Raw genomic sequence first — 99,308 nt, 5'->3', positions numbered from 1 at the left:
GACCATAGCAAGTTGGTCCCACCCCTTCCCATCCCGAACAGGACCGTGAAACAACTTTGCGCCGATGATAGTGCTGCAACCAGTGTGAAAGTAGGTTATCGTCAGGCTTGTTATTCGAAAAAACCCCTTCCGGTGATACGGTTGGGGTTTTTTTACGTCCAATGATTTTATGCATGGCATCGATCGCGTGCTACCTTGAAAGGGATATCTTGTCTGCTGTGCATACACTGGAACAATTACGCACCGGCCAACTGGCTGGTCTGCGCCGCCTGAAGCTGTCCTGCAGCTTGACGGAATTCCCCCGCGAAATCTTCGACCTAGCCGACAGCCTGGAAATCCTCGACCTTTCGGGCAATGTGCTGTCGTCCCTGCCAGACGACCTGCCGCGCCTGCACAAGCTGCGCATCATTTTTTGCTCGGATAACCTGTTTACTACTTTGCCGGCCGTGCTCGGGGCCTGTCCTGCGCTGGAAATGATCGCTTTCAAGGCGAACCGGATCAGTCACGTGCCGGCCGCAGCCTTGCCGTCCAGGCTGCGCTGGCTGACCCTGACCGACAATGTCATCGAGTCCATGCCGGATGAGCTGGGCAAGTGCGGGCAATTGCAGAAACTCATGTTGGCGGGAAATTGCCTGGACAGCTTGCCAGCTTCTCTGGCGAATTGCCGCCGGCTGGAACTGGTGCGCATCGCCGCCAACCGTTTCACGGCGCTGCCCGACTGCCTGCTCTCCTTGCCACGCCTGAGCTGGCTCGCGTATGCGGGCAATCCCTACACGGAAGCGCGGGAACTGGCGGCCCTGGCCGCTACAGCTGCGGCGGGCATGGCATGGCAGCGCCTGGAACTGGCGCAGCAGCTGGGCGAGGGTGCCTCCGGCGTGATTTTCCGTGCCCGCCTGGATGGCGTTGATGATGTCGCCGTCAAAGTGTTCAAGGGGGCGATGACCAGCGATGGCTTGCCGCGCAGCGAGATGGGTGCCTGCGTCAGCGCGGGCGCGCATGCGGGCCTGATTCCCATCCTCGGCACTCTGGACGGACACCCGCAAGGGGCGCTGGGACTCGTCATGCCACTCATCGATACGGCCTTCCGCAATCTGGCCGGACCACCGAGCCTGGAATCGTGCACGCGCGATGTGTATGCCGATGGCCTGCGTTTCAGTACGCAGCAAGTGCTGGCGATTGCCCATGGCATCGCCTCGGCTGTCTGCCAGTTGCATGCGCGCGGCATCGTGCACGGCGACTTATATGCGCACAATATCCTGCATGCGGACGCTGGCGCCTGCCTGCTCGGTGATTTTGGCGCGGCCTCCATGTTTGTTCCCGGCTCGCCGCAAGGGGACTTGCTGCAGGGCATCGAGGCGCGCGCCTTTGGCGTGCTGCTGGGCGAGTTGATCGCGCATTGTGCAACGTCCTTGCCCGCCGTGCAGACCTTGCAAGACGCTTGCCTGCAGGAAGAGGTACTGTGGCGGCCAAGGTTCGATGCGATCGAACTGGCATTGCGGGACATGCTCCCGGCATAAAAAAATGGCGCAGCCTTCGCAGGCTGCGCCATTTTCACTCAGGCTGACAAGATTCAGCTTGCTACCAGGATTTCTTTTTCCGGCAGGGCGATCTGGTTGTCGACGCTGAACTGGTAGTCCTTGAAGACGTGTTCGGCCGTCAGGATCTGGTACTCGCCATTGTCCAGCTTGTGCGTGGTGTCCTTCAGGCGATATGTGTAATGGCCACAGGTCCAGCAGTTGAAGTTGCGCATGTGGGTGCACAGGCAAGTCTTGTCCATCACGACGACGGTTTTTTGCTCGGGATGGGCAGCCACTTCGCGGTTGTACGAGTTGATGTACGCGCAGTTGCCCGTCGCGTCGAGCAGATAACCATACGATTCGCAGCCTGGACGGATGCCGGCGCCGATGGCGGGCGTGTTCTTCAGCATGCGCATCGGGTAGCCCGTCGGCGAGACGCCGTTGACGATGATGTCTTCTTCCGAGGCCTTGTAGTATTCCTGCTTGACCTTGTTTGGCAAGCCGCATTCCTTGGTGACGGTAAAGCGCGTCGCCACTTGCACGCCAGCCGCGCCCGCTTCCAGGAAGGAGACGGCATCGCTGCCCGTGAAAATGCCGCCAGCGGCGATCAGCGGGATGTCCAGCTGTTCGGCTTTCAGGTAAGCTAGCAGTTCCGCCGTGATCGTGTGCAGGTCGTAATTGGCCCAGTCCATGCCGAAACCCAGGTGGCCGCCGGCCAATGGCCCTTCGACGATGATGAAGTCGGGTAAACGGTCCAGCTTGGCGTTCTTGCGCAGGAAAATCTGCAAGGCGCGCACGGACGAGACGATGATGCCCAGCTTGGCATCACGGAAACGCGGATGGTCGGCCATCAAGGCAAACGAGCCGAAGTGCAAACCGGCGGACAGGGTGATACCGTCGATGCCGGCGTCCAGCGCCGCATTCAGGCGCACGCGCAAGGTTTCGCGGGGGCCGTTCATGGTCAGCTTTTCCATGCAATTGACGAAAATCAAGCCATCGCCTTTTTTCGCTTCCATAGTGCGGCCGATATGCAGGCGCTGTGCTTCCGCCAGGCGGCCCAGGTCGAACTGCACCACGGCCTTGTCGCTGTTATTGATGTTGAACTTGTACAGTTTCGTCTTGTCTTTGACGAAGGTGGTGTCGAAACGGCGATCCGACACGTCTTCCACCATGGCATCGGAGATATGGCCGATACCGTTCAGCCGGGCCGCTTCCAGGGCCAGCTCCGACGTGGAAATATCCACACCCATTCCGCCTATCATGATGGGCACATATTCTTTTTTGCCAAATCGCAGGCGGAAATCATCAACACGTTTCATTGCTATCCTTAGACTACCGTGGTTATCACTGAGCCAGATGTACGGTCATGCCCGCCGCCGGTCAGGCGCGCGGGCGTGCATGTAGCTGTGCACAGCTTCAATTCTACCCCAAGCGGGCAGGCGCTCCGAGGCAGAGCTTGCCACCATACCGCGCGAACGCAGGCCGGAGCGTGCGCTTAATCGACATTAATCGCGGAAATTGTTAAATTCCAGCGGCATGTCGGGCACGTCCTTGCGCAGCATGGCCATGGCCGCTTGCAGGTCATCGCGCTTGGCGCCCGTGACGCGCACGGCTTCGCCCTGGATGCTTGCTTGTACTTTCATCTTGCTGTCCTTGATGACGCGCACGATTTTTTTTGCATCATCCGATTCGATGCCGTTCTTGATCTTGATGATCTGCTTGACCTTGTCGCCGCCGATCTTCTTGATGTCGCCTTCGTCGAGGAAGCGCACATCGACCTTGCGTTTAGTCAATTTGTTGGTCAGCACGTCGCGTACCTGGCTAAGCTGGAATTCCGAGTCCGCAAACGCGGTCAATTCGTTTTCCTTGTGTTCGACGCGGGCGTCGCTGCCCTTGAAGTCGAAGCGGGTCGTGATTTCCTTGTTGGATTGCTCGACAGCATTCTTGACTTCGATCATATCGGCTTCGGAGACTACATCAAATGACGGCATGGTCTGTTCCTTTCGTGTTAGAGCGAGCGCGCTGCTAGCGCGCCGGGCGCGCGCATTCTTTGCAAAATGGCACAGCCCCGTTAAAGATGCGACATTTTAACGGACAACGGACGGCCTGCCCTTGTCTTGCGCTGGTTTTTTGTCGGTTTCACTCTATAATCGAGCAAAATAATCGCTATCCCATGTCTGCAGAGCTCACCATCGAACACAATTACTCCCTCCAGCGCCTGAATACCTTCGGCATCACGGCCAACGCGGCTGCCTACGTACGCATCACTTCGCAGGCCGAATTGCAGGCTGCGCTGAAAGATCCCGCACTCTCCGCCATGCCGCGCCTGATACTGGGCGGCGGCAGCAACATCGTGCTCACGGGCGACTTTCCCGGCGTCGTGCTGCACATGGCCACGCGCGGCATGCGCCTGGCGCAGGCGGATTTCGAGACGATACTCGTCACGGCCGCGGCCGGAGAAAACTGGCACGACTTCGTGCAGTGGACTCTGGCGCAAGGCGTGGGCGGGCTGGAAAACCTGTCATTGATACCCGGCACGGTGGGTGCGGCTCCTATTCAGAATATTGGTGCGTATGGCGTTGAAATCAAGGATTATCTACATAGTGTGAGCGTCATGCACAGCGCCAGCGGCATTGTCTTCGACATGGACCGTGATGCCTGCCGTTTCGCTTATCGCGACAGCATCTTCAAGCAGGCGGACGGGCGCGAGCTGATCGTGCTGGAAGTGACGTTTGCCTTGCCGGCCGAGTGGCAGCCGAACTTGCGCTATGCGGAACTGGCGCAGGCCGTGGCCGAGCGCAATCTTGCCGAGCCTACGCCGCAACAGGTGGCCGACACGGTGATGGCGATCCGCCGGCGAAAATTGCCGGATCCGGCCGTGATCGGCAATGCGGGCAGCTTCTTCAAGAATCCCGTGGTATCGCACGAACAGTGTGTGGCTCTGCTGGAACGTTTTCCCACGCTCGTGCACCATGCGCAGCCCGATGGCACGGAAAAGCTGGCAGCCGGCTGGCTGATCGATCAGTGTGGCTGGAAGGGGAAAAACCTGGGGCCCGCGGGAGTGTATCCCAAGCAGGCACTGGTTCTGGTGAATAATGGCGGCGCTCGTGGCGCGGACATTACCCGGCTGGCGGCAGCGATACAGGATGATGTTGAGGCGAAATATGGCGTGCGCCTGTCGCCCGAGCCTGTATTTGTCTAATCAGCCGAAGTGGCAGACATAATCCAGTGTCTCGATGGTTTCAATGTCAAAATAGCTATTGCCCGGCACCTTGAATTGCGTGCCCGCGCCATAGCTGTTCCACTCTGTCGCGTCGGCCAGGCGTACCTTGCACAGGCCGGTGACGATTTCCATGATTTCCGGCGCGCCCGTGTTGAAGCGCAGGGATGACGGGAAAATCACGCCCACGCTTTTCTTCGTGCCATCGGCCAGGATGACATTGTGCGAGACGCATTTGCCGTCAAAGTAGATATTCGACTTCTTGACGACGCTGACATTGTCCAGTTGTGTGCTCATGTTTCACTTTCCTTGCTGTTAAAAATCAGTCCTGGACGTCATCGGCGCTCAGCACGCTGTTGCGTCCGCCGCGCTTGGCCGCGTACAGGGCCTGGTCGGCGCGGTTGATCAGTTGCTCGACCGTCGAGTCTGGCGAGGGCACGACGGTGGCCACGCCGATCGAGATGGTGACGATTCCCGTGCTTGCCGCCGGGTTCTCGATCGGCAAGCCTTCCAGATGGCGCCGGCATGCTTCGGCGATCAGCAAGGCGCCGGCCGCTTCCGTTTCCGGCAGGATCAAGGCGAATTCTTCGCCGCCGTAGCGGGCGGCCAGGTCGGCCGGGCGTTTCAAATGTTCCGTCAGCACGGCGGCGACTTTTTTCAGACACAGGTCGCCCGCCAGGTGGCCAAAGTGATCGTTATAGCTTTTGAAATGGTCGATATCGCAGAACAGCAGGCTCAGCGGCGTCTTGTCGCGCTGGCCCCGCTGCCATTCGAATTCCAGGGTTTCATCGAAGCGGCGACGGTTGGCGATGCCCGTCAAGCCATCGAGGGCGGCCAGTTTTTGCAACTCGATATTCGCGTCGGCCAGGTTCTTTTGACTTTCTCGCAGGAAACGAAAAGCCTGGTCGCGCTGCAAGCGGCTGATGTGGGCCGCCGAGTGATAGCGTATGCGCGCCAGCAGCTCCAGGCGGTCCGGCAGTTTCACCACGTAATCGTTGGCGCCGACGGCAAAGCTGTGCGCTTTCAGTTTCGGGTCATCCTTGGCCGACATCACGATCACCGGCACATGCGCCAGCGCCGCGTTTTCGCGGTACAGCTGGATCAAGGCGAAGCCGTCTATGCCCGGCATCACCAGGTCTTGCAGGATGACGGTCGGTTGCAAGCGCAGCGCCGTGTCCAGCGCCTGGGTGGCGTCGGTCACGTAATGAAATTCGATATCCTGCTGGTCGCTGAGCATGCGCCGCACGGCCTCGGCAATGATCAACTGGTCGTCCACCAGCAGCACGCTGACCTTGAATTCGGTCAATGCGGGCTCATGCTGGGTGAAACTGGAGGAGAATTCTGGCATTGCATTCTTTTCAGATGTTGGGGGAGGGCTCCCACCCATTGTTGAGCTTGGCACCCAGGCGGCTGCGCAGGCTGGCACCTATTCTATCCAAGGGCAGGATTTGTTGCGCCGCATCGAGTTCGGCTGCCGCGCGCGGCATGCCGTAGACGGCGCTGCTGGCCTGGTCTTGCGCGATGGTCGTCTTGCCCGCGCGGCGCATGGCGAGCAAGCCATCGCCGCCGTCGCGCCCCATGCCTGTGAGCAATACGCCGATGGCAGGGCCGCGCCAGTGCTGCGCCACGCAGTTGAAGAATACATCGACGGATGGGCGGTAAACATAGTCGCGCGGTGCTGCATCGTAACCCAAACGATAATTTTGATCTAGCAGCAGGTGATCATTGGTCTTGGCGATCAGTACCGTGCCGGACACCAGTTCGTCGCCTTCGGCGATCACGCGCACGGGCATGCTGAGCTGGTCATCGAGCCATTTGGCAAAGTGCGAGGCGAAGGTTTCATCGATGTGCTGCACCACGACGATGGCGCAGCCAGGCGGCGCCGTCCAGCCGGACAGCACCCTGGCCACCGCTGACGGTCCGCCCGTCGAGGCGCCGATGGCCACCAGTGTCGATACCTGGCCGTCGCCCCGTTCGCCGCCATTGCCGCTCGCCTGGCGCGGCGGCGGTGCTTCGGCGCTGTGGCGTATCAGCTTGCCGATGGTCTTGATCTTGGCCAGCAGCTCGCTGTCGCCCCCCACTTCCCCTTGCAGCACGGGCGTGGCCGTGACGTCGAGCGCGCCCGCGCCCAGCGCGCGAAAAACCTGGTTGACATTGTCTTGCGGGCGTCCCGTGACCACCAAGATGGCGCACGGGCTTTGTTCCATGATCAGGCGCGTCGCTTCCACGCCATCCATCTCCGGCATGTTCAGGTCCATCAGGATCAGGTCGGGACGGTTGCCTTCGCACATGCGCACGGCCTCGAGCCCGGTGCGGGCGATCCATAGCACCTGGTGTTCCTGCGTGCTGGCGACCACCCTGCGCAGGGCCTCGGCGGCCATGGCGACATCGTTGGCAATGGCAATTTTCATGAATGACAACTCATAAGCGGGCATCTCCTATCAGGTCGGCCACCGCGTCGAGCAAGGTCTCGTCGTGGAAGCTGCCTTTGGTCAGATAATAGTCGGCGCCAGCGGACAGGCCGCGCGCGCGGTCTTCCGGGCGGTCCTTGTACGAGACGATCATCACCGGCAGCTTGTGCAGGTGCAGGTCCTTCTTGATCAGCGAAACCAGTTCGATGCCATCCATGCGCGGCATGTCCACGTCGGTGATCACCAGGTCGTATTCGCCGCTGCGCACCACGTTCCAGCCGTCGATGCCGTCGATGGCCACATCGACCTCGAAGCCGCGCGCCAGCAGCAGCTTGCGCTCCATCTCGCGCACCGTCAGCGAATCGTCGACGACGAGGATGCGCTTGGCGCGGCGCTGTAGCGCGTGGCCCGCCTGCGCCAGCTGGTGCAGGCCGCCCTCGTGCAGCAGCTTGTCGATCGACAGCAGCAAGTCGGGCACGTCGAGGATCAGCACCGGCTCGCCGTTGTCCAGCAGGGCGGCGGCGGAAATGTCGCGCATCTTGCCGAAAATCGGATCGATGGCCTGCACCGCCAGGCTTTGCTCGCCGCGGATGGCGTCGACCACCAGCGCATAGCTTTGCTTGCCGCGCCCGATCACCACCACGGGCAAGTCCTCGGCCTGGTTGGCCGCTTCGCCCAGCTCCAGCACCTGCGCCGCCGATACTAGGCCCAGATGCTCGCCCTTGAGTTCGAAGAACTGCTTGTTTTCCAGCGTATGGATGGCTGCTTGCGGCACGCGCACCACGCTTTCCACCTTGACGATGGGGATGGCGTAGGCTTCGCCGTCCACGTCGATCACCAGCGCGCGCACGATCGATTGCGTCAGCGGCAGGGTGATCAGGGCGCGAAAACCCCGGCCCGGCTCCGATTCCAGGCGCACCGTACCATTTTGCTGGCGTATCGTTTCGTGCACGATGTCGAGGCCCACGCCGCGTCCGGACAACTGGTTGGCCGTGGCCTTCAGACTGAAGGCGGGCAGGAACAAGAACTCCAGCAGCTCGCCCGGCGACAGCGCGGCGGCCATGACGGGGCTGGCCATCTTGCGCTCGATGACGGACTGGCGGATCTTTTCCAGGTCGACGCCGCGCCCGTCGTCGCTGATCTCGATGCTCAGCATGCCGGCGCGGTGGCGCGCTTCCATGCGTATCGTGCCCAGCGCTTCCTTGCCCGCGTCAATGCGCTCGTACGGGCCTTCCATGCCATGGTCGATGGCATTCCGGAGCATGTGGTTCAGCGGGCTTTCTATCTTCGCCAGGATGTCGCGGTCGACCAGGGTGTCTTCGCCTTCGATCTCCAGCTGCACTTCCTTGCCCAGGCTGCGCGCCAGGTCGCGCACCATGCGGGGAAACGCGTGGATGCCGTCGCGGAAGGGGCGCATGCGCAGGGCCAGCACTTCGTCGACCATGCCTTGTGAGACGGCCAGCAAGCGCCGTTCATAGGTTTCGGTGTCGGCGATGTGCTCGAGTATGAACTGCTTCAGTGGCTGCGTCTTTTGCAGCGCCAGCAGTGACTTTTCCATCAGGCCCGCGTCGCCCGAGCGGGCAATGGCTTCGTGCAGGTGCTCGATGGCGGAAAACAGGCTGCTCTGGTTGCGCTTGAAGCGCTGTAGCGCGCCGATGAACGGGTGCATCTGGTGCGCATTGATGCGCGATTCGCTGGCCAGCGACAGCAGTTTGTCGAAGTTTTGCGCTTGGGCCTTGGCCGGTGCCGCACCCGTACGCGGCGCAGGCGCGGCCGCCGACTCCAGCTCTTCGCCCGTCAGGCCGCTGACCACGGGCGGCGGTGGCGCGGCCGCTTCCGCAGGCGCCGCTGCCGGCGCCGGCATGGGCGCTGGCGCCGAAGGCAGGGCGGGCAATTCGGGCAGGTCGGCGATGCCGGCGATGGCGTTCAGGGTCTGGTCGATCTGCGCCGCATTCGCGGCCAGCCACGCTTCGGCGCCCGCGTCGTCCAGGCGCGACAGTTGCACGATCAGGTCGACGCCCGACAACAGCACGTCGACACGCTCCGGCGTAAGTTTCAAGCGGCCGTGCTGGGCGGCGACAAAGCTGTCTTCCATGCCGTGCGCCAGTTGCACCACCACTTGCAGGCCGACGATGGCGGCGGCGCCCTTGATCGAGTGCGCCGCGCGCATCATCGCTTCGACGGCGGCCGCGTCGCCTGCATGGCGCTCCATGGCCAGCAAGCCGTCGGTGAGAATCTGGGTCTGGCTGTCCGCTTCCATGCGGAACAGGTCCAGCATGGAAAAGGCACTCAGGTCGCCGTGCTGGTCCTGGCTCATCGTAATAGTCTCGCAAGTTGAAAGCCGATCAGCGCCGTGTCAAGGCAGCCGATGCGCATGTCGCCCTCGGTGATGACGCCCGACAGATAGCGTGACAGGCCCTTGTTGATAGTGGCCGCCGGCACCTGCAGGGCGCTCGACGCGTAGCGCACGATGCCGTGCAGGTCGGCCACAGGCAGCGCGTAGGCCTGTTCTTCCCAGCGCATCAGCAGCAGGCGCGCGAACGTGTGGCGGCCGCGGGCCGGCGGCGCGCCCTGTTCGTCGATGCCCAGCAGCGATGCCAGCGACATGCATGGATACAGCTTGCCGCCGATATTGACGATGCCCGACAGGCCGCGCCCACTGCGGTGCGGCAGCGCATGCGGTTTGGCCTGCGGCGCCACGGAGTCGAACACGCGCGTGGGCAGCGCCAGCCATTCGCGGCCGATGCGAAACACCAGCGCCGAGCTGTCGCGCACTTCGCCACCCGCATCGATCTGGCGGAAGTGGCTGGCCCAGTCGCGCTGGTAGTGTTCGTCCACGGGCCGCTGCAGGTTGCGCTGAGCGGCGCCCGCATACACGTCGCAGTTACGGCAATGCACGTTGGCTGGCAGCTTTGGGCAGCTCTGGTCGCCGACCACGCCGATATGGTTCCAGCAGTCCTCGATGGTGGCGGGGGACTCGGTGGCGATGAGGTTTGTCATGCTTGCCCCTTAGTTGGACGCCTGGCGGCGCTGGTAGATGCGCGCCGCGCGCGCCTTCAGGGTGGCGGCGGCCGTGTGGTTGCCATTGCGTTCGGCCAGCAGCGACAGGTGGCATAGCGCTTCGTAGTGGTCAGGCTGCAGGTAGATGCAGCGGCGCCAGTAATCGTCGGCCAGGTCCATCTTGCCAGCCAGTTCATTGATGATGCCCAGCATGAAATACGCTTCCGCCGCCTCGGGTACTCTGGCCAGGTGGGCGTGGCATTTTTCACCGGCTTCGCGCAACTGGCCACGGTCGGCCAGCAGGCGCGCCTCGGCCAGCAAATCGGCTTGCGCGGTCGGCGCTGGCGCTGGTGGGGGCGCTGGCACGGACATGGGGCGCGTGCGCAAGGCCGCCGGCGCGACGGGCGCTGCGGGAGCGGCAGCGCGCCTTGGCGCGGGCGGCACGCTGCGCAAGGCCGGCAGCGGCGCCACCTGCGCGGGGCTGGCCGGCGCCGCCGTTTCCTTTTTCAGGGCGAAGGCCTGGCGGAACTGCAGCGTCGCAAAGCCGTTCTGGCAGAACGACGGCACTTCCGCATAGCCGGCCAGCAGCATGCCGTCATCGGCCAGCAGGGCGGACAGATTGTGGATGGCCGCGCGCGTGGTCGGCTTGTCAAAATAGATCAACAGGTTGCGGCAAAAGATGACGTCGTAATGGCGGCTGTAGGTGGCGGTGTCGAACTGCAGCAAATTGCCCTGCCTGAAGGTCACCTGTTCGCGCAGAGAGTCGATGATGCGGTAGGCGTCGTCGGCCACGTGCGTGAAATAGCGTTCGCGGAAGCCCACGTCCTGCGCGCGGAAGGCGTTGCGGCCATACACGCCGGCCTGCGCCCGCTCGATGCAGCCGGGGCTCAGGTCATAGGCGTCGATGCTGAACGCCTGTTTCGGCACGCCGCCGTCGCGCAGCGCCATGGCCATCGAATACGGTTCCTCGCCGCCCGCGCAGGGAATCGACAGGATGCGCGTGGCGCGCCCGCGTGCCCAGCGTTCCTGCACCAGTTCGACGGTGGCGTAGAACGCCTGCGGGTCGCGGAACAGCCACGATTCCGGCACCACCACCAGCTCGATCAATTGCGTCATTTCGGCCGGTGTCAGCGCCTGCAGATAAGCCTCGCTATCGGCAAAGCCCGTTTGCTCCATGCGCTGGCCGACGGCCCGCTCGGCCACGGATTTGGAAACGGACAGGCCGGTCGCCCGGCGCAGCAGGGCTTGTGCCGTCATGTCGCGCTCGCGTCTTGAAACAGCAGCGCGCGCACGTCCGGCGCCAGCAGGTGCTCGAGTTCCACCAGTTGCACGATGCCATCGGCGTCGCCGGCCACCTGGCCCAGGAAGGGCGCCGTCGCCACGCCGCTATCCTCGAGCTTTTCCACATCGATGTCGGCGATGCCGCGCACCTGCGAGGCCAGCAAGCCCAGCGCATGCGTGGCGCCGCCAGGCGCGCGGAAATCGACGACGACGATGCGCGTGTCGAACTGCGCGGCGGCGGCCTGCAGCCCGGCCAGGCGCGACAGGTCGATCACGGGCACGGGCGTGCCGTGCAAATCCATCAGGCCGGCCACATAGTCTGGCGTGAGCGGCAATTGTTTCAGCTCCAGCAGCGGCAAGACGCGCACGATGCTGGCCAGGGGCAGGCCATAGCGGTCGCGTCCGATGTGAAAGAGCAGCACTTTCATGGGATCAGATGTTGACGGCGAAAGTCGAGACGCTCGATTGCAGGTCGCCCGCCGCATACTGCAGCTGGTGCACCGCTTCGCTGGTGGCTTTCAAGGACTCCACCGTCTGCTGCGTGGCATCATTGAGCTGCATCATGGTATCGGAAATCTGCGAAGCGCCGATGGCTTGCGACTGCATGCCTTGCAGTACGGCGTCGAATTGCGGCGTGAGCTTTTGCACCTGGTCCATCACGGACGACAGTTGCTCGGCCACTTGCCGCACCTCGCCCACGCTGCGGCGAATTTCTTCCGAGAATTTATCCATGCCCATCACGCTGGCGGACACGGCCGACTGCATTTCCTTGAGCATTTGCTCGATATCCCAGGTGGAGACGGACGTCTGGTCGGCCAGGCGGCGGATTTCCGTCGCCACCACGGAAAAGCCGCGGCCCGCCTCGCCCGCTTTTTCCGCCTCGATGGCGGCGTTCAGCGAGAGGATGTTGGTCTGGTCGGCCACCTTGGTGATGGTGATCAGTACGCTATTGATATTGCTGGCTTTTTCCGACAGGGCGGCCAGCTTGGCGTTGATGGAATCGGTGGCCGAGACCATGTGCTGCATGGTTGTATCCATGCGTTTGAGGTTGTTTTGCGCTTCGGCCGTCGCATTCGTCGTGTAGTCGGCCACAGCGGTAGCGTCTTCCATGGTTTTCAGCAACTGGCTCGTGTTGGCCGAGATTTCCTTGGTGGTGCTGAGAATTTCCACGCTCGTTTGCGCCTGCTCGATGCCAGTGGCTTCCTGCTGGCGTGCCGAGGCGGCGATTTCCGTGGCGGACGTCGTCACCTGGATACCTGCCTTTTGCACATTGTTGAGCAGGCTGCGCAGGTTTTCGAACATCTTCGCCAGGCCATTGCCCAGCTGGCCGATGGCATCGCTGCCCGTGATGCCGACCTTGCCCGTCAGGTCGCCCGAGGCCGCCTTCGACACCACTTCCAGCAGGGAATCGACCTTGGCCCGCAAGCTGTTGGTGGCTGCCAGTTCATTGGCCTGGTTATCCTGGATGGTTTGCGCCATGCGGTTGAACTCTTCCGTCACCTTGCCCAGTTCGTCGCGCGAAATGATGGCGGCGCGCGCGCTTTGCTCGCCGCCAGCGATGCGCCCGACGGCATCCGTCAGGTTGTTCAGCGGGCCGAGAATGGAACGGCCCAGCAGGTAAGAAATGCCCAACGCCAGCACCACGCACAGCAAGCCGCCCAGGGCCAGGGTCAGCAGCATGGTTTCCTGTAATTTTACCGAGGTGGCCGTGCGTTCGGTCAGCAAACGGGTTTCTTCGGCGGCCGCTTCATCGAGCAGTTTATTGGCCTGCGCGACGGCCGGATAGCCGGTCGGCGGCATGGTGCGCGCCACCGATTCCGTGGCCCCCGGCACATTGCCCAGCGCGCGGCGCTTCTCGATCAAGGGGTTGATCCACTCCTTGACCCAGGTGGTGGTCAGCTGGTCGATCTTGCGGAAGCGTTCCGACTGCTGCTTGTTGTCGGCCGTCATGCTGATGGCCTTTTGCGTGTGCTGGCTCAGCACGGCCACTTCATCGGTTTCCGGCGTCAGCGATGCTTCGTTGCCCGTCAGGATGAAACCGCGCGCTTCCACCTGGATTTGCAGGATGGAATTGTGAATCTTGTCGATCTCGACCAGCACTTCCATCGTGTGGCGGTCCCATGCATTGGCTTCCGACAGGCGCGAAAAGCTGTTGTAGGCCACGCCCAGCAAGATCAGGATGATGGCCACGATGGAGCCGAAGCCCAGGTACAGTTTATTCTTGATACTCAGGTCTTTGAACATGGTGGCTCCGGACGCGGGAAGTTGTCGGCTAAATTGCACTGTAGCATTTTGCCATGCGTACAGCAAAAATGGGGGCAATACAGGGGCGCGCAGGGCCGTAAATCGCGGACCAGTGCGTTCCAGACGTAAAAAAGCCGCCCGTGGGCGGCTTGGGCTGGCGCGGGAGGCAGTGCCTCCCGCTAACTAATTACTTCTGACCGCGCTTTTCGCGGGCGATGGCGGCGATGCGCATGCGCAAGGCGTTCAGCTTGATGAAGCCGCCGGCGTCGGCCTGGTTGTAGGCGCCGCCGTCTTCGTCGAAGGTGGCGATGTTCATGTCGAACAGCGAATCCGTTTTCGAATCGCGCGAGACGACGATGACATTGCCCTTGTACAGCTTGATGCGTACCCAGCCGTTCACGGTTTCCTGCGTGTGGTCGATCAGGGTTTGCAGGGCGACGCGCTCGGGCGCCCACCAGTAGCCGTTGTAGATCATCGAGGCGTAGCGCGGCATCAAATCATCTTTCAGGTGGGCCACTTCGCGGTCCAGGGTGATCGATTCGATGGCGCGGTGGGCTTTCAACATGATGGTGCCGCCCGGGGTTTCATAGCAGCCGCGCGATTTCATGCCGACGTAGCGGTTTTCCACCAGGTCCAGGCGTCCCACGCCATGCTTGCCGCCAACTTTGTTCAGTTCGGCCAGCACGGTGGCAGGCGACATGCGCACGCCGTTGATGGCGACGATGTCGCCTTTTTCGTATTCGATGTCCAGGTATTCCGCTTCGTCCGGCGCCTTTTCAGGGCTGACGGTCCAGCGCCACATGCTTTCTTCCGCTTCGGCGCTCGGGTTTTCCAGGTGGCGGCCTTCAAAGCTGATGTGCAGCAAGTTGGCGTCCATCGAGTATGGCGCGCCGCCATTCTTGTGTTTCATGTCGATTTCGATGCCGGCGTCTTCCGCGTACTTCAGCAGTTTTTCGCGCGACAGCAGATCCCACTCGCGCCATGGAGCGATGATTTTCACGCCTGGCTTCAGGGCGTAGGCGCCCAGTTCAAAGCGCACCTGGTCGTTGCCCTTGCCGGTCGCGCCGTGCGAGATGGCGTCGGCGCCCGTGGCGTTGGCGATTTCGATCAGGCGCTTGGCGATCAGCGGACGGGCGATCGAGGTGCCCAGCAGGTATTCGCCTTCATACACGGTATTGGCGCGGAACATCGGGAAGACGAAATCGCGCACGAATTCTTCGCGGACATCTTCGATATGGATGTTTTCCGGCTTGATGCCGAATTTGATGGCCTTGGCGCGCGCCGGTTCCAGTTCCTCGCCCTGGCCCAGGTCGGCCGTGAAGGTGACGATTTCGCACTGGTAGTTATCTTGCAGCCATTTCAGGATGACGGAGGTGTCGAGTCCGCCCGAATAGGCCAGGACTACTTTTTTAATGTCGCTCATATTGCTTCCAGTTGTCGTTGTCGATGTATGTGTTGCGATGCTGCCGGGAGTTCTGCAGTTCCAGGCGAATTATTGGATTTTACCGAGTAACAGGTATTCAATCAGCGCTTTTTGCACGTGCAAGCGGTTTTCCGCTTCGTCCCACACCACCGATTGCGGGCCGTCGATCACTTCGGCGGCCACTTCCTCGCCGCGGTGGGCGGGCAGGCAGTGCATGAACAGGGCGTCGGGCGCGGCGCGGGCCATCTTCGCGCCGTCGACGATCCAGCCGTCGAAGGCGGCGATCCGGGCCGCGTTTTCCGCTTCGTAGCCCATGCTGGTCCACACGTCCGTGTTGACCAGGTGCGCGCCTGCACAGGCGTCGGAGGGATTGGCGAAGAAGGTGTAGCGCTCGGTCTTGACTTGCGACAGGTCGATGTCGTAGCCCTTGGGTGTCGATACATTGACGTGGAAGCCGAACACTTCGGCCGCCTGCAGCCACGAGTACAGCATGTTGTTGGCGTCGCCGATCCAGGCGACGACCTTGCCGGCGATCGAGCCGCGGTGTTCGATGTAGGTGAAGATGTCGGCAAAGACCTGGCAAGGGTGGTGTTCATTGGTCAGTCCATTGATCACCGGCACGCGCGAATTGGCGGCGAAACGCTCGATGATTTCCTGGCCGAAGGTACGCACCATGATGATGTCGCACATGCGCGACATGACCTGGCCCGCGTCTTCCACCGGCTCGCCGCGGCCCAATTGAGAGTCGCGCGTGTTCAGGTAGATGGCGGCGCCGCCCAGCTGGTGCATGCCGGCCTCGAAAGACAGGCGGGTGCGGGTCGAGTTCTTTTCAAAGACCATCACCAGGGTGCGGTCGATCAGTGGATGGTAGATTTCGTAGTTCTTGAACTTGCGCTTGATCAGATGGGCGCGTTCGATCACATATTCGTACTCTTCCAACGTGAAATCGGAGAACTGGAGGTAGTGCTTGATCGGTTTTTTTGTCGACATAATGACCACTTGAAGATGCGCAGGCCGCCGGCGGCGTGCCTTTCCCGCCGGGTTGCATCAGCGTAAAACATCTCGTGCTGATGACTGCCTCGCCCGGCGCGCTGCTGTGTTGATCGGTGCCAGCGCGACGCCTGTCGCGCGGTACGATGCGGTTTGCCAAGTTGAAAATAATGCAATGGCAAGTACTTCAGCCGTTCAATTATAAGGGTTTTGCTTTTAGATTGGAAAGACTGGCCGGGCGCGTACTTGTATAGGCAAGCCTGCGCCCGGGCAAAGGGTGGTGGATTAATAGATGCTGGCGGGCGCAGCGCCGTCCAGCTGGGGCGCTACCAGAGGCAAGTCCAGGGTGAAATGCGTGCCGGCGGGGCTGCTGGCCACCTGAATGGTGCCGCCCAGCAGGGCCGTGACGATGTTGTAGCTGATCGACAAACCCAGGCCGCTGCCACCCTGGCCCAGCTTGGTGGTAAAGAAGGGGTCGAAGATGCGCGACAAATGCTGTTCGGCGATGCCGCCGCCATTGTCCTCGAAGACGATCTGCACGCGCGCCGCTTCCGTCCTGGCGGACAGGCGCATGCAGCCCGTGCCGGCGGCGCCATCGTTGGGCGTGGGGGCGAAGGCGTGCAGCAGGGCATTGTTGATCAGATTGGTGATCACCTGGCCGAGCGGGCCGGGATAGCTGTCCATGGCGATGCCGAAGTCGATCTCCACTTCGATGCGGTGGCCCGAGCTGCGGATGCGGTTCATGACGGTGGCGATGATTTCATTGCTCACTTGTTGCAAGTCAAACCGGCGCCGCTGCTCGGTGGTGCGGTCGACGGCCACCTGCTTGAAGCTGTTGACCAGATCGGCCGCGCTGCGCAGGCCGCGCATCACCAGCGCCGATGCCTTGCCCGCATCGTCGATGAAGGCGGCCAGGTCCGAGCGGCGCAGGCCGGGACCGGTCATCAGGCGTTCCAGGTCTTCCGTCTTTTGTTGCATGGTGCTGGCGATTAATAAACTGTTGCCGATCGGGGTATTGAGTTCATGCGCCACGCCGGCCATCAAGGAACCGAGGGCGGCCAGTTTTTCCTGCGATACCAATTGCGCCTGTGCATCTTGCAGTTGCCGGTAGGCGCTGGCATTGTCGAGCGCGATGGCGCCATACGCGCACAGGGTGCGGAAGATCAGGCGTTCGCGTTCGCCGTAGGCATGGGCATGGCAAGCTTGCACCGTCATTACGCCCAGTACGCGCTCGCCCACCGTCAAGGGCACGTACAGCACGCTCTGGTTATGCAGGGTGCCGGGCACCGTGTAGGCGTGGCGTTTCGGCGGTACCTGGTCGATATACACTTCGCGCCGGCCCAGCAGGCAGCGCACGGAGTAGGCGCGCGGGTTGCTCAGCGGAATGGCATTGTCGGACAGCGGCCGGCCCGCTTCCATGCCGTGCGCGCGGCGCAGCGCCGTGCCCCCTGCGTCGAGCATGTAGACGGCGAAGGTGTTAACTGGCAGCAAGGCATGCACGTGGCGGTCGAGTACCTGGAATACGGCGCTGGCGTCGAGGTGGGTGGTGATTTCCTGGCCGATGGCCGACAGCCGTTCCAGGGTGTCGCTGGTCTGCTGCAGCACTTCGGCGCGGCGCGCTTCGGAGGCAGCCAGCTCGCGGTGGTGATAGCCTTCCGAGCGCGCATGTTCCGTCTGGTGGTAGATCTGCATGGCGGTGGCGCGGTTGCTCGCTTGCTGGGTGTGGCTTTTTTCGCGCGCCATGCCTGCATCGAGGGCGATATCGTAGGCGCGCGCATAGTCGCCCGCGTGCGCGTATTCGCGCGCCAGCGCATCGAGCAGTTCGCCGGGAGGCGAATAGCCTTCGATGGAGGCAGCCACCTGCAGCGCCTGGTGCAGGAAATGCAGGGCGGAATTACGTTCCAGCATGCCTGCGGGCGGCGGCAGCTCGTGACGCGCATGCAACATGGACAGGACGCGCAGCGCCGCCACCTGGTGCATGGCGTCGCCCTGCGCGGTGGCCAGCTGGCAAGCCCGTTCGGCCGCCTGCAGCGCTTCGTCCGGACGGTCCAGGTAAGACAGCGCGTGGGCGCTGCCGCGCTGCGCCATGCTGCGGAAATCGGCCTGGCCCAGCGCCTCGGCGCGCTGCGCCAGCCGGTTGAAGGCATCGAGCGCCGTGTCGTAGTCGCCCTTGTCCAGGCTCAGCTCGCCCAGGTGGAACAGGGCGTTGGCATAGGTGCGCGCGCCCGCCACGGGGGCCAGGATGAGCAGCGCCTGGCGCAGCAAGTCTTCGGCGGCGGCCAGCCGCCCCAGCTTGCGCATGGTTTCGGCCGTATGCGTCTGGCAGGCGCCGATGCTGCGCGGCCAGCCGGTGGGGCGGGCGAGGTCCAGCGCGCACTGCATCCATTCGAGGGCTGATTCGTTGTCGTTGAGGCTGGCGAAACAGTCGCCGATATTGATGGCGGCCGTGATCGCGCCGCGCAGCTGGCCGCTTTCCAGCGCCGCCTCGTAGCTTTGCATGTAGTGGCCGGCGGCCGTGCCCAGGTCGCGCGAGGTGTGCGCCAGCAAGCCGCGGAAGTCATGCACCCAGGCAGCCAGCGGTGCGGGCAGCTTGCCGCTGGCGCTGTCGGCCTGGAAGTGGCCGGCCCAGCGCGCTTGCGCAGCTGGCGCATCGCGCAACACGGCCCAGCGCGCCGTGGCCGCGTCGGCCAGGCTGGCGCGCATCGCATCGCCGGCGCTGCGCGCTTGCTCTGCTGCGGCCCGCAGCTCGGCATCGCAGCGGGCATGGTCACCGCGGTCGACGGCAATCGAAGACAGTAGCCAGTGGGCGTCGGCGCAGCCGGCACCGTCGCCGTGCGCGCACAGGATGGCGTGCGCCGCCATGGCCAGGCTTTCAGCCGCATCGAGCGCACCTTGCAGCCATGCCACTTCCGCCTGCACCAGTTGCAAACGCGCCTGCGCGATGGCCAGGGCGTGGGCCGACAGCTGGGCCTGGGGCAGCAAGGCCGCCGCTTCGGCCGCATGATGCAGAGCTTGTGCGCAGTTGCGCTGGCGCAAATGCCATGCCAGCAGCATCAGCAAGGGCAGGCGCTCCAGGGCGCGCAATGGCCGCAGTGTGTCTTCCCACTGTGCAATGTCATGTTCGAGTGCGAACATTTCCATCCGAAATCTCCCGCAAGGCGATGGTGTTGGCCAGCGGCCAGTAACACCTCATTGGATCGCATTGTAAGCTGCATTCGGATGCAGTTGTTTGGCTGACTCGACAGTATTTTGTTGCGCGCGCCCTTTCAGCCTGCGCAAAGCAGGCGGGGCGTGCACCAGCCCCTGCCGGCTGATGCACGCCCCGTGGACCGCGTGGCGACGACCTGCCGGCCGTTTGCTGTGCCGCTTGCTTTAGCGGCCGGCGAAATGCACGGTGCTGGCCGTTTCACCCGCCTTGGCGACGGCGCCCGGAATATTGCTCAGTCCGGTAATGGCGATGACGTCGCCATCGTTGCGAAATTCCATACGGGTACCGCCGGCCGTTTCAAAGACACCCGGCGCGCGGCCGAACAGTTCTATTTCGGGCTGCCCCTTGATTTGCGTGAAATAGCGGTTGACTTGCTGGCGCAGCAGCAATGTGTCGCCCGTGTCGAGCTGGTAGCTATTGCCGTATTGGCTAAATTCCTGCGGGGCCAGTTTGTAGACCTTGCCGGAGATCTGGACCTTGTCCTGTTCGCCGATTTCCAGCGCGTTGGCGCTGAGGCAAGACAGGCCGAGGACGAGGGCGGCGCTACCGAGGGCGAGGGTACGCGAGAACGATGCTTTCATGATTTCACCTTGTGATCGAGATGCTGGTTGGAGTTAGACCAATGTTGTCTCCAGCAGGTTCGCTGGCGGGGACAATGCCAAGGTAGCAAGCGGACCGGCGTCATGCCAGCGCAAAGCGATGAAACGCAGGAATCCGGCGCTGAAACGCGAAATCGGACGATGGATGGTTTTGGAATGAATGCTGGAAAGTTGCCTATACAACAGAATTTAATTCTGCATTTTAGGAGTGGATAGCATTTTTATTGGTGTTGCGCCCGCTGCGATAGCGGGCGCCGTAAAGCTTAGTACAGGGTTTGCGCCGATTCGTGCAGCAACTGGCCATACAGGGTATGACGCATCTTGGCGATCTTGCCTTCAGACAAGGCTTGCAGGATGGCGCACTGCGGCTCGATCAGGTGGCGGCAGTTATAGAACTTGCAGCCGCCCAGGTAGGGCTGGAATTCGCGGAAGGCCCGCTCCAGCATGCCCTCGGACAGGTGGTACAGGCCGAATTCCTGGAAACCCGGCGAATCGATGATGGAGCTGTTCGCGCCCAGTTCGTCGAGCTTGTACAGGCGCGTAAAGGTCGTCGTGTGCTTGCCCGTGTCGAGCGCGGCCGAGATTTCCCGCACGGCGATGTCCGCGTCCGGCACCAGCAGGTTGATCAGTGACGACTTGCCCATGCCCGACTGGCCGATGAGGATAGACGACTGGCCCGCCAGCAGCGGCGCCAGGGTGGCCACGGCGTGTTCCGGGTCGGCGCGCGCCGACACTTCATCGACGGGATAACCCATCGAGGAATACGGTAGCAGGCGTTCGCGGGCGCGCTCCAGCGAAGCGGTCACATCCGTTTTATTCAGGATGATGCGCGCCTCGATGCCGGCCGCGTCGGCCGCCACCAGCGAGCGCGAGATCAGATCGTCGGCAAAGCCCGGTTCCGTCGCCACGACGATGAACAGCTGTGTCAGATTGGCCGCCAGCAGCTTGGATTTATATTGGTCCGAGCGGTACAGCAGGGTCTTGCGTTCCTCGATGCGGTCGATGACGGCCTGGTCGTTCGAGGTGCGCGTCAGGTGCACGATGTCGCCCACGGCCACATTGGTTTTCTTGCCGCGCGTCACGCATTGCAGCTTGGCGCCCTCCACGTCGGCCAGGTAGTGGCGGCCGTGGGCGGCGATGATGACGCCCGTCAACTTGCCTTCGCTCATGGGGCCACCTGGCTGCTCTGGTAGATGAGGTCTGCCTTGGCGGCGCAGATGAAGTCGTTTTCGGACAGGCCGCCGGCGCCTTGGTTAACCGAGTGCGTGTCGTAGCGCGCGGCGCAGGTTTTGTAAGTAATGATGAGCTCCGGATGGTGGTCTTGCGTATGGGTCATATAGGCCAGGGCGTTCACGAACGCCAGGGTCTGGTAGTAATTCTTGAAGCCGAAGTCGCGGCACAGCTTGCCATTTTGCAAGGTCCACTGGGGCAGCAAGGCGTGCAGGGTGGCGATGTCCGTGTCGCCCAGTGCCTGCTGGCGCGGCGCGCAGGACAGTTGGGCCAGGTCTTGCGAGGTCGATGGCGTATTCATGTGGCAGCCCCTTTCAGGTGGCGGATGCGCACGCTGGCCGGCGGGTGCGAGTCGTAGAAGGCCGAGTGCAGCGGGTCGGGCGTCAGGGTCGACGCATTGTCTTCATACATTTTCACGAGCGCCGAGACCAGGTCGTCCGCCTGCGTGTGCGTGGCGGCAAAGGCATCGGCCTCGAATTCGTGCTTGCGTGAGCTGAGCGAGGTCAACGGTCCCAGCAGGAAAGTGAAGACCGGCAACACCAGCATGAACAGCAGCAGTGCCAGTGCGTCCGTCGGCTGGCCCGTCAGCGCCAGGGCGACAGGGTCCACGCCCAGGCCCGCGTAAAACCACGGCTGCGTCTTCAGGAAGCCCAGCAGCGCCAAAAAGCCCAGCGAGATGACGAACATCATGACTATGCGCTTGACGATGTGCTTGAGCTTGAAGTGGCCCAGTTCATGCGCCAGCACGGCTTCGATTTCCTGCGGCGCCAGGCGCGACAGCAGGGTGTCGAAGAAGACGATGCGCTTGTTGGCGCCAAAGCCCGAGAAATACGCATTGCCGTGGGCGCTGCGCTTCGAGCCATCCATGACGAACAAGCCTTTCGAGGCGAAACCGACGCGCTGCATCAAGCCTTCGATGCGGCTTTTCAGCGATTCGTCGGCCAGGGGCGTGAATTTGTTGAATAGCGGGGCGATGACGGTCGGGAACAGCACCATCATCAGCAACTGGAAGCCGCTCCAGACGAACCACGCGTACAGCCACCACAGGTCGCCCGACTTGGCCATCAGGGTCAGCACGACCCAGATCAGCGGCAGGCCGATGACGGCGCCCAGGCCCACGCCCTTGAGCATGTCCGTGAAGAACAGCTTGCGCGCCATGGTGTTGAAGCCGAAGCGCTGCTCCAGCACGAACTGTCGGTAATAGTCGAAGGGCAGGTCGATCAGGCCGGAAATGGCGGCAAAGGCGGCGATCAGGCCGATCTGATACAGCATGGGCGAGCCCGACCCCATCCATTCATGCAAGTACAGCGCCAGCCATTGCAGGCCGCCCAGCAAAGTGAAACCGATCAGCACGGCATAGTTGATCAGCAGGGTCAGCAAGCCGAACTTGGTCTTGGCCACCGTGTAGTCGGCCGCCTTCTGGTGCGCGGCCAGCGGAATCTTTTCCGCGAATTCGGGCGGGACCGCGGCGCGGTGCGCCAGCACGTGACGAATCTGCCGCGAAGCAAGCCAGAAGCGCACGGCCAGGGTCAAAACGAGGACGGATACAAACAAAATCGAAAACGCGAGTGAATACATTCTGTGCCTGTGAGAAAATGGCTGATTATTTAGTTTGATTAGGCCAAGAGAGAATTATGTCACAAGCGACCGACTTAACCGCATCCACCCCTGCACCCGTTGTCCCAGCACGTCCAAATGAGATGAACCTGGTCTGGGTCGACATGGAAATGACGGGCCTGGAGCCCGATACCGACCGCATCATCGAGGTGGCGGTGGTGGTGACGGATATGCATTTGAACCTGCTGGCCGAAGGTCCCGTATTCGTGATTCACCAGTCGGATGAAACCCTGAACAAGATGGATGCCTGGAACAAGGGCACGCACGGCCGCTCCGGCCTGATCGATAAAGTGAAAGCGTCGACCGTGACGGAAGCCCAGGCGGAAGCGGAACTGATCGCGTTCCTGAAAAAATACGTACCAGCAGGCAAATCGCCCATGTGCGGCAACACCATCGGTCAAGACCGCCGCTTCATGGTACGTGGCATGCCGAAGCTGGAAGCGTTCTTCCACTATCGCAATGTTGATGTGTCGACACTGAAAGAATTGTGCAAGCGCTGGAAGCCGGAAATCGCCACCGGCTTCAAGAAACACCAGAAGCACACGGCCCTGGCCGATATCCTGGAGTCGATCGAAGAGCTGAAGTACTACCGCGAGCATTTCATCAAGCTGTAATCGAAGACGCCTCACAAACCTACTGCGCGTCGGTATAGGCGGCCTGCGATGCTCACCGTACCTTCGTACGGTTGCGCTTCTTAGCCACCTCTCCCTTCCGCTCGCTACGGTTTTGTGAGGCGTCGCGAAGCTTCCGTTACAGTCGTACCGAGAAGGCGAGGGCGGACCAGACGCCGTCCTCATCCTCCCACTCCAGCGCAAACGCTCCCGTTTGTCGTAAAGCCGCGATCCAGCGCACTTCGCCAGGCTGGCGGAAATATCCCACGCACTGTCCGAACGGCTGGCCCAGCCGGCACAGCACCAATCCCTCACCCGCCACGGCGCACCATTGTTCATTGATGTCGATCAAGGCCACGGCCGGGTCGCCATAGAATTCGCCCAGCTCTTGCCGCCGTCCATCGGCCGCCGTTACGCTGGCCTGTTCATATTCATGCTGGACAATATATTCGGCGCTGCGCGCCAGTTCGCGGCGACTCATGCTGTCTCCACGGTGGGCCAGACGGTTTCCTGGTCGGCGCGCGCCTCGGCGATCAGCCATTCGCAGAATGCATGTACGAGGGGCCGCGTTTCCGCCTGGGGAGAGCGCAGCAGATAATAGCAGTGGGGCCCGCGCACGGCGTGTTCGAACACGCGCACCAGGCGGCCCGAGCGCAGATCGTCGCCGATCAGGGGGCTGGCGGCGATGGCCACGCCCTGGCCGCTGGCGGCCGCGTCCAGGCATAAATATGTATGTGAAAAGCGCGCGCCGCTGTTGCCGCTATTGCCGCTGTAATGCACGCCGCAACTGTGCAGCCAGCGGGTCCAGTCGATTTCGCCGGGCAGATGCACTTCCGGTTCATCGTGCAGCAGCGGATAACGCAGCAGGTCGGCGGGCTGGCGCAGGCTGGCCGCGTTGGCGCGAAAGCCGGGGCTGCAGACGGCGGAAAACCATTCTTCCATCAATAAATCGACTTTCAGGCCTGGATAGCGGCCCGGTCCCAGGCGGATGGCCACGTCGACGCCATCGCGCGCCAGGTCGACCGGGTGCATCGAGGCCAGCACGCGCAGTTCGATTTGCGGATAGCGGTCGCGCAGCCGGCCCAGGCGTGGCATCAGCCAGCGCGAGACGAGCGAGCTGGTGGCCGTCACCGTCACCACCTTGTCATCGCCCTGGCGCCGCGCCTGCTCGGACACATCAGCCAACTGGTTGAGGATGGGCCCCAGCGAGGCCGCATAGCGCTGGCCGGCGCTGGTGAGCACCACGCCGCGCGGCAGGCGCTGGAACAACACGATGCCCAGCCACGCTTCCAGCTGTTTCACGTGGTGGCCGATGGCGCCGGCAGAGACGTGCAATTCTTCGCCTGCGCGCTGGAAACCTTCATGGCGGGCGGCCGCTTCGAAGGCGTGCAGGGCGGCGAGCGGTGGCAAGGGACGTGACATAACACTCTTCAAGAGAATTGAGCCTCAGTATTATTTGGCCTATCCGTAAAGAATATTGGTTTGTTTCATTTTGCGCAAGCGAATATGATGCCGTCTATGCGTGAAGTGACCCGCAATATGATTCACGCATGAATCACCCCCAGCCTTGCTTGGCATTTATATTTACAACGCCTGGGAAAACCGTTGCGACGCGCAGCAGGTTTGCCCAGGTGTACTCAAAGAGGTTTAGTCATGTCTGATCGCCGCGCTGTTGCGCTGGTGTTGCTGTCGGCCGCCGGTTTCGGCAGTTCCGCAGTGTTTGCCAAGGCGGCATATGCGTCCGGGGTCAACCCGTCGACCATGCTGGCCTTGCGTTTCGTCATCGCCGCCATGCTGCTGCTGCCGCTCGTGTGGCTGGGCGGCTGGCGCTTGCCGCGCGGCCGTCTGCTGGCTGGCTACATGCTGATGGGCCTGATGTACACGGCCCAGTCGCAAGGCTATTTCAATGCCCTGATGTATGCCAGCAGCGGCCTGTGCGGCATGCTGCTGTACGTGTATCCCGTGCTGGTTACCATCCTCGCGCTGGCGCTGGGCTGGGAAAAGCTGGACCGGCGCATGCTGGTGCTGATGGCGCTGGCGATTGCCGGCATGGCCATCACCCTGGGCGGCAAGCTGCAGGGCCAGCCGATCGGCATCGCGCTGGCATTGATGGCCGCCGGTGTGTACGCCGTGTACATCCTGTTTGGCAACAGCCTGTCGAAAAGCCGCGAGAATATTCACCCATTGGCCGCTTGCGTGGTGATACTGGGCACGGCCGGCTTGTCGAACAGCGCGATTGCCTTGTGGCAAGGCGTGTCCTTGCCGGGCACGGCGACGGGCTGGCTGGCCGTCAGCGCCATCGCCCTGTTCTCGACGGCCATCGCCATTGCCGCCTTCTTTGCCGGCGTGGCGCAAATCGGCGCGGCCAAGGCGTCCATCATTTCCACGTTTGAACCTGTCATCACGATGGCCTTCGGCGTGACCTTGCTGAAGGAATCCGTCAGCGGCACGCAATTGCTCGGTGGCGCCATGGTGCTGGCCGCCGTGGTCTTGCTGGCGCAGCGACCCACTGCCAAGCCAGTATCCATGCCGGCCGTGCAGGCCAGCGCCTGACCTTTTTTTCCTGAACTGATCGGCAATACCGATCGGTCTCCTTTGCGCCGCGACGGGTTTCCTGTCGCGGCGCTTTTTTTTCGTCCGCTTTCAGGTGCGCACACAAATAAGCCTTGATTGCGAATGATTCTCATTTATAATCGATGTCAAGATTCCCCCACCACCAGCCAGCCCATGCCAGCCAGTGTTCGCCTTGAAAGGAGACACCGTGTCGAGCACCTTCCCCATTTGCAATACCGAGCTGGTCGCCAGTGAGTTTGCCCGCCTGCGCCGCGAAAAAAAAGCCCGCCACCGCGATATCGCCGAGGAACTGGCCATTTCCGAAGGCGAGCTGATCGCCTCGCATGCCGGCTTGTCGCTGGCGAATGGCGCCTTGCTGGGCGCCGAGCGCCTGCAGGCTGACTGGCCCGTCATCATCGCCGCGCTGGAACCGCTGGGCGAAGTCATGGCGCTGACGCGCAACGCTTCGTGCGTGCATGAAAAGACGGGCGTCTATCGAAAAGCCAGTCATAACAATCATGTGGGCCTGGTGCTCGGTGGCGACATCGACTTGCGCGTGTTTTACCGCCAGTGGGCGCATGGCTTTGCCGTGCGCGAGATGGGTGAGAAGGAAGTGCAGCGGAGCCTGCAATTTTTCGATGCGGCCGGCCATGCCGTGCACAAGATTTTCCTGAAGCCGCAAAGCGACATTGCCGCCTACGACGCGCTGGTGACGCATTTTGCCGACGCGAACCAGGCGGCCGGCATCGTCGTGACGGCGCCGGCGCCGCCGCCGGCCGAATTGCCCGACGCGCAGATCGACGTGGCCGGCTTTCGCGCCGCGTGGGCCGACTTGCGCGACACGCATGAATTTTTCACCGTGCTGAAAAAATATTCGGTCTCGCGCCTGCAAGGCTTGCGCCTGGCCGAGGCGCGCTTCGTGCAGCAGCTCGACAAATCCTGCGTGCTCGACCTGCTCAATAGCGCCGCCCTTGAAAAAGTGTCCATCATGGCCTTCGTCGGCAATGCCGGCATGATCCAGATCCATTCTGGCCCCGTGCACAAGATCGCCGTGATGGGGCCATGGATCAATGTCCTCGACACGCGCTTCAACCTGCATTTGCGCGAAGACCATATCGCCAGCGCCTGGGTGGTGAAAAAGCCGACAGTTGATGGCCTGGTGACGTCCGTGGAACTGTTCGACGCCAAGGGCGACACCATCGTCATGTTCTTCGGCGAACGCAAGCCGGGCATGCACGAGCTGTGCGAATGGCGCCATATCGTCGAAAGAGTGGCGCAGGAGGGCGAACTATGCGCCGCATGATCGCCGCCAGCGTGGCGCGCCGCATCGCGCTGAAAAAAATGGGAGCGGGAGCGCTGGCGCTGGCCGCGCCGATGCAGGTGCTGGCCGCCGTCAGCGACGCGGCCAAGCCGCTTGTCAAGGCGCGGCGCATCGTCAGCGTGGGCGGCGCCCTGACGGAAATCGTCTATGCGCTCGAGGCGCAGGGCGAACTGGTGGGCGTCGATACCACATCGCTGTATCCGGCCGTGGCGCAACAACTGCCGCAGGTGGGCTACGCGCGCACCTTGTCGGCCGAGGGCGTGCTGTCGCTGGCTCCCACGCAGTTGATCGCCACCGAGGAAGCGGGGCCGCAAGCGGTGCTGCGCCAGGTGCGCGACGCGGGCGTGCCGGTGGCGGTGCTGAACGCGAATAACAAATTCGAAGGCTTGCTCGAACGCGTGAAACAGGTGGGCCAGATCACGGGACGTACTGACCCCGCCGCGCGTTTGGCGCAAGTCTTGCAACAGCAGTGGAACGGCGCCCTGGCCAAGGTGCGCCAGCGCAGCCACGCGCCTGTGCGCGTGCTGTTCATTCTCGCGCATGCGCCCAACCAGGTGATGGTGGGTGGGCGCGAGACGGGCGCCGACGCCATGCTGGCGTATGCGGGCGCCGTCAACGTGATGGGCGGGCAGGGCGGATTTTCCGGCTACAAGCCGCTCACGCCGGAAGCCGTGATCGCCGCGCGGCCCGACATCGTGCTCGTCACGGACCAGGGCTTGAAGGCTTCGGGCGGCGTGGACGGCATCTTGAAACTGCCAGGACTGGCGCAGACACCGGCCGGGCGCAAGCACCGCATCGTCTCGCAGGAAGCCATGCTGCTGCTGGGCTTTGGCCCGCGCATGCCGCGGGCGCTGGCCGACCTGGACGCCGCCTTCGCGCAAGCCATGGCCGCATGAACGTGGCCTCGGTGGTGTCCGTCGCGCCCTGGCGCTGGCCACGCTGGAGCGCTGGCGGGCTGCTGGCCGCCGCACTGGCTTGCGGCTTGCTCGCCGCCGTGCAGGCAGGCGCCGTGCCGGTGACCCTGGCCGACTGGCTGGCGCCGTTTCAATCTGGCGACGCGGCGCAGTCCGGCGGCGCCTATGTGTTGTGGCATATCCGCCTGCCGCGCGCCCTGTTCGCGATCCTGATCGGCGCCGCGCTGGCGCTGGCTGGCGGCCTGACGCAAGGGCTGTTTCGCAATCCGCTGGCGGACCCGGGGCTGCTGGGCGTGAGCAGCGGCGCCGCCTGCGCGGGCGCGGCCACCATCGTCTTCGCGGCCAGCCTGCACGTGGCGCCCGAGCTGCGCGTATGGCTATTGCCGGCCGCCGCGTTTGCCGGCGCCATGCTCATTTGCGTGCTGCTCGACAGGGTCGCCCGCTGGGCCACGCCGGGCTCCATCGTCGGCCTGCTGTTGACGGGCGTGGCGCTGAACGCCATCGCGGTAGCTGTCATGGGCCTGTGCATCTACCTGGCCAGCGACGATCAATTACGCACCCTGACTTTCTGGACCCTTGGCTCGCTGTCGGCCGGCAGCTGGCGCCAGGTGGCGGCCTTGCTGCTGGTGCTGGCCGGCGCGCTGTGTGCCACGCGTGTCCTGATGCGCTCACTGAACGCGCTGGCGCTGGGCGAGGCGCAGGCGCTGCACGTGGGCATCGACGTGGGCCGGCTGCGCACGCAGGTGATCGTGCTGGTGGCCGTGCTGACGGGTTTTGCCGTCGCCTGGTGCGGCGGCATCGGCTTCATCGGTCTGATCGCGCCGCACCTGGTGCGCACCTGGCTGGGAGCCGATCAGCGCCGCGTGCTGCCGCTGGGGATGCTGATGGGCGGCTTGCTGCTGCTGTTGGCCGACACGCTGGCGCGCACGGTCGCCATCCCGGCGGAAGTCCCCGTCGGTATTTTCACGGCCTTGCTGGGCGGGCCCTTCTTCCTGATGCTGTTGCGGCGCTTCCGCCACAGCAGCAGCTGAAAGGATAAGCATGACGCCCCTGCTGGAACTCTCCTTCGCCACCACGCAACTGGGCCAGCAGTACTTTGGCCCCTTCAATGTGCAGGTGCATCCCGGCGAGCGCATCGCCATCCTAGGCCCCAGTGGCGCGGGCAAGTCGACCCTGCTCAAACTGATGGCGCGCGAATTGCATCCGCAGGCGGGCCAGGTGGCGTTCGCCGGCCGGCCGCTGGCGCAGTGGCCGCTGGCCGAACTGGCGCGGCGCCGCGCCGTCCTGCCGCAAGGGTCGAATGTGGCCTTCGGATTGCAGTGCGAGCTGGTGATCGGCCTGGGACGGGTGGCGCGCCTGATCGACCCGCAACTGGGACAGATCGTGCAGGGTGCGGCCGCCCTGGCGCATGCCGCGCATCTGCTGGGCCGCCGTTTGGACACCCTGTCCGGCGGCGAACAGGCCAGGGTGCAGCTGGCGCGCATCTTCGCGCAGATGTGGGATGTGCAGGATGGCTTGATATTGGTCGACGAACCGCTGGCGGCGCTCGATCCCGGCCTGCAGTTCGATCTGCTCGATAGCCTGCAGCAGTTTTGCGCCGCGCGCGGCCACGCCGTCGTCGCCATCCTGCACGACATCAATCACGCGTTGCTGGGCTTCGAGCGGCTGCTGCTGGTGCGCTCGGGCCAGCTGGTCGCCGATATCGCCAGCGATGCCGGCGCCGTGCCCGCCCTGGCCGCGCTGTACGGCATCGCCCTGACGACGGCGACCAACAGCGATGGCGACGTCTGCGTCATCCCTGCCAGAAGCGCGGTGCGCAGGGCAGCCTGACTCACTTATTCACTCGCTCACCAGACGTCCGCCGCGCGCGGCCGCGCCATCTGGCCGCTGCCCAGCAGCCACACCATCAGGGCCTCGGCCTGTTCGCGCGTGGCCGCCACTTCCTGCAGGATGCCGAAGGCTTTCATGGCGCCGGCCGCCATCGCCTGCAGGCGCGCGCGTTGTTCCGCGTCCGCCTCGACCGACACCAGGCCCCGGCAAAGGGCGGCCAGCGCTACCTTGTTGTGCTTGAGCCACAGGCCGCGCCGCTTGCGGTCGATGTGCGCTTCGTCGCTGCGTTCCTCTTCGAACAGCATGACGAACGGTTCGCCGTGGCGCAGCAGGGCGTCCATGTCGTTTTCCCACAGCGGGGCATAGCCGGTGACGGCCGTTTCAGGGCGAAAGCGCACGATGGGAAAGTCGCTGACATCGTGGATGGAGAAGTGTGCGGGATTCGGCTTCATGGCGTGCTTCCTTGCGAGGTGGTTGAAAATGCTTGCCAGCCGCCGCCCAGCGCCTTGTAGACCTGGACCAGCGACAGCGAAGCGGTGGCGCGGCTGTCGACCAGCGCCGCTTCGTTGTTCAAGAGCGTGTTTTGCACATGCAGCACGTTGATCAGGTCCGTGCCGCCCTGGCGATACTTCAGTTCCGCGCTGCCCAGCGCGCGCCGTCCCTGTTTGACGGCTGCATCGAGGCTGGCCTGGCGGCGGGCGTTGGCCTGGTAGCCCGAGAGCGCGTCTTCCACCTCGTGCCAGGCGGCCAGCACCGTCTGGCGGTAAGCGATGGCCGCTTCCTGCTGCTGCGCCTCGCGCAATTGCAGATTGCCGCGCAGGCGGCCGCCATCGAACAGGGGCACGCTGAAGCCGGGGCCGAAGGCAAAGCGCTTGGCGTCCCAGCCGATGTCGGACAGCTGCATCGCTTGCAGGCCGATGCTGCCCGAGAGCGTGATGCGTGGATAAAAATCGCCTTGCGCCACGCCGATGGCGGCCGTGGCCGCATGCAGCTGCGCTTCGGCGCGGCGGATGTCGGGGCGCCGCCCGGCCAGGCTGCTCGGCACGCCCAGTTGCACCTGCATGGCCACGGCCGGAATGTCCTTGCCGGCCGCCAGTTCCGCCTGCAAAGCTTGCGGCGGCAGCGCCAGCAAGAGGGCGAGGGCATTGCCCAGGCGCGCTTCGCGCTGCTGTAGCGGCGGCAGGCGCGCTTCGATGGTGGCCACGTGGGTCGCCGCCTCGGCTTCGTCGAGCTGCGTCGCCGCGCCTTCCTGCAGGCGGATGCGGGTCAGGTCCAGGGTATGACGGGCGATATCGAGCAGCTGCTGCGTGATGGCCAGCGTTTGCTGCGCGCCGCGCAACTCGATGTAGTCGCGCGCCGTCTCCGCCAGCACGGCCAGCAGCACGCCGCGCTGCGTTTCCAGGGCCACCTCGACCCTGGCGTCGGCCGCTTCCACTTCGCGCCGCACGCGGCCCCACAAGTCCAGCTCCCAGGCCGCATCGAGATTGCTTTGCCACAGGCTGTAGGCGGATTGGCCGTTGTTGCGCGACGGGTCGCTCAAGCCTTGTTCGCTGTTGCGCGCGCGGCCATAGCTGCCATTCGCGCCCAGGGACGGGCCTTGCGCGGCGCTGGCCACGCCGCGCGCGGCGCGGCTTTGTTGCAGGCGGCTGCCTGCCGCCTGCACGTCGAGGTTGGCGTCGGCGGCGCGCTGCAGCAAGGACGACAGGGTGGTATCGCCAAAGCTGTCCCACCAGCGCTGCTCGATGGCGCCATCCTGCCCTGCGGCGAAACGGGCATTCTCCACCTGGTGCCATTGCTGTCCCAGATCGTTGTGCGGGCGCTGGAAATCGCTGCCGACGCTGCCGCAGCCGGCCAGGCCCAGGGCCGTGAAGAGTATCAGTGCTTTCATCGCGCGCTCACCTGTTGCAGATGTTGACGGCGCATGGCCGTATCGATGCGCACTTCGGCCGACATACCCACGCGCAGGCGGGTGCCCCGGTCCCGGTCGTCATCCTGGCCCGGATCGAGCGCGATCCTGACGGGGATGCGCTGCACCACCTTGGTGAAATTGCCGGTGGCGTTTTCTGGTGCGATGGCGGCAAACGTCACGCCCGTGGCGGGCGCGATGCTGTGCACCGTGCCGTGCAGGAGCACGCCCGGATAGGCGTCGACGGCGATGCTGGCGCGCTGGCCCTGGCGCACGTGGGTCAGCTGGGTTTCCTGCAGGTTGGCGACGACGAAGCTGCGGTTCAAGGGCACCACGGCCATCAGGCTGGCGCCGGGAGCCACCAGGGCGCCGACGCGCACGGCGCGGCGTCCCACGATGCCGTCGATGGGGGCGCGCAGCTGCGTATGCGACAAATCAAGTTCTGCCCGTTGCAGGCTGGCGCGGGCGCGCAGCAGGGCCGCTTCGGCCGCGCCTTGCTGCGCCTGCAAAATTTCCGTCTGCTTGCGGGTGGAGACCAGGGCGGCGCGGTTTTGCGCCAGGCGCGCGCGGCTCACGTCGAAGCGCGATTGCGCCTGCTGCGCGTTTTGCACGCTGCCCGCGCCCTGGCCGGCCAGGTGCTGTGAACGGGCCAGCTCCTGCTGCGCCAGTTTGTCTTCCGCCTGGTTGGCGTCGACCAGGGTCGTGGCTTGCTCGATCACCGATTGCTGGCGCTGCAAGGTGGCGCGGGCATTGGCCAGCTGCGCCTCGGCGCCGGCTACTTCGGCGCGGGCCGAGGCGGCGGCGGCCTGGTAGTCGCGGTCGTCGATGTGGGCCAGCAGCTGACCCGCCTTGACAGTCTGGTTGTCTTCCACCAGCACTTCCCGCACGATGCCGCCCACTTTGGGGGAGAGCACGGTGTAGTCGGCGCTGACAAAGGCGTCGTCGGTGGTTTGTTCGTCGCCACGGACGAACAGCAGTTGCCAGGCGCAAAAGGCGAGGGCGCAGGCCAGCAGGGCCAGGCCGAGGATAAAAGCGCGCGAGCGCAGGATGGGGACATTCATAATAAAACTCTTTCGTAAAGATGAAAACTCAAGCGGCGCGCGGCGGATAGACGCGCGTCGGCAGGATGGGAATGATCAAAATCATGGCCAGCGCGATGGTGGCCACGGTGAGGTACAGGTCGGACGAGGTCAGGGTGACGACTTGCGCATGCATGCGCTGCGCCAAGCCCGGCACGTCCACGGCGCCAGGCAGGTTGCCCAGGCGCTCGCTGAGCACCGTCGAATGGAAATGGTTGCGGCGCGTGATCAGCGCATCGAGCACGCCGGTGGCGACGACGGCCGATATGCCCTTGATGGTGTTGAACCAGGCCGAGGCGAACGGGCCATCCTGCGGCGCCAGGCCCGTGGTGGCCAGCAGCAGCAAGGGAATCACGGCCATCGGTTGCGCAAAGATCTGCACCGCTTGCAGCAGGTAGAAATGCGTGCGTATCCAGTCCGGCGACATGCGCGCTCCCAGCACGCAGGACAGGGCCAGCAGGGCAAGGCCGATGGCCAGCACCCAGCGGCAGTCGACCGCGCGGATATTGCACAAGGCGGCCACCAGCGGCAGGGCGATCAACTGCGGCAGCGCCACCATCAGCATCACGGGCGCCGTTTGCAGCGGGCGATAGGCGTGCACCTGCGCCAGGTAGGACGAGGGAATCAGGATCACGGCCAGCAGCACGAACAGCACGCCGCCCAGGGTCAGCAGCGCGTGGCTGAGGTTGCGCCGCGACAGCAGCTGGAGCTTGAAGAACGGCAGCGGATGCGACCACTCGTTGATGAAGAACAGCACCAGCAGCAAGAGGCCGCCGCCCAGCAGCACGCAGATCAGCGGCGAGGCGAACCACGCCAGGCGCTCGCCCTGCAGCATGCCGACCACCAGCATGCTGATGGCGGGCAGGCCAAGCAGCAGGCCGCGCCAGTCGAACTGGCGCAAGCGCTCCAGGCGCAGCGGGTCTTGCGGCAAGCCCCAGGACACCATCAGCAGGGCGACGATGCTGCCCGGGACGATTTGCCAGAAGGCCCATTGCCAGCCCAGGTACTCGGTCCAGAACGCGGCCAGCGGCGTGCCCAGACTGGGACCGAAGGTGGCGCTCAGCGCATAGCCGCCCAGGCCATACAGCTTGATATTCGGTGGCAGAAAGCGCAGCGCTACCGTCATCAGCATGGGCGGCAAGGCGCCGCCGGCCGCGCCCTGCACCACGCGCAGGAACATCAGCACGGACAGGTTCGGTGCAAACGGGCATAGCAGGCCGGCGACCATGCAGACGAGGATGGCGGTGGCCGTCAGGCGGCGCAGCGAGAAGGTGACGGAGCACCACGGCGCGAACGCCATGGCCGACACCGAGGCGGCCGCATACAGGGCCACGAGCCAGCTGGCGTCGTCGCGCGCGATGCCCATGGCGCCGCGGATGTCGGCCAGCGCGACCTTGGTGATATTTTCATTCAGGCCGGACACCAGCACGGCCAGCAGCACGCCGGCCAGGCCCGTGGCCAGGCGCAGGCCGAAGATGGGAGGTGCGGGCGGCGTGGCCGCGGGGGCGGCGCCAGGAAGAGGTACAGCGGACACAGGGAACTCCGTGGATGAGGATCAGTCCACGCAGTATAGGTAGGGCTAAATATGATGAAAATTGATCATTGATGAAGTCTGAATTGCGTCTGGTGCAATGATTGTTGGCTCAGACCCTAAGCGTCTGGTGGCGTGCTGCCGCACAGCTCCTTGATCATGCGGCGCAGCCAGCGGTGCGCATGGTCGTGGTCGAGGCGCGGGTGCCAGGCCTGGAATACTTCCACACTGTCGACGGGGATGGGCAGCTGGAAGGTGCGCAGCTTCAAGCCCAGACGCTCGACGATGGCCAGCAGGGGCGTAGGCATCAGCGGCAGCAGCAGGCGCGAATCGGCCACGGCGAAGATGGCGGACTGAAAATTAGGGCTGATCAGCGACACCCTGCGCATGTAACCCCGCTCGGCCAGGGCCGTATCGAAGGGGCCGCGCGCCAGGCCGCGCCGCGAGACGCTGATATGTTCGTATTCGGTAAAGCTGTCGAGGTTGATGGGGCCGTCGAAGATCGGGTGGTCGCTGCGGGCGATGCCGACAAAGGAGCTGGTAAACAGCTGCTGCAGCTTGATGTCGGGCGCAAAGGCGCGCCGCGCGCTGATGTACAGATCGATGCGGCCCGCGTGCAGGGCGTCGTTTTCCGTGGCGCCATCGCCTTCGGGCACGAAGCGCAGCACCGTGTGCGGCGCATGGATGGCCAGCAGGTCGCGCAGCTTGCCGCCGTAGGCGCCGACAAATACGTCGTTGGCGCACAGGCTGAAAGTGCGTTCCAGGGTGCGCAGGTCGATTTCACGGCCGGAGGTGAAGATGGCGTGCGCCTGCTCCACCACGCCGCGCACCTGTTCGCGCAATTCCAGTGCGCGCGGGGTAGGCGCCAGGCCGCGCCCGGAGCGCACGAAGACGGGGTCGCCGATGGCGTCGCGGATGCGCGCCAGGGTGCGGCTCATGGCCGGTGCGCTCAAATTCATGCGCCGCGCGGCGGCCACGGCGCTGCCTTCCTCGAGCAGGATGTCGAGGGCAACGAGCAGGTTCAGGTCGGGGAGTTTCATGCGGCGATTATAGCCCGTAGGCCAACGCCAGCGCTGCGCCGGCAGGACGCCGGCGCAGAGGGAGATGCTACTGCGGGATTACTCGGCTGCCGGCTCGGCGCCGCAGCATTTCTTGAACTTCTTGCCGCTGCCGCAAGGGCAGTCGTCGTTGCGGCCCACTTTCGGCTCTTCACGCTTCATGGTTTGCACGGGAGCCTTGCGGCGCGGGACCCAGAAACGGTGGATGGCCGGCAGGTTCGCTTCCAGTTCCTGCGCCAGCTTGTGCGCCTTGACCGGGTCTTCCACCAGTTTCAGTTCTTCTTCCTTGATTTCGTCGGCGCCCAGCAGGTAGATCGGCTGCATCAGATCGGCCACTTCGGAATCCCAGATCTCGTTCCACGAACCAGGACGCAGTTCCATGCCGTCCCAGAAGCCCCAGCACCAGGCTTCGGCGTCGATCAGGGTCTGGCCTTCGTAGTCGTGCTCGACGAACAGGGCTTCGAACTCTTTCGGCGCCACTTCAAACGTCACCAGCACTTCGTTCATGAAGCGCATGATCAGGTTGACGATGCGTTCTTCTTCCTTGCTGTTCTTGAATTTCGGTGCATCTTCGGCATCTTCGCCCCACACGCGCGGCAACCACTCGGCCGGCATGATCGGTTCCGGGCCGATGGCGACGGCCGTCAGATAGCCGTGCAGCATATCCATGGTCATCGCGTCTTCGGAGCACCGGTCCGACAACAGGAATTGGTCTAATTCGTCGAATTCTTTTTCTGATAATGGCTGTTCGAGTTGCATGGCTTGCTCTTTGTATTGAATGTAAGCCGCCAGTATACGCTTTGCTGGGCTGTGCCGCCGAAGTGTTTGCACCGGCGGCCCGCGCGCGCCTTACAATGTCGCTTATGCACAATGAAAACCAGCCGCACGAGGACGACCGGCCCGTCCATCCCTTTTCCGCCCTGAGCCCCGATTGCGTGCTCGACGCCCTCGACAGCGTGGGCTTGCGCGGCGACGGCCGTCTGCTGGCCCTGAACAGCTATGAAAACCGCGTCTACCAGGTGGGCATCGAAGACGGCGCGCCCCTGGTAGCCAAGTTTTACCGCCCCGCGCGCTGGACCGATACGGCCATCCTGGAAGAGCACGCGTTCGTTTCCGAACTGGTCGAGCGCGAAATCCAGGTGGTGCCGGCGCTGGAAATCAACGGCAGCACCCTGCACCAGTACCAAGGCTTCCGCTTTGCCGTCTTCCCCCGCCACGGCGGTCGCGCGCCCGAGCTGGACGATCCGGCGACCTTGGAATGGATAGGACGCTTCATCGGCCGCATCCACGCCGTCGGCGCGCTGTCGACCTACAAGGAACGGTCGGCGCTCGATCACCAGACGTTCGGCGTCGAGCCGCGCGAGTTCTTGCTGGAGGGTAATTTCCTGCCGCCCGAACTGCTGGCCGCGTATTCCAGCGTGGCGCAGCAGGCGCTCGATGGCGTCAAGCGCTGCTATGACCGCGCGGGCGACGTGGCCGTGCTGCGCACGCATGGCGACTGCCATGGCGGCAACGTGCTGTGGACGGATGCCGGCCCCCATTTCGTCGATTTCGACGATAGCCGCATGGGACCGGCCATCCAGGACCTGTGGATGATGCTGTCGGGCGAGCGGGGCGACATGGTGCGCCAGATGAGCGACATCCTGGCCGGCTATGAAGACTTTTGCGATTTCGACCCGCGCCAGTTGTACCTGGTCGAAGCGCTGCGCACCCTGCGCCTGATCCATTATTCGGCCTGGCTGGCGCGCCGCTGGGACGACCCCGCCTTCCCCGTCGCCTTCCCGTGGTTTAACACGCAGCGCTACTGGCAGGACCGCATCTTGGAATTGCGTGAACAGGTGGCGCTGATGGATGAAGCGCCTTTATGGCCAGTTTGACCTAAACGCCCGAAAAGGGCGGTAAAAGTCGCTCTTCTTGCAGTGCTGATTTGCAGGTGCTTACTCGATAATGGTGCTAATAAATTCCCATAAGCAACGGAATTCACCCGAATAAGCGAGAAATCATGCAAGCACAGCAAAATCAGCGTCAGGCCGTTTCCCTCACCGTCGCGTATTCCGCAGACGACGAGTTCGACCAGGACAGCATGGTCTCGCTGCATGATTTCAAGGACCTGGAGCGCAAGGCCGAGGCGCCAGCGTCGCTTCCTGCCGCTCCTGCCACTGCAATGCCCGAGCCGCAAGCCGAGCCGGCATCTGAAGCCGACAGCAAGGCGCCGGCCGCCGAACGCCAGAAAATGGAATTGAAAGCCATCCACGAGGCGATAGCCCGCGTGGAAGCGGAAGCGAAAGCCACCTGCGCTGCCGAGAGCCGCGCGCTGGCCGAGGCGCGCGTGCGCTCGCTGGCCGAGGACCGCGCCGCCATCGACGCGGCGGCCGCCGCCGCCGCACAGCAAAATGCGCAGGCAGCCGAAGAAGCGATTGCTGCCAACCGCGAACGTCTCGATACCATGCGCGCCGCCGCGCAGGCCAGCGTGGCCCGCCTGGAAGCCGTCAAGCAGGAGACGGCCGAACTGCGCGCCCGCGTGGAGTCGGACAATGAAATTCGACTGGCCGCGGAACAGCGTTCGCGCGCCGAACAGGAAAGCCGCTTGCGCGCCAGCGAGCAAGTGGCCGTGCAGTCTGAACTGGCCGAGCAGGCAGCCCGCGCCGCCGAGGAATTGCAAGTGCAGACGGAGCAGGCGCGCCTGCAAGCCGTCGAGCGCGTCGCCGCCGTGCAGGCGGCCAAGGAAGAAATGGTGGGCATCGCTTCGGCCGATGCACGGGTCGCCGTGCTGGCCCGTGAACGCGAGCGTCATGCCCACGGTGCGCGCCAGACGGCGCAGATGCTGGCCGAAGCGGAAAGCGAAGCGCTGGACTTGACGGTGCAGCGCGAGCGCGCGGACCAGATCGCGCTGGAATCGGCCTTCAACCGCGCCGCCGCCGAAGTGCGCGCCCTGGAAGAAGCGCGCGCGCTGGCGCACCTGGAACAGGAACGCGAAGCCATCGCGCTGGCGCAGGCGGAATCGGAGCGCCATGCGGCGCAATCCCTGCGTTTGCGCCTGCAGACAGAAAAAGAATTGCGCGACGCGGCCGTCCACCGCGAGCGCCTGGAAATGGTCGCCGTGGCCAGCGCGCAGGCGCGCCGTGATGCCGACGTGCGCATCCTGGCCGCCACCGAAGCGCGCATCGAAGTGGACCGCCAGTTGCGCGCCGTGGCGCTGGCCCGTGTCGCCGCCGAACAGGATGCGGAAATCGCCGGCCACGCCAAGCTGGAAGCGGAAACGGCGGCCCTCGAAGAAACCAAGGCACGCGAAGCGGCCGAGCAGGCAGCCGCCATGGCTGCCGCCCGTGAACTGGAAGAGCAGCAGCGCGCCGCCAGCCTGGCGCACGAACGCGCCGAACTGGCGCGTCAGGCGGCGGAACTGGCCGCCAGCCAGAACGCGGCCGAGCAGGCCGAGGTCGACGCCGGCCAGGCTACATTGGCTGCGCAGGCGCAAGCGACGCAACTGGCGCAGGAAAAAGCGCAGCAGGCAGAGCAGCTGCTGCAGGCCGAGCAGGAGCGCCTGGCCGCCGAACACGCCGCCATCGCCGCCCTGAAAGAGAAACTGGAAGCGGAAGCGCTGGCGTTCAACGCGGCGCAGGAACGCATCGCCGCCGAAGGCGTGCAAGCGGAACTGCTGCGCGGCCAGCATGCGGCCGAACAGGCCTTGCGGGAAGCGGCGCAAAAAGAAGCCGACGCCATCCGCATCCTGATGGACCAGGCCCTGGTCGAAGGCGAGCAGAAAGCCGCTGCCGCGCAAGCCGTGCAGGCGCAGGCGCGCCTGGCCGTGGAACTGGGGCAAGTGCATAGCGAGCGCGCCCGCGTGGAAGAAGACAAGGCGCAAGCTGCCGATGCGTTGCTGGCGTCCGAGCGCGATTTCGTCGCGGCCGAGCGCGAGTCGCTGGCCTTGATCGCGCAAAAACTGGTGCAGCAGCGCCAGACCAGCAGTGCCGAAGAGCGCGCCTCGCAAGCCATCGCCGGCCGCCTGGAAGCGGAAAAACAGGCGACGGCGGCAGCTGAAACGCGCGCCGCGATGGAACAGCAGGCGCTCGACGCCATGCGCCAGCGCGAGCAACTGGAACTGGCCGCGCAGCAGGCCGCCAGCGAGAAGCTCGCCGCGCAGCAAGCCTTGCTGGCCAGTGCCCAGGCCCACGCTGCCTTGCAGCGCAAGGCGGCCGACACGACGCGCGCGATGGCTGCGGCCAAGCAGCAATTGCTGGACCTGGAAACGGCGCGCGCGCAGCAGCAAGAGCGCGAGCTGGCCGCCCTGCGCGCCAGCCTGGAGCAGCCGCAAACCGTCTTTTCCAGTTCCTTGAGCGCCGCCCGCGCGCAAGCCGAACAAGTCAGCTCGGCCAGTCTGACGCGCGAAGTGATCGAGCGCCTGACGCAGCCGAATGAGGCAGGTGCCGTCTGGCGTTCGCGCTAGGCTCTAAGGTTTAAAACTTCCTTCCCCACGCCGGTATTCCAGGGTGAGTTGGCGTGAGGACTCGGAGCCTGGGCGGACAGGGAGAGCGAGGCGGCCAACAGGGCCAGGGCGGTGCATGGCAGGTGCATGATGCTTCCAGTGATGGGGGAATCACGCTAACGATCGGCTGGCGGCTTGTCATGTGATTGACTAGACCTAGGGAGAGGCGCCGGCCTGGAAGGGCTGGCCGGCGCGATGCTGCTGGAGTTGTTGGACTTGCGGTATTACTGGCTCAAGACGACTTTATCGGCAAAATACTCCGTCTCGCCGAAGCATTGCGTGGGCACGCCCTTGTGCTGGCTGTAGGTGACGAGGATGCGCTTGCCGGCCGCAGCCGACAATTGCTTCGCCACTTCCTCGTCGCGCACGCTGAACTGGAATTTCTCCGGGATGGTGCCCGGCAGCGCCGTCAGCAGCAATTCACCTTCCCATGTCTTGCAGATCCAGCCCCGCTTGGAGAACTTTTGCAGGTAGCCCGCCCGTTCGCCTTCCGAATACGAGAAGCTGAGGGCCATCCACGTGTAGGCGGCCAGCAGCAGGAAGCCGGCCACGAGGAAGATGGCGAAGGCGAAGGTGACTTTTTTGGTCGTAGGGGTCATGGTAGGTTTGTTTAGGTAAAAGGATCAGTCCTTGCGGCCGGCTTTCCAGTTCAAGCCGAAATTGTAGCGCTCGTCCATGGCCTGGTGCGCCGTGATTTTACCTTGGCCGCCGAAGTATTCCACCAATTTTGTCACCTGCAGGTTGCCGCCGTGGTTTTCCAGCATGGCGATGGCGCACATGGCGTGCTGGCTGTCGCTGTCAAGGCGCACTTCCACGGTAGGCTGGCCGGGAATCTCGATCGTCACGACGCCATCCGTGGCGGCCCAGTTCGGCACGCCTTCGTAGATGAAGGCGTAGACGAGCACGCGCTTGATCTGGTCGAAATGGGTGCCGTTGATGAAGATGTTTTCGCCGCTGCTGATGCTGCCCGTGCGGTCGTCACCTTCCAGGTGGATGTAGGGCGGACGGTCGTAGGCGCCCCAGCTGTTGCCCAGCGCCTGCACGGCGCTCTTGGCGCCGCTGCTCATTTCGAACAGGCAGCCGATATCGAGGTCAATGCCGCCAGCGCGGCCGGCCGGTTTGTTGAACAGCTTGCCGAGGAAGCCCGTGTCCAGTTTCGAGGCGGGCGCCTGGCCTTGCGCGGCGTTCTGGTTCCAGTTCAGGTTGACACGGATGCGGCCATAGCCGCCGCTGTCGCGCTTGTCGAGCGAAATCTTGTCGCCGCGCTTTTCCAGGCGGATTTTCGACAGCGAGATTTTATTCGCCGGCGGCGGGGCCGCTGGCGTGGGGACGGGAATCGGCGCAGGGGCAGGGGCCGATTGCGCCGCCTCGCTGCCGCCGAAGTGCTTCAGCAGCGCCGCCAGGCCGCCGGCAAAGCCCTGGCCCACGGCGCCGAAGCGCCAGCTGCCGTCGCGGCGATACAGTTCGCCGATGATGACGGCTTTTTCATCCTGGAAGTCATTGCCCGTGAAGGCAAACGTGGCAGCCTGGCCCAGCGCCATGCTGGAGTTGCCCAGCGCGCGCATGCTGCCCTGTTCCGTCGCCGCCGTGAATACCAGCTTGTCGATCGAGGCGGGCAGGCGGGAAAGGTCCACCTGGAAGGTGGAACGGGGGCCGTTCAAGTCCACCGTGATGGCGTTGTCCGGCGCGCTTTTCTGGTTGAAGAACACCATGTAGCGGTCGTCCGACAGCTTGCCGGCCGCATCGACGCCGAAGCAGCTGACGTCCACTTCCATCGAACCCGAAACGATATCGAGCGTGACGGCAAACGGGCCATTCAAGCCCAGGTCAGCCAGTTTGCCTTTTTGTCCGCGTGTGAAATTGGTCATGGTCGTGCAGTCCCTTCGTCGCTGGAGAGTTGAGTATTCAAGGAGTGATGCAAATGAGGGGCGGGCGCCGCGGCGCCGTCGGCCGCATGGCGGATGCCGAACAGGCGCGCCTGCTCGATGATGCGCAGCGCCCAGCTGCTGTGCGTGGCCACTTCGCACATCGATTCCTGCATGCGGAACACGGCCGGGCTGTCCGGGTCGATGATGCGCAGCGCCAGTTCGATGTCCGACTGCGCCACCTGGTAGTGGCGCTCGATCTGCGGCACCTGGTCCGGGTGGATGGCCGTCTTGGCGATCATGCCGTGCGCCATGTCCTGCGCCACTTCGGCGTCCAGCCAGCTGCCCTGCGACAGGTGCTCGAAGACGGGCGCCGTCAGCTGGAAGCCGTGCGGCTTGAAGATGGTGACCAGGCGGCCGATGACCTGGCCCAGCGGCGTCTGATAGATGGTGCCGCTGGTGGGGCGGCGCAGTCCCAGCAGGGCCAGCAGATCGTTGCCGCCGATGCGCAGGGCCAGGATGCGGCGTCGCACTTCGGGCGCCGACAGGAGGATGCGGAACTGCTTCATTTCCTCGTCGTCGAACACTTCCGCCGTTTCCAAGGTCGGCATCAGCAGATGGTGCGTGTGGCGCACCAGTTCGAAGTAGGCGGCGAAATTGTGGCGCGTGGACTTTGGCAGCACGAACCCGCTCAATTTGTCGGCGCCGGGCATGGCCAGCACGCGCGCCAGTACCTCGAGATTACGCACGCGCACGAAGCGCAAGGTATCCGATTCGTCGCACATGTTTTGCAGCGCCAGCGACAAATTGAACAGCGCGTAGCTGAGATCGCGCTCGGCGATGGCGTCTTCGGTGCAAAGAATGACCGAGCGCAAATGGCTGAATTTGTCGCCATTGGCGATCGCCAGCAAGTCCTTGTGCGTGGTCGGCACATACATGGAGGCGCCTAGCGCCGCCTTATGCTCACTTTGTGGGTGTAGGGAGTTGTTATCCATCAACTGCGCTCCTGATAAGGGCGACCGCCTGGTAGGGCAGCGCCGGTTCTACTGTGACGGGTATGGCTTTTTCCTGCGCCAGAAGCAGCAAATGTGCCACGTCCGGCGCATTCGTGTCGCGCACGATCAGGCGCTCGGGCACGCGGCGCAGCAGCACGCGCGTCGCTTCGCCGATGCCTGGCTTGATCAGGTTGATGTCGCTGATACCATATTCCTGCTGCGCAGCGGCCATGTAGGCTTGCGAGCGGGCCGCCATGGATGGCGCATCGCTCGCTTCGGCCAGCGGGATGCCGCTGCTCGATGCAATGGCCATGGCGTCGGCCACCAGGCCGTCGGCGAAATCGCGCGACTGGTCGTGCTGCTCGAACTGCGCGTAGTACACGCAGCCATGGAAGTCGTCCGGACCGATGGCTTCATTGAGCACGGAGCGGCTGACCAGGCCCGAGACGGTGGCATTCAAAATACTCGACGGGATCAGGTAGTCGCTGGCCGAGGCGGCGCAGGCGGCCGTACCGGCCAGGTCGGACAGCACGAACAGGCCGCCGTCTATCGCCGTGCCCTGCGCGGCATTGAAGTCGTGGACGGTCTGGCGCAGTTCGCGCGAAATCACGCCCTTGCCTGTCCAGCCGTCGACGAAGACGAGCGAGGCGTCACTGTGGCCCTGCGCCAGGATGTGCTTGAGGGCGTTCGCATCGATGCCGCGGTCGCGGATGATGGAGACGGAATAATGGCTGCACTCGCGCTGGAAGACTTGGCGCAGCAAGTGGCCCAGGATGACGCCCACGGGCGTACCGGCGCGCGCCAGCGACACCAGCGTAACGGGCCCCGTGCGGCGCACCGCGATCAGGGCCGCCAGGCGCAGGCAGTCGCGCGCCATTTGCAGGCGGTTGGCCGCAAACGCGCTCTGGAACAGGGCCAGGTAGGCGGGCGATGGCAGGGATTCGGGCGACAGCATTTCGCTGTAGTGGCGCTGGCCGGACTGGATCAAGCGCTCCTTTTCGGCCAGGTCGCGTATCGGTTCGAGCGCCATCGGCGTGAGGAGAAATTCCACGTCTTCCTGGCGGTAGCTGCCGCTGAAATGCTGCGTGCCTTCGGTCATAGCGCCGCCACCGTGAGGGCTGCCAGCTGGGTGCCGTTGGGGATGATGGCGTAGTCGCAGGCGGCCATGAAGCGGGCGTCCGAACGGCTGTCGCCCATGCCGAAGCTGACGATGGGGCCATGCTCGGCTTCCAGCTCCGCGCGCAGGTAAGCCACGGCGCGCGCCTTGTTCAGGGTCTTGGGCAGCACGGCCAGGTTGTTGCCGTTGCGGTGGATGAAGTAGTCGGCGCCTTTGCTTGCGATCCACTGCCGCAGCACCTGCTCTTCGATGTCGGCCAGGCGCTCGCCGCGCGCTTCATGGTCCTTGACGACGATGTAGAACGGCGTGTTGTAGTCTTCGATCAGGCGCGCGCGCGAGGGCATGCCCGCCTTGATCTGGAAATCGTCGATGATGCGCATGGCGTCCTGCAGACCGGGCAGCGCCGTCTGCATGTCGTTCTGCATCAGGGCCAGCCAGCCCGCGTCGAGCGCGCCGCCAGGCTGCAGCACGATGCCGCCGTAATCGAGCACGCTGTAGCTGGTAAACGGCAGGTCGACCCGGCGGAAGGCGTCGCCATTTCTCGCCGTGGCGGGAATCAGGGTCATGCCGCTTTGCGCGAATTCAAAGAAGGCGCGCTGGCGCGCCGTCGTAAACGAGCAGGCATCGCCATTTTTCAGGTAGGCGGCTGGCTGCAGGTCGGTCTCGCCGGGGCATTTTTTCGGGGTCTGGAACAGTGTGTCGTCCAGATCAACAAACAGGAATTTCTTCAATTTTGGTCTCTGACTGAAAGTGGAACAGGCGGCCATTCAGTTGGCCGGCGAGTTGCATGAGGGCCGGGCTGGCCGGGGTTTCATGGCAGATGAAAACGTGCTGGTACTGGCCAGGCGCCACGTTGTACAGGTAGTTGGCGATGCCTTCGCCGTAGTTGTCGTCGCAGCGGACGATATGGCCGACGGAGCCCCACGACAGGATCGGCGAGCGCGTGGTCGATTGCACCACCACGTTCTTGCCCAGCGCTTCGAGTTCGCGCGCCAGCAAGAACGAGGGATGCATGAATTCGCCCGTGCCCAGCACCAGCACGGAGTCGCCGGCGCCGATTTCCTGCGCCAGTTGCACCGCCAGGCCTTGCGGCGGCGTGAGGGCGCGCCCCACGCCGATGCGCCCGAACGCGGGGCTGGCGCCCCGTTCTGCATTCGCCTCGAAGCGCTGCGCGCTGTCCGCTATCGGAGCAGGCGCATCGCCAGCCTGGAAGGCGTACTGGCCGGACAAGGCTGCGCCTATGCTGGTGGGCAGGCCGAAACGCTGCGTGAGTGCGGCGTTGGCAGCCTGGCCCATGAAATTGGTGATCACGCCCAGGTGCAGTTTTTCCAGTTGCGGATAGCGCGCGCGGCACACTTGCACCAGGTTGGCGAAGGTGTTGCCGGTCGACGCTTCGTCATCGATCAACACCAGGCTGCGGGCCGTGGAAAACAGGGCGCTGGCGGCGTCGGACAAATGCAAAAACTGGCGCGGCGCGTGGCTGTGCGATTCCTCGAATTCGAAGAAGGGCACGCTGCCCACGCGGTAGCGCGAGCTGTGTAAAAACAAGGCCTTGCCATTCGGATTGGCGCGCAGCCAGGCTTCGAACACGCCCTGGCCCAGACCGACGGCCGTTTCTGCCATGGCGATGAAGACCACGGGGCCGGGCAGGCTGGGGGGAATCTGCGCGGCCAGGTCGTCGTGGATGGCTTCCATGGCGCGCGGCGTGACGGGCCAGTGTTTGCCCAGCACCTTGGACAGGAACAGGAAGCCGCGCTTGGCGTTGGCGCGCGCGGCAAAGCCGATCAGCCAGTCCAGCGGAAAGCGCGCCTCGTCCACTTTCAAGGTCAGCTCGCCCGTGGGCATCTGCTGCTTGACGAGGTTCATGGCAGCTCCACGGCGTAGGCGGCTTCGCCCACGCGCATGCCTTCGTGGATGGCGGGTACGGTGAGCTTGTCAAAGCCCTGGTCGAAACCGGCCAGCGCCAGGTAGGGCAGGTTGGGGCCTGCCGCGCAAGCCATGCCGATGCCGCCCGACATGCGCGGGTTGATCTCCAGCAGCGCCAGGCCGTTCGCGCCTACACGGAACTGGATGTTGAAAACGCCATTCAGGCGGTAGTCGCGCGCCAGTTTGTCGCAGGCCGCCAGCAAGTCGGCGCGCAGCTCGATCAGCTGGCCGCTGCCGCCCCCGTGCAGCTTCTTGCGCGGCACGGCGCAAATGAGCTTGCCCTGATCGGCGACGCAGTCGGCGCTGTATTCGTGGCCGTCGAGGTATTCCATCAGCAGCAGGGTCTTGAACGTTTCCATCTGCGCCAGGCCGGTGCGCAGCTCCTGTGCATTGATCTGGTAGGCGGCGCCGGCCAGCAACAGCTGGGCGCTGGTGCGCTCTTCATCGAGAATGGCAAAGCCCAGCGCATACACGGATTCGGACGGCTTGATGCACAGCTTGCGGTGCAGCGGGCGCAGCTCGGCGTAGGCGGCGTCGTATTCCGCGATGGTGGTCACGGCGCGGTAGTCCGCCGGGCGCGCCATCGGCAGATCGAGGCCGTCGCAGAAGCGCGCCTTGTCGTGCATCAGGGTCAGCGTCTCTTCGCTGGCCACGCTGAGCACGCGCGTGCCGAGGGCGGCGAAGCGCGCGCTGGCGCTGCCGATCAGCCCCGCTTCCTTGCCGGGCCAGAAAATCGTGATGTGCCGGTCGCGGCAAAATTCCAGGCACCACTCGACATAATTGTGGCCCGTCAGTCCCGACGGTTCGACCACGTATTCGTGGGCCGACAAAAAGGCGGCCGCATGCGCGTTCGTGTTGCTGCACACGATGTGATAGCGGGGCGCACCGCTTGTCGCGGCCATATCGGCCTCGCGGATCAGGCGCATGGCCGTGCCAACCGAGGAAAATGTTTTGTTGAACCAGACTCTTTGCATGTACGGGGACCGGGTAAAGAAAGGGAAAGCCGCGCGCAGATGCGCGCGCGGGGAGTCTAACCAGCCAGACTTAACCTGGCCTTAGAATGTTTTGAACTACAACGTTGAGCAACAAACTAACAGCGCCTGACAAAACCGTAGCGAGCGGAAGGAAGAGGTGGCCGAGAAGCGCAACCGTACTCAAGTACGGTGAGCATCGCAGGCCGCCTATGCCGACGCGCAGTAGGTTTGTTCAGGTGCCTCTAACTAGCCTTGCCCGACGCCGTCCACTTGAGGAAGGCGTCGCGGTTGCGCGAGCAGATAAATACTTTGCCCGAGCCGGAAAAGCGCAGCACGATGCCTTCGCCGCTGGTCACGCTGTTGACGATATTGCCGAGGAAACCACCGATGCCGCCGCCGCTGGCGCCGCCGCCCGTGGTCACGGAAATCTCGTATTTCAGGCTATTGTCCCAGCAGACCACATGGGAATTGTCGATCACGACATCCTTGCCCGGCTCGACGTCGAGCTGGAACATGGAGCCGAAGCCGGACACCACCACTTGTCCCGTGCCGGCCGTCTCCATGACGAAGAAGCCGCCCGACTGGGCGAACAAGGCGTTGCCGATACTTTGTGTGCGCACCTTCATTTCCGTGCCCGCAGTGGCGGCGACAAAGGCGCCGTCGTTGAGCAGGTACTGGCGCGCGCCCACGTCGACCACTTCGATGGCGCCCGGCAGGGTGGGCGAGAGCAGGCAGTCGCCGCTGCCGCGCACCGCTTCGATATGCTGCTGGAAGAACGATTCGCCATTCGCGAAGCGGCGCATGATGGCGCTGCCCAGGCCGCCCGTCATCTTGCCTTTCAAGTCCAGCGCCGTCTCCATCATCACCATCGCATCGGATTCGCAATAGATGGTTTCGCCCTGTTTCATGCTGACGTGGAGGAAAGGATCGACGTCGCCCGTGACACTAAATACTGGCATGATAAATCTCCAAAAAAAAGCCGCCTGATCTGTGCAGGCGGCAGTAATGATATGACAAAAGTGCAATTCACCTCGGAAAACCGTAGCGAGCAAGCTCGATTTCGGGTCGAGTAGCGCAGCTGTACGGAGGTACAGCGAGCAACGCAGGCCCGAAAGTGAGCGGCACAGTAGGTTTAACGAGTGTGAATTTAAGCGTTGACGCCGAAAGAACGGGCCAGTGGGCCCAGGCCGCCATTGAAGCCCTGGCCGATCGCCTTGAACTTCCATTCGCCGTTGTAGCGGTAGATTTCGCCAAAGATCATCGCCGTTTCCGTCGAGCTGTCTTCTGACAGGTCGTAGCGGGCGATTTCTTTTTCGCCTTCCGCGTTCAGGCAGCGGATGAAGGCTTTCGAGACCATGCCGAAGTTCTGGCGGCGCGCGTCGGCGTCGTGAATGGTGACGGTAATGCTGATGCGGTCGATATCGGCCGGCACGCGGGTCAGGTCGATTTCGATGCGCTCATCATCGCCTTCGCCTTCGCCCGTGGTGTTGTCGCCCGTGTGCACGACGGAACCGTCGGTCGACTTCAGGTTGTTGTAGAAGATGAAGTCAGAGTCGCCACGGACTTTGCCGTCGCTTTTCAGGAGGAAAGCGCTACCGTCAAGGTCGAAGGTGGCGCCGTCCGTCGAACGAGGATCCCAGCCGAGGCCGACGATGATCTTCTTCAGGTTTGGTGCTTCCTTGCTCAGGTTGACGTTGCCGCCTTTTTGCAAACTGATTGCCATGTGGTGCTCCTTTTCATTAAATAACTCAAACATGCCTTCATGGGATGAGCGCAAGGCGCTCATGCCATTACTCTCTCAATTGGGGGCGAAACCCCCGATTTCAAGCTTGTGCCGCGTGCCGTTTGCGATAACGCAGGGATGACCACAGCGAGACCAGGATGAAGGCCACGCCCGACAGGCCCGTGAACCACTCCGGAATATGGTACTTGACGGACGCCAGCATGATCAAGGCGAGGATGCCGATCGCATAATGGGCGCCGTGCTCCAGGTAGACGAATTCGTCCAGGGTGCCCTTGTGCACCAGGTACACCGTCATCGAGCGCACGAACATGGCGCCGATGGCCAGGCCCAGCATGATGATGACCACGTCGTTGGTGATGGCGAACGCGCCGATCACGCCGTCAAAGCTGAACGAGGCGTCCAGCACTTCCAGGTACAGGAAGCCGCCGATACTGCCGCGCGCCACCGTTTTGACGAGATCGCCATTGCCGTTCCTGGCTGGCGCGGCGCCTTCTTCTGCGTCATCCTGCAAGTCCGGTTCGCCTTCTTCCAGCAAACCGCTGATCCAGTTCACGCCGATGTAGACGGCGATGCCGACGATGCCCGATGCGAGCACGCTGTATTTTTCTTCCACTGGGCCCATCGCCACGCAAGCGGCCACGGCGCCCATGGTGATCAGCACGGCCAGGCTTTCGGTACCCAGCGCATTGACTTTTTCCTCAGCCCAGCCCAGCCAGTGCAATTCTTTCTCGTCGTCGAACAGGAAGTTCAGGAACACCAGCAGCAGGAAGGCGCCGCCGAAGGCTGCCACTTGCGCATGGTTGTCCGTCAGGTGCTTGGCATACACGTCCGGCGTCGTGGTGGCCATGGTCCATACGTCGACCAGGCCCAGGCCTGTGGCGACTGAAACGATGACGAGAGGAAACAGCAGCCGCATGCCGAAGACGGCCACGAGGATACCGACCGTCAAAAACAGTTTTTGCCAGAATTCATTCCAGTGACGCAAGACCGAGGCATTCACCACGGCATTGTCGAACGACAGCGACACTTCCATGATGCCCAGCACGCCCGTGATCCACAGCGCCTGGATCATGCCTGACGTGCCGCCATGGCTGTAACCCCACCAGCCCGACACGGCCATCAGGATAAAAGTGACTAAAAAGGAAATTCTGAAATGCCGCATGAGTACCCCGTTGCAATTGTGAAAGACGTTTGATTATCCGCGCCGCTGTGCGCGCCGCACTCAGTGTTGATATACGTCAATTGTTGTATATGCCATGATTTTATATTAGTTGCCGCCGGGAGCGGCGTTTTATAGGGCGATGATAGACAGTTCTGCTGGCGCGGATGATCTGCGATAATTGCGGCGCGCCCCTCCGGCTGCCGCAGTCTCTTGCACACTCTATACCTATATATAAGAAGGAATACCCCGTGGATATCGCTTACCTCGTCACGCCCCTGATCACCTGGATCCTGGTCGGACCGATCAAATTCCTGATCAACAGTGTCCGCACGCGGCAATGGGCGTTTGGCCTGGTGGGCAATGGCGGCTTTCCCAGCAACCATAGCGCCGTCGTTTCCAGCATGGCAACCCTGATTGCCTTGCGCGAAGGCATCGGCCACCCGGCCTTTGGCGTGGCAGTGACCTTGGCCTTCATCGTCATCATCGACGCCAACAGCTTGCGCCAGCACGTGGGCAAGCAGGCGGCGGCCATCAACCGCCTGGCCAAGGAAACGGCCAGCCCCGCGCACACCTGGTTGCGCGAGCGCATGGGCCATACCCTGGTGGAAATCGCCGGCGGCCTGTGCACGGGCGTGGCCATCGGTTTCCTGATCAACACCGTTTTTGGCCGCTAAGTTCGCTTCCCCTGAAACGCAAAACCCCGCCTCAAGGCGGGGTTTTGCGTTTCAGGGCGTAAAAACTACGTTTCATCCATTGATTAAAGCATTACAGGAAACCGCCGATTGACATGCCCGGACGCGCTCATGGATACTTTGGCGCTTGTGGTTTTAATAAAAATATTATGCTTGCTATCGCCTGCTGCCCTATCCGGGCCGTGGGGACGGTAGTGGTGCTATCTATCCGGAGAATTACCCATGTTGCGCAAAACCCTGTTTGTTCTGGCAATCGCTTCTGCCCTGGCCGCCTGCGGCAAAGAGTCCAAAGATCCTGGCAAAGGCGCTGGCAAGGGGGGCAAGGAACAGGCGGGCGCTGCCGTCAATTTGCTGGTATCCCCGGAAGACCTGCTGACCATCCAGAGCAATGCGCTGGCGTCGGGACCTGTCATCACCGGTTCCGTACAGCCTGAGCGCAACGCGGACTTGCGCGCCGAAGTGTCGGCCGTGGTGATTCAGGTCATGAAGGAAAACGGTGAAGTTGTCAAACGGGGCGACGTGCTGGTACGCCTGGACGAAACGTCCATCCGCGACAGCCTCAATTCGGCCGAGGAAGCCAGCCGCGCCGCCAGCCAGGTGCTGGAGCAGTCCGAACGCATGTTCCAGCGCATGAAAACCCTGCGCGCCTCGGGCATGACGTCGACGCAGGCGCTGGAAGACGCGGAAATTCGCCGCAACAATGCGCAAAGCGACTTGTCCGCTGCGAAAAGCCGCGCCGCGCAAGCCCGCCAGCAGCTGCAGCGCACCCTCGTGCGTGCGCCGTTCGACGGCATCGTGAGCGAGCGCAAGGTATCGAATGGCGATACGGCGCAAATCGGCAAGGAATTGATCAAGGTCATCGATCCGACCAGCATGCGCCTCGAAGGCCTGGTGTCGGCCGACAAGATCGGCGTCGTCAAGGTGGGCCAGCCCGTGCTGTTCCGCATCAATGGTTATCCAGGCCAGGATTTCGCGGGCAAGGTGCGCCGCGTCGATCCTGCCGCCAATGCCGTCACGCGCCAGGTGGCCGTGCTGGTCGATTTCAATGACAAGGAACAACCGAGAGTGGCGGGCCTGTATGCGGAAGGGCGCATCGAGACGGAAACCGTCAGCGCGCTGATGATACCCGACTCGGCCTTGGTCAAGGCGGGCGACGTGACGTACACGTGGAAGGTCAAGGACAAAGCTTTGCATAAAGTTAACTTGCGCATCGGCGCGCGCGACGTGCGCACGGGCCAGTGGGAAGTGCAAAGCGGCCTGGCCAGCGGCGACACCGTGCTGCGTACGCCGGGCTCGACCTTCAAGGATGGGCAGAAAGTGGAATTGACGGCAGCCAAGGCCGTGCCAGCCGCCGCCGTGGCCAGCAGCAGCACCGCCGTTGCCGGTAAAGGAAACTAAGCCATGTTCCTTTCCGATTTCAGTATCAAGCGGCCTACCGCCACCATCGTCCTGATTCTGGCCATGATGTGTGTCGGCCTGCTGGCGCTCAAGAAATTGCGCGTCAACCAGAATCCGGACGTTGAAGTGCCTTTCATCGTCGTCAGCATTCCTTACCCTGGCGCGTCGCCCGATACGGTCGAGCGCGAAGTGGTGAATCGCCTGGAAAAGTCCTTGCAAAGCATTTCCGGCGTGACCGAAGTCAACAGCGATTCGAATGAAGGTTCGGCCAGCATCTTCCTGAAGTTTTCCTTCAATACCAACCTGATCGAAGCTTCCGACAATATCCGCAATGCGATTGCCGCCGTGCGCTACAAGCTGCCGACGGAAATGCGCGAGCCTATCTTGCAGCGCATCGACCCGGCTGCCGAACCGATCATGCAACTGGCGCTGTCGTCGAATACGCAAAGCCATGCGGAAATTTCGCGCCTAGCCGAGGACGTGCTGTCGGACCGCTTCCGCACCGTCGATGGCGTGGCGCTGGTCAACGTGGGCGGTTCGCTCAAGCGCGAACTGTCGGTGCTGCTGCGGGCGGAAAAATTGCGTGAATACAATGTGTCCGTCAGCGATGTCGTGACCGCCTTGCGCAACCAGAACACGAATGCACCGGTGGGCAAGGTGCGCGGCACCCTGGACGAGAAAAGCATCCGCCTCGTGGGCCGCATCGAGTCGCCAGCCGACTTCGAGAAAGTGGTGATCAAGCGCCGCGGCGAGGAAATCGTGCGCCTGGCGCAAGTGGCCACCATCGAGGATGGCTTTGCCGAAGTCAACAGCCTGAGCATGCGCAGCGGAAAGCCCAACGTGGGCATTTCGATCACCCGCGTGCGCGACGCCTCCACCGTCAGCGTGGCCAACAAAATCCGCGACATGGTGGCGGAAATCAACAAGACCTTGCCGAAAGGCACGATCCTGCAAGTGACGCGCGACGGCGGCGAAAACGCCCAGCATAGCTTGAACAACGTGATCGAATCGCTGGTGCTGGGCGCCGTGCTGACGATTTTCGTCGTCTACGCCTTCCTGAACTCATGGCGTTCGACCCTGATCACGGCGCTGAGCCTGCCCACGTCCGTGATTGCTGCCTTCATTGCCGTGTGGCTGTGCGGCTTTACCCTGAACTTCATGACCTTGCTGGGCCTGTCGCTGGCCATCGGCGTGCTGATCGATGATGCCATCGTGGTGCGTGAAAACATCGTGCGCCACATGCAGATGGGCAAGGACCGCCGTACGGCTGCGCTGGAAGGCACGGCCGAGATCGGTATGGCCGTGGCCGCCACGACCTTCTCCATCATCGCCGTCTTCATCCCCGTGGCCTTCATGCCCGGTATCTCTGGCGAATGGTTCCGTCCGTTTGCCTTGACTGTGACGTGCTCGGTGCTCGTCAGCCTGGGCATCTCGTTTACGCTCGACCCCATGCTGTCGGCCTACTGGGGCGACCCGGTCGAGGAGCACTCGGCGCCGAAAAAAGGTATCGGCCGCGTGCTGGAAAAATTCAACCACTGGTTCGACCACCAGGCCGACCGTTACGGGCGCGTGATTGCCTGGGCCCTGCATCACCGCCGCTGGATGGCTGTCATCGCCTTCGGCAGCCTGGTGGGCGCCATTGTTCTGCACGCTACACATGGCGGCACGAGTTTCCTGCCTGCATCCGATTCGGGCAATCTGATGATCAATGTGCGCACGCCATCGTCGAGCAGCATCGAATATTCGCGTTTGAAACTGGAAGCGGCGGCCGTGCTGGCGCGTACCTTGCCTGAAACCAAGGATACCAACAGCTCCATCAATGCCGGCGGCGGACGCGTTTATGTCGACATCGGCAAACGCAATACCCGCAAGCGTTCGGCCAAGGAAATCGCCGTCGAGCTGCGCGAGAAGATGTCGCGCCTGGTGGGCGCCGAATACGTGGTGCAGGATGACTTGAGCAATGGTTCGCAAAAGCCGATCCAGGTGGAATTCACGGGTCCGGATTCGCGTAAACTGATGGAAATTACGAATGCTTACATGGACAAGCTGCGCGCAATTCCTGGCGCCGTCGACGTGGGCCTGTCCGAGCAAGACCCGAAAAACGAACTGCAGATTGAGCTCAACCGTGGCCTGGCCAACTCGATGGGCATTTCCGTCAATGACGCGGCGCAATCGTTGCGCGTGGCGTTCGCCGGCGTGGAAGTGGGCGACTGGGTCGATCCGACGGGCGAGACGCGCGACGTCGCCGTGCGCCTGCATCCCGACGACCGCGTGGCATCGGAAAACATCGAGCGCCTGCCGATCAGCGTGACGGGCACCTCGCAAATGGTACCGCTCGACCAGATCGCCACCATTACCATGGGTAAGGGGCCATCCGGCATCGAGCACAAGAATGGCAAACGCACGATTACCGTGTCGGCCAATGCACAGGGCCGTTCGAACGGCGAAGTGACGAGCGACGCCATGAAGCTGGCCAACTCCATCGACTTCCCGCCCGGCTACGGCCTGGCGCTCGGCGGCGCCGGCCAGGACCAGCAAGAGCTGTTCACGGAAATGCTGATCGCACTGGTGATGGGTATCGGCCTGATGTATTTGATCCTGGTGATGCAGTTCGGTTCCTTCACGGCGCCCGTGGCCGTGATGATGTCCTTGCCGCTGAGCTTGATCGGCGTGGTGGTGGCGCTGGTGATCACCAACAATACCCTCAACCTGATGAGCTTTATCGGCATCATCATGTTGATGGGCCTGGTCGCCAAGAACGCCATCCTGCTGCTGGACGCGGCGCGCAAGCGCGAAGAAGAGGGCCATGGCCGCGAAGACGCGCTGATGTATGCAGGCCGCATGCGTCTGCGCCCCATCCTGATGACGACGTTTGCGCTGATCGCCGGCATGTTCCCCGTGGCGCTGGGCCTGGGCGAAGGCGGCGAGTTCTACCGTCCATTGGCGATCGCCATCATCGGCGGCACGATCACCTCGACGATTTTGACCCTGCTGGTCGTGCCGACCTTCTATGACAGCATCGAAATCGCCCGTGATGGCGCCGTGGCCAAGTTCCATCGTCGCGCCGCGCGCATGCCGGTGGCCGTGGCCATGATCCTGACCCTGCTCGAATGCGTGCTGACCCTGCTGCTGGTGCGCTTCGTCTACCGCATGCTGAAAAAGGCCGTGCTGTTCCTGATGGGACGCCGCGCGCCGAAGGCAACGTCGGTCAGCCTGCAAAAGTAGTACCGGGCCAAGGCCAGCCTGCGCTGCGCCGTGGTATTTCAAGAGCCTTCCGCGGAAGGCTCTTTTTTTCCCTGGCCGCGTAAGGAAGGTTTATTTGGCGGCAGGGGCCTTGCTCACTTCCACTTCCCAATCCACGCCCGACTCGACGTGGTGTTTGGCGGCAAAGTCACCCTGGCTGATGGCGACGGCCACGTCGAGCAGACTGTTCAGGTAGACGAGTGGCTTGCCTTTTGCCACGCCGCCAAACGTGTGCTCGAATGGCGCCGTGACCTTGGCCACTTGCTTGCCCTTGTGCAAGATGCGCACTTGTAGCGGGTCGTGCAGTTTTACCTGCAATTCGTCGAGCAGGGATTTCGGGATATTCGTCCACACATTGCCATACTTGACGTCGAGCACGGGCACGATACCGCGAATGGTATTGCCGTCGCGCACAGGTTTTTGATACGCGATCTTCACCACGGACTCGCTTGGCAATTGCGGGCCCACCTGTTCATAGCTGATGGCGCCCGACGCCAGGCGCGCACCGACATACGCGTACACGTCGCGGCCATGGAAGGTGTACGACTCGGCGGAGCCAGCCAGGCGATTGACCTTTTCATCGATTTCGCGCAGTTCCGCCACGCCATCGCGCTCGGCGATCAGGGTGAACAAGCCATTGTCCGGCCCCACGAAGTAGCGTCCACCCTTGGTTTTCAGCACCACCGACTTGCGCGCCGTGCCCACGCCCGGATCGATGACGGACACAAAGACCGTGCCTTGCGGCCAGTAATTGGCTGTCTGATACAAACGGTAGGCACCCAGCCAGATGTCGTAGTCGGGAATCTGGTGCGTCAGGTCCGAGATGGTCAGCTTGGGATCGACGCCATAGGCGACGCCGTGCATGGCCGACACGGCGCCATCGGCCGTGCCGAAGTCCGTCATCAGCACCAGCGGCGCGGCAGCCTGGGCGCTGGACAGCAGGAGGGTGCTCAGGCAGGCGCCGGCGATGAGGTGGGAGATGCGTTTGATGATCATGATTTATCCTTATTCGTGTTAGAACGTGTAGTTGAGCTTGGCGTAGAAGTACGCGCCATTGACGCCGATGGGGTTGATGAAATTGTAGGGCAGGGCGCCGCCATACGTGGCGTTATTCGTTTCCCGCACGCGCTGCGGATAGCGGTCGAGGATGTTGTTGCCGCCCACGCTCAAGGTCAGTTGCTTGCTCAGTTTCAATTGGCCTTCCAGGTCCAGCGACCAGACGGCGCCGAAGCGCTGTGCGGGGATGCCGTCGATCAAGGGCGCATCGCTGTCATACGAAAAATCCTTCAGCTCGCCAAAGCGCGTGGCGCGCGCCTGCACGCCCCAGCCGGCGGCCTGCCAGTCGGCGCCCAGGATCAATTTGCTGGTCGGTGACGCATGTTTGATGCGGAACAAACTCGTCTCCGTCAGCAGGGTCAGACTCGGATCGATATTGGTTAGCGCAGCGGAACTTTGGCGCACCTTGTCGAGGCTGGTCTTGTTCAGGTTCAGCGCCGCGTTAAGGTTCAGCTTGCCTGAGGTGAACGCCAGGTCGTGGTTCAGCACCACGTCCAGGCCTTTTGTGCGCGTGTCGAGCAGATTGGCCAGGTAGGCCACGGACTGGATGTCGTTGCGGCCATTGGCGGCCAGGTAGGCGGTGACGGCGTCGCTTTGCAAGTCGCTCGAGCGCGTGATGCGGTCGCGGATGCGGATCACATAGGCATCGACCGTCACGCTGGTGGCGGCGGCCGGTTTCCAGGCCAGGCCCAGCGATACGTTGGTCGACTTTTCCGGTTTGAGCTGTTGTGCGCCGAAGCTGCGCGCCAGCGGATCGCTGGCCGGTAGCAGGGCTGCCGTTTGCAGGGCCGTGCCATCGGCGTTGAAGTTCAGTGTGGCGAAACGGAATCCCGTCTGCACGAGGGCTGGCGCGCGGAAGCTGTTCGACAGCGAGCCGCGCACGAGGAAGTTGTCCGTCACTTTATAGCGCGTGGACAGCTTGCCCGTGCTGGCGCTGCCGAAGTCGCTGTAGTCGGAATAGCGGGCGGCGGCGCCCACCAGCAGGCGCGGCGTGATGTCGCTTTCCACGTCCGCATACACGGAGCGGATCTGCCGGCTGCCGTCATAGGCGTCCGACGGGCGCAGGCCCGGTCCCGCCTGCGCGCCCGGCGGAGCGTCCGTGAAGCTGCCGGCCGCGTACGAAGCGGGGTCGCCAGCCGAGCTGGTGTAGGTTTCGCGCATCCATTCGGCGCCCACCGCCAGGTTCAAAGGCGCGGGCAGACCGATGTCGATGCTGCGCGTGGCATCGATGTTCAAGGCGTTCTGGCGGAAGTCGAAGCCGGCCAGCTTGAAACGCGTGGGGCTGGCCGCGCCCAGCGAGGCGTTGACGGAGTGGCTCACGCCGTAGTCAAAGCGGTCGCTGCCGTGGCGCGCGCTGGCGTCCCAGTTCCACTCGCCCGCGGTGCCGCGCACGCCGGCCGCGATGCTCAGGTCGCGCTTGTCGCCGTTGGTGACGGGACGGTAGCCGTTCGGATACAGGGCCAGTACGTTCGACGGGTCGCCCGGATAGCGGAAGTAGGCGCTGCCGTCCGACTTGCGCTCGTTGAGGGTGGCAAACGAATACAGATCCAGGCCGTTGGCCAGGGTGAGCTGGGTATTGTAGAACAAATAGTTGTTGCGCTGGCGCGAGTCACCCGACTTGAATACGACCTTGCCGTCAAGCGCCTGGTCGGCCGGCGTGTAGTTGTAGGAAGTCCAGCCCGCGTCGCTGGGGCCGGCCCGTTCCGTGGGCGAGCGGCGTCGCGTTTCCGCGCCGAAGCGGAAGAATCCCGCCTCGCCCAGCGGCACGCCATAGTCGGCGTTGACGATGACGGTCTGGCCATCCGTCAGGGTTTGATCTGTCGGATCGAAATGCGTGTGGTTGGCGCCATAGCTGACGGAAGCGGCGCCGCCCGTGCGGGCTTTTTTCAGCACGATGTTGATGACGCCCGCCACGGCGTCGCTGCCGTACTGGGCGCCCGCGCCGTCGCGCAGGATTTCAATGTGGTCGATGGCGTTCGGTGGAATGGCATTGATGTCGACCGGCACGGTGCCGGCAAAGCTGCTTTCCGTGTCGAGCACGGCGCTCGTGTGGCGGCGCTTGCCGTTGATCAGCACCAGCACCTGGTCGGGCGCCAGTCCCCGTAACTGGATGCCGCGCACGGAATCCGACGCGCCGCTCGACTCGATGCGGGGGAAGTTGATCGAGGGCGACAGGTTTTGCAGGGCCGCGCCCACGTCGCCCGTCGACAGCGCATTGCTCACTTCGCGCGCACCGAAGCGGTCGATGGGCACGCTGCTGTCGAACACGGTGCGGTTGCGTGCGCGCGAGCCGACGACGGTGACCTGGTCGATGCTGGCGCCAGCCGTTTCAGCGGTGGTGCCTGTGCCTGTGCTGGCGGTGGCTTGCGCGTCCTGGGCCCAGGCGGACGGTGCGCCCAGCATGGCGCAGGCCAGCACGATGGCGCGCAGCGGCGTGGCGGGAAGGGAGAGAGAGGCGGATGAATGGCGCGGATGCAAGGCGGTGTCCTTTGGGCTCGATTAGTGTTCGTATGGAAACAGTTATCATGAGCTTAAGGGCGGCGCCCGCCGGCGCTAACGATTCTTTCTGGATATGCTTATGCTGTTGTTTTTATGCCGCCAGGTGGCGCAGCAGGGCGGGAATCTCGGCCGGAATTTCGCGCGCCAGGTAACCGAGGATGCCGAAGCGCAGGGCCAGCTGTTCGCCCGCCAGCGCATGCAGAGCGATGCCCCAGGCGCACGCCTGCTCCAACGATGCGCCGCGCGCGGCCAGGCCCGTGATGATGCCGGCCAGGGTGTCGCCGGAACCGGAAATGGCCAGGCCAATATTGCCGCCTGCGTGCGTCCATTTTGTGCCGTCGGGCATGGCGATGACGGTCAGCGCGCCTTTCAGGGCGACGATGGCATTCCAGCGCTGCGCCGCTTCCATGGCGCAGCCGTGCGGGTCGGCCAGCACGGCGTCTTTCGACAGGTCCATCAACTGGGCCAGCTCGCCCGCGTGCGGTGTCAGCAGCACGGGCTGCTTAAAGCTGAACTGCGAGCGCAAGTGCGCGGGCTGGCGCACGACCTGCATGGCGCGGGCGTCGAGAATCAAACGGCTGCCGGCAAACAGGGGCAGCAGATGGCGCATCAGCTCGCAGCAGGCCGCCGTGTCGCACATGCCTGGCCCGACAAGAACGGCATCCACTTTGCCCGCCAACGGCGCCAACTGGTGTCGCGCCTCGTGGCGAAAGCCGCCTTGCGCCGTTTCATCCAGGCCAATGACCCGCGCCTCGGGCATGGCGATGGCCACCTGCGCCGCCACTGACGCGCCCGTCGCCAGGGTCAGCTTGCCCGCGCCTGCGCGCAGGGCGGCCGTGGCCGCCAGCAGAATGGCGCCCGGCATCTCGGCCGAGCCGGCGACGATCAGCAGATGGCCGCGCACTTCCTTGTCGCCGTCAGGCTGGGGCATGGGAAGGGGCCAGGAACGCAGCAGGGAAGGCGTGATGTCGGTAGCGTCCATGAATGACTCCGAAAAACTAGGACTTGGGCGCGGCCGGCATGTCGGGCTGGGCCGTGACGGGTGTGCCGGCCGCTTCCAGTGGCGCGACGAAGTTGCACAGGTCCAGCTGCAGCTTGCCGTATCTGCCCAGGGCGGGGTTGAAGGCGTACGAGGTGACGCCGCAATTGGGTACGTCGGCGGCCTTGTCGATGGCCAGGATGGCGTGCTCGTCGCAGCGTTCCAGCAGGTAACGGAAGCAATTGACGATGACCTGGTGGCCGACGATCAGCACCCGTTCGCCCCGATACTCGCGGGTGATGGTGTCGAGCACGCTGCGCAGGCGCAGGATGACGTCGCACCAGCTTTCGCCGCCCGGTGGACGGAAGTAAAACTTGCCGACATGCTGGCGCTGCTCGTACAGTTCCGGGTACTTGCTGGCGATGCCGTGCACGGTCAGGCGGTCGAGGATGCCGAACTCCTTTTCGCGCAGGCGCTCGTCGGCCACCACGGAGGCGAGGCTGTCCGCATCGATGCGCGCCAGCACGGCTTGCGCCGTCTGCTGTGCCCGCACGTAGGGTGAGTACAGCACGACGGTCGGTTGTTGTTCAGAGGGAAGGGTGGCGAACCAGTCGCCCAGAGCTTGCGCCTGGCGCGCGCCAAGGTCGGAGAGGGGGACGTCGACATCGCGCTCGGCGATGGCGATCAATAACTGTTTTTCCGCTTCGGCGGCATCGCGCGCCACGTTGCCGGCACTTTGGCCGTGACGCACGATCCAGATTTGCTGCGGCCATTTCTGTTCCATCGCCTTGCGCCTTCCTCTGTATTTATGGTGAATAAATATAGACGAAAGCGGCAAGGCGCGGCGCGCCGGTGGTGTGGCTACTTAGGCGGCGTGTTCCGCTTCGTCCAGGTCGGGCGCGTCGTCGCTGTTGTAGACGGCCAGGTCGGTCTGTCCCATGACCCGGCTGGTGACGGTGCCGGCCGTGATCGAGCCGCTCACGTTCAGGGCCGTGCGGCCCATGTCGATCAGCGGTTCGACGGAGATCAGCAAGCCGGCCAGCGCGACGGGCAAGTCCATCGCTGACAGCACGATCAGGGCGGCAAACGTGGCGCCGCCGCCCACGCCGGCCACGCCCACGGAACCGATGGTGATGATGGCCAACAGTGGCAGCAGGAAGCTGACGGTGAACGGGTCGACACCGACGGTAGGGGCGATCATCACGGCCAGCATGGCGGGATAGATGCCGGCGCAGCCGTTCTGGCCGATGGTCGAACCGAACGAGGCGGCGAAGTTGGCAATGCCTTCCGGCGTGCCCAGGCGCTGGGTTTGCGTCTGCACGCTCATCGGGATCGAGCCGGCGCTGGTGCGCGAGGTAAAGGCGAAGGCCAGCACGGGGAAGACTTTTTTCACGAAGCGCAGCGGGTTCAGTCCCACGCCGGCGATGATGGCCAGATGCACGAGGAACATCAATATCAGCGCGCTGTACGAGGCGACGACGAAGTTGATCAGTTTCAAGATGTCCGTGTAGCTCGACGAGGCCACCACTTCAAACATCAGAGCAAACACGCCATACGGCGTCAGGCGCAGCACCAGCGTGACCATGCGCATGACGATGGCGTGCGCCACTTTCATGAAGTGCTCGAAGGAAGCAAAGATTTCCGGTTTTTTCGCCGCGATACCCGTGGCCGAGATGCCGATAAAGATGGAGAACACCACCACGGCGATGGTCGACGTCTTGCGCGCGCCCGTCATGTCGAGGAAGGGGTTGGTCGGCACGAAGCTGACCAGCAGTTTCGGCAGCGACAGGGCTTTCGCCGTTTCCAGCGAGCCTTGCAGTTGTACGCCACGCGCCACTTCGGCCGCGCTCGAGGTCAGGCCGACAGCCGTCAGACCGAACAGCTTGGCCATCAGGATACCCAGCGCGGCGGCGACGGTCGTGGTGATGAGCAGGGTGCCGATGGTCAGCGCGCTGATCTTGCCCAGGGAACTCGCATCCTTGAGTTTCAGGATGGCGGAAATGATGGAGACCATGATCAGCGGCATGATGATCATTTGCAGCAGTTTTACGTAGCCGCTGCCGACGATGTCGATGTATTCATTGGTGCCCGCGATAATGGGCGAACCGGCGCCGTAGATGGCTTGCACGGCCGCGCCCAGCAGTACGCCCAGGCCCAGGCCCGTAAAGACGCGCACGGTAAACGTGGAGTGGTTGCGTTGCTGGCGGAACATGAAGGCGAAGACGATCAGCGCAACGAGCAGGTTCAGAATGATGTTAATTGCCATGAAGGGGCCTTATCTTGGTTTTATTCGAGACTGCAGAGAGCATGAGAACTTTACTACAAGTAATTGTTGCCCCAGCCCGGGGCGAAAGGGCAAGCACTGTACAGTACTATGGGGGCGTTTTGCGCGATACCGCTGCGAATATTACGCTATATAAATATGCTTCACAGGCATAAGCGCAGGTATAGGTCTGCCGGATGATTGTGAAAAGGAAGATTTCATGCCAGCATTCACGTTTGTTCGTTTGCTAATCTGGTGCAGTATTTTTTAAGGAAAAAGATGAATGCTTTAACGGAAGCTCAAGTACTCGATGCGGAAGAGCGCTTGCGCCTGGCCATGATGGCCTCCGATGTGGCAGTACTGAATGCCTTGCTGGCCGATGACTTGTTGTTTACGAATCACCTGGGTCATCTGCTGAGCAAACATGCGGACCTGGCAGCGCACGAGCAGCGATTGCTGACCATCACGGACTTGCGTGCGTCCGAGCGCCATGTGCGCGTCAACGGCCCCGTGGCCGTGGTCTCCGTGCGCATGCACTTGACGGGCAGCTATCACGACGTGGAAACGCATGGCGACTTCCGTTTTACGCGCGTCTGGGCACAGGATGCGGCCGGCGCGCTGCAAGTGATCGCCGCCCATTCCGGCGTCGTGGCATAGGGGTGATGTAGTGGATCATCGTTCCAAAGGGCAGCTGTTTGAAGCTGTCATCGCCGCCGGCCCGGCCACCCTGGCCATCACGGCCGGCTATCCCGTGCTGTTGTACAACCTGGTGCGCACCTGGGCCGATGCCCCAGGCGCCAATGCGCTGGCCGCCTTGCTGCTGACGGGCGGCCTGTGGGCCTTGCTGGAATTCTGGCGCATCGCGCTGGCGACCGTGGCGCGCAAGGCGTATGCGTTCAACTGGCGCTTCTGGCTGGCCATCGCCGGTTTTCTCGCCTGCTTCGTGCGCTTCGTGCCGGACATGCCAGCCGGACTGATGCTGGTATTGATGGTGCTGCCGGCGCTGGCGTGGACGCATTTCATCTTGTTGCAGATCAAGCGGCCGGGCAAGGCTTGATTGCTGGAAGTGTCGTAGCGGGAGCGATATAGCATGAGTGAAATTCAAAAACTGGGCGAGCAATTCCATGCGATAGCGTCGAAAACCGACTCTTTTATGACGACTTATTTAGATGCCGTCAAGCTGCGCGTGGCGCGAACGCTGATCAGCAAAGGGCTGTTGTGTAACGTCAGGCCATTCGAAGCACAAAGAGCCGGCTTCAAGCCGGGAAAAGAGTTAAAGTCGCTGCCCGCGAAGCTGAAAGATACTCATGTTTACCATCTCGATGGGGAGGGCAGGGTCATCTTGGTGGAAAGCTATGGCGGATCTGCTGCTGTCATCAACAGGAGCTTCTATTTTCATGAGTACGGCAAGCTTAAAAGCGTGCACTTCAATGCTGGCGGGAGCTTGAGGAATGTCATGCTCAGTTTTCTTGACGGGGGACGTATCATGCAGGACATTAATTTCGGGAAATTTGGCGAAGGGAGTTGCGATTACCTGTATGAAGATGATCGCCTCCAGTCCATCATTATCCGGCAGAGAGAGCATGGCCAGGAAAACCATACCGGGTATCAGATTCTGTTCGGCTATGTGGACGGACAGATGGACAATATTTCCCACGTGTTTCCGAATGGATATCAGGAGCAGCGCTATCCATGACGATGGTGCTTGTTAAGGCAAAGCCATGAAAAAATACATGTGGCATCTGTATTATTGTGGAACAGATGTGGTGGACCCCAGTGAAGCGTGGACGAACGGGCATGTCGGTGCGGGCATCTGTACAGACTGCGGAAATTATATGCCCGGGAATGAAGGCGATTTCGCCTTGGTCGTGGATCAGCGCATTCCCGCAAAAGCAGATATGTTTTCAATGGGGCGCTTATCGCCGTCCATCATGTCCGCCAGACTGCGGAAATTGCTGCCGCAGCGCATCAACGAATTCTTACGGTTCGGCGACATCTATCTCGGAGATATTTCGAGGAAGATGGAGAACCACTTCGCTTTTGTTGGCCAAGCGCCATGGGTTCTGCTCTTTGGTGATCAGCCAGCAGTAATGGATGGTGAAATAGTGGTGGATGCGAAAATTGCGGCTTGTCCTGCCTGTGGTGTGACATTCGGCTTTGGGCGTGGGAAGAGGCATGCCGATACCAGCGTCAACGTGATCCGTGAAATTTCGTGGACGGAATTTGGCGGAATGTTAATTTCTGACGAAATAATGCAGTCCTTGACTGGCATTCAATTGAACAATGTCAGAGTTGAAAAAATAGAAATCCGCTAGGCGCGCCTCAGGTACGCATAAATTCCCGATTGTGACTGATGGCTGCCGGCGGCAATGCACCTGTTGACTATGACTGCCCATCGCAATCCTGCGCGTCCAGCCACTGTATCCGTCCATTGCCCGCTTCATCCAGATGGGCGAGCAGGGCGGTGGCCGCCGCTTCCGCCAGGCTGAAGTCGAACAGCACGGCGTCGCCGTGTGTCACGTTCAGCAGGGTGGCGCCGGCGCCATCGAGTTCGCGGCGCAGCATGCCTTCCATCGCATACGGCACCGTGCAGCGCAGGGTATGCTGGCGCACGATGGCCGTCTTTTCCGCTTGCAGCAGCGCTTGCGCCACGCTATCCGTGTAGGCGCGCACGAGGCCGCCCGCGCCCAGCTTGATCCCGCCAAAGTAACGCACGACCGTCGCCAGCACGCCTTCCAGGTCCTGGTGGCGCAGCACGTCGAGCATGGGCCGCCCTGCCGTGCCGCTCGGTTCGCCATCATCGACGGCCGCCGACTGCCCACCCGCCAGCAGGGCCCAGCACACATGGCAGGCGCCAGGATGCTGCGCCTTCAAGTCATTGACCACCTGCTGTGCGCTGGCGCGGTCCGTCATCGGCTGTACGCAGCCGATGAAACGGCTTTTCTTGATAATCAGTTCGCTGTGGACGGAGGTGGCAATGGTAAACGGCATGGCGGGAGCGAAGGCGGGCAAAGCAGCATGATAGAGGAAATGCGCGCCGGCGACGAGCCGGTGCCGCCTAGGCGCCCGATGGCGATATCAGTTCGCGCAGCGCCGCGTCGCGCACCTGCAGGATGTCGAACAGTCCCAGCGCGTGCAGGGCGGGCAAGGCGTCGAGGATGTCGCGCTCGGTGATGGCCCGCCCGGCGCTGCCGCCGGTGTCGTCCAGCCATAGCCGGGCATTGGCTAGGAAGGCGCCCACCGTTCCCTTGCGCACGGTGACGCCGTTAAACTGGCCCTGGTTTTGTTGATCGGGTAATACGTCTTCTGCACGCATGGTGAACTCCTGAGTGTTGGAAAGACTTCACTGTATGATGGTGGAATTGTCTTGCCTGCGTTGTTTATGTCATTCGATACGTCAAATCCGCCAATTTTTCCAGCATCGCCGTCGTCGCCGCTGCGCGCCATGCATATTTCCCAGCCGCAGGAACGCGTGACGGCGGCGCACCGCCATGCCAGCGGCCAGCTGTTCGGCGCCATGCGGGGCTTGCTTTCCGTTGCCGCCGACAGCGGGCAGTGGGTGGTGCCGGCCAGCCACTGCGTGTGGATGCCGCCCCATCACGTCCATGCATTGCGTTCGCATGGCCCGTTTGCGGGCTGGAGCGTGTATGTGGACGAGGCCAGTTGCGGTAGCCTGCCTGCCGCGCCTTGCGTGATGCGCGTCTCGGGCTTGCTGCGCGAGGCGGTGGGCCGCGCCAGCGCCTGGGACGATGGCGCGCTGGATGCGCGCCAAGCCCGGGTGGCGGGCGTGATCCTCGACGAAATCGCCGCCTCGCCGCACGAGGCCTTCGGCTTGCCCTTGCCCACAGACCCGCGCCTGCTGCGCGTGGCGCGCGCCGTGCTCGATGACCTGGCCGACGAGCGGGGCGTGGAAGCGCTGGCCGCCTGGGCCGGCGTGTCGCCGCGCACCCTGGCGCGCCGTTTCACGAGCGAGACCGGCTTTACGCCCTCGGCCTGGCGCCAGCGCGCCCGCATCCTGCACGCCCTGGAACTGCTGGCCGCCGGCCAAGCCGTTACGACGATTGCGCTGGACCTGGGTTACGACAACGTCAGCGCCTTCATCGCCATGTTCAAGCGCGTGATGGGCGTGACGCCGGGCAGGTATGGAGATGGAAATGGGGATGGTAGTTAATCGAGCAATATCGGTATTGGATAAAGCGCAACTTGCTGTAGATAGAGACGACCAAGGCTGAAATCGTGTACGAATACCGGATTTGACCCCGATCCCGCGGTGACTATCGTGGCGGATTAATGCCGCTGGAGATATTTGCCGCTTGTTTTTTATTCGGGATGTGAATTTTTATGTCGGAAAAACGTCCCCCTAAATTCTAAATGGTTGTAGCTGCTCTTCTTAAGAATTCATCTTCCTGTTCGAGAATTAAATTGAATGCATAAGATATTTGTGTTTTTGAAATTCCCATTTCATCAGAAATTTTTTGCTTGATTCCTTCTGGCCATGGCCTTGTTTGAATATAGGAAAATATTTCATCCAGTTTCTCGTCTGAAAGTTTTGTTTTGTGTGATCGACTCATGACATCACGACGCGTTACTGATAGTATCTTTCTTGTGTCTTCGATATGTTTTATTATTTGAATGTACTCTGATACAATTTCCCGAGGTCCTGAAAGTATCAAATCTACTTCGGTTTTGTTTCTTAGGTTGGAAATTGTTACGGAAGATAGGGGGTGCATTTTATTTTTGAAGTTAAATAAATAATTCGGATCGAAAAGATGGTTTGCACTTTCTTCGTTTATTCTGATTTTCAATACTAGTTGAAATGATCTATTTATTCCATTTGTAGGGTTTATTTTTTTGAAGCTGGCTCGCCGCACAAATTCGTGAAATGCCTCTAGATTTGTGAAGCATTGCCTCAGATTTTTGTCCGTAATTGCGAGAAATGATTGATTTGAGCTATATTTTTTTCTAAATGCATCATCTGTATGACCCAGTGCATGGACAAGTATATTTCTCTGATCATACATCTCTTCAATTGCAAGGATTTCAGCGAAGCGGCGAAGATTTATATTGAATTTTATTTTGTAGTATTCAATTATATCTGAGAATTTTCGGCCGTTGAGATTTCTGCATTCTTCTCGAACAATTTTCGACCAAACTTCATCGATGGTTTGAAAGGTGGATAGGAGATTTGTATCAATCTTAATTTCTTTGCCTAAAAGGGTAGCTCGATTGGCGCTGTATATGATTTGCGCATAATCTTGCAACATTACTTCAGTAGCAGATATTAAGCGAACGAAAATAACTTCACGCAGGTAATTTTGCGCTTCAAGATTTAAAAATGCTTTCGTTTCCCAATAATGGGGTAGATTAATTTTTTTATCATATTTTAAAAATATCCGCTCTTCATGTCGCTCTTTTGACATGCTCTTAATTTCAGTCTGAAGTGAACTGAATGACCTTAGCGACACTACGTAAAGTCTTACGAGATTAGATATCTCAGCAAAGAAGCCTTGAGTTAGCATTTGGAATATTCGGAAAGAAAACTCGATGCTACTACCCATCCTGAATAGTTGCAAAGAATTTAGCTGATCATGCTGCAGTTTGATAACTGAGGAAGTAGTCTTCGTTCGGAGTAGCCAGCGGTCTCTTCACGGAAAAGAGGCAATCATAGATGCTTGATGGGAGAGGAGGTTGGACACGGCGGCCTAGTTCCGATGTCTGTTGTAATAGATTTTAGAGCGCCCAGAAACAAAAAAGCCAACCGCGAACGGTTGGCTTCTCTGACGTATTTGGTAGGCCGTGCGGGATTCGAACCTGCGACCAACGGATTAAAAGTCCGCTGCTCTACCAGCTGAGCTAACGACCCAAAAACTTTGACTACTTACTGCGGTAACACTGTGCGGTGATGCTTGCCATGACAGCTTGCAAACAAACCACAAATTCTTGGTAGGCCGTGCGGGATTCGAACCTGCGACCAACGGATTAAAAGTCCGCTGCTCTACCAGCTGAGCTAACGACCCAAGGGCGGCTATTATGACGGCCAACTGCGGTTTTGGGAAGAGCTGGGTGGGGCATGCAAGGAAAAAAGCCTTGCGTGGCCTTCATGCGCGGTCTAATATGAGTAGATAGCCTACCTATTTATATCTTTCCATGCCTACAAGCGAAGACCTTCCCATCCCCGAACGCGCGCTGGCGCTGTCCGACGAATTGCGCACGGCGTTCAAGCGCCTGCTGCGCACCATGCAGCGCGAAGGGGGCGAGCTGGAGGGCAGCGTATCGATGATGCGGTACATGCTGCTGGCGCTGATCCACGAGCAGCCCGGCATCGGCGTGGCCGCGCTGGCGCGGCTGCAGAATGTGCGCGGGCCGACTGTCAGCGCGCAGGTCAAGTCTTTGGCCGAAGCGGGGCTGGTCGAGCGCAGCGCGCCCGATCCGCAGGACCGGCGCCGCTCTGGCCTGCAGGTGTCCGCGCAAGGCCTGGCCATCCTCGAAACCCTACGCGCGCGGCGCCGCGATGCGCTGGCGCGGCGCATCGCCCGTTTGTCGCCGCAGCAGATCGATGCGCTGGCCGCCGCCATGCAACCGCTGCTTGAGATAGGCCAGGCATGAGCGGCCACGATCACGCCGCAGGCGGAGAAAAAGACGCGGCCAAACCCGTCACCGAGCGCGAAGTGCGCGCCATCTACCTGGGCCTGATGGCCGTGCTGGGCCTCGGCGCGCTGGACCAGAGCATCGTCGCCACGGCCTTGCCGCGCATCGTCGACGACCTGGGCGGCATGGCGCACCTGTCGTGGGTGGTCACGGCGTATGTGCTGGCGTCGACGGCCACCATGCCCCTGTACGGCAAGTTGGCCGACCAGTATGGCCGCCGCCCCATGATCTTCACGGCCTTGCTGACCTTTTTGCTCGGTTCCGTGCTGTGCGCTCTGGCGCAGAACATGACGGAGTTGATCATCTTCCGCGCCATCCAGGGCCTCGGCGCGGGCGGCTTCATGCCGCTGGCGCAAATCATCATCGGCGACATCGTGCCGCCGGCCGAACGGGGCAAGCGGCAAGGCATGGTGCCCATCGTGTTTGCCGTCACCAGCGTGCTGGGCCCCGTGCTGGGCGGCGTGATCACGGATGCCTTGTCGTGGCACTGGATTTTCTTTGTCAACCTGCCCATCGGCACGGCCGCCTTTGTCATCATCGCGCGCGCCATGCGTAAACCCGTGCGCACGCATGCGCACAAGATCGACTATCTGGGTTCGGTCTTGCTAACGGGCGCCATCACGGCGGCCCTGCTGGTGCTGGCGCTGGGCGGCACCGAGTGGCCGTGGGATGCGCTGGCCATCAAGGTGTGCGGCGGCGTCGCCGTGCTGCTGGGGATCTGGCTGGCGTTCCACGTGGGGCGGGTGGATGAACCCGTGCTGCCGCCTGACCTGTTCGAAAACCGCACCTTCAATATCGCCAGCCTGGTGATGGCCGTGACTTTCACGGGCCTGATGGGCGCCAGCGTCTTCTTCCCCCTGTTCTTCCAGCTGGTGATGGGCACCAGTCCCGCCGAATCGGGCGTGATGACGGTGGCGATGATGGTGGGGCTGGTGGCGTCGTCGATGTTCAACGGCCGCGTGCTGTCGCGCTCGGGCAAGTACAAGATGGTGCAGGTGGCGGGGCTGGCGGTGGCGCTGCTGGCGTTTGCCGTGCTGGCCTGGGCCATGGAAACGTCGCGCGGTTACTGGATCATCGAGCCGGCCATCTTCTTCCTGGGCACGGGGCTGGGTCTGGTGATGCCGAACATGACGATCGCCGTGCAAAATGCTTTGCCCCTGGCACGGCGCGGCGTGGGCACGGCCATGCTGGCCTTTTTCCGCTCGCTGGGCGGCTTGCTGGGCGTGACGGCCTCGGGCGCCATCCTGGCGCACCAGTTACATCAACATGGCGTGGAAGCTGTCTCGGCGCTGGGTGCGCAGGCGGCGACGCAGGCGGTGGAAGTGTACCGTCATGCGATCGCCAGCGTGTTTGGCGCCGGCGCCGTGCTGCTGCTATTGGGACTGGTCTTCCTGCTGTTCCTGCCGGAACTGCCCCTGGAGGGGCATCCGGCGACGGTCAAGGATGAAAGATGATCAATAGCGTTCCAGCCAGTGCGCGTACGGCGCGGGCAGGGTCCACGAGGCGCGCTCCACGCCGAGTTCCTTGGCGGCAAAGTAGGCCCAGTGCGGATTGGCCAGGTGCGCCTTGCCCACCATCACCACGTCGAGCTGCTCTTCCTTGACGACACGCTCGGCGATGGCCGGCGTGCCGAAGCCCCAGGCGGACGAGACCGGCACACCCGCTTCGCGGCGCACGCGCTCTGCAATCGGTCCCATGAAGGCAGGACCCCACGGGATAGCCACGTCGGGAATGGTAAAGCCCATGCTGACGCTGAGCATATCCATGCCCGCATCCTTGAACTGGCGCACGAGGCCGATCGATTCGAGCAGGGTTTGCTCGTCGCGGCCGTCGAATTCCAGCACGCCAAAGCGGATCGTCAGCGGCAGGTGCTCGGGCCACACTTCACGCACGGCTTTCAATGTTTCCAGCAGGAAGCGGCTGCGGTTTTCCAGGCTGCCGCCATAGATATCGTCACGCTGGTTCGAATGGGTGGAAAAGAAGCTTTGCGCCAGGTAGCCGTGGGCGAAGTGCAGTTCCAGCCATTCGAAGCCCACTTCGCGGGCGCGCACGGCCGCGTCGACGAAATTCTGTTGCACGCGGGCAATATCGTCGAGGTCCATGGCGCGCGGCACTTTCGGCAGGCCGCCGCCAAAGGCGATGGCGGACGGCGCGATGGTTTGCCAGCCGCGCGCATCGCCTTCAGCGATATGGTCGTCGCCTTCCCATGGGCGGTTGGCGCTGGCCTTGCGGCCCGCGTGGGCAATCTGGATGCCGGGCACGGAGCCGGCCGCCTTGATGGCTTTCACGACAGGCACGAAGGCTTGCGCCAGGTCATCGTTCCAGATGCCCGTACAGCCGGGCGTGATGCGGCCTTCGGGCGCCACGGCCGTCGCTTCGACGATCACCAGCCCCGCGCCGCCACGGGCCATGCCCGCATAGTGCGACAGATGCCAGTCGTTGGCCTGGCCATCGACGGCCATGTACTGGCACATGGGGGGCACGGCGATACGGTTGCGCAGGGTGATGTCTTTGAGAGTGTAGGGCTGGAAGAGGGCGGACATGGTGACCTTTGTGTTTGTAGGTGGAAAGATAGGGTAATGCTGATTCGGTAGTTCGTAAATATTCGAATAATGGAATTAGTATAGCGCATGCTGTATGATTCTGCTCATGCGCCCACACAAACATCCTCCCGCCAGCGAATTCGTCCTCGAGCGCGTGCTCTACGCCTTGAGCGATTCCATTCGCCTCGACATCGTGCGCCACCTGGCCCGCGTGGACGCGGCCGCCTGCGGCGACCTCGACGGCGGGCGACCGAAGTCGACCGTCTCTCACCATTTCAAGGTCTTGCGCGAAGCGGGCCTCGTCTACACGGAAAACGCGGGCACGACGCACATGAATACCTTGCGCCGCGCCGATGTCGAGAGCCGCTTTCCCGGCTTGCTGGACGCCATCCTGGCGCAACAGCCCTTGGTGCCCGAGCCGCCGGAAGCGGAAAAGCCGGCAGCTTAGCAGCCTGCCGTGCCACGCCATCTTCCAGGCTCGGCTATCATGTCTGCCTTTCGGTAAATCCTCAGTCGCGCGCCTGTTGCGCGATGGGCTGGCGACACTACCTGGCACGGCAAGGATTGGGAATGACGGCAGTAGCAGCGGTATCACAGGCGGACCTGGCAAATCGTCCGCAGTTTGGCTGGATCAATGTATTAAAAGCAGGCGCGGCACAGTTGATCGTGTTGCACCATCTGGCGTTTTACGGACCCATGTCCGACTATGTGCAGCCCCTGTGGCCCGAGTTGCTGGACTGGCTGGGCGGCAGCGCGCGTATCGCCGTGCAAGTGTTCCTCGTCATCGGCGGCTTTCTCGTCGCCAAATCCCTCGCGCCTGCCGGCAACCCCGGCATTGCTACTCCGCTACAAGCCATCTGGCGCCGCTATGCCAAGCTGGCGCCGCCTTTCCTGGCCGCCACCTTGCTCGCCGCCATCATTACGCCTGTGGCTGGCATCTGGATGTTGCACAACTCCATGTCGGCCGCCGTCACCCTGGGTCAGCTGAGCGCCCATGCCTTGCTGCTGCACGGCGTGCTGGGCTATGAATCGCTGTCGGCCGGCGCCTGGTACGTGGCCATCGATTTCCAGCTGTATATGCTGACGGTATCGCTGCTGTGGCTGGGTGGCTGCCTGGCGGGCCAGCGGGGCATGGGCTGGGTGATGCCGCTGGCCGTCGCCGTAGGCATCACCTTTTCCCTGCTGTATTTCAATCTCGACGCGGGCTGGGATAATTGGGCGCCGTATTTCTTCGGCAGCTATGGCCTTGGCATGCTGGCCTGGTGGGCCAGCGATCCGGCCCGCAAGCCTGGTGCCATGACCTTGCTCATGGCCATGGCCGCCGTGCCCGTCCTGCTGGCCCTGGCCGTCGACTACCGCAGCCGCATCGCCCTGGCCCTGATCGTCGCCTGCGCCCTGTTCCTGTTCGGCCGCGCCCGCACGCCCTCCCAGGGTGGCATCTGGCGCATCGTCAACGCCCTGGGCCGTATCTCGTATGCCGTGTTTCTCGTCCACTTTCCCGTCAGCCTGCTGGTGAATGCATTATTTATCACGTATGTTCCGCTGGAGCCGCAGTGGCAAGCGCTGGGCATGCTGACCGCCTGGAGCGCCAGCCTGGTGGCCGGGGCCGCGTTTCACCGTTGGGTGGAGGTGCCGCTGGGGCGGATGATGGGTGGTGTGGTGGCGCATCTGGCGGGGAGGCCGGTTTTGGTGTCGCGTTAAGATCGGCGATCTAGCTGGTCCGATGCGGCCCTTGGCTCGAAAATAGGGCTGGCTGTTTCTATTATTTGTTACTACAATAAATAATGAGAATCACTTTTGATGCTGTCAAGCGTGAAAAGACGCTCGGCGAGCGTGGTCTCGACTTTGCGCGTGCGCGCGAAGTGTTTGGCGGGCTCACCATTACGCTGCCGGACCAGCGCCAGGACTACGGCGAACCCCGCTTCATCACTGCCGGCTGGCTTGACGAGCGTCTGGTCGTGCTGGTCTGGACGCCGCGTGGCTTGGCGCGCAGAATCATCAGCATGAGGAGGGCAAATGAACGCGAAATCGACAAATACAAACAAAGCCTGGGTTGATCCGGACGACGCGCCCGAACTGACGGACGGTTTTTTTGAGCAGGGTGTCTGGCAAGTAGGCGAGAAGCCCGTTTCCCATCCCGAGGCGCGACAGGAGGTGGCACGCCGCCGCGGCAGGCCTGCCGGCACCGGCGGCAAGGTCAGCACGACCATACGCTTCGACGCTGAAATTCTCGATGCCTTCAAGGCCACCGGTGATGGGTGGCAGACGCGCATGAATGATGCGCTGAAGGAGTGGCTGCGATCCAGGCAAGCCTAGAAAACAAAAAAGCCAACCGCGAACGGTTGGCTTCTTCATAGTATTTGGTAGGCCGTGCGGGATTCGAACCTGCGACCAACGGATTAAAAGTCCGCTGCTCTACCAGCTGAGCTAACGACCCAAAAACTTTTTACAACAACTTCGGTAACACTGTGCCGTAAAAAAATGCTTGCTATAACAACTCGCAAGCAGATCAGTACTGCGTATTCGTGGTAGGCCGTGCGGGATTCGAACCTGCGACCAACGGATTAAAAGTCCGCTGCTCTACCAGCTGAGCTAACGACCCGAAGAAGGAAGATTATAGGGGGTGCCCGGGATTCTGTCAAACCTAACGGGCAACTTTTTCCCCGCTTTTACTTTTTGCCGCCCCGTTCCTTGGCTGCCTGGGCCGCGCTGGAGTCCGGGTAGCGCGAGATCAGCGCGTTCAGGGTCTTGGTGGCGTTCGGCTTGTCTTTCAGCTCCGTGTAGCAACTGGCGATGTTGAGCATGGCGTCGGGCGCCTTAGGGCTGTCCGGGTAGTGCTTCAGCACTGCCTGCTGGGCCGTGATGGCGCTCTTGCAGTCGCGCTGGGCGTAATAGGCGTTGCCCAGCCAGTATTGCGCGTTGGCCGCGTAGGCCGATTCCGGATAGCGCTTCACGAAGCCGTCCAGGGCCGTGACGGCGCCTTTGTAGTCGCCCGACTTGAACAGGCCAAATGCGGATTCGTACGAGCTTTGCTCGGATACGCCCACGGCCGCTTCCTGGCCATCGATGGTGACCTGGCGCGGTTCGAGCTTGCGCAGGCGCGCGTCGATGTCGGTGTAGAAATCCTTCTGGCGCTTTTGCGTGTTCGCCAGGTCGTTGCCCAGTACTTCGATCTGGCCGCGCAGGCGGGCGATCTCTTGCATGGTCTGGTCGTGCTGGTTGATCAGGCTCAAGGTGCTGGTCTTGTCCGCCTTGGTGTCGATGCGGCTGTTCAGGTCGCGCGCCATGGCGTCGACCTTGGCGCGCAGCTCGAGGATGGCCTTGCGTGCTTCGTCGTCATCGAACAGGGCGGCGTTGGCGTGCAGGGGCAGGTAGGCAAACGCGGCCATCAAGGCGGCGGCGACGCCGGCTTTCGAGAATGTCATCATGGGTCGGGCTTTCAAAGGTTACGCAAAACATGCAAACGGGGCGCCGGGCGGTGAATCACCGCGCTGCGCCCCATTATTATGCCTATGACTGGCCAGTTAGGTAAGCGTCAATGCTGCAGCGCTCACCCGTCAACATCAATAAACGATGTCAGCGCGGCGGTTTTCAGCCCATGCTGCTTCGTTGCTGCCTTGTGCTTTAGGCTTTTCTTTGCCCAGCGACACGGCTTCCATTTGGCCTTCTGGCACGCCCAGGGCGGCCATCGACTTGCGCACGGCTTCAGCACGTTTCTGGCCCAGGGCCAGATTGTACTCAGCGCCACCGCGTTCATCGGTGTTACCTTGGATCAGGATCTTGCGGCTAGGCGTTTTCACCAGGTAGCCAGCGTGGTTTTGCACGACTGGGGTGTCCGCTTCGCGCACGACGTATTTGTCGAAGTCGAAGTAGATGCTACGGTTCGCCAGCACGCCTTTTGGATCGTCCAGTGGATCGACCGATGCGGTCGTCACTGGCTGAACTTGACGGGTGTCAACTGGAGCTGCGACTTTTTCAGGAGCGCGCTCAACCACTGGGGTTTCTGCGACTTTGACTGGGGTGCTGCAGGCGGACAGCAAGGCTGCGGTAGCGGCGATGAATGCCAAACTTTTAAAGTTACTCATTTTTATTCTCCGGGTCATGGTTAAAGGTGAAACTGTACAGCATTTACTTCATAAAAGGACCCCAGGTGGGCTCCTTGATATTGCCAGCTTGCGTAGTCAAACGCTGTTTGACGCGGCCATCCACCGATACCACTGCCAGCGACTTGCGTCGTCCGGATTCGGTCGCGTACATGATATATTTCCCGTTGGGCGAAAAGCTCGGTGATTCGTCGTTGGCGGTGTCCGACAAGCGCAGTTCCTGGCCACTAGCCAGGTCGAGCGCGTAGAGCTGGAAATTGCCGTCGCGACGGGAAATATAAGCAAGTGTCTTCCCGTCGGATGAAATCCGCGGGCTGATGTTGTAGGAGCCGCCAAACGTCACGCGCTTGGCTTCGCCGCCGCTGACCGACATGCGGTAGATTTGTGGTCCGCCGCTGCGATCGCTGGTGAAGTAAATGCTTTGGCCATCGGCCGAGAATTGAGGTTCCGTATCGATGCCGCTGCTGGTGCTGACGCGGCGCAAGCCGCTGCCGTCGGCATTGACGGTGTAGACCTGGGTATGGCCATCGCGTGACAGGGCCACGGCCAGGCGCGAGCCGTCCGGGCTCCAGCTTGGCGCCGAATTGCTGCCTTTTTCATTCGAGACGATGGTGCGCTGGCGCGTCACCAGGTTTTGCACGTAGACGATAGGCTTTTTCTTTTCAAACGACACATACGCGACCTTGGTGCCATCCGGCGACCACGACGGCGAAATGATCGGCTCGTTCGAGCGCAGGGCGACCTGGATGCCTTCGCCATCGGCGTCGGCCACTTCCAGGCGGTATTCGCGGCCCGATTGCGTGACGTAGGCGATGCGCGTGGCGAACGCGCCCTTGACGCCCGTCAGCTTTTCATAGATGTCGTCGGCGATCTTGTGCGCCAGCAGGCGGTTGAACTGCGGCGCGGCCGCATTGTTCATGCTGGAGATCTGCGCGCCCTTGATGGTGTCGAACAGCTTGTAGCGCACGTCCAGGCGGCCATCGGCCATGCTTTGCACGGTGCCGGCCGCCAGCGCGTCGGCGCCGCGCGACTTCCATTGCTCGTAGCTGACGGGCGCCGTTTCCGATACGGGCGCATCGGCGTCGATCAGCTTGAACACGCCGCTGCGCGCCAGGTCGGCCTTGATAATGCCCGACAGCGATTGCGGTGCCGCCGATTCATTGACAAAGCTGGCGACAGCCACCGGGATCTGGTTGCTGCCGATCCCCGTAATCTCCACGCGCAGCTGCGCCTGGGCGCTTGACGCTCCCAGCATCAGGCTGGCGCAGAGCACGACATAGCTCATTTTTTTCATGGTCATCATTTAGGCAAATCCTTCATCTCGAATATGAGTTCAATCTCGCGTTCCACGGTGCCGTCTTTTTTCTTCGGCAGTGGCGACGATTTATTAATGGCGTTTTCCACCGAGCTGTCATACGCCGGCAGGCCGCTACTTTTAATCTTTCGGACCGAAATAATTTCCCCAGTTGGCAGTTGCTCGATCTTGAACACGGCGCGCGGGTTACCCGGCACGTCCGTGCTACCGCTGTACGCGATATTGCTCTTGATCTTGCTCGTCAGGGCAGCGACATAGCCGCTGTCCTTGCGTGGCGCGGTCGCTTTCGCGGCCGTGCCCGTTGTGCCTGCGCCCGCCGCACCCGTGATGCGGCTCATTTCCTCGGCGCGCGCCTTGTCGGCGGCTTTTTTCTCTTCCGCCGCTTTTTTCGCCTTGGCAGCTTTTTCCGCCGCCGCTTTTTTATCGGACAGTTCTTTCTCGGCTTTTTCTTCCGCCGCTTTTTCTTTCTCTTTGGCTTGCTTGGCTTTCTCCAGCTTGTCGGCCTTTTCTTTTTCCAGCTTTTCAGCCTTGTCTTTTTCTTTCTGCTTCTGTTTTTCCAGTTCGCGCTTTTCTTCCTCGCGTTCCTTCAATTCCTGCTTGCGGCGTTCTTCCGCTGCCGCTTTCTCTTTTTCTTCCTTCAGCTTGGCCTTCTTGCGTTCCAGGGCGATTTCCGCTTCGCGCAAGTCAACCTTCGGCTCGGGCGCTGCCACCGGCGGCGGTGGCGGCGGGGCCGGCTGTTCCACTTCCGGTTCCGGCGGTGGCGCTGGTGTCGGCTCGGGGTTCGTCGCCACTTCGGGCGGCGGCGCGGCCGTCTGCACTTTCAGGTCCCATACTTCCGCTTCGACGGCGACAGGTTCCGTATTTTGCCAGTGTACGCCCACCCACAGGAAAAACAGCAGGCCAAGGTGCATCGCCAGCGCCAGGCCCAGCGAGGGCCAGCGGCTGCGTTCGCGCGGCACGCTGTAGGGCTTGCCGAGTACATGGTCGATTTGTTTGGTCTGCAAAGTCTAGTCTATCTAAAAACGGTCAAGTCTGGAAACAGGGTGCTGCGCTTACTTGGTGGCCAGGCCGACGCGGGTAATGCCCATCTTTTTCGCTTCCGAAATGAGCTGGATCACATCGTCGTACTTGCTTTCCTTGTCGCCCGCGATCATCACGGGATAGTCAGGATTGCTCTCGTGCAAGCCGCGCAGCTTGCGCAGCAGGGCGTCGCGGTTCGGTTCCGTTTCCGGCGACAGCTGTTCCTTGCCGATGACGCCGATCGACAGCGAACCATTTGGTTTCAGCACGATCTGAATATAGTCATCGGGCGGTTTCGCCGACTTTTCCGCGTTGGGCAAGTTCACCACGCTGGGATTGTTCGACGACGGCATCACCATGAAAATGATCAGCAGCACCAGCATCACGTCGATGTACGGTACGACGTTGATCTCGGACTTGAACTTGCGGCCACGGCCACCGCGCATGCCGCCGCTATTGAATGAGGAACCCATGGACGCTGCTCCCTCTTAGCGCGACTGGCGCTGCAAGATGTTGGAGAATTCCTCGACGAAGCTTTCGAAGCGGATCGCCAGGCGGTCGATGTCATGCGAAAAACGGTTGTAGGCGACGACGGCGGGAATCGCTGCGAACAGGCCGATAGCCGTGGCGATCAGCGCTTCGGCAATGCCGGGCGCGACGGCGGCCAGGGTGGCTTGCTGCACGTTGGCCAGGCCGCGGAAGGCGTTCATGATGCCCCAGACGGTACCGAGCAGGCCGATGTACGGCGAGACGGAACCGACGGAAGCGAGGAAAGCCAGGTGCGATTCGAGCACGTCCATTTCGCGCTGGAAAGCGGCGCGCATGGCGCGGCGTGCGCCGTCGAGCACGGCGCCGACGTCCAGCGCTTCGCGCGAACCGTAGGAAGCCTTGCCCTTGATGAATTCGCCCATGCCGGCGTCAAAAATGCGCGCCAGCGCACCGCTCTGGTCGCGGTTGCCGTTGGCACTTTGATGCAGCGCATGCAGGTTGCCGCCAGCCCAGAAGCTGCGTTCGAATTCGATGGTTTGCTTGCGCGCCTGGCGCACGGCAAACATCTTGCGGAAGATGTAGGTCCAGCTGGTCAGGGAAATCAGCAGCAGCAGGGCCATGATCAGTTGCACGATCAAATGGGCATTGGTGATGAGCGCGAGGAAAGAAAGATCTTGTGTAACGTTCATTGGCTGGCAGTCTGTTGGGTGAATTGTCCGGGGGTGGCGGTAGGGCTCAGGCGGCGCGCATGCGGGCTGCGACTGCATCAGGCACGGCGCGCGGGCGTAGTGCCGAGTCGACGCAGCCGATCTTGACGCGGGCCGTGTTGAGCAGGCGGTCGCCGCACCAGGCTTGTTGCAGGAAAACGATGGAGGCGCGCCCCATTTTTTCTATGCTTAAGGTTAATCTTACCGTGTCATCGAGCCTGGCTGGCGCATGATAGTCGGCGTTGACGCTTTTGACAACGAACATCGCGTCATGCTGTTCCAGCAATTCTTGCTGGCCCACGTCGATGGCGCGCAGCCATTCGGTGCGCGCGCGCTCGAAGAATTTCAGGTAGTTAGCGTAATAGACGATGCCGCCGGCGTCGGTGTCTTCATAGTAGACACGTACGTTCCAGGTAAAGACTGAAGGCATGTTTATTGCGCCAGTAGTGAGATTGAGCAACATTTTACGCGATTTTTCTTCTTGTGACTGTGGGCGCTTGCTGGAAAGCCATGCAAAAGCTGCATATAAAATGCACCGCAGCATAGTAAATCAGCGGTGTGCAATGGCAAGCTTCGTAACATACGCTTACATGCCATGGCCAGGTTTAAGTCCAGCTTAAGAGCGGCAGTCATGCTCTGGGCCTGCCTGTGGCCGCGCCCGGGCTGCCATGGCGCGCGGCGATTATAGCTGCACGCTTGCATTCCTTGCTCAATTTGGGCACTTAACTTACAATTTGCATTCCATTACGTCTCACGTGACTGGCGAAAAGTCGGGCGATCTCCATGGATGGCGATCGGCAAACCGGCGAAAGGTGGGCACCCACCGGGAAACGTGAGATTTTTCATCAGCCGTTCGCCTGGGTAGCCACTATGGAAAAGCACGAAGAGGCTGCCTGTTCAATGTTGTTATTCACCTAACGCCGGCTCCCCTCATTCGATCCAACCTGCCAGTACAAGCACCCTCATACTTGGAGTTTTTACATGTTTGCAAAAGATCACACCCTCGCCAACGTCGATCCTGAATTGTTCGCCGTCATTCAAAAAGAGAACACGCGCCAGCACGACCACATCGAACTGATCGCGTCGGAGAACTACACTTCGCCAGCCGTAATGGAAGCGCAAGGCTCGCAGCTGACGAATAAATATGCCGAAGGTTATCCGGGCAAGCGCTACTACGGTGGCTGCGAATACGTCGACGTTGCCGAGCAACTGGCCATCGACCGTGTGAAACAGCTGTTCGGCGCCGAATGCGCGAACGTGCAGCCGAACTCCGGCTCGCAGGCGAACCAGGGCGTGTTCTTTGCCATGCTGAAACCAGGCGACCTGATCATGGGCATGTCGCTGGCCGAAGGCGGCCACCTGACCCACGGCATGCCGCTGAACATGTCCGGCAAATGGTTTGACGTCGTGTCGTATGGCTTGACGGCGGAAGAAGACATCGACTACGAGGCGATGGAACGCCTGGCCCGCGAACGCAAGCCAAAACTGATCATCGCTGGCGCGTCGGCGTTCTCGAAAAAGATCGACTTCGAACGCTTCGGCAAGATCGCCAAGGAAGTTGGCGCCTACTTCATGGTCGACATGGCCCACTATGCGGGCCTGATCGCCGCCGGCCTGTATCCGAACCCGGTACCGTTCGCCGACTTCGTCACCTCGACCACGCACAAATCGTTGCGTGGCCCGCGCGGCGGCATCATCCTGATGAAGGCCGAACACGAAAAGGCCATCAACTCGGCAATTTTCCCTGGCATCCAGGGTGGCCCGCTGATGCACGTGATCGCCGGCAAGGCCGTCGCCTTCAAGGAAGCGCTGAGCCCTGAATTCGTCGAATACCAGAAGCAAGTGATCAAGAACGCCGACGTGCTGGCGAAAACCCTGATCAAGCGCGGCTTGCGCATCGTGTCCGGCGGCACCGAATCGCACGTCATGCTGGTCGACTTGCGCGCCAAGAACCTGACGGGCAAGGAAGCCGAAGCCATCCTCGGTTCCGCGCACATCACCTGCAACAAGAACGGCATCCCGAACGACCCGCAAAAACCGTTCGTCACCTCGGGCATCCGCCTGGGCAGCCCGGCGATGACGACGCGCGGTTTCAAGGAAGCGCAAGCGGAAGAAGTGGGCAACCTGATCGCCGACGTGCTGGACAATCCGCATGACGCCGCCACCATCGAGCGCGTCAAAGCGGCCGTGAAAGTGCTGGCCGACGCGCACCCTGTGTACGCTGCATAATTATTTGTCCAGAATGTGTCATACAGAGTAAGATTCTGTATGACACATTCCAGTCGTGCCCAAGGGCGCCCGGAGTGATTCGGGCGCCCTTTGTACAGGGGCGGCGATTTCCCGTAATTATTACTATAAAGTTGTAGCCAGCCCATGAAATGTCCATTTTGCCAGCACGGCGACACCCAGGTTCTCGATACGCGCGTATCGGAGGAAGGGGATGCCATTCGGCGCCGCCGCCGCTGCGGCAAATGCGACAAGCGGTTTACCACCTACGAGCGCATTGAACTTATCATGCCGGCCGTCGTCAAAAAGAATGGCAGCCGGACGGAGTTCGCTGCGGATAAGTTGCGCGGCAGTTTGATGCTGGCCTTGCGCAAGCGTCCCGTCGCGGCCGCCTCCGTGGATACGGCCATCGCATCCATCCAGGAAAAGCTGCTGACCAGCGGCTTGCGCGAAGTCGATTCCGGTTATATCGGCGAACTCGTCATGCAGGAACTCAAGCGCCTGGACAAGATCGCCTACATCCGCTTCGCCTCCGTCTACAAGAATTTCGAAGACCTGGCCGAGTTCCAGGATGCGATCGCCGAAGTGGGGCAGGCGCGCAGCAAGCCCTGACGTACCCTTTGCCGACAGCGGGGCCGATCGTGCGCCCCGTTTCCACCATGCCAGCGTTCGCCTGGCAAGCGGCCTGATCAATCCCAACGCTGTTCTTCTCGACTTATCGCCGTGCTGTTTGCGCCAGCGCAGACCCGGGTTTTTGCGCGCGCCTATCTTGTAGCTGGGCCGCCTGTTGTTGCGACTCTTACTGCGGAAGGGAATGGCGCATGCGCAATGGCGGTCGCGATATGTTTCCTGTAGGTGGCAGCAGCCTCGTCGAGGTGCTGGTGTCGCTACTGCTGTTGGCGCTGGGCCTGCTCGGCGCCAGCATCCTGCAACTGAACACCCTGCGCGCGCGCCATGAGTCCGCGCTATTGTCTGCGGGCGTGCAACTGGCCGCCGGCATGGCCGAGCGCATGCGCGCGAACAGCGTGCTCATGAATGGCCCAGATACGGGCAATCCCTACCTGAACGTGGCATATGCGGCGGCGGACGACGCCGACACTGGCGGTGGCGCGCCAGACTGTTTTGGTGCCGCCGCTTGCAGCGCGGCCGAACTGGCGCAATTCGACCTCGCCGAATGGAAGCAAAGGCTGCATGCGACCTTGCCCGGCGCGCGCCTGCACATCTGCCGCGACCTTGCCGCGTGGGATGCCGCCGCCCAGGGCTTGCACTGGGCGTGCAGCGGCGGCAAGGGCGCGCCCATCGTTATCAAGCTCGGCTGGCGCGCCCGCTTGCCCGATGGCTCGCCCGCCGTGAATGCGGCAGGCGAGTCGCTGCCCAGGCTGGCATTTCAGCTGGGCGGAGGCGGCGCATGAACGGCGTGCATGCCGCGTGGCACTGGCAGCGCGGCATGAGCCTGGTCGAATTGCTGGTGGCCCTGTCGCTGGGCGCGCTGCTGATGCTGGCGGCCAGCACCATGCTGCTGGCCGCCAGCGGCAGCTATGGTGACCAGTCCGCCAGTGCGCGCCTGGACGATAACGGCCGCTATGCGCTCGACACCATCGCCCGCGCCGTGCGCCAGACGGCATATGTGAACTGGGACAGCAGCGCCGCGCCCGTCGCCCATGCGGATTACGACAGCGCGAATATCGCCGGGCTCGATGCGCGCAGCCTGGGCAAGAACAGCGAGGGCATCAGCGGCGCGCTACCCGACGCCCTGCATGGCAGCGATGTGCTGGCCTTGCGCTATTACGGCGCCGGCAAGGAAGAGGGCGGCGACGGTTCCGTGCTCAATTGCGCGGGCTTCGGCGTGGGCGCCGCGCAAACGGAAGCGCAGCGTGGCTGGAGCATTTTCTATGTGGCGCAGGGCGCCGATGGCGAAGGCGAGCTGCGCTGCAAATACCGTGGCGCGAACGGCTGGGGCGCGGACGCCATCATCCGCGGCGTCGACGGTTTCCAGGTGCTGTATGGCCTCGATACGGATATGCCGCCCGACGGCGTGGCGAACCGCTATGTCAACGCCAGCGCGCTCGACGCCGACGATGCGGCGCTGGTGCTGGCGGGCGCCGATGCGGCCGCGCGCCAGCGCGATTTTTACCGGCGCACGCACTGGAAGCGCGTGGCCAGCGTGCGCGTGGCGCTGCTGTTGCATGGCGAGGCGGGCCAGGCGGACAAGATGGCGGAACTGGGGCCGGCGCAGTTCGATCTGTTCGGCAAGGCGTATGCCGAGGCGCACGGCGCTGGCGACACGGGCGTGCGCATCGCGCGCGCGTCCTTGCCCGTCGCAACGCGCTCCCGGCTGCGGCAACTGGTGCAGACGAGCATCATGCTGCGCAACGGGCCGGCCTAGGCGGGCGGCGCGATGGCCGGCGCGGGTGTGCGCTGTTGCGAACCTCGGTGTGCACCTCGTGTACGCCACGGTGGCGCCACCCTCTTGTATGTGCTGTGTCTGTTGGTGATCATCTTGCTGCTGGGCATATCGGCGGCGCAGATGGCCTTGCAGGGCGAAAAGGCGGCGCGCGGCGAGCGCGACCGGCAGATCGCGTTTCAGGCGGCGGAGGAGGCATTGGTGGATGCGCAGAACGATATCGAAGGCTTGCCCGGCGCACCGGGCCGGGCAAGCCTCTTCGCACCAGACAGTGCGGCAGGGTTCGTGGACGGCTGCGGCGAAGGCGGCGCACTGGGCCTGTGCCTGCCCGCAGCCCCGGAGGCGCCGGCCCTCTGGCTGAGCATGGACCTGGATGGCGCGGAAGCGAGTAGCCGGGCCGTGCCATATGGCCAGTTTACGGGCGCCGTCATGCAGACAGGGCAGGGTTTCCTGCCTTCGCGCCGGCCCCGCTACCTCATCGAATTGCTGCCGTTTCACCCGCCCGGCGCGCAAGCCACGGCAGTGGCTGGCGGCCTGGCCACGGAAAGCTATGTGTACCGCATCACGGCCATGGGTTTTGGCGCGCAGGACAGCACGCAGGTCGTGCTGCAAAGCTACTACCGCAAACAGGCGGGAGCGGGGCCATGAGGGCGCTGTGGTCCGTCTGCTTGCTGCTGCTGGCTTGCCTGGCTTGCGCCGCCGTCGCGGCCCCTCCCACGGTGACGCTGGCGCGGGCCGACGCGGGCTTGCACGGCGCCAGAGTGCCGCCGAATCTGCTGCTCAACCTGTCCCTCACGCATGCGGCCGCCGCTGCCGCGCATGGCGGCGACTATGCGCCGCAGCGCGAGTACGCCGGCTACTTCCATGCGCGCATGTGCTACAGCTATCCGTATCGCAGCAAGGGTGGCGCAATGCTGCCGGATTTGCGCGTAGCGACCGCTTACTTCTCCGTGCTGAAACCGGCCGATGCGCTGCATGGCTGCGGCGGCGATAGTTTTAGCGGTAACTTTCTCAACTGGGCCAGCGCCAGCATGCTCGACATCGTGCGCTATGCCTTGACAGGCGGCGACCGCGTCATCGATGAAGTGCGCAAGACGGTGCTGCAGCGCGCCTACCTGCCCGATGCCAGCGGCCCCATCGACTTCTTGGCCCATCCCGTCTTTTTCCCGCGCAAGGTCTTGCAGGCAGGCGTGTCAGCGGCGACACCGTTTGCGCTGGCGCAACTGGCCATCGTTTCCTGCCGCAACCGCCTGCTGTTCGGCGACGCCAGCTTGCCTCCGGGCGGCAGTTGCGACGCGCCTGGGGCCGCCGCCACGCACGGCGTGTTCCTCGCGCGCGTGCGCGTGTGCGACGCTGATGAGGGGCCGCTGCGCGACGACTTGTGCCAGGCGTATGGCAAGAACTACAAGCCGGTGGGCGCCGTGCAGCGCCATGGCGGCAGGGTGCGCGTGGGGGTGTTTGGCCACTTGAACGGCGTGCCCGCCGGCGCCGGCCCCGTGTATGGCGGTGTGCTGCGCGCGGCGCTGGCCCACGTGGGACGGCAACGCTGGACGGCGCCCAGCTATATGCCGCAAGACAATGCCGACGCCGAGTGGAATCCCGCCACTGGCGTGTACATAGTCCAAGGTGCGGCCCAAGATGCAAGCCCTGGCGGCGGGGTGACCGCTTACATCAATGGCCTGGGCCGCAGCAACGCCGGGCATCCCGGCGCGTACGCCAGGGCGGCGCCGCTGGCCGAATTGCTGTACGAATCGCTGCGCTACCTGCAGGGAAGGCAGGCGAGCGCCGCGCCTGCCACAGCCCCGCCCACCACGGCTCCGCCTGCCATCGACGAGGGCTTGCCGGTCGTGATTGCGTGGAGCGACCCGCAAACGGCCACCTGCCAGCGCCACATCGTCGTCAGTCTCGGCGATGCGGGCATGGCGGGCGACCGCTACGTGCCCGGCAATGTCCCGGCGACGCCCGCATCAAGCGGCGACCGTGCCCGCGCCGCCGATGGTTTTGCGCCGCCGCCATTTGACGCGATGGCCTGGACGCATGCGGTGGGCAGTCTGGAAAGCGGCGCTGCGCAGGGCAATCCCGCGCCCCGGCCCGAACTGGCGGCGCTGGAACTGCTGGCCGAGGGGGCGGGCGGCGCCAGCTACCATGCGGCGGGCCTGGCCTACTGGTCGCATGTGCAGGCCTTGCGTCCCGGCGCCAAGAACGATGGCGTTGCAAAGGTCGAGCACTATGCGGCCGACTTGCGCCAGGGCGCCCCGTCCGGCGTGCCCGCCACCACCCCCTTGTTACTGGCAGCCAAATATGGCGGTTTTCTCGATGCGAACGGCGATGCCAACCCCTTCAAGAGCGCAACGGGCAGCGCGCTGGACGAGTGGAGCGTGGATGGCCGCTGGCCCGCCCATTACCTGCCCGGCAGCGATCCGGCCGCCCTGATCGCGGGATTGCGCGCAGCCTTTGCTGCCGCCGACAACGCTACCTTGCCGGCGACGCTCGCCGGGCCAGCCCTGATGGCGCTGGCCAGCGGCGCGGACGAGGCTTACTGGTTCCAGACGCAGATGCGCCTGGCCGACGGCAGCATGACCTTGTCGCGCACCGCGTTTGCCGTGGGCGCCGATGGCGCACTGCTTCCAGGCAAGCCATGGTGGCGCGCTGGCGGCCAGGATAAGCCCGTGCCGGATGGCGCGCCCGCGTCCTTGCGTCCCGTCTACACGCTCGACGCCCAAGGCAGCCTGATGCCGCTGGCCTGGAATCGTCTCGACGCAGCGCAGCGGGACGCATTCGACGGCGGCGATGGCCGGGGCGAGGCGCGCCTGGAGTATCTGCTGGGCCAGCGCACGCACGAGGTGGGCCAACCAGGTGGCTTCCTGCGGCGCCGCGCGGGCAGCCTGGCCGCGGCGCCGCATGGCAATTTGCTGTACGTGGGCGCGCCGGGGCTGGGCTTGCCGGGTGCCGCTTATGGCTTGCACCGCCACGCGTTGCTGCACCGGCGAAAAATGCTGTATCTGGGCGCCAATGATGGCTTGCTGCATGCGTTCGATGCACGCACGGGCAGCGAAGTGTTTGCCTATCTGCCGCAAGCGCTGCTGCGCCTTGCGCCAGCCGCTGCGAGCACTCACTACAGCCCCGGCCCTCTGCTCGACGGCGCCGCGGCCACGGCGGAAGTGCTGGCGCTGGGACATTGGAAGACGGTGCTCGTGTCGGGCATGGGCGGTGGGGCGCAAGGCGTGTTTGCGCTCGATATCACCGATCCGGCGCGTTTCGCGCAGGACGGGGCGCTGTGGGAGTTTACCGACCGCGACGACAAGCTCATGGGCAACGTGCGCGCGCCGCCATCCTTTGCCCGCATCAACATGGGTGGCAAGGAGGGCGTGCCGGCTTACCGCGATTTTGCCATCGTCGCCAGCGGCTACAACAACCATGTGAACGATGGTAAAGACACGACGGCGCCCGCATCGGCGGCCGCCATCTTCCTGCTGGCGCTGGACAAGGCGCCCGGCACGCCCTGGGTGTTGGGAAGTAATTACTTCCGGCTCAAGGTGCCCGTGGCCAGCGGCGGCGGTGGCCATGAGAGCGATGGGGATGCGGGTGCCATGCCCCAGTCGCTGGGCCCGCCCGCCGTGGTGCTGGGCGGCGACGGTGCGCTGGCGTATCTGTATGCGGGCGATTTGCAGGGCAATATCTGGCGTCTCGACATGGCTGGCGGACCGCCATGGAAGGATGGCCAGGGGCGCAAGCTCGTCTTTGTTGCGCGTGATGCGCAGGGCCAGCGCCAGCCCGTGACGCAGCAGCTGAACGTGGCGTATGCGCCCGGTGGCGGCTATGTGCTGCTGTTCGGCACGGGCAAGCTGGTCGAAGCGGCCGATACCTGGCCCACCGCCTTCCTGTCACAGTCGTTTTACGCCGTGCACGACGATGTGCGGGAGTCATCCCCCACGCGCAGCCGGGCCGACCTGGAGCAGCGCAGCCTGGGCGAGGCGGTGGGGGGCGTGCGCGTCGATGGCGCCGAACTGCGCTACACGGGCAGCGACGCCATGCGCGGCTGGTACCTCGACTTTCTCAATACCGCGCAGACGGGCGAACGCAGCATCAGCAATCCCGTGCTGGCCGCCGGCAAGGTGCTGTTCAATACCCTCCTGCCGGGGCGCAACCCTTGCGCCAAGCCAGTCACGCGGCTGTACGTGCTCGATGTGCTGAGCGGCTTTGCCGCCGATGGCGCCGGTGTCGTGCAGGCGGGGGCGCAGACGGGGCGTTTGTTCGATGGTCTGGCGCGCGCGCCGCCGCTGGCATTGGAGCTGAACAGCACGGTGGGCGCCGCGACGGCGGCAGGGCGGGCCGAGGGGCGCAAGGAACTGGCCGTGCTGCAGCCTGGCTTGCCGGGCGCGGCCAGCGGGGCTGGGCTCAAGGTCGTCAGCGCACCGCTGCCGGCGCGGCGCCTCAGCTGGCGGGAAGTGGCGAACTGGCGGGAATTGCACGAGGCGGCCAAGAAAAAATAGGCGGGGCATGGTTGGCGTACTGAAAGTTAAAGATGCAAAGGCCGGCACATCGCATCAGCAGGGGCTTTTTGCAGAGGAGAGACGTCGCATGGGTGCGCTGGCAAGGCGGAACTGGTCCGCTGCAAACGGTGGTAGCCGCTTAGGCTTCAGCCTGATCGAACTGCTGTCCGTGCTGGCGATCATGAGCTTGCTGCTGGCGTTGGCAGTGCCCGCTTATCACGGCCATGTCGTGCGCGCCAAGCGGGTGCAGGGGCAGGCGGCCCTGCTGCGGCTGATGCAGCAGCAGGAGCGTTATTATTCGCAAAACAATCACTATCTGGCATTTTCCTCGGCCTCGCCAGCGGCACAGGCGCAGCAGTTTCCGTGGTGGTCCGGCGACGGGCCGGCTGCCAGCGCGGCCAGCAGTGCGTATGAAATCGAGGCGCTTGCCTGTCCTGGCTTGACGATCGGGCAATGCGTGTTGTTGCGGGCCATGCCGGGCACGTCCAAGGTCGATGCGCAGTTCCAGGATGCCGATTGCGGTGTCCTGTCCTTGAACAGCACGGGCCAGCGCGGCAGCAGCGGCCCCGCCAGCCATTGCTGGCCCTAAGCCATGAGCACGCGCAAGCGGCCGTCGTGGACCGGGCACACCTTCGGGCACACCATGCTCGAATTGCTGGCCGTGCTGGCGATGGCCGCGCTGCTGGCGGCCGCTGCCATGCCAAGTTTGCAGTCCTTGCTGGCGCGCCAGCAGGTACGCGTGGCGGCCACGGACTTGTTCTCGGCCATCGAATTGACGCGGGCGCAGGCGATGGCGCGCGGACAGCGCGTGCTGCTGATGCCGGCCGGGCCCGGCGGCACGGACTGGAGCACGGGCTGGCTGGTCTTTATTGACCGCAATGCCAACCTGGCGTTCGATGGCGGTGACGAATTGCTGTTTCGCCAGGGGCCGCTGCCGACTGGCATCACGGCCCAGTTCGCGTTTTCGTCCGCCACGGCGCCGTTTTATATCGCCTACAATGGCGCAGGACGCAGTTGCAGCGCGACCAATAGCCTGGCGGCGCGCTGGGGTACCTTGTCCCTGGCTTTGGGAAAGCAGGTGCGCCATATTAAAATCAACATGCTGGGGCGGGTGCGCGTGTGCGATCCGCAGCAGCAAGCGGCCAATTGCAGTGGCGTGGCCGACAGTTCGTAACCCGATTCACCTATCACTCACTATCAAAGAAGCCAGTGGAAATACTCAACGATATCGATGGCATGCGCCTGGCGCTGGAATGGGCGGCGCGCGGTTTATACACGACCTCGCCCAATCCCCGCATCGGCTGCGTGATTGTCAGGGATGGCCAGGTGATCGGCGCAGGCGTGACGCAGGCGGCCGGGCAGGATCATGCCGAGGTGCAAGCGCTGGCCAATGCGGCGGCGCGCGGCAACGACGTGCGCGGCGCCACGGCTTACGTCACCCTGGAACCGTGCAACCACCATGGCCGCACGCCGCCCTGTTCCGATGCGCTCGTGCGCGCGGGGTTGGGACGCGTCGTGGCCGCCATGACGGACCCTAACCCGCTGGTGGCGGGGCAGGGGCTGGCCAAGCTGGAAGCGGCCGGCATCGCCGTTACCACGGGCGTGTTGGCCGAGGAAGCGTATGAAATGAATATCGGCTTTTTCTCGCGCATGCAGCGCGGCAAGCCGTGGGTGCGCCTGAAGACGGCGGCCAGCCTGGACGGCATGACGGCCTTGCACAATGGCCAGAGCCAGTGGATCACGGGGCCGCAAGCGCGCGCCGACGGCCATGCCTGGCGTGCGCGCGCCTGCGCCATCCTGACGGGCATCGGTACGGTCAAGGCGGACGATCCGCAACTGAACGTGCGCGCCGTCGAGACGCCGCGCCAGCCGCGCCGCATCGTCGTTGACAGCCGGCTCGACATCAGTCTCGACGCGCGCATCTTGCAGGGCGGCGGCACGTGGATCGTGGCGGCAGTTGCCAACCCGGAAAAGGAGGCGCAACTGCGCGCCCTGGGCGCGGAAGTTATCATGTTGCCGAACGCGGCCGGCAAGGTCGACCTGGCCGCGCTGATGCTGGAACTGGGACGCCGGCAATGCAATGAAGTCCACGTCGAGGCCGGTTCCAAACTGAACGGCTCGCTGATCCGCGAAGGCTGCGTCGACGAGCTGCTGGTCTACCTGGCGCCCACCTTGCTGGGCGATGCGCAAGGCATGTTTGCCTTGCCCGCCTTGACGGATATCAAGCAGCAACGCACTTTGCAATTTCACCAGGTTCAGCAAGTGGGCGAAGATTTGCGTATCCTTGCAAGATTCGCCCAGCGCAATTAATACTTTCACACTTTTATAGGGTTAGTTCATGTTTACAGGAATTGTTGCCGCCATCGGCAAGATTGAAACCGTGCAAGCACTCGACGGCGGCCTCGATGCCGGCGTGCGCCTGAACATTCATGCGGGCGGCTTGCCGCTGGCCGATGTGGCCCTGGGCGATTCGATCGCCATCAATGGCGCCTGCATGACGGTGGTGGAAAAATCGGACACGGGCTTTGCCGTCGATGTCTCGCGCGAAAGCCTCAATTGCACCGTGGGCCTCGATACCACCACGGAAGTGAATCTGGAAAAAGCCCTGACCCTGGCCGAGCGCTTGGGCGGCCACCTGGTGTCCGGCCACGTCGACGGCCTGGGCATCGTGCGCAAGTTCGAAGCCGTGGGCGAATCGTGGGAACTGGTGATCGAGGCGCCGCACGAGCTGGCGAAATACCTTGCCTTCAAAGGTTCCGTCGTCGTCAATGGCGTGTCCCTGACCGTCAACCGCGTGGAAGACCTGGGCGCGGGCGCCGTCAACGGCTGCCGCTTCTCGATCAACCTGATTCCGCACACGATCGCCATGACGACCTTGAAACACTTGACGGTCAATGGCAAGGTCAACCTGGAAATTGACTTGATCGCCCGCTATGTCGAGCGCATGCTGTCGCTGGACAAGGCTGCCGCCTGAGATAAGAACACGGCAATAAGAACACAGCAACACAGCAACACAGCCTCCGCCTTGCCAAGCGTGTGTTGCTTTTCTTTCAGACGCGCATACTATGAAGCTTTCCGCAGTGGAGGCTAGCCATGGACCCGATTTCGCGCGCAACCGTGCCCAATGCCATCCCGGCCACGTTCCGCGTGGGCGAGACTGCGCCGCTGGCGCCAGCGCTGCCCGTGCCGGCTTCCAGCGCAGCTGCGGCCCTTGTTACCCTGTCCTCGACCCAGGTCGACATCTCCCCGCTGGGCCAGTTCCTGTCCGGCGTGGCCTTGTCGCGCCGGCAACTGCTGGCCTTGCAGGGCGCCACGGACGAGGCCAGGGCGGCGAATACCCCTGTGAATGTCAATGACGACTTGCTGGCGCTGGCGCGGCAGCTGGCGGAATCGTTCGCCCAGCTGCAAACGAGCGGCATCGATGCCAGCCAGCTGGCCACGGCTGGCGACACGCCGGGCAGCCTGGCGCAGCGCTACGATTTGCTGTCGGGCGATGGCACGACGGATACTGCGGCCGCGCTGGCGCAGGACGGCAACCTGCTTACGCAAGCGCAGCTGGCTCGCATCGGCATCGACTTGCGCAAGGAAGAGGTCGACCCGATAACTTTGCAGGCCGCGTATGCGGCCGACAGCAAGGCCACTCTGGACGCCTTGCAACAGGGAACGGACGTGCTGGCGCAGGTGGGCGCCGTGCTGGCCCAGCAGCAGGGCGCGCCGCTGGCCGCCGTTGTCGAGGCGGATTTGACGGGCGAAGCACTGCCGGCCAGCACCGCGCAAGCCGCGCAGCCGCAGGCCGTCGACGAGGCGCCGCCGCAAACGGCCGCTATTGCACAACGGCAACTTGAGCTGCAGCAGCAACTGGAAACGGAAGAACTGAACCTGGACTTGCAGGAGCTGCGGCCCCAGCCGCAGGCGCAGGCGGCCGCCGATGCTGCGCAATTGCTGCAGACGCAGCGCATGGACAATCAGCGCGTCAATACCAATCAGCAGGCGCAGCAGCAGGAAGCCGCACGGGTGGACGATCTGCGCCAGGGGCAAGTGCAGCTGCGGGGCTTGCAGCAGCAGGCGCAAGCGGCAGCGGACGATGCGGCGCGGGCGCAGCTGGCCGCCAGCGACGCGCAAATGGCGGCCCAGGCGGCCAGTGACCGGGCGCAGTCGCTGGCACGCGCAGCGCAGGGGCAAGCCGATGCGGGCCTGGCGACGGCGCAAGCCCAGCTGGCCCGGCAAAATGCGCAGGCGCAAGAGCTGGCCGCGCAAAACGCCGGCATGGCCGTGCCGCCGCCGTCATCGCAAGACCCGTCCGTGGCGGCGGCCATTGCCGCGTATAACCTGAACAATGCGGCCCTGAATCCCGGCTTGATGAACAGGCCATTGCCGGCCAGCGACTCGCGCCTGCCGCTGGTGGCGCCCGTCGCTGCCGTGGAACCCGTCAAGCCTGTACCTAAAATTTAGGTCAGCAGGCTGGCATCCAGGGTAATGTTGGCTTTAAGTAACTTCGACACGGGGCAGCCGGCCTTGGCCTTGGCCGTCAATGCTTCGAATGTCGCCTGGTCGGCGCCCGGTATCTTCGCTTTCAATATCAGGTGGACGGCCGTGATGGCAAAGCCGTCGTCGACCTTGTCGAGGGTCACTTCGGCCGTCGTTTCCATCTTTTCCGCCGTCAGGCCCGCTTCGCCAAGGATCAGCGACAGGGCCATGGTGAAGCAACCCGCGTGGGCGGCGCCGATCAGTTCCTCGGGATTCGTGCCCGGTTTGCCTTCGAAGCGGCTGGCAAAGCCGTAGGGATATTCCTGCAAGGCGCCGCTGCGCGTGCTGATGGCGCCCTTGCCGTCCTTGATGCCGCCTGACCAGATGGCCGATCCGTTGGTTTTCATATTGCCGCTCCTGTGTGGGGTGTCGTTGCGAGTGGGGCGTCAGCGCCGTGGCGGTGACTGGCTGATCTTATGCTCTTTGCAAGGCTGGCGGCGCGCGTTTTGCCGCCGCCGTTTGGGCTGGATCAGGGAATCGGAGTGTTGTGGGGCCGCTTGCGGCATCCTTGCCGCAAAGCTGTCTTATTTCAGGTCTGCAAGCGCTAAATCCTTTAAAATAGCAGGTTATAAGAAAATTCCCGGAAATTCGCGGAATATTCGCGCTCGATGTTTCAGATTCAGTTTCAGTTTTTAGTTTCATTAACAACGCCCGGCAAAACCGTCGCGAGCGGAAGGAAGAGGTGGCTGAGAAGCGCAACCGTACGAAGGTACGGTGAGCATCGCAGGCCGCCTATACCGACGCGCAGCAGGTTTTGCCAGGCGTCTTCAGAGGATGAATAATGTCAATATCCAGCACCGAAGAGATCGTCGCTGAATTACGCGCCGGCCGCATGGTGATACTGGTCGATGAAGAAGACCGGGAAAATGAAGGCGATCTGGTGCTTGCCGCCGATTTCGTGACGCCTGAAGCCATCAATTTCATGATCACGCATGCGCGTGGTCTGGTCTGCCTGACCCTGACGGAAGAGCGTTGCGACGAGCTGAACCTGTCGATGATGACCTCGCGCAACGGCACGGCCTACGGCACCAACTTTACTGTTTCCATCGAAGCGGCCGAAGGCGTGACGACGGGCATTTCCGCCGCCGATCGCGCCAAGACCATCCAGGTGGCCGTGGCCAAGGGCACGCAGCCCAGCGATATCGTCCAGCCTGGCCATATCTTCCCCCTGAAAGCGCAAAAAGGCGGCGTGCTGATGCGCGCAGGCCATACGGAAGCCGGTTGCGACCTGACGGCCATGGCCGGCCTGACGCCCGCGTCCGTGATTTGCGAAATCATGAAGGACGACGGCACCATGGCGCGCCTGCCGGACTTGCTGGTGTTTGCCGAGCAGCATGGCCTGAAAATCGGCACGATTGCCGACCTGATCCATTACCGCAGCCAGACGGAATCTCTGGTCGAGCGCGTTGCCGAGCGCACCTTGCACACGGCGCACGGCGAATTCCGCTTGATCGCCTTCCGCGACAAGCCCAGCGCGTCGGCCCACTTGGCCCTCGTGCATGGCGACCTGGCGCCCGGCCTGGAAGCACTGGTGCGCGTGCATCAGCCTGTTTCCCTGCTGGACGTGCTGGAAAGTGAAGCGACCACCCACTCGTGGACGGTGGCTGCCTCGATGGCCGCCATCAAGCAGTCCGAGCGGGGCGTGATGGTCTTGCTGAACTGTGGCGAGACGTCGAGCGAGCTGTTTGCCCAGTTCGCCGCCCTCGATACGCCGCAAGCCAAGCCGAAAGGCCGCGCCGCCAGCATGGATTTGCGCAGCTACGGCATTGGCGCGCAAATCCTGCGCGACCTGGGCGTGAGCAAGATGCAATTGCTGGCCAGCCCACGCAAGATGCCGTCGATGGTCGGTTTCGACCTGGAAGTAACGGGTTTTCAGTGCCATCCTGGCCAGCAGTAATTAATCACATACAGCGGCCTGGCGCACGGCGCCGCCGCTGACTACTTATAAAGAGGCTTATGATGAGCGTAGGAACATACGAAACCAATTTTGCCGGCGAAGGTTTGCGCGTCGGTATCGTCCAGGCACGATTCAATGAAATCGTCGGTGGTGGCTTGCTGTCGGCATGCCTGGAAGAGTTGAGCAAGCTGGGCGTGGCCGATGAAGATATCCTGCACGTGACCGTGCCGGGCGCCCTGGAAATCCCACTGATTCTGCAAAAAATGGCAGAAACCGAGCAATTCGACGCCCTGATCGCACTGGGCGCCGTGATTCGCGGTGAAACCTACCACTTCGAGCTGGTATCGAACGAATCGGGCGCAGGCATCACGCGCGTCGGTCTCGATTACGGCATCCCGATCGCCAACGCAGTGTTGACGACCGAAAACGATGAGCAGGCGGAAGTGCGCATGCTGGTCAAGGGAGCGGAAGCGGCACGCGTGGCAGTGGAAATGGCCAATCTGGCGCAAGCGCTAGAAGAGTTGCAAGACACAGACGAGGATTAATCGTGCTTGCGCCGCAGCGTGCTGTCCAACAGCGCGCCGCGGTATTCGTCACTATTTGCAGTACATACGTATTTAAGAACAGGTAACAATCATGACTGAGAAAAATTTGCTCGCCAATCCCAGCAAAAACCGCACGCCGCGTCACCGCGCGCGCGAGTTTGCGCTGCAGGGCTTGTACCAGTGGCTGCTGAACAATGAGGACGCGACCACCGTCGTGAACAATATTCGCGCCGCGCATGGTTTCGACAAGGCCGATGGCGATCATTTCACGGTGCTGCTGTACGGCACCATCAAGGATTCGCTGGCGCTGCGCGACAGCATGGCACCCTTGATCGACCGCAACATCGCGGAACTGTCGCCCATCGAACACGGCATCCTGCTGATCGGCGCATTCGAGCTGAAGAACAACATGGAAATCCCGTACCGCGTCGTCATCAACGAAGCGGTCGAGCTGGCCAAGTCGTTTGGCGGTATCGATGGCCACAAGTATGTGAACGGCGTGCTGGACAAGCTGGCAGTGAAATTCCGCGAGGAAGAAGTCAACGCCAACAAGCGCAAGTAATATACAAAGTAGTTCCTGCGGCTGCCGCCGCAGGGCAATAAAAAAGCCACCGGCACTTTTTCGTGCGGTGGCTTTTTTATTGGATGCTGCTTTTTGGATGCCCCTGTGAGGGCTTTTAAAGGGTCACAGGCCGGCGATCTCGTTGTGGGGCAGTACTTTGATGGTGATGCCGCTTTCCGTTGCCGGCGCCTTGGCTGGTGCTGGCGTGTTCGATGCCATCACAGGCGTCGTGGTCGGCACGCGCTGGCCGGCCGACACTTGTTTCAGGCGGCGGTATTCGGCCAGCACGCGCGAGCCGTAGCCCGAGTCGGTGGCGAAGTTGGCGGCGCCCACGTAGGTTTTCAAGCCCGCTTCGACGGAACCGCCACGCGTGACGTAGTCTTTCAGGATCAGGGAGCCGACGCGGATGTTGGCGACGGGGTTCAGGGCTGCTTGCACGCCGCCCATTTCCTGGAAGCGCTCATGGTGCACTTTCGACATGACCTGCATCAAGCCTTGTGCGCCGACGGGGCTTTCCGCGAACGGGTTCAAGCCCGATTCGATGGCCATCACGGCCAGGATCAGCAGCGGGTCCAGCTTGATTTCGCGGGCCGTCAGGTAAGCCGTCGACACAAGCATATTGGTCGCGTCATTGGCCACGCGGTAGCGCTTGGAGAGCCAGTTGGTGACCCATTGCTGCTGCTTTTGCGTGCCCAGCAAGGCTTTTTCTTCCTTGCTCAGCGGCGCCTCGTTGGCGGCGGCCGTTTGCACGGACGCAGGCGCTTCCATCAGTGCCGACAGGGCCGGCGCTTCAACGGCTTGCGCTTCTGCCATCGGCAGCGGGAACAGGCTGTGCGTCAATTGCTTGCCCAGGTCCGGGCGGAACATCAGCAGGGCGATCAGTGCCAGGGCGGAAATGCCGAAGACTGTCAGTGTGTGTTGCGCCGTAGTCAGTACGCCACGGGCCGAAATGGCTTGTGCGCGGGCGCGCAAACGCGCCAACGCTGGCTGACCAGCCACGGTTGAAGCAGGTAATGCTGCTTCAGTGCTACGATGAGTCATAGAGTTCCCCGAAATGTCGCGTCAACAGGCAGTCCCTCCGCGGTTTCGCGGTGTTGTGGGTACTGCCAATGCCGTGCATCAGAAATATCATCGTTTCCGCCGCGTATGGATGCGTGCGAGAAACGCCGTCATTGCTTGCTTGAGCTGATCGGTCCCGTTTTTGGTATTGGATCAGTCGCAATACAACTTTTACCGGGGGTAAGGCAGACGCCTTTTGAAAACACTCCTTAAAATGTCATGTGGAGCCCCGACTCCGTGAATGAAAGAGAAACGCTAAAATCAAGCTCTGGGCCGGCGTGCTCTTTCAAGTTGGGCGAATTGTAGAAGCCGTTTTATATCAAGTCAATACTAACGAATCGTTTCTTTATTACTTTTATGTCTTACTTTTTGTCTTGCATTGTGCCAAAAGCCAATAAAATCAATTACTTGGCATAGATCCTTCAGCAACGGCGTCCGACGTCAAAAAAAATTAAAAACACATGAAATATTCAGATTTACGAGATTTTATTTCTCAACTGCAACAAATGGGTGAACTTAAGCCCATTTCGACCCCCATTTCACCGATTTTGGAGATGACGGAAGTTTGCGACCGCACCTTGCGCGTAGGCGGACCGGCCTTGCTGTTCAACAATCCGACGGGATACGACATGCCGGTGCTGGGCAATCTGTTCGGTACCACGCGCCGCGTGGCGCTGGGCATGGGGGCGGAAGATGTCAGCGAGTTGCGCAAGATCGGCCATGTGCTGGCGCGCCTGAAGGAACCGGAGCCGCCGAAGGATTTCAAGGATCTGCTGGGTCTCGGTTCGCTGGTGAAATCCGTGTGGGACATGTCGCCGAAAGAGTTGCGCGGCGCGAAGTGCCAGGAAATCGTCTGGGAAGGCAATGACGTCGACCTGGCGCGCCTGCCGATCCAGCATTGCTGGCCCGGCGATATCGCCCCCCTGATCACCTGGGGCCTGGTGATCACCAAGGGCCCGAACAAGAAGCGGCAAAACCTGGGCATCTACCGCCAGCAAGTGCTGGGACGTAATAAGGTCATCATGCGCTGGCTGGCGCACCGTGGCGGGGCGCTGGACTTCCGCGAGCATGCGATTCAAAGCAAGGGCAAGCCGTATCCGATCGCCGTCGCGCTGGGTGCCGATCCCGCTACTATATTAGGGGCCGTCACGCCCGTGCCGGACAGCCTGTCCGAATACCAGTTCGCGGGCTTGCTGCGCGGCAGCCGCACGGAGCTGGTGAAAGCCATCGGCAGCGAGCTGCGCGTGCCCGCCTCGGCTGAAATCGTGCTCGAAGGCCATATCTACCCGGACGAAAACCATCCGAGCGGCTATGAGCACGCGCTGGAAGGGCCGTATGGCGACCACACGGGCTACTATAATGAGCAGGACAGTTTCCCCGTGTTTACCATTGACCGCATCACCATGCGCCGCGACCCGATTTACCACTCCACGTATACCGGCAAACCGCCGGACGAGCCGGCCGTGCTGGGCCTGGCCCTGAACGAAGTGTTTGTGCCGCTGTTGCAAAAGCAGTTCAGCGAAATCACGGATTTCTATCTGCCGCCCGAAGGCTGCAGCTACCGCATGGCCGTGGTGCAGATCAAGAAGCAGTACGCGGGCCACGCCAAGCGCGTGATGTTCGGCGTGTGGAGCTTCTTGCGCCAGTTCATGTATACCAAGTTCATCGTGGTGGTCGACGAAGACGTGAATATCCGCGACTGGAAAGAGGTCATCTGGGCCATCACCACGCGGGTCGATCCCATCCGCGACACCACCCTGGTCGACAACACGCCGATCGATTACCTGGACTTCGCCTCGCCGGTCAGTGGTCTTGGCAGCAAGATGGGCATCGACGCGACGAATAAATGGCCGGGTGAAACGACGCGCGAGTGGGGTACGACGATCGCCATGACGCCGGAAGTGAAGGCCAAGGTGGATGGCATCTGGCAGGAACTGGGCTTGTAGAGCGGCTGGGGTCAGACCCTCAACACCGCTAACACCAAGGTCATTGCCAACTCGACCGGGGGTCTGACCCCGGATTTCAGCTTGCTTCCCCAATCTTGCGCAGGTCGGTTATAATTATCCCCGGCGGGCCCCTGCGCATCGTGGCATGGCTAACCTGGTCAGGTCGGGAACGAAGCAGCCACGGCTATTAACCATGAGTGCCGCAGATCAGGCTCGCCTCCTTCGGGAATGTTTTATCAGGATCACCAATCAAGCTGCCATGGGCAGCTTTTTTGCTTTTACGGCCACATTTTCTTGCCGACCCGCAGCATTGCCGGGCTTGCCGTGTTTTCCCTGTTTCTACGTGGCCATGTTATACAATTGCTGCTTTGCCGCGTTTGCCAAGTTTGACCTGGCCCGGCCATGAGGCTTGCGCCCGCCGCGCAGGATCACCCGCAAAATCGCATGGTAAAATCTCAGCATGTCCTATCAAGTCCTCGCCCGTAAATACCGCCCCAAGAATTTCGAGACGCTCGTCGGCCAGGAGCACGTCGTGCGCGCGCTCACGCATGCCTTGCACAGCGGCCGATTGCATCACGCCTACCTGTTCACGGGCACGCGCGGCGTCGGCAAGACGACCCTGTCGCGTATCCTGGCCAAGTCGCTCAATTGCATCGGCCCCGATGGCACGGGCGGCATTACGGCCCAGCCTTGCGGCGTGTGCGAAGCGTGCACGGCAATCGATGCGGGACGCTTTGTCGACTATATAGAGATGGATGCGGCGTCGAACCGCGGCGTCGATGAAATGGCGCAGCTGCTGGAACAAGCGGTCTACGCGCCAAGCAATGCGCGCTTCAAGGTCTATATGATCGATGAAGTGCACATGCTGACGAACCATGCGTTCAA

At 62.6% G+C, this 99,308-nt stretch carries 93 protein-coding genes, 4 tRNA genes, 1 rRNA gene, 1 other RNA gene and 1 riboswitch (1 of these 100 cut by a window edge); of the genes, 42 read left to right on the top strand and 57 right to left on the bottom strand.

Going from position 1 to position 99,308, the window contains the following annotated elements; genetic code table 11:
- Window positions 1–107 (top strand): 5S ribosomal RNA (rrf, locus tag ACQ4WY_RS19605); the annotation flags it as partial.
- Between the two features lie 111 nt (window positions 108–218).
- The gene (locus ACQ4WY_RS19600) at window positions 219–1,517 is read left to right on the top strand and encodes a leucine-rich repeat-containing protein kinase family protein (RefSeq protein WP_436505460.1); all 1,299 of its coding nucleotides are present in this window, start codon (window positions 219–221) and stop codon (window positions 1,515–1,517) included.
- Between the two features lie 53 nt (window positions 1,518–1,570).
- Here ACQ4WY_RS19600 and ACQ4WY_RS19595 read toward each other — a convergent pair whose 3' ends face one another.
- Complete coding sequence (locus ACQ4WY_RS19595) at window positions 1,571–2,836, bottom strand: nitronate monooxygenase (protein ID WP_070277935.1); 1,266 nt, start codon at window positions 2,834–2,836, stop codon at window positions 1,571–1,573.
- Window positions 2,837–3,022: 186 nt separating this feature from the next.
- Window positions 3,023–3,508, bottom strand: coding sequence for a YajQ family cyclic di-GMP-binding protein (locus ACQ4WY_RS19590; RefSeq protein ID WP_034759416.1), 486 nt, complete (start codon window positions 3,506–3,508; stop codon window positions 3,023–3,025).
- 182 nt (window positions 3,509–3,690) lie between these two features.
- Between ACQ4WY_RS19590 and murB the strand changes: the two genes are divergently transcribed.
- Window positions 3,691–4,719, top strand: coding sequence for a UDP-N-acetylmuramate dehydrogenase (gene murB, locus ACQ4WY_RS19585; protein ID WP_436505439.1), 1,029 nt, complete (start codon window positions 3,691–3,693; stop codon window positions 4,717–4,719).
- Here the strand turns inward: murB and ppnP are convergent, their stop codons facing one another.
- The 15 genes from ppnP to ACQ4WY_RS19510 all read right to left on the bottom strand — a co-directional run bounded on the left by ppnP (window position 4,720) and on the right by ACQ4WY_RS19510 (window position 22,701).
- Entirely contained in the window at window positions 4,720–5,034 is a 315-nt protein-coding gene (ppnP, locus tag ACQ4WY_RS19580) for a pyrimidine/purine nucleoside phosphorylase (protein ID WP_436505438.1), read from the bottom strand.
- Between the two features lie 25 nt (window positions 5,035–5,059).
- The gene (locus ACQ4WY_RS19575; protein ID WP_353658338.1) at window positions 5,060–6,085 is read right to left on the bottom strand and encodes a diguanylate cyclase; all 1,026 of its coding nucleotides are present in this window, start codon (window positions 6,083–6,085) and stop codon (window positions 5,060–5,062) included.
- A 10-nt stretch (window positions 6,086–6,095) separates the two neighbouring features.
- Window positions 6,096–7,148 carry a chemotaxis-specific protein-glutamate methyltransferase CheB gene (gene cheB / locus ACQ4WY_RS19570; RefSeq protein WP_436505437.1) on the bottom strand — a complete coding sequence of 351 codons (1,053 nt, stop codon included), beginning with the start codon at window positions 7,146–7,148 and terminating at the stop codon, window positions 6,096–6,098.
- Window positions 7,149–7,158: 10 nt separating this feature from the next.
- Window positions 7,159–9,465, bottom strand: a complete 2,307-nt coding sequence (locus ACQ4WY_RS19565) for a hybrid sensor histidine kinase/response regulator (protein WP_436505436.1) — start codon at window positions 9,463–9,465, stop codon at window positions 7,159–7,161.
- Window positions 9,462–10,148, bottom strand: a complete 687-nt coding sequence (locus tag ACQ4WY_RS19560) for a chemotaxis protein CheW (RefSeq protein ID WP_436505435.1) — start codon at window positions 10,146–10,148, stop codon at window positions 9,462–9,464. Before ACQ4WY_RS19560 ends, ACQ4WY_RS19565 begins: the two co-directional genes overlap by 4 nt.
- Window positions 10,149–10,157: 9 nt before the next feature.
- The gene (locus ACQ4WY_RS19555; RefSeq protein ID WP_436505434.1) at window positions 10,158–11,405 is read right to left on the bottom strand and encodes a CheR family methyltransferase; all 1,248 of its coding nucleotides are present in this window, start codon (window positions 11,403–11,405) and stop codon (window positions 10,158–10,160) included.
- A complete protein-coding gene (locus ACQ4WY_RS19550) occupies window positions 11,402–11,857 on the bottom strand; it encodes a chemotaxis protein CheW (RefSeq protein ID WP_436505433.1) in 456 nt (151 codons plus the stop codon). Before ACQ4WY_RS19550 ends, ACQ4WY_RS19555 begins: the two co-directional genes overlap by 4 nt.
- A gap of 4 nt (window positions 11,858–11,861) precedes the next feature.
- Window positions 11,862–13,673 carry a methyl-accepting chemotaxis protein gene (locus ACQ4WY_RS19545; protein ID WP_436505432.1) on the bottom strand — a complete coding sequence of 604 codons (1,812 nt, stop codon included), beginning with the start codon at window positions 13,671–13,673 and terminating at the stop codon, window positions 11,862–11,864.
- Between the two features lie 187 nt (window positions 13,674–13,860).
- A complete protein-coding gene (locus tag ACQ4WY_RS19540; RefSeq protein ID WP_219118262.1) occupies window positions 13,861–15,096 on the bottom strand; it encodes an argininosuccinate synthase in 1,236 nt (411 codons plus the stop codon).
- 69 nt (window positions 15,097–15,165) lie between these two features.
- Complete coding sequence (gene argF / locus ACQ4WY_RS19535) at window positions 15,166–16,086, bottom strand: ornithine carbamoyltransferase (RefSeq protein ID WP_092804135.1); 921 nt, start codon at window positions 16,084–16,086, stop codon at window positions 15,166–15,168.
- A 285-nt stretch (window positions 16,087–16,371) separates the two neighbouring features.
- Window positions 16,372–19,221, bottom strand: a complete 2,850-nt coding sequence (locus ACQ4WY_RS19530) for a sensor histidine kinase (protein ID WP_436505431.1) — start codon at window positions 19,219–19,221, stop codon at window positions 16,372–16,374.
- 237 nt (window positions 19,222–19,458) lie between these two features.
- Window positions 19,459–19,875 (bottom strand): hypothetical protein, encoded by a 417-nt coding sequence (locus ACQ4WY_RS19525; RefSeq protein ID WP_436505430.1) that lies wholly within the window; start codon window positions 19,873–19,875, stop codon window positions 19,459–19,461.
- A gap of 281 nt (window positions 19,876–20,156) precedes the next feature.
- Window positions 20,157–21,062: a ribosome small subunit-dependent GTPase A gene (gene rsgA, locus ACQ4WY_RS19520; RefSeq protein ID WP_436505429.1), complete on the bottom strand. Its 906-nt coding sequence runs from the start codon at window positions 21,060–21,062 to the stop codon at window positions 20,157–20,159.
- Window positions 21,059–21,424, bottom strand: coding sequence for a 4a-hydroxytetrahydrobiopterin dehydratase (locus tag ACQ4WY_RS19515; protein WP_436505428.1), 366 nt, complete (start codon window positions 21,422–21,424; stop codon window positions 21,059–21,061). Before ACQ4WY_RS19515 ends, rsgA begins: the two co-directional genes overlap by 4 nt.
- Window positions 21,421–22,701: a M48 family metallopeptidase gene (locus ACQ4WY_RS19510; protein ID WP_436505427.1), complete on the bottom strand. Its 1,281-nt coding sequence runs from the start codon at window positions 22,699–22,701 to the stop codon at window positions 21,421–21,423. Before ACQ4WY_RS19510 ends, ACQ4WY_RS19515 begins: the two co-directional genes overlap by 4 nt.
- Window positions 22,702–22,757: 56 nt before the next feature.
- Here ACQ4WY_RS19510 and orn point away from each other — a divergent pair, with 56 nt between their 5' ends.
- A complete protein-coding gene (gene orn, locus ACQ4WY_RS19505) occupies window positions 22,758–23,354 on the top strand; it encodes an oligoribonuclease (protein ID WP_170840539.1) in 597 nt (198 codons plus the stop codon).
- 136 nt (window positions 23,355–23,490) lie between these two features.
- On the opposite strand, the gene ACQ4WY_RS19500 is transcribed toward orn, so the two are convergent.
- Complete coding sequence (locus ACQ4WY_RS19500; protein ID WP_436505426.1) at window positions 23,491–23,832, bottom strand: hypothetical protein; 342 nt, start codon at window positions 23,830–23,832, stop codon at window positions 23,491–23,493.
- Entirely contained in the window at window positions 23,829–24,773 is a 945-nt protein-coding gene (gene gcvA, locus ACQ4WY_RS19495) for a transcriptional regulator GcvA (RefSeq protein WP_070220093.1), read from the bottom strand. Before gcvA ends, ACQ4WY_RS19500 begins: the two co-directional genes overlap by 4 nt.
- 231 nt (window positions 24,774–25,004) lie before the next feature.
- Between gcvA and ACQ4WY_RS19490 the strand changes: the two genes are divergently transcribed.
- From ACQ4WY_RS19490 to ACQ4WY_RS19470, 5 genes are all read left to right on the top strand, one after another.
- Window positions 25,005–25,904, top strand: a complete 900-nt coding sequence (locus ACQ4WY_RS19490) for a DMT family transporter (protein WP_058051029.1) — start codon at window positions 25,005–25,007, stop codon at window positions 25,902–25,904.
- A 208-nt stretch (window positions 25,905–26,112) separates the two neighbouring features.
- Entirely contained in the window at window positions 26,113–27,207 is a 1,095-nt protein-coding gene (locus tag ACQ4WY_RS19485; RefSeq protein WP_436505424.1) for a hemin-degrading factor, read from the top strand.
- Window positions 27,195–28,121: a heme/hemin ABC transporter substrate-binding protein gene (locus ACQ4WY_RS19480; RefSeq protein ID WP_436505423.1), complete on the top strand. Its 927-nt coding sequence runs from the start codon at window positions 27,195–27,197 to the stop codon at window positions 28,119–28,121. Before ACQ4WY_RS19485 ends, ACQ4WY_RS19480 begins: the two co-directional genes overlap by 13 nt.
- Entirely contained in the window at window positions 28,118–29,170 is a 1,053-nt protein-coding gene (locus ACQ4WY_RS19475) for a FecCD family ABC transporter permease (RefSeq protein WP_436505421.1), read from the top strand. The genes ACQ4WY_RS19480 and ACQ4WY_RS19475 overlap by 4 nt, the downstream gene beginning before the upstream one ends.
- 10 nt (window positions 29,171–29,180) lie before the next feature.
- Entirely contained in the window at window positions 29,181–29,969 is a 789-nt protein-coding gene (locus tag ACQ4WY_RS19470; RefSeq protein ID WP_436505420.1) for an ATP-binding cassette domain-containing protein, read from the top strand.
- 17 nt (window positions 29,970–29,986) lie between these two features.
- Here ACQ4WY_RS19470 and ACQ4WY_RS19465 read toward each other — a convergent pair whose 3' ends face one another.
- The 6 genes from ACQ4WY_RS19465 to ACQ4WY_RS19440 all read right to left on the bottom strand — a co-directional run bounded on the left by ACQ4WY_RS19465 (window position 29,987) and on the right by ACQ4WY_RS19440 (window position 36,302).
- Window positions 29,987–30,421, bottom strand: a complete 435-nt coding sequence (locus ACQ4WY_RS19465; protein WP_353658319.1) for a hypothetical protein — start codon at window positions 30,419–30,421, stop codon at window positions 29,987–29,989.
- Entirely contained in the window at window positions 30,418–31,857 is a 1,440-nt protein-coding gene (locus tag ACQ4WY_RS19460; RefSeq protein ID WP_436505419.1) for an efflux transporter outer membrane subunit, read from the bottom strand. Before ACQ4WY_RS19460 ends, ACQ4WY_RS19465 begins: the two co-directional genes overlap by 4 nt.
- Complete coding sequence (locus tag ACQ4WY_RS19455) at window positions 31,854–32,936, bottom strand: HlyD family secretion protein (protein WP_436505418.1); 1,083 nt, start codon at window positions 32,934–32,936, stop codon at window positions 31,854–31,856. The genes ACQ4WY_RS19460 and ACQ4WY_RS19455 overlap by 4 nt, the downstream gene beginning before the upstream one ends.
- Before the next feature lie 28 nt (window positions 32,937–32,964).
- Window positions 32,965–34,488 (bottom strand): MFS transporter, encoded by a 1,524-nt coding sequence (locus ACQ4WY_RS19450; protein ID WP_436505417.1) that lies wholly within the window; start codon window positions 34,486–34,488, stop codon window positions 32,965–32,967.
- A 116-nt stretch (window positions 34,489–34,604) separates the two neighbouring features.
- Window positions 34,605–35,525: a LysR family transcriptional regulator gene (locus ACQ4WY_RS19445; RefSeq protein ID WP_353658315.1), complete on the bottom strand. Its 921-nt coding sequence runs from the start codon at window positions 35,523–35,525 to the stop codon at window positions 34,605–34,607.
- Window positions 35,526–35,603: 78 nt separating this feature from the next.
- Window positions 35,604–36,302: a UPF0149 family protein gene (locus ACQ4WY_RS19440; RefSeq protein ID WP_436505416.1), complete on the bottom strand. Its 699-nt coding sequence runs from the start codon at window positions 36,300–36,302 to the stop codon at window positions 35,604–35,606.
- A 104-nt stretch (window positions 36,303–36,406) separates the two neighbouring features.
- Between ACQ4WY_RS19440 and ACQ4WY_RS19435 the strand changes: the two genes are divergently transcribed.
- Both ACQ4WY_RS19435 and ACQ4WY_RS19430 read left to right on the top strand, forming a co-directional pair.
- A complete protein-coding gene (locus ACQ4WY_RS19435) occupies window positions 36,407–37,420 on the top strand; it encodes a serine/threonine protein kinase (protein WP_436505414.1) in 1,014 nt (337 codons plus the stop codon).
- Window positions 37,421–37,545: 125 nt separating this feature from the next.
- Window positions 37,546–39,987 carry a hypothetical protein gene (locus tag ACQ4WY_RS19430; protein ID WP_436505413.1) on the top strand — a complete coding sequence of 814 codons (2,442 nt, stop codon included), beginning with the start codon at window positions 37,546–37,548 and terminating at the stop codon, window positions 39,985–39,987.
- A 263-nt stretch (window positions 39,988–40,250) separates the two neighbouring features.
- Here ACQ4WY_RS19430 and ACQ4WY_RS19425 read toward each other — a convergent pair whose 3' ends face one another.
- The 10 genes from ACQ4WY_RS19425 to ACQ4WY_RS19380 all read right to left on the bottom strand — a co-directional run bounded on the left by ACQ4WY_RS19425 (window position 40,251) and on the right by ACQ4WY_RS19380 (window position 49,809).
- Entirely contained in the window at window positions 40,251–40,625 is a 375-nt protein-coding gene (locus ACQ4WY_RS19425) for a DUF8785 domain-containing protein (RefSeq protein WP_070224711.1), read from the bottom strand.
- A 24-nt stretch (window positions 40,626–40,649) separates the two neighbouring features.
- Window positions 40,650–41,894: a TerD family protein gene (locus ACQ4WY_RS19420; protein WP_436505412.1), complete on the bottom strand. Its 1,245-nt coding sequence runs from the start codon at window positions 41,892–41,894 to the stop codon at window positions 40,650–40,652.
- A complete protein-coding gene (locus ACQ4WY_RS19415; RefSeq protein ID WP_436505411.1) occupies window positions 41,891–42,886 on the bottom strand; it encodes an HpcH/HpaI aldolase/citrate lyase family protein in 996 nt (331 codons plus the stop codon). Before ACQ4WY_RS19415 ends, ACQ4WY_RS19420 begins: the two co-directional genes overlap by 4 nt.
- The gene (locus tag ACQ4WY_RS19410) at window positions 42,879–43,985 is read right to left on the bottom strand and encodes a cysteine protease StiP family protein (protein WP_436505410.1); all 1,107 of its coding nucleotides are present in this window, start codon (window positions 43,983–43,985) and stop codon (window positions 42,879–42,881) included. Before ACQ4WY_RS19410 ends, ACQ4WY_RS19415 begins: the two co-directional genes overlap by 8 nt.
- On the bottom strand, window positions 43,982–44,734 hold the full coding sequence (locus tag ACQ4WY_RS19405; protein ID WP_436505409.1) for an HAD family hydrolase: 753 nt from the start codon (window positions 44,732–44,734) through the stop codon (window positions 43,982–43,984). Before ACQ4WY_RS19405 ends, ACQ4WY_RS19410 begins: the two co-directional genes overlap by 4 nt.
- Window positions 44,712–45,869 (bottom strand): phosphoribosyltransferase domain-containing protein, encoded by a 1,158-nt coding sequence (locus ACQ4WY_RS19400; protein WP_436505408.1) that lies wholly within the window; start codon window positions 45,867–45,869, stop codon window positions 44,712–44,714. The genes ACQ4WY_RS19405 and ACQ4WY_RS19400 overlap by 23 nt, the downstream gene beginning before the upstream one ends.
- Window positions 45,866–46,903, bottom strand: a complete 1,038-nt coding sequence (locus tag ACQ4WY_RS19395) for an ATP-grasp domain-containing protein (RefSeq protein ID WP_436505407.1) — start codon at window positions 46,901–46,903, stop codon at window positions 45,866–45,868. Before ACQ4WY_RS19395 ends, ACQ4WY_RS19400 begins: the two co-directional genes overlap by 4 nt.
- Window positions 46,904–47,145: 242 nt before the next feature.
- Window positions 47,146–47,862, bottom strand: a complete 717-nt coding sequence (locus ACQ4WY_RS19390; protein ID WP_099380492.1) for a TIGR00266 family protein — start codon at window positions 47,860–47,862, stop codon at window positions 47,146–47,148.
- A 188-nt stretch (window positions 47,863–48,050) separates the two neighbouring features.
- A complete protein-coding gene (locus ACQ4WY_RS19385) occupies window positions 48,051–48,626 on the bottom strand; it encodes a TerD family protein (protein ID WP_046682304.1) in 576 nt (191 codons plus the stop codon).
- 100 nt (window positions 48,627–48,726) lie between these two features.
- The gene (locus ACQ4WY_RS19380) at window positions 48,727–49,809 is read right to left on the bottom strand and encodes a DUF475 domain-containing protein (protein ID WP_436505406.1); all 1,083 of its coding nucleotides are present in this window, start codon (window positions 49,807–49,809) and stop codon (window positions 48,727–48,729) included.
- A gap of 248 nt (window positions 49,810–50,057) precedes the next feature.
- Here ACQ4WY_RS19380 and ACQ4WY_RS19375 point away from each other — a divergent pair, with 248 nt between their 5' ends.
- The 3 genes from ACQ4WY_RS19375 (at window position 50,058) to ACQ4WY_RS19365 (ending at window position 55,124) form a co-directional block, all read left to right on the top strand.
- Window positions 50,058–50,483, top strand: coding sequence for a divergent PAP2 family protein (locus ACQ4WY_RS19375; protein WP_436505405.1), 426 nt, complete (start codon window positions 50,058–50,060; stop codon window positions 50,481–50,483).
- Between the two features lie 240 nt (window positions 50,484–50,723).
- The gene (locus ACQ4WY_RS19370; RefSeq protein ID WP_353658306.1) at window positions 50,724–51,899 is read left to right on the top strand and encodes an efflux RND transporter periplasmic adaptor subunit; all 1,176 of its coding nucleotides are present in this window, start codon (window positions 50,724–50,726) and stop codon (window positions 51,897–51,899) included.
- 3 nt (window positions 51,900–51,902) lie between these two features.
- Window positions 51,903–55,124 carry an efflux RND transporter permease subunit gene (locus ACQ4WY_RS19365; RefSeq protein ID WP_436505404.1) on the top strand — a complete coding sequence of 1,074 codons (3,222 nt, stop codon included), beginning with the start codon at window positions 51,903–51,905 and terminating at the stop codon, window positions 55,122–55,124.
- A 90-nt stretch (window positions 55,125–55,214) separates the two neighbouring features.
- On the opposite strand, the gene ACQ4WY_RS19360 is transcribed toward ACQ4WY_RS19365, so the two are convergent.
- From ACQ4WY_RS19360 to ACQ4WY_RS19340, 5 genes are all read right to left on the bottom strand, one after another.
- Complete coding sequence (locus tag ACQ4WY_RS19360) at window positions 55,215–56,138, bottom strand: SAM hydrolase/SAM-dependent halogenase family protein (protein ID WP_436505402.1); 924 nt, start codon at window positions 56,136–56,138, stop codon at window positions 55,215–55,217.
- 18 nt (window positions 56,139–56,156) lie between these two features.
- On the bottom strand, window positions 56,157–58,676 hold the full coding sequence (locus ACQ4WY_RS19355; RefSeq protein WP_436505400.1) for a TonB-dependent receptor plug domain-containing protein: 2,520 nt from the start codon (window positions 58,674–58,676) through the stop codon (window positions 56,157–56,159).
- A 112-nt stretch (window positions 58,677–58,788) separates the two neighbouring features.
- Entirely contained in the window at window positions 58,789–59,679 is an 891-nt protein-coding gene (locus tag ACQ4WY_RS19350; RefSeq protein WP_436505398.1) for an NAD(P)H-hydrate dehydratase, read from the bottom strand.
- Window positions 59,680–59,695: 16 nt separating this feature from the next.
- Complete coding sequence (locus ACQ4WY_RS19345; RefSeq protein WP_436505397.1) at window positions 59,696–60,460, bottom strand: histidine phosphatase family protein; 765 nt, start codon at window positions 60,458–60,460, stop codon at window positions 59,696–59,698.
- A gap of 81 nt (window positions 60,461–60,541) precedes the next feature.
- Window positions 60,542–61,942: an L-cystine transporter gene (locus ACQ4WY_RS19340; protein WP_436505395.1), complete on the bottom strand. Its 1,401-nt coding sequence runs from the start codon at window positions 61,940–61,942 to the stop codon at window positions 60,542–60,544.
- A 276-nt stretch (window positions 61,943–62,218) separates the two neighbouring features.
- On the opposite strand from ACQ4WY_RS19340, the gene ACQ4WY_RS19335 reads away from it, so the two are divergent.
- The 4 genes from ACQ4WY_RS19335 to ACQ4WY_RS19320 are packed head-to-tail and all read left to right on the top strand — an operon-like array spanning window position 62,219 to window position 64,254.
- Complete coding sequence (locus ACQ4WY_RS19335) at window positions 62,219–62,596, top strand: nuclear transport factor 2 family protein (protein WP_436505393.1); 378 nt, start codon at window positions 62,219–62,221, stop codon at window positions 62,594–62,596.
- Window positions 62,597–62,606: 10 nt separating this feature from the next.
- Window positions 62,607–62,996 carry a hypothetical protein gene (locus ACQ4WY_RS19330; RefSeq protein WP_436505392.1) on the top strand — a complete coding sequence of 130 codons (390 nt, stop codon included), beginning with the start codon at window positions 62,607–62,609 and terminating at the stop codon, window positions 62,994–62,996.
- A gap of 33 nt (window positions 62,997–63,029) precedes the next feature.
- Window positions 63,030–63,635, top strand: coding sequence for a hypothetical protein (locus ACQ4WY_RS19325; protein WP_436505390.1), 606 nt, complete (start codon window positions 63,030–63,032; stop codon window positions 63,633–63,635).
- 25 nt (window positions 63,636–63,660) lie between these two features.
- Window positions 63,661–64,254 (top strand): hypothetical protein, encoded by a 594-nt coding sequence (locus ACQ4WY_RS19320; RefSeq protein ID WP_436505389.1) that lies wholly within the window; start codon window positions 63,661–63,663, stop codon window positions 64,252–64,254.
- A 67-nt stretch (window positions 64,255–64,321) separates the two neighbouring features.
- Here the strand turns inward: ACQ4WY_RS19320 and ACQ4WY_RS19315 are convergent, their stop codons facing one another.
- Together ACQ4WY_RS19315 and ACQ4WY_RS19310 are read right to left on the bottom strand one after the other, a co-directional pair.
- Window positions 64,322–64,930: an IMPACT family protein gene (locus ACQ4WY_RS19315; RefSeq protein WP_436505387.1), complete on the bottom strand. Its 609-nt coding sequence runs from the start codon at window positions 64,928–64,930 to the stop codon at window positions 64,322–64,324.
- 67 nt (window positions 64,931–64,997) lie between these two features.
- Complete coding sequence (locus tag ACQ4WY_RS19310) at window positions 64,998–65,255, bottom strand: hypothetical protein (RefSeq protein WP_436505385.1); 258 nt, start codon at window positions 65,253–65,255, stop codon at window positions 64,998–65,000.
- Window positions 65,256–65,384: 129 nt separating this feature from the next.
- Here ACQ4WY_RS19310 and ACQ4WY_RS19305 point away from each other — a divergent pair, with 129 nt between their 5' ends.
- Complete coding sequence (locus ACQ4WY_RS19305; RefSeq protein ID WP_436505383.1) at window positions 65,385–66,110, top strand: AraC family transcriptional regulator; 726 nt, start codon at window positions 65,385–65,387, stop codon at window positions 66,108–66,110.
- Window positions 66,111–66,306: 196 nt separating this feature from the next.
- Here the strand turns inward: ACQ4WY_RS19305 and ACQ4WY_RS19300 are convergent, their stop codons facing one another.
- From ACQ4WY_RS19300 to ACQ4WY_RS19290, 3 genes are all read right to left on the bottom strand, one after another.
- Entirely contained in the window at window positions 66,307–67,359 is a 1,053-nt protein-coding gene (locus ACQ4WY_RS19300) for a hypothetical protein (protein ID WP_436505382.1), read from the bottom strand.
- 367 nt (window positions 67,360–67,726) lie between these two features.
- A tRNA-Lys gene (locus ACQ4WY_RS19295) sits at window positions 67,727–67,802 on the bottom strand.
- A 78-nt stretch (window positions 67,803–67,880) separates the two neighbouring features.
- Window positions 67,881–67,956, bottom strand: a tRNA-Lys gene (locus tag ACQ4WY_RS19290).
- Window positions 67,957–68,086: 130 nt separating this feature from the next.
- Between ACQ4WY_RS19290 and ACQ4WY_RS19285 the strand changes: the two genes are divergently transcribed.
- A complete protein-coding gene (locus tag ACQ4WY_RS19285) occupies window positions 68,087–68,545 on the top strand; it encodes a MarR family winged helix-turn-helix transcriptional regulator (RefSeq protein WP_436505380.1) in 459 nt (152 codons plus the stop codon).
- Window positions 68,542–70,041, top strand: coding sequence for an MDR family MFS transporter (locus tag ACQ4WY_RS19280; protein ID WP_436505379.1), 1,500 nt, complete (start codon window positions 68,542–68,544; stop codon window positions 70,039–70,041). Before ACQ4WY_RS19285 ends, ACQ4WY_RS19280 begins: the two co-directional genes overlap by 4 nt.
- Here the strand turns inward: ACQ4WY_RS19280 and ACQ4WY_RS19275 are convergent, their stop codons facing one another.
- Window positions 70,042–71,130 (bottom strand): NADH:flavin oxidoreductase/NADH oxidase, encoded by a 1,089-nt coding sequence (locus ACQ4WY_RS19275; protein WP_436505377.1) that lies wholly within the window; start codon window positions 71,128–71,130, stop codon window positions 70,042–70,044.
- A 106-nt stretch (window positions 71,131–71,236) separates the two neighbouring features.
- Between ACQ4WY_RS19275 and ACQ4WY_RS19270 the strand changes: the two genes are divergently transcribed.
- The 4 genes from ACQ4WY_RS19270 to ACQ4WY_RS19255 all read left to right on the top strand — a co-directional run bounded on the left by ACQ4WY_RS19270 (window position 71,237) and on the right by ACQ4WY_RS19255 (window position 73,446).
- Entirely contained in the window at window positions 71,237–71,578 is a 342-nt protein-coding gene (locus ACQ4WY_RS19270) for an ArsR/SmtB family transcription factor (RefSeq protein WP_436505376.1), read from the top strand.
- Window positions 71,579–71,700: 122 nt separating this feature from the next.
- Complete coding sequence (locus ACQ4WY_RS19265; RefSeq protein ID WP_436505374.1) at window positions 71,701–72,831, top strand: acyltransferase family protein; 1,131 nt, start codon at window positions 71,701–71,703, stop codon at window positions 72,829–72,831.
- Between the two features lie 83 nt (window positions 72,832–72,914).
- The gene (locus ACQ4WY_RS19260) at window positions 72,915–73,187 is read left to right on the top strand and encodes a BrnT family toxin (protein WP_353658285.1); all 273 of its coding nucleotides are present in this window, start codon (window positions 72,915–72,917) and stop codon (window positions 73,185–73,187) included.
- Window positions 73,147–73,446: a BrnA antitoxin family protein gene (locus tag ACQ4WY_RS19255; RefSeq protein WP_353658284.1), complete on the top strand. Its 300-nt coding sequence runs from the start codon at window positions 73,147–73,149 to the stop codon at window positions 73,444–73,446. Before ACQ4WY_RS19260 ends, ACQ4WY_RS19255 begins: the two co-directional genes overlap by 41 nt.
- Window positions 73,447–73,491: 45 nt before the next feature.
- Here ACQ4WY_RS19255 and ACQ4WY_RS19250 read toward each other — a convergent pair.
- The 9 genes from ACQ4WY_RS19250 to ybgC form a co-directional block, all read right to left on the bottom strand.
- Window positions 73,492–73,567 (bottom strand) — tRNA-Lys (locus tag ACQ4WY_RS19250).
- 89 nt (window positions 73,568–73,656) lie between these two features.
- Window positions 73,657–73,732: transfer RNA gene (locus ACQ4WY_RS19245), tRNA-Lys, on the bottom strand.
- A gap of 67 nt (window positions 73,733–73,799) precedes the next feature.
- On the bottom strand, window positions 73,800–74,558 hold the full coding sequence (gene ybgF / locus ACQ4WY_RS19240; protein WP_353658283.1) for a tol-pal system protein YbgF: 759 nt from the start codon (window positions 74,556–74,558) through the stop codon (window positions 73,800–73,802).
- A 135-nt stretch (window positions 74,559–74,693) separates the two neighbouring features.
- Window positions 74,694–75,215 carry a peptidoglycan-associated lipoprotein Pal gene (gene pal / locus ACQ4WY_RS19235; RefSeq protein WP_046682322.1) on the bottom strand — a complete coding sequence of 174 codons (522 nt, stop codon included), beginning with the start codon at window positions 75,213–75,215 and terminating at the stop codon, window positions 74,694–74,696.
- A gap of 43 nt (window positions 75,216–75,258) precedes the next feature.
- On the bottom strand, window positions 75,259–76,527 hold the full coding sequence (tolB, locus tag ACQ4WY_RS19230; protein WP_436505459.1) for a Tol-Pal system beta propeller repeat protein TolB: 1,269 nt from the start codon (window positions 76,525–76,527) through the stop codon (window positions 75,259–75,261).
- Between the two features lie 5 nt (window positions 76,528–76,532).
- The gene (gene tolA / locus ACQ4WY_RS19225) at window positions 76,533–77,552 is read right to left on the bottom strand and encodes a cell envelope integrity protein TolA (RefSeq protein WP_436505371.1); all 1,020 of its coding nucleotides are present in this window, start codon (window positions 77,550–77,552) and stop codon (window positions 76,533–76,535) included.
- A 48-nt stretch (window positions 77,553–77,600) separates the two neighbouring features.
- Complete coding sequence (locus ACQ4WY_RS19220) at window positions 77,601–78,041, bottom strand: ExbD/TolR family protein (RefSeq protein WP_223278896.1); 441 nt, start codon at window positions 78,039–78,041, stop codon at window positions 77,601–77,603.
- 15 nt (window positions 78,042–78,056) lie between these two features.
- Window positions 78,057–78,746 carry a protein TolQ gene (tolQ, locus tag ACQ4WY_RS19215; protein ID WP_436505369.1) on the bottom strand — a complete coding sequence of 230 codons (690 nt, stop codon included), beginning with the start codon at window positions 78,744–78,746 and terminating at the stop codon, window positions 78,057–78,059.
- A 46-nt stretch (window positions 78,747–78,792) separates the two neighbouring features.
- Window positions 78,793–79,194, bottom strand: a complete 402-nt coding sequence (gene ybgC, locus ACQ4WY_RS19210; protein WP_046682324.1) for a tol-pal system-associated acyl-CoA thioesterase — start codon at window positions 79,192–79,194, stop codon at window positions 78,793–78,795.
- A gap of 315 nt (window positions 79,195–79,509) precedes the next feature.
- Window positions 79,510–79,634: riboswitch (ZMP/ZTP riboswitch) on the top strand.
- A 111-nt stretch (window positions 79,635–79,745) separates the two neighbouring features.
- Here ybgC and glyA point away from each other — a divergent pair.
- From glyA to ACQ4WY_RS19155, 11 genes are all read left to right on the top strand, one after another.
- The gene (gene glyA / locus ACQ4WY_RS19205; protein ID WP_058050318.1) at window positions 79,746–80,993 is read left to right on the top strand and encodes a serine hydroxymethyltransferase; all 1,248 of its coding nucleotides are present in this window, start codon (window positions 79,746–79,748) and stop codon (window positions 80,991–80,993) included.
- A 144-nt stretch (window positions 80,994–81,137) separates the two neighbouring features.
- Window positions 81,138–81,602: a transcriptional regulator NrdR gene (gene nrdR / locus ACQ4WY_RS19200; protein WP_071078724.1), complete on the top strand. Its 465-nt coding sequence runs from the start codon at window positions 81,138–81,140 to the stop codon at window positions 81,600–81,602.
- Window positions 81,603–81,832: 230 nt separating this feature from the next.
- Window positions 81,833–82,402: a type IV pilus modification protein PilV gene (gene pilV, locus ACQ4WY_RS19195; RefSeq protein WP_436505368.1), complete on the top strand. Its 570-nt coding sequence runs from the start codon at window positions 81,833–81,835 to the stop codon at window positions 82,400–82,402.
- Window positions 82,399–83,376: a PilW family protein gene (locus tag ACQ4WY_RS19190; RefSeq protein ID WP_436505367.1), complete on the top strand. Its 978-nt coding sequence runs from the start codon at window positions 82,399–82,401 to the stop codon at window positions 83,374–83,376. Before pilV ends, ACQ4WY_RS19190 begins: the two co-directional genes overlap by 4 nt.
- A 12-nt stretch (window positions 83,377–83,388) precedes the next feature.
- Window positions 83,389–84,042 carry a pilus assembly PilX family protein gene (locus ACQ4WY_RS19185; protein WP_436505366.1) on the top strand — a complete coding sequence of 218 codons (654 nt, stop codon included), beginning with the start codon at window positions 83,389–83,391 and terminating at the stop codon, window positions 84,040–84,042.
- Window positions 84,039–87,887 carry a PilC/PilY family type IV pilus protein gene (locus ACQ4WY_RS19180; RefSeq protein WP_436505365.1) on the top strand — a complete coding sequence of 1,283 codons (3,849 nt, stop codon included), beginning with the start codon at window positions 84,039–84,041 and terminating at the stop codon, window positions 87,885–87,887. The genes ACQ4WY_RS19185 and ACQ4WY_RS19180 overlap by 4 nt, the downstream gene beginning before the upstream one ends.
- 88 nt (window positions 87,888–87,975) lie before the next feature.
- Entirely contained in the window at window positions 87,976–88,476 is a 501-nt protein-coding gene (locus ACQ4WY_RS19175; protein WP_436505364.1) for a type IV pilin protein, read from the top strand.
- Between the two features lie 3 nt (window positions 88,477–88,479).
- The gene (locus ACQ4WY_RS19170; protein ID WP_436505363.1) at window positions 88,480–89,061 is read left to right on the top strand and encodes a GspH/FimT family protein; all 582 of its coding nucleotides are present in this window, start codon (window positions 88,480–88,482) and stop codon (window positions 89,059–89,061) included.
- A gap of 62 nt (window positions 89,062–89,123) precedes the next feature.
- A complete protein-coding gene (ribD, locus tag ACQ4WY_RS19165) occupies window positions 89,124–90,197 on the top strand; it encodes a bifunctional diaminohydroxyphosphoribosylaminopyrimidine deaminase/5-amino-6-(5-phosphoribosylamino)uracil reductase RibD (RefSeq protein WP_436505457.1) in 1,074 nt (357 codons plus the stop codon).
- Window positions 90,198–90,225: 28 nt separating this feature from the next.
- A complete protein-coding gene (locus tag ACQ4WY_RS19160) occupies window positions 90,226–90,861 on the top strand; it encodes a riboflavin synthase (protein WP_436505362.1) in 636 nt (211 codons plus the stop codon).
- 119 nt (window positions 90,862–90,980) lie between these two features.
- Entirely contained in the window at window positions 90,981–92,339 is a 1,359-nt protein-coding gene (locus ACQ4WY_RS19155; RefSeq protein WP_436505360.1) for a hypothetical protein, read from the top strand.
- Here ACQ4WY_RS19155 and ACQ4WY_RS19150 read toward each other — a convergent pair.
- Window positions 92,336–92,761, bottom strand: coding sequence for an OsmC family protein (locus ACQ4WY_RS19150; protein WP_436505359.1), 426 nt, complete (start codon window positions 92,759–92,761; stop codon window positions 92,336–92,338). The two genes, ACQ4WY_RS19155 and ACQ4WY_RS19150, sit on opposite strands and share 4 nt — an antisense overlap.
- Window positions 92,762–93,195: 434 nt before the next feature.
- On the opposite strand from ACQ4WY_RS19150, the gene ribBA reads away from it, so the two are divergent.
- The 3 genes from ribBA (at window position 93,196) to nusB (ending at window position 95,418) form a co-directional block, all read left to right on the top strand.
- A complete protein-coding gene (gene ribBA / locus ACQ4WY_RS19145) occupies window positions 93,196–94,311 on the top strand; it encodes a bifunctional 3,4-dihydroxy-2-butanone-4-phosphate synthase/GTP cyclohydrolase II (protein WP_230522774.1) in 1,116 nt (371 codons plus the stop codon).
- Window positions 94,312–94,373: 62 nt separating this feature from the next.
- Window positions 94,374–94,856 carry a 6,7-dimethyl-8-ribityllumazine synthase gene (ribH, locus tag ACQ4WY_RS19140; protein ID WP_034786791.1) on the top strand — a complete coding sequence of 161 codons (483 nt, stop codon included), beginning with the start codon at window positions 94,374–94,376 and terminating at the stop codon, window positions 94,854–94,856.
- A 91-nt stretch (window positions 94,857–94,947) separates the two neighbouring features.
- Window positions 94,948–95,418, top strand: coding sequence for a transcription antitermination factor NusB (gene nusB, locus ACQ4WY_RS19135; RefSeq protein ID WP_071324693.1), 471 nt, complete (start codon window positions 94,948–94,950; stop codon window positions 95,416–95,418).
- A 123-nt stretch (window positions 95,419–95,541) separates the two neighbouring features.
- On the opposite strand, the gene ACQ4WY_RS19130 is transcribed toward nusB, so the two are convergent.
- Window positions 95,542–96,459 carry a transglycosylase SLT domain-containing protein gene (locus ACQ4WY_RS19130; protein WP_436505358.1) on the bottom strand — a complete coding sequence of 306 codons (918 nt, stop codon included), beginning with the start codon at window positions 96,457–96,459 and terminating at the stop codon, window positions 95,542–95,544.
- Window positions 96,460–96,938: 479 nt separating this feature from the next.
- On the opposite strand from ACQ4WY_RS19130, the gene ubiD reads away from it, so the two are divergent.
- From ubiD to dnaX, 3 genes are all read left to right on the top strand, one after another.
- Window positions 96,939–98,423 (top strand): 4-hydroxy-3-polyprenylbenzoate decarboxylase, encoded by a 1,485-nt coding sequence (gene ubiD / locus ACQ4WY_RS19125; protein ID WP_436505357.1) that lies wholly within the window; start codon window positions 96,939–96,941, stop codon window positions 98,421–98,423.
- Window positions 98,424–98,545: 122 nt separating this feature from the next.
- An RNA gene (gene ffs / locus ACQ4WY_RS19120) (signal recognition particle sRNA small type) lies at window positions 98,546–98,644 on the top strand.
- 239 nt (window positions 98,645–98,883) lie between these two features.
- Window positions 98,884–99,308 carry the 5' end (the start) of a DNA polymerase III subunit gamma/tau gene (dnaX, locus tag ACQ4WY_RS19115; RefSeq protein ID WP_436505356.1) on the top strand. The gene runs 1,882 nt beyond the window's last position, so the window shows 425 of its 2,307 coding nt (coding positions 1–425); it begins with the start codon at window positions 98,884–98,886; its stop codon lies beyond the right edge, outside the window.

The organism is Janthinobacterium salmonicoloratum, assembly GCF_051380845.1.
Taxonomy (GTDB): Bacteria; Pseudomonadota; Gammaproteobacteria; order Burkholderiales; family Burkholderiaceae_D; genus Janthinobacterium; species Janthinobacterium lividum_F.
The sequence above is the reverse complement of the archived record's forward strand: the minus strand, read 5'-3'. Positions and strand labels throughout refer to the sequence as shown.

Coding starts and splice junctions, on each gene's coding strand:
- ACQ4WY_RS19595 (WP_070277935.1), bottom strand. CDS start 2,836: ATGAAACGTGTTGATGATTTCCGCCTGCGATTTGGCAAAAAAGAATAT.
- ACQ4WY_RS19590 (WP_034759416.1), bottom strand. CDS start 3,508: ATGCCGTCATTTGATGTAGTCTCCGAAGCCGATATGATCGAAGTCAAG.
- murB (WP_436505439.1), top strand. CDS start 3,691: ATGTCTGCAGAGCTCACCATCGAACACAATTACTCCCTCCAGCGCCTG.
- ppnP (WP_436505438.1), bottom strand. CDS start 5,034: ATGAGCACACAACTGGACAATGTCAGCGTCGTCAAGAAGTCGAATATC.
- ACQ4WY_RS19575 (WP_353658338.1), bottom strand. CDS start 6,085: ATGCCAGAATTCTCCTCCAGTTTCACCCAGCATGAGCCCGCATTGACC.
- cheB (WP_436505437.1), bottom strand. CDS start 7,148: ATGAAAATTGCCATTGCCAACGATGTCGCCATGGCCGCCGAGGCCCTG.
- ACQ4WY_RS19565 (WP_436505436.1), bottom strand. CDS start 9,465: ATGAGCCAGGACCAGCACGGCGACCTGAGTGCCTTTTCCATGCTGGAC.
- ACQ4WY_RS19560 (WP_436505435.1), bottom strand. CDS start 10,148: ATGACAAACCTCATCGCCACCGAGTCCCCCGCCACCATCGAGGACTGC.
- ACQ4WY_RS19555 (WP_436505434.1), bottom strand. CDS start 11,405: ATGACGGCACAAGCCCTGCTGCGCCGGGCGACCGGCCTGTCCGTTTCC.
- ACQ4WY_RS19550 (WP_436505433.1), bottom strand. CDS start 11,857: ATGAAAGTGCTGCTCTTTCACATCGGACGCGACCGCTATGGCCTGCCC.
- ACQ4WY_RS19545 (WP_436505432.1), bottom strand. CDS start 13,673: ATGTTCAAAGACCTGAGTATCAAGAATAAACTGTACCTGGGCTTCGGC.
- ACQ4WY_RS19540 (WP_219118262.1), bottom strand. CDS start 15,096: ATGAGCGACATTAAAAAAGTAGTCCTGGCCTATTCGGGCGGACTCGAC.
- argF (WP_092804135.1), bottom strand. CDS start 16,086: ATGTCGACAAAAAAACCGATCAAGCACTACCTCCAGTTCTCCGATTTC.
- ACQ4WY_RS19530 (WP_436505431.1), bottom strand. CDS start 19,221: ATGTTCGCACTCGAACATGACATTGCACAGTGGGAAGACACACTGCGG.
- ACQ4WY_RS19525 (WP_436505430.1), bottom strand. CDS start 19,875: ATGAAAGCATCGTTCTCGCGTACCCTCGCCCTCGGTAGCGCCGCCCTC.
- rsgA (WP_436505429.1), bottom strand. CDS start 21,062: ATGAGCGAAGGCAAGTTGACGGGCGTCATCATCGCCGCCCACGGCCGC.
- ACQ4WY_RS19515 (WP_436505428.1), bottom strand. CDS start 21,424: ATGAATACGCCATCGACCTCGCAAGACCTGGCCCAACTGTCCTGCGCG.
- ACQ4WY_RS19510 (WP_436505427.1), bottom strand. CDS start 22,701: ATGTATTCACTCGCGTTTTCGATTTTGTTTGTATCCGTCCTCGTTTTG.
- orn (WP_170840539.1), top strand. CDS start 22,758: ATGTCACAAGCGACCGACTTAACCGCATCCACCCCTGCACCCGTTGTC.
- ACQ4WY_RS19500 (WP_436505426.1), bottom strand. CDS start 23,832: ATGAGTCGCCGCGAACTGGCGCGCAGCGCCGAATATATTGTCCAGCAT.
- gcvA (WP_070220093.1), bottom strand. CDS start 24,773: ATGTCACGTCCCTTGCCACCGCTCGCCGCCCTGCACGCCTTCGAAGCG.
- ACQ4WY_RS19490 (WP_058051029.1), top strand. CDS start 25,005: ATGTCTGATCGCCGCGCTGTTGCGCTGGTGTTGCTGTCGGCCGCCGGT.
- ACQ4WY_RS19480 (WP_436505423.1), top strand. CDS start 27,195: ATGCGCCGCATGATCGCCGCCAGCGTGGCGCGCCGCATCGCGCTGAAA.
- ACQ4WY_RS19475 (WP_436505421.1), top strand. CDS start 28,118: ATGAACGTGGCCTCGGTGGTGTCCGTCGCGCCCTGGCGCTGGCCACGC.
- ACQ4WY_RS19470 (WP_436505420.1), top strand. CDS start 29,181: ATGACGCCCCTGCTGGAACTCTCCTTCGCCACCACGCAACTGGGCCAG.
- ACQ4WY_RS19465 (WP_353658319.1), bottom strand. CDS start 30,421: ATGAAGCCGAATCCCGCACACTTCTCCATCCACGATGTCAGCGACTTT.
- ACQ4WY_RS19460 (WP_436505419.1), bottom strand. CDS start 31,857: ATGAAAGCACTGATACTCTTCACGGCCCTGGGCCTGGCCGGCTGCGGC.
- ACQ4WY_RS19455 (WP_436505418.1), bottom strand. CDS start 32,936: ATGAATGTCCCCATCCTGCGCTCGCGCGCTTTTATCCTCGGCCTGGCC.
- ACQ4WY_RS19445 (WP_353658315.1), bottom strand. CDS start 35,525: ATGAAACTCCCCGACCTGAACCTGCTCGTTGCCCTCGACATCCTGCTC.
- ACQ4WY_RS19440 (WP_436505416.1), bottom strand. CDS start 36,302: ATGCAACTCGAACAGCCATTATCAGAAAAAGAATTCGACGAATTAGAC.
- ACQ4WY_RS19435 (WP_436505414.1), top strand. CDS start 36,407: ATGCACAATGAAAACCAGCCGCACGAGGACGACCGGCCCGTCCATCCC.
- ACQ4WY_RS19430 (WP_436505413.1), top strand. CDS start 37,546: ATGCAAGCACAGCAAAATCAGCGTCAGGCCGTTTCCCTCACCGTCGCG.
- ACQ4WY_RS19425 (WP_070224711.1), bottom strand. CDS start 40,625: ATGACCCCTACGACCAAAAAAGTCACCTTCGCCTTCGCCATCTTCCTC.
- ACQ4WY_RS19420 (WP_436505412.1), bottom strand. CDS start 41,894: ATGACCAATTTCACACGCGGACAAAAAGGCAAACTGGCTGACCTGGGC.
- ACQ4WY_RS19415 (WP_436505411.1), bottom strand. CDS start 42,886: ATGGATAACAACTCCCTACACCCACAAAGTGAGCATAAGGCGGCGCTA.
- ACQ4WY_RS19410 (WP_436505410.1), bottom strand. CDS start 43,985: ATGACCGAAGGCACGCAGCATTTCAGCGGCAGCTACCGCCAGGAAGAC.
- ACQ4WY_RS19400 (WP_436505408.1), bottom strand. CDS start 45,869: ATGAACCTCGTCAAGCAGCAGATGCCCACGGGCGAGCTGACCTTGAAA.
- ACQ4WY_RS19395 (WP_436505407.1), bottom strand. CDS start 46,903: ATGCAAAGAGTCTGGTTCAACAAAACATTTTCCTCGGTTGGCACGGCC.
- ACQ4WY_RS19390 (WP_099380492.1), bottom strand. CDS start 47,862: ATGCCAGTATTTAGTGTCACGGGCGACGTCGATCCTTTCCTCCACGTC.
- ACQ4WY_RS19385 (WP_046682304.1), bottom strand. CDS start 48,626: ATGGCAATCAGTTTGCAAAAAGGCGGCAACGTCAACCTGAGCAAGGAA.
- ACQ4WY_RS19380 (WP_436505406.1), bottom strand. CDS start 49,809: ATGCGGCATTTCAGAATTTCCTTTTTAGTCACTTTTATCCTGATGGCC.
- ACQ4WY_RS19370 (WP_353658306.1), top strand. CDS start 50,724: ATGTTGCGCAAAACCCTGTTTGTTCTGGCAATCGCTTCTGCCCTGGCC.
- ACQ4WY_RS19365 (WP_436505404.1), top strand. CDS start 51,903: ATGTTCCTTTCCGATTTCAGTATCAAGCGGCCTACCGCCACCATCGTC.
- ACQ4WY_RS19360 (WP_436505402.1), bottom strand. CDS start 56,138: ATGATCATCAAACGCATCTCCCACCTCATCGCCGGCGCCTGCCTGAGC.
- ACQ4WY_RS19350 (WP_436505398.1), bottom strand. CDS start 59,679: ATGGACGCTACCGACATCACGCCTTCCCTGCTGCGTTCCTGGCCCCTT.
- ACQ4WY_RS19345 (WP_436505397.1), bottom strand. CDS start 60,460: ATGGAACAGAAATGGCCGCAGCAAATCTGGATCGTGCGTCACGGCCAA.
- ACQ4WY_RS19340 (WP_436505395.1), bottom strand. CDS start 61,942: ATGGCAATTAACATCATTCTGAACCTGCTCGTTGCGCTGATCGTCTTC.
- ACQ4WY_RS19335 (WP_436505393.1), top strand. CDS start 62,219: ATGAATGCTTTAACGGAAGCTCAAGTACTCGATGCGGAAGAGCGCTTG.
- ACQ4WY_RS19325 (WP_436505390.1), top strand. CDS start 63,030: ATGAGTGAAATTCAAAAACTGGGCGAGCAATTCCATGCGATAGCGTCG.
- ACQ4WY_RS19320 (WP_436505389.1), top strand. CDS start 63,661: ATGAAAAAATACATGTGGCATCTGTATTATTGTGGAACAGATGTGGTG.
- ACQ4WY_RS19315 (WP_436505387.1), bottom strand. CDS start 64,930: ATGCCGTTTACCATTGCCACCTCCGTCCACAGCGAACTGATTATCAAG.
- ACQ4WY_RS19310 (WP_436505385.1), bottom strand. CDS start 65,255: ATGCGTGCAGAAGACGTATTACCCGATCAACAAAACCAGGGCCAGTTT.
- ACQ4WY_RS19305 (WP_436505383.1), top strand. CDS start 65,385: ATGCATATTTCCCAGCCGCAGGAACGCGTGACGGCGGCGCACCGCCAT.
- ACQ4WY_RS19300 (WP_436505382.1), bottom strand. CDS start 67,359: ATGTCAAAAGAGCGACATGAAGAGCGGATATTTTTAAAATATGATAAA.
- ACQ4WY_RS19285 (WP_436505380.1), top strand. CDS start 68,087: ATGCCTACAAGCGAAGACCTTCCCATCCCCGAACGCGCGCTGGCGCTG.
- ACQ4WY_RS19280 (WP_436505379.1), top strand. CDS start 68,542: ATGAGCGGCCACGATCACGCCGCAGGCGGAGAAAAAGACGCGGCCAAA.
- ACQ4WY_RS19275 (WP_436505377.1), bottom strand. CDS start 71,130: ATGTCCGCCCTCTTCCAGCCCTACACTCTCAAAGACATCACCCTGCGC.
- ACQ4WY_RS19270 (WP_436505376.1), top strand. CDS start 71,237: ATGCGCCCACACAAACATCCTCCCGCCAGCGAATTCGTCCTCGAGCGC.
- ACQ4WY_RS19265 (WP_436505374.1), top strand. CDS start 71,701: ATGACGGCAGTAGCAGCGGTATCACAGGCGGACCTGGCAAATCGTCCG.
- ACQ4WY_RS19260 (WP_353658285.1), top strand. CDS start 72,915: ATGAGAATCACTTTTGATGCTGTCAAGCGTGAAAAGACGCTCGGCGAG.
- ACQ4WY_RS19255 (WP_353658284.1), top strand. CDS start 73,147: ATGAACGCGAAATCGACAAATACAAACAAAGCCTGGGTTGATCCGGAC.
- ybgF (WP_353658283.1), bottom strand. CDS start 74,558: ATGATGACATTCTCGAAAGCCGGCGTCGCCGCCGCCTTGATGGCCGCG.
- pal (WP_046682322.1), bottom strand. CDS start 75,215: ATGAGTAACTTTAAAAGTTTGGCATTCATCGCCGCTACCGCAGCCTTG.
- tolB (WP_436505459.1), bottom strand. CDS start 76,527: ATGAAAAAAATGAGCTATGTCGTGCTCTGCGCCAGCCTGATGCTGGGA.
- ACQ4WY_RS19220 (WP_223278896.1), bottom strand. CDS start 78,041: ATGGGTTCCTCATTCAATAGCGGCGGCATGCGCGGTGGCCGTGGCCGC.
- tolQ (WP_436505369.1), bottom strand. CDS start 78,746: ATGAACGTTACACAAGATCTTTCTTTCCTCGCGCTCATCACCAATGCC.
- ybgC (WP_046682324.1), bottom strand. CDS start 79,194: ATGCCTTCAGTCTTTACCTGGAACGTACGTGTCTACTATGAAGACACC.
- glyA (WP_058050318.1), top strand. CDS start 79,746: ATGTTTGCAAAAGATCACACCCTCGCCAACGTCGATCCTGAATTGTTC.
- nrdR (WP_071078724.1), top strand. CDS start 81,138: ATGAAATGTCCATTTTGCCAGCACGGCGACACCCAGGTTCTCGATACG.
- pilV (WP_436505368.1), top strand. CDS start 81,833: ATGTTTCCTGTAGGTGGCAGCAGCCTCGTCGAGGTGCTGGTGTCGCTA.
- ACQ4WY_RS19190 (WP_436505367.1), top strand. CDS start 82,399: ATGAACGGCGTGCATGCCGCGTGGCACTGGCAGCGCGGCATGAGCCTG.
- ACQ4WY_RS19185 (WP_436505366.1), top strand. CDS start 83,389: ATGGCCGGCGCGGGTGTGCGCTGTTGCGAACCTCGGTGTGCACCTCGT.
- ACQ4WY_RS19180 (WP_436505365.1), top strand. CDS start 84,039: ATGAGGGCGCTGTGGTCCGTCTGCTTGCTGCTGCTGGCTTGCCTGGCT.
- ACQ4WY_RS19175 (WP_436505364.1), top strand. CDS start 87,976: ATGGGTGCGCTGGCAAGGCGGAACTGGTCCGCTGCAAACGGTGGTAGC.
- ACQ4WY_RS19170 (WP_436505363.1), top strand. CDS start 88,480: ATGAGCACGCGCAAGCGGCCGTCGTGGACCGGGCACACCTTCGGGCAC.
- ribD (WP_436505457.1), top strand. CDS start 89,124: ATGCGCCTGGCGCTGGAATGGGCGGCGCGCGGTTTATACACGACCTCG.
- ACQ4WY_RS19160 (WP_436505362.1), top strand. CDS start 90,226: ATGTTTACAGGAATTGTTGCCGCCATCGGCAAGATTGAAACCGTGCAA.
- ACQ4WY_RS19155 (WP_436505360.1), top strand. CDS start 90,981: ATGGACCCGATTTCGCGCGCAACCGTGCCCAATGCCATCCCGGCCACG.
- ACQ4WY_RS19150 (WP_436505359.1), bottom strand. CDS start 92,761: ATGAAAACCAACGGATCGGCCATCTGGTCAGGCGGCATCAAGGACGGC.
- ribBA (WP_230522774.1), top strand. CDS start 93,196: ATGTCAATATCCAGCACCGAAGAGATCGTCGCTGAATTACGCGCCGGC.
- ribH (WP_034786791.1), top strand. CDS start 94,374: ATGAGCGTAGGAACATACGAAACCAATTTTGCCGGCGAAGGTTTGCGC.
- nusB (WP_071324693.1), top strand. CDS start 94,948: ATGACTGAGAAAAATTTGCTCGCCAATCCCAGCAAAAACCGCACGCCG.
- ACQ4WY_RS19130 (WP_436505358.1), bottom strand. CDS start 96,459: ATGACTCATCGTAGCACTGAAGCAGCATTACCTGCTTCAACCGTGGCT.
- ubiD (WP_436505357.1), top strand. CDS start 96,939: ATGAAATATTCAGATTTACGAGATTTTATTTCTCAACTGCAACAAATG.